The sequence below is a fragment of the Dactylosporangium sp. NPDC050688 genome (genome assembly GCF_040654515.1).
Classification (GTDB): Bacteria; Actinomycetota; Actinomycetes; order Mycobacteriales; family Micromonosporaceae; genus Dactylosporangium.
Genome location: NZ_JBFAIC010000017.1, coordinates 1 through 115,343 on the forward strand (window position 1 = coordinate 1; position 115,343 = coordinate 115,343).

Consider the following 115,343-nt stretch of genomic DNA (forward strand, 5'->3'; position numbering starts at 1 on the left):
TGCTCGGTGCCGATGTAGTTGTGGTTGAGCATCCGGGCTTCTTCCTGCGCCAGGACGACAACCCGTCGTGCTCGGTCGGTGAACCGCTCGAACATCCCTGCTCCTTCACGTGCCGTGTCCGTCGCCGCCGCCCCTGCCGCGGAACCCCCCTCAGGGAGTCGCCACGCCGAAGCTCTGTCGGACGCCAACGTGACCGTGCCATCACTCTATCGCCGTGAGCCGACACATTGCGGGTGTGCGCCGTTGCCGCACCCCACCATCGGACCATGTCGCATGCGTCGTGTGGTAGTTGCATACCCTCCGGGAACGCTCGTACCCGGTGCTTTTGCCCAACGCGAGCATCCGCCGCCTTGTTCCGGCGGGCGCACCCGTACGCCAAGAGCGAAATCGACGCCGGACGCAAGTCACCCACCGTTGCCGTTCGGCTACGGTGGGTGCGCGCTGTTGAAGAACCCCAAAACGACCGCTCAGGACGAAAACGGTCAACGATCGCTAACGGCCCGCTTCGGCGTTGTAGCGGTCCACGATTTCCTGCTTGATGCGACCCCGGTCGGAGACCTTGATTCCCTTGTTCTGAGCCCATTCCCGAATCGCCTTGTTCTGCTCGCGATCGGCGGCGGCTCCACCGCGACCACGGGCACTGGCGGCACGTCCTCCGACCACGACGCCGCCCCGACCGACCTTCGTGGCCGCACCGAGGAACGGCCCGAACGCGTCACGCAGCTTCGTCGCGTTCTTCTTCGACAGGTCGATCTCATACTGAACGCCGTCCAGCGCGAACTTCACGGTCTCGTCGGCGTCCCCGCCGTCGATGTCGTCGACCAGCACGTGGATGGTCCGCTTGGCCACTGTCGTATTCCCTTCGAGGAAGTCCGCCCCGCGTTGTGCGAATGCAAAGATAACGCAATCAGGGACTACCTCGTCAACGGTACGCCGAAACTACTCCGGCCGCACCAGCGGAAAGAGGATCGTTTCCCGAATGCCGAGCCCGGTGAGAGCCATGAGAAGGCGATCGATTCCCATCCCCATGCCGCCCATGGGTGGCATTCCGTACTCCATCGCGCGCAGATAGTCTTCGTCCAGTTGCATGGCGTCCGGATCGCCCTTCGCGGCCAGTAGCGACTGCGCGACCAGACGTTCGCGTTGCACAACCGGGTCGACCAGTTCGGAGTACGCGGTGCCGAGCTCGAAGCCCTGCACGTACAGATCCCACTTCTCCGTCAGGCCCGGGGTCACCCGGTGCGCCCTGGTCAGCGGCGAGGTCTCCTCCGGGTAGTCGAAGACGAACGTCGGCGCGACCAGCCCCGGCACGACCAGCGCCTCGAAGAGCTCCTCGGCGAGCTTTCCGGGGCCCCACTTCGGGTCGACGGAGACGTCGTGCTTCGCGGCCAGCTCGCCCAGGCGGGCGTGCGGCGTTTCGACCGTCACGTCCTCGCCCAGCGCCTCGGAAAGCACCCCGTAAAGCGTCACGCGGCGCCAGTCGCCGCCCAGGTCGAACTCGGTGCCGTCGGCATAACGGACCACGTGCGTTCCGGTCAGCGCAACGGCCGCGTCCTGCACCAGCCGCCGGGTAAGGTCGGCCATGTCGTTGTAGTCGGCATACGCCTGGTATGCCTCCAGCATCGCGAACTCCGGAGAGTGCGAGGAGTCGATGCCCTCATTCCGGAAGTTCCGGTTGATCTCGAAGACCCGCTCGATGCCGCCGACGACACACCGCTTCAGAAATAGCTCGGGAGCGATCCGGAGATACAAATCCGTGTCGAGCGCATTGCTATGCGTGACGAATGGCCGGGCGGCCGCACCGCCATGCAGCAACTGCAACATGGGCGTTTCAACTTCAAGGTAATCAAGACCGTGCAGCGTGTCACGGAGACTGCGCACCACGGCGGCCCTCGTGCGCACCGTTTCCCGGGCCTGCGGGCGCACCACCAGGTCGACATACCGCTGGCGGACCCGCGACTCCTCGCTCATCGGCTTGTGCGCGACCGGCAGCGGGCGCAGCGCCTTGGCGGTCATCTGCCACTCGTCGGCGAGAATGGACAGCTCGCCGCGTCGGCTGGTGATCACCTCGCCGCGCACGCCGACGTGGTCACCCAGGTCGACCAGGCGCTTCCACTCCTCCAGGGCCTCCGCGCCGACCTTGTCCAGCGACAGCATGGCCTGCAGCTCGCTGCCGTCGCCGGCGCGCAGCGTGGCGAACGCCAGCTTGCCCGTGTTGCGGATGAAGATCACCCGTCCGGCCACGGCCGCGCGCTCGCCGGTGGCGGTGTCGGTCGGCAGGTCGCCGTACTGGGCCCGGACCTGCGCGATCGTCGCGGTCCGCTCGAATCCGACCGGGTAGGGCTGCTTGCCCTCGTCCAGCAGCCGGGCACGCTTCTCCCGGCGGATCTTCATCTGCTCGGGGAGATCGAGTTCCTGGTCAACGGCTGGCTGGTCCTTCACGACGGCACAATCCCTCTACGAGAATTCCACGAATTACGACGAGCCTACTCAACAGCACGTTCGGTACTTTTGGCGACGTGGATTTCGCAGCGCACGCTTCCTCGTTCGGCGCCGCGGCGGACCTGTACGACCGGATCCGCCCCCGCTACCCGCGCGAGGCGCTCGACTGGGCCATACCCGAAAAGTCGGACATCTGCGACCTGGGGGCAGGCACTGGGATCCTGACCCGCCAGCTCGCCGACCTCGGCCACCACGTGGTCGCCGTCGAGCCCGACGACAAGATGCGCGCCAAGATCGTCGGTGACGCCCGCAAGGGTGACGCCACCCACATCCCTCTACCGGACGCCAGCGTCGATGTCGTCACCGCCGGCCAGGCCTACCACTGGTTCTACGGCGAGCCCGCGCACGCCGAGATCGCTCGCGTGCTGCGCCCCGGCGGCCGGTTCGTGCCGATCTGGAACATCCGCGACGAGCGCGTCCCGTGGGTCGCGAAGGCCTCCACCCTGTTCGACGGCGCCCGGGAGCGCGACGCGTTCGACGAGACCGCCGTCAAGGACTTCGGCCCCCGCTTCGGCCCGGTGACGCTCAAGACCTTCGAGTGGAGCACCACACACACGACCGCGTCGTTCATGGAGCTGGTCAGGTCCCGCTCCTACTACCTCGTCGCCGGCCCCGAGGCCCGCGAGCTGCTGGAGCGGCAGCTGCGGGAGCTGCTCGACCAGCTCGGCGAGGAGTTCGAACTGCCGTACGTGACCTACGCGTACACCGGCGAAAAACGCTAACTCTTGTTGCGGTCGAAGATCAGTCGCAGCCCGATCAGGGTGAGCATCGGCTCGTGGTGCGTCACCGTGGCGCACTCGCCGATCACGATCGAGGCCAGGCCGCCGGTCGCGACGACCGCCTTCACCGTGCCACCCAGCTCCGCGGACACGCCACGCACGATCCCGTCGACCTGCCCGGCGAAGCCGTAGACCACGCCGGACTGCAGGCACTCGACCGTGTTCTTGCCGATCACCCGCGGCGGCTTGACCAGCTCCACCTTGCGCAGCTGGGCGGCGCGGGAGGCGAGCGCGTCGACGGAGATCTCGATGCCGGGCGCGAGCACGCCACCGAGGAACTCCCCGCGCGCCGACACGACGTCGAAGTTGGTGGACGTGCCGAAGTCCACGACGATCGAGGGGCCGCCGAACAGGGTGAAGGCGGCCAGCGTGTTGGCCACCCGGTCGGTCCCGACCTCTTTGGGGTTGTCGATCGCCAGCTGTACGCCGGTGCGCACGCCCGGCTCGACGATCACCGTCGGCACGCCGGGGTAGTACCGCTGCAGCATGGTCCGCAGCGAGCGCAGCGCCGCCGGCACGGTCGAGCAGGCCGCGATGCCGGTCAGCGACACGGCGTCGGTGGCGAGCAGGCCCCGGTAGAGCAGGCCGAGCTCGTCCGCGGTGGCCCGCGAGTCGGTCTTGATCCGCCACGAGTGGACCAGCTTCTCGCCCTCGAACGTGGCGAGCACCGTGTTGGTGTTTCCGATGTCGATGCACAGCAGCACTTGGTGAGCCTAACGAAAGGCCCGCCAGCGCCGGGGTGAGCCTTGTCATCTACGATCCGGTTCCCATGATGCCGACGGCACGAACGCTGCTCGCGCTGCTGCCCTTGGCCGCGCTCGTGTTCACCGTGTTCGCACTGCGTCCTGGCAGCCTGGACGTCCGCCAGGCGGTCATCCGGGCGGCGGCGCTGGTGGCCGGGGTCACGGTCGTCTTCGTGGAGCTGCTGTCCCTCGCCGGGTGGATCACGACCTGGCCGGTGATCGTGTACTGGCTGCTGTTCGCGGGCGTGTCGGCGTTCTTCGCCCGGCGCAACCTGCGGCTGCCGTCGCGCCCCGCCCTGACGAACTGGGACAAGGTGCTGCTCGGCGCGATCGGCCTGCTCGCCCTCGCCGAGCTGGTGCTCGCCCTGGCCTCGTCGCCGAACAACTACGACTCGAACCACTACCACCTGACCAAGGTCGAGCACTGGATCGCCGACGGGGACCTCGACCCGTACCCGACGGTCCAGAACCAGCAGATCATCCTGGTCCCGGGCGCGGAGTACCTGTTGCTGCAGGCCCGGCTGCTCACCGGCGACGACTCCCTGTTCAACCTGCTGCAGTGGGGCGCGACCCTGCTCGCCGCCCTGGCGATCTCCCGCTGCGCCGCGCAGCTCGGCGCCGGCCGCACCGGCCAGCTGGTGGCCGCCGCCGTGTTCTTCGCCGCACCTGCGGTCGCCCTGGAGTCCACCAGCACCCAGAACGACCTGGTCGTCACCGCCTGGGTGATCTGCGCCGCCACCCTCGCCCTCGACGGCGCCCGCCGCCTCGCGACCGCCGCTGACGTGCTGTCCCTCGCCGCCGTCGCCGGCCTCACCGCGGTGACCAAGTCGACCGGCCTCATGGCGCTCGCCCCGGTCCTCCTCTTCTGGGGCATCTGCCAGCTCCGGCAGCGCCGCCTGCTGCGCACCGTCGGCGCGGGCGCCGCCGTCCTCGCCGGCATGGCCGTGCTCGCCGGACCGGCGCTGCTACGGGTCAATGACGCGTTCGGCTCACCCCTCGGCCCGCCCGGCTACAGCGCCGCCCTGTCCACCGAGCGCAAGGACCCGCCCGCGGTCCTGGTCAACGGCCTACGGCTGGCCGCTTCCACGCTCACCACGCCGATCCCCGCGGTCAACGACGTCGTCGGCGACGCCGTGATCGGCATCGCGCACCTGGTCAACGTCGACCCGAACGAACCGAAGATCACCCAGTGGCGCAGCGTCTTCCCCGGTACGCGCTGGAAGCCCGACGAGGACCGCTCGCCGTACCCGGTGACGGCCGCGGTGATCCTGGCCGCCCTCGCCGCCACGCTGGTCTGGCGCCGCCTGCCGGCGCTGGTCAGGGCGTACGCGGTCATGGTGCTGGGCGCGTTCATCCTGACCGCGGCCGTGGTCAAGTGGCAGTACTGGGGCAACCGGCTGATCCTGCCCGCCTTCGCGGTCGGCGCCCCGCTCGCCGGCTACTGGGCCGACCGCCTCAGGTCCTACCGCACCGGCGCGATCGCCATGGTCGTCGTGCTGGCCGCGGCCTTCGCGTCCGGTGGGGTTGCCGTCGCGTACGGCCAGCCACGCCGCCTCGTCGGCCAGAACTCGGTGTTCGCCCTGTCGGACTGGCAGGAGCGCTTCGTCCGGCTGCCCGAGCAGGCCGTGCCCTACCAGCGCGCGATCGACGACATCCGCGCCAGCGGCGTGCGGCGGGTCGGCCTGGTCATGGACGGCGACCTGTGGGAGTACCCGCTGCAGATCTCGCTGCCGGACGTGGAGCTGGTCGCGGTCGAGTCGGTGATCCCGACCGCCCCGGCGGCCCCGATCTCATCGGTGCAGGCGATCGTCTGCGCGGCCGCCGTCGACCGCTGCACCCGCGCCGTCCCGTCGACGTGGCAGGTGCAGCGGTACAGCGAGATCGTGGCCGTCGCGTTCCCCCCGTAGCCGCGCGGCGGCCGGGTCAGTGGGTGGTGCGCAGGTCCATGGCGATGTCCAGGATCGGCGAGGAGTGCGTGAGGCCGCCGACCGACAGGTAGTCGACGCCGGTGGCCGCGTACTGCGCGGCCGTGGCCAGCGTCAGCCCGCCCGTGGCCTCCAGCTCGGCGCGCCCGCCCACCGCGGCCACCACCTCGCGCAGCAGGTCCGGCGGCATGTTGTCCAGCAGCAGGAACGTCGCCCCGGCGGTGACCGCCTCGACGGCCTCGCCGACCGTGGTGACCTCGACCTGGACCGGCACGTCGGGGAACGCGGCGCGGACCCGCTCGTACGCGGCCGTGATGCCACCCGCCGCCAGCTTGTGGTTGTCCTTGATCATGGCGACGTCGTACAGACCCATGCGCTTGTTGGTGCCGCCGCCGGCGCGGACCGCGTACTTCTCCAGGATGCGCAGGCCAGGCGTGGTCTTGCGGGTGTCCAGGACCAGGGCGTGGGTGCCGTCGAGCAGGTCGGCCCACTGGCGGGTGTGCGTGGCGACGCCGGACATGCGGCACAGCAGGTTGAGCGCGGACCGCTCGGCGGTCAGCAGGTCGCGGGTCGGGCCGGTGACGGTGGCGAGGACCGTGCCGCGCACGACGGTCGAGCCGTCCACGGCGTGGATCGCCACCTCGACGGCGGGTGAGACGGCCTCGAACACGGCCGCGGCGACGGCCAGGCCGGCGACCACGCCCTCGGCGCGGGCGACCAGCTCGGCGGCGTCGGTCTGGGTGGCCGGGATGGTCGCCACGCTGGTCACGTCGAGCCGGTCCGGGCCGAGGTCCTCGGTCAGGGTGCGCTCGACGATCTCGGCGACGGCGACGGGATCCAGCCCGACCTTCCGCAACGACGCCTCTGTTTCCGGGGTCACGCATCCTCCCAGGTTTCGGTCAGGGCGCCGGTGCCGGACAGGCCGGCCAGGAAGTGGCCGCGGAACACGTCGCTGGCGTCGGGGAAGTCCTCCCGCCAGTGGCAGCCGCGGGTCTCCTGGCGCAGGTCGGCGGCCCCGACCAGGGCACCGGCGACGGTGAGCAGGTTGGTCGCCTCCCAGCTGGCGAGGCCGGGGGCGGCACGGTCCAGGGCGAGCTTGGTGAGCGCCTGCGCGGCCTGGTCGAGCGACTCGGCGCTGCGCAGCACCGACGCGTGCGCCGACATGGCGGCCTGCAGCGGGGCACGCAGCGCGGGGTCGGCGGACCACGACGGCAGGTCGACGGTCACCGGGTCGGTCTGGGCGGGCAGGTCCCGGGCGATGTCCTCGGCGATGCGGCGGGAGAAGACGAGCCCCTCCAGCAGCGAGTTGGAGGCGAGCCGGTTGGCGCCGTGCACACCGGTACACGCGACCTCACCACAGGCATAGAGACCCGCGATCGACGTGCGGCCGTGCAGGTCGGTGCGGACCCCGCCGGAGGCGTAGTGCGCGGCCGGGGACACCGGGATGAGGTCCGCGGCCGGGTCGACGCCGGCCGCCCGGCAGGAGGCGACGATCGTCGGGAAGCGCCCCTCGAGGAACTCGCGGCCGAGGTGGCGGGCGTCGAGCCAGACATTCTGGGTGCCTTCGGCGCGCATGACCCGGTAGATGCCCTTGGCGACCACGTCGCGGGGGGCGAGCTCGGCGAGCTCGTGCCGGCCGAGCATGAACCGGTTGCCGTCGCCGTCGCGCAGGTAGGCGCCCTCGCCGCGCAGCGCCTCGCTGACCAGTGGCTGCTGCGAGTCGCGGTTGTTGAGCGCGAGCGCGGTCGGGTGGAACTGGACGAACTCGATGTCGGTGACGGCCGCGCCGGCGCGCAGGGCGAGCGCGACGCCGTCGCCGGTGGAGACGACCGGGTTGGTGGTGGCGGAGTAGATCTGGCCCATGCCGCCGGTGGCCAGCACGACCGCGCGGGCGAGGACCGCGCCGACGCCGTCCTCCGCGCCCTCGCCGAGGACATGCAGGGTGACCCCGCAGGCCCGGCCGGTGGCGTCGGTGAGCAGGTCGAGGACCAGGGCGTGCTCGATGAGCCGGATCCACGGGTCGCGGTGCACGGCGGCGTGCAGGGCCCGCTGCACCTCCGCGCCGGTCGCGTCGCCCCCGGCGTGGATGATCCGGTTGGCGTGGTGGCCGCCCTCGCGGGTCAGCATGAGCGAGCCGTCGTTGTTGCGGTCGAACTCCGCACCCCAGCGGATCAGCTCGCGGACGCGGGTCGGGCCCTCGCGGACCAGGACGTCGACGGCGGTCGCGTCGCACAGGCCGACGCCGGCGACCAGCGTGTCCTGCGCGTGTGCCTCCGGCGTGTCGAGCGGGTCGAGGACCGCGGCGATGCCGCCCTGGGCCCAGCGGGTCGAGCCGTCATCGATGTTGACCTTCGTGACGACGGTGACGTGCAGTCCGGCCTCGCGCAGGTGCAGGGCGGCGGTCAGCCCGGCGACGCCGGAACCGATCACGACGACGTCGGTCGGCTCGGCCCACCCCGGCTGGGGCCCGGCGAGACGGCGCGGCAGTACGGGCAGCTCCATCACTCCAGTCAACATCACAGGACGGCATCGCGCGCCGTGCCAAGAATCACGCGAGCGGCAGGGGGCCGGTGCCGAGCTTCGCCACCGACGCCTTCAGCGGCCGGGAGCTCATCAGGTAACAGGCGAAGGTCTGGTCGCTGCCCAGCCAGTCCGAGGCGGTCTTCGGGCCGACGGCGGCGGCGGACAGGTCGGCGCGGTCGGCGGTCTCGGCGAGCCCCAGGTACCGCAGCCCTACGCCCACGCAGCCCTTCGCCGACGCGTTGCGCACCGCGGTCTCGTCGAACGGGGCGTCCATCGGCGCGATCGAGTAGCTGCCGGTGTACTCGCCGTCGTGCGGCGCGGTGCAGTCGACGTACTTGAGCGACGCGATGCACCCGATCGGCAGCGCCGGCCCGGCCTTGGCCAGGCTGCCCTCGCGGCTGGTGAACTCGTCGGCGGCCGGGCCGGTGACCGCGGCGACCGCGCAGCCGAAGAAGCCGTCGGTGGCCGGGGCGATCCACGACGCGAGGATCTGGACCTTCGACTCGTGCCAGTTGCCGCCGAGGAACGCGGTGCCCTCCACGACGCAGGCGCGGCGGGCCTGGGCGTACAGGAGGTTCTGGGCGATCTTGACGTTCTCGCCCTTGGCCTGGTCGAGGCGGTGCAGCAGGTCCTCGCCGGCCTGGCCGACGTGGAACACCTCGACGGTGTGCGCGCCGGCGCAGTCGACGGGCCCGCCGGCCCACGGGAAGGCGGCCTTCGCGCCGGCCACGTCGACCGTCCAGCAGGAGCCGACCTGCGGCGCGGCGGCCGGTGGGGTGTGCGGGATCTTCCTGGACGTGTCGCGCAGCAGCCAGTAGGCGCCGCCGCCGGCAAGGGCGAGCACGACGACGATCAGCAGGACCCGTTTCATGAGGAAGGAGTGTGCCATTACCCGCCGGTAACGTCACCACCTCAGATCGGCGCGTTGCCGTTCCCGCGCAGCGACCGGCTCACCGACAGGTTGCCCTCCAGCATCAGGTAGCAGCGGGCGGTGCGGTCGCCGTAGGACCACCGGGTCGGGCTCGCGGTCGACCAGGCGAAGGAGAACTGTTTGTTCTCGGTGAACTGCGCCTCAGTGAGGCCGAGGTACCGCGCCACGATCGTCTTGCAGCCCGGCTGCAGCAGCGCGCGGCGGGCGCCCGAGTCGCTCGGGTAGGGCCGCGCGTCGGGCGAGTAGAACGTGCCGGCGTATTCGCCGTTGTGCAGAGTTTCACACTTGGCCGGCACGAAGTCCTCGATGCCGCCACCGCTGTCGGTCTCGACCTTGACGCAGCCGATCTCGATGGGCCGGTTGCCGCGCAGCGTGTCCTTCAGACTGGTCGTGCGGGGCGCGATCGTGTTGGTGTCGTCGGAGACCTCGACCAGGTCGCACCGGTAGTAGTGCGCCGCGCCCTTCCACTGCTTCTCCGACGGCGGCAGCACCCGCAGCACCAGCCGGCCGTCGTGCCAGTCGCCGCCGAGGAAGTCGTTGGCCTGGGTCTGGCAGGCGGCGAACGCGTCGATGAGCTCGGCGCCGGCCGGGACCGAGGTCTGCTGCGCGAGCGCGCCGGAGAACTCGCCGACGTGGACGGTCTCGCTGGAGTGCGACGCGGTGCACTCGACCTCGACCAGCTCGGGTCCGACGACGAGCTTGTCGGCGGCACCCTTGAAGGTCCAGCACTCACCGGCGGAGGGCTTCGGCACGGCCGGCGCGGCCAGGGCGCTCCAGCCGTTGACGAGGTCGCCGTCCGTGCCGGCCGGCTTGCCGCAGCCGGCGGCCAGCAGCACCGCCGTCACGGACAGCCCGACGGTCCACCGCTTCATCCCGAGCCCACTCCCACCTCACGACACTGGCGCCACCCCGCGAAGGGATCAGATCTTTCCGTTGCCGAGGCCCTTCAGCGACCGGACGGTGCTCTTCTTGTCGTAGAGCATCGCGTAGCAGCGGGCCGTGCGGTTGCCGCGCAGCCAGTTCTCCTCGTCGACCATCCAGAAGCCGATGCCGACCTCCTGGTGGTTGTCCAAGGTCGACTGGGTCATGCCGAGGAACTTCGCGCCGAGCGCCTCGCAGCCGGTGCGCATCGCGGCGCGGCGCTCGTCGGCGTTCTTCGGGAACGCCCGGTCGCCGGACATGTAGGTGCCGACGTACTCCATGTTGTGGGTGGCCGTGCACGCGGTCGGCTCGTAGTCCTCCCACGTCTTGCCGTCGGCCTCGTAGATCTCCTGCGCGCAGGTCAGCGCGATCGGCTTGTCGCCGGTGAGGCCGCCCTTGAGGCTGCTGGTGCGGCTGACCGGCTTGCCGGCGTCGCTCTGCACCTCGGCGAGGTCGCAGCGGAAGTACCGCCCGCCGCCGGCCCACTGCGTGGTGGACGGCGGCAGCACGATCAGCTCGAGGCGGCCGTCGTGGTAGTCACCGCCGAGGAAGGTCTGCGCCTCGGTGTTGCACTTGGTCCACGCGTCCTTGAGGTCCGCGCCCTTCGGCGGCGACGACCCGTTGGCCGCGGGGCCGTTCAGCTCGCCGACGTAGAAGGTCTCGCTGATGTGCGCGGTCGTGCAGTTGGCCACGGCCGTGAAGGAGAAGATCGTGAGGGTGTCCGTCTCGAAATACGGCACGGTGCTGTCGTAGCACGCCCCGACCGGCGGCGACGGGACCTTGGGCGCGGCCAGCATGGCCCACTCGTCGACAAGGTTCTTGTCGACGCCCGCGGGCGTCGTGCATCCGGCCAGCATCACAACAGCGGCGAGTGGCGCCACCGCCGTCACGAGCCGTCGAAAACGCACCATGTTCCAACCCCTCCCCCGGCGCACTCAGCGCGGGTGCAGTGTGCCAATGATCAATGTGGTTGGCAACCCGACCCAACTGCTGGATCTAGGACACATCTACGCCACTGTTATCGGTAACCCTTTTGTACCCGCACCGTGCAATGAGGCCGAGACCGGCTTCGGCGGCCACACGAAACAGCGGACCCCGCGGTTGCCCAGCTCCCACGCCGTCTTGTCGTAGGGCATGGTGACCAGACCCGTGCGGGAGCGGAAGTTCGCGTCGTCGGGGACGGCGACGTACGCGGCCACGACCGGCCGGCAGCCGGCCAGGTTCGCGTTCACCCGGGCGTCGGCGTCGGCCGGGTACTCGCCGTCCGGCGGCTCGTGGAGCCCGGCGAACTCGCCCTCGTGCGGTGCCGTGCACGACGCCGGGAAGATCCGGTCGATGGCGCCGGTGGCGCCGCCGGGCTTCGTGGTGACCTTCACACAGCCGATGCGCAGCTCCCCGCCGTCGGGGCGCAGCACACCGCGCAGCGAGCCGGTGCGGGTGGCGACGCTGAACCGGTCGATGTCCTGCAGCGCCTGCAGGTCGCAGCGGAACCAGCGGGCACCGGCGTCCCACAGCACCGGGCTCGGCACATCCACGCTCAGCGACACCCTGCCGGTGCGCCAGTCCGCGCCCAGCAGGGTCTTCGCGTCGTCGGCGCAGCGGGTGTACGCCCCGCGCAAGGCCTGCGTGCCCGCGACCGGCGGCGTGGCGCGCTCGGCATCGGCGCCGGTGAACCTCCCCACGGAGATCAGCTCGGTCTCGTGCGGGTTGGTGCAGGGCACCGGCGCCGGCCAGCTGGTCACGTCGGCGCTCGCGGTGCCGCCGGGCAGCGCGTAGCAGGCGGGGGCGACCGGATCGACCAGCGCCGCGGTGGGCAGCATCGGCCAGCCGTTGACCAGGTCGCCGTCGGCGCCGGCCGGTGCGGGCCGCGTGCAGCCGCCGAGCAGCGTCACCGCCGCGACGACCAGCACGACCGAGCGCCGCACCGCACCTCCCCCAAGGCCTTATGCCCGGAGCAGGTCTCCCCTCACGGGCTCGCCCACCATACCCGGTATGGCGTCCGCCGGATCGTGACCGAGCTCGATGATTCGGTTCGCGTCGTCGACGTGCACGATCCGCGGCTGGTACGTCCTGGCCGTCGCATCGTCCAGCTGCGCGTACGAGATGAGGATGACCAGGTCGCCGGGGTGCACCAGGTGCGCGGCGGCGCCGTTGATGCCGATGACGCCGCTGCCGCGCGGGCCGGCGATCACGTAGGTCTCCAGGCGCGCGCCGTTGGTGACGTCGACGATCGCGACCTGCTCGCCGGCGAGCAGGTCGGCGGCGTCCATGAGGTCCTCGTCGACCGTGACCGATCCGACGTAGTGCAGGTCGGCCTGAGTGACCGTGGCGCGGTGGATCTTGGACTTGAGCATGGTGCGGATCACGGGAGCTGGACCTCGATGTTGTCGATGAGCCGGGTGCCGCCGACCCAGGCGGCCGTCAGCAGCCGCGCCGGGCCGCGCGCCGGGGCCGGCCCGAGCATGGGGTCGGTGAGCACGAAGTAGTCGAGCTTGACCTGGGGTTCGGTGGCGAACTCGGCGAGGCCGGCCGCGACCGGGTCGGGCGCCTGCGCGGCCTTGCGCAGCGCCCTGGACAGCACCAGCGCCGCCTGCCGCTCCGCCGGGTCGAGGTAGCGGTTGCGGCTGGACAGGGCGAGACCGTCGGGCTCGCGCACGGTCGGCACGCCCCGCACGTCGATCGGCAGGTCGAAGTCGCGGACCATGGCCCGGATCATGCCGAGCTGCTGGTAGTCCTTCTCGCCGAAGTACGCGACGTCCGGGCGGGTCAGCTGGAACAGCTTGTTGACCACCGTCAGCACGCCGTGGAAGAACCCGGGCCGGCTGGCGCCTTCGAGCTGGTCGGCGGCGGGCCCCGGGTCGACCCGCACGGCGGGCGGGCCCTGCGGGTACATGACCTGCGGCGTCGGCGTGAACGCGAGGTCCACGCCCGCCTCGCGGGCCACCGCGAGGTCCGCCTCCAGGGTGCGCGGGTAGCGGTCGAAGTCCTCGCCCGGCGCGAACTGCAGCGGGTTCACGAAGATCGTGAGCAGCACTGTGTCTGCTTCTGCGCGTGCGGTACGCAGCAGCGCGGCGTGCCCCTCGTGCAGGGCCCCCATGGTCATGACCACGCCCACGGTGCCCCGCGCCGCGGCGCGGGCGGCAGCGAGCTGCTCGCGGGTCTCGACGACGTTCACGCCTTGCCTCCGGCGGGTTTCGCCCGACAGCGGGCGGCGCTCATGCCTTGCCTCCGGTGCCCTTCGGGCGGCGGCGGGTGCTGCGCTGCACGGCGACCACCGGCTGTGGGCGGGTGGTGCCCAGCACATCGAGCAGCGGCTCGGCGTCCATGGGGCGCAGCCGGCCGGCGGCGATGACCCGGTCGGCGGTGCGCCGGGCGAGCGCCAGGTACGGCGGCACCGACTCCGGCGCGACCGACTCCAGGGCCTGGAGGTGCTTGGCGACCGTGCCGACGTCGCCGCGGGACACCGGGCCGGTGATGGCGGCGTCGCCGAGGCGCAGCGAGTTGTCCAGCGCCGCGCCGAGCAGCGGGGCGAGCACCTGCTCCGGGTGCCGGACACCGGCGTCGCGCAGCCGGTCGAGGGCCTCGTTGACCAGGGTGGCGAGGTGGTTGGCACCGTGTGCCAGGGCCGCGTGGTACAGCGGCCGGCGCTCCTCGGCGATCCACTCGACCTGCCCACCGAGGTCGGCGACGAGGGCGGCGGCGAGGTCGTGGAGGCCTTCCGGGGCGGTGACGCCGAACGAGACCCCCTCGGCGAGCCGCTGCAGGTCCACGGCGGTGCCGGTGAACGTCATCGCCGGGTGCAGGGCGAGCGGCCGCGCGCCGGCGGCGATGGCGGGCGCGAGGACGGCGAGGCCGTGGGCGCCCGAGGTGTGCGCGACGATCTGCCCCGGGCGCAGGGCACCGGTCTCGACCAGCCCGCTGACCAGCCCGGCGAGCACGTCGTCGGGGACTGCCAGCAGTACCAGATCCGCGGAGGCGGCGACCTGGTCGGCGGGGAGGAGCGCGACGCCGGGGAGCAACTGCTCCGCGCGGACCTTGGAGTCGGTGGACACGCCCACCGCGGCGATCACCCGGTGACCGGCGGCCACGAGCGCGGCGCCGAGCACCGCACCGACCCGCCCGGCACCGATGATGCCGATGTTTTGCCTGTTCAGGGCGCTTTGCATGGTGAAGGATCCAGTCCTCGACAGTGGGGTACCGGTCGATCACGAGTATGCGCCGCGACGGGCAAAGCGGACAGGTCGTGTGGGATTGTCAACACCACGTTTCGGGCCCTTTACCGGCGCCTGAAGCGGCCGATAAAGGACCCGAGAAGCCCACGTCAGAGGCGGTGGTGCAGGTAGTCCCTGATCAGGGCCTTCGCCTCGCCGAGCACGACCGGGTCACCCTCGGGCGAACGCCGGAACGCCATCTTGATCAGGGCGTCGGCCGCCTCCACGGCGATCGCCAGCACGAACTGCAGCCGTTCGGCGTCCACGATGCCGAACCGGCCGATGAGCAGCGCCGCGAGCTGCGAGACGATGACGTCGTTGTTGTCCCGCTCGTCATCGAGCAGGTGGATGTCCACGACGTCACCGAAGTGCAGGGTCCGGAAGCCCGGCACGGTGCGGTGCATGTCGATGTACTCGTCGATGGCCGCGTCGACCGCGTCCCACCAGTGCGAGATGTCCTCTTCGGCCAGCCGGGCGCCGAGGCGCTCGAGGTAGCCCTCCAGACTGCGCAGGGTGAGGGCCTGCACGATCGCGCGCTTGTCGGGGAAGAACTGGTAGACCGAGCCGATCGCCACCCCCGCCCGCTCCGCCAGCAGCGTCGTGGTCAGCCCGTCGTAGCCCACCTCGTCGACGAGTTCGGCGCACGCGTCGAGCATCCGCCCGACCCTCGCCACGCTGCGCCCCTGCACCGGAACCCGGCGCAGTGGTTTCGTCCCAGCACTGGCCACTGTCTGCGTCGCCACCCGGCAGTCCCCCTAAAGCTTGTCCACCTTGAAACCTACTCACGTCAACGAGCGGGCACGATCGACGGATAGCCCATTTCACTCTTGTGGTTCAACGGGTCATTGACGGCGGGCATACGTGAAGGGTACTCAGGTTTCGTGACTTCTCCGTGGGCCAACTGGGCCGGCAACCAGACCGCGCGGGCGACGCGTGTCACGCACCCGTCGAGCACTGCTGAGCTGGCCTCCGTGCTCGCCGGCGCGGCTGCGGAGGGGCTGCGCGTCAAGGCCGTCGGCAGTGGGCACTCGTTCACACCCACCGCTCTGACGGACGGGGTCCGCATCGAGCTGGACCGCATGGCGTCACTCGTCGGGGTCGAGGGCAACCTGGTCACCGTCCAGGCCGGCATGAAACTTGCCGCCCTCAACGCGACCCTCGCCGCGCACGGCCTGGCCATGCCCAACCTCGGCGACATCGACGCGCAGACCATCTCCGGGGCGCTGTCCACCGGCACGCACGGCACCGGCGCGGCGTACGGGTGCCTGTCGACCTTCATCGAGGCCCTGGAGCTGGTCACCGCCGACGGCTCGGTGCTGCGCTGCTCGGCCACGCAGCAGCCGGACCTGTTCGCCGCCGCCCGCGTCAACATCGGCGCGCTCGGCGTGCTCACCGAGGTCACGCTGCGCTGCGTGCCCGCGTTCATCCTGCAGGCCGACGAGCGCCCGGCGCCGCTGGCAGACGTCTGGTCAGGGCTGGACACGCGCATCGCCGAGAACGACCACTTCGAGTTCTACTGGTTCCCGTACACCGACCGGGTCCAGATGAAGCGCAACAACGTCGTGCCCGCCGCGGACCGCCCCCTGGCCGGCTGGCGCCGCTGGCTCGACGACGACTTCCTGTCCAACACCGTGTTCGGCGGCGCCTGCCGGCTGGGCCGCGCCGTGCCGTCCACGGTGCCGGCGATCAGCCGCGTCTCGGCCAGGGCGCTGTCCGCTCGCACCTACACCGCCGCGTCCCACGAGGTGTTCTGCACCCCGCGCCGGGTCCGCTTCGTCGAGATGGAGTACGGCGTGCCCCGCGCCGCCCTGCGCGAGGCCTTCGACGGCCTGCGGTCGGTGGTGGCCGGCCTGCCGTACAAGATCCAGTTCCCGGTGGAGGTCCGGTTCACCGCCGCCGACGACATCTGGCTGTCGCACGGCTACGGCCGCGAGAACGCGTACATCGCGATCCACCAGTACGCCGGTGCCCCGTTCGAGGAGTACTTCCAGCGCTTCGAGGCGATCACGACCCCCCTCGGCGGCCGCCCCCACTGGGGCAAGATGAACTATCGCGACGCGGCGTCCCTGGCCACGGCGTACCCGCGGTTCGCCGACTTCACCGCGCTGCGCGACAAGCTCGACCCCGGCCGGCTGTTCGCGAACGCGTACACGGAGCGGGTGCTCGGCTGACCTCCGGACTCGCCAGCTCGCGCTGCACTCGAAGAAGACCGGCCTGCGCGAAGGGTCGCCGGAGCGACCCTTCGCGGGTCGTCACTCGGTCGGCGGGGTCGCCTTCTTCGCCGCGGTGGCCTTCTTCGGTGCGGCCTTCTTCGCCGGGGTCGCCTTCTTGGCCGGCGTCGCCTTCGCAGCGGACGTCGCCTTCTTCACCCCAGCGGCAGCCTTCTTCGCCCCGGTAGCCGCCGCCTTCTTCGCCCCGGTAGCGGCCGCGCCCTCGGTGGTCTTCTTCGCCGCCCTGGCCTTCTTCGGCGCCGGGCCCTTGGCCCGCTTCTCGGCCAGCATCTCGCTCGCCTCGTCCAGGGTCAGCGTCTCCACCGACTGGTTGCGCCGCAGCGACGCGTTGAATTCGCCGTCCGTCACGTACGGGCCGAACCGGCCGTCCTTGATGACCAGCGGCTTCTCGGTCGCCGGGTCGGGGCCCATCTCGCGCAGCGGGGGCTTGGCCGCGGCCCGGCCGCGGGTCTTCGGCTGCTCCAGCAGCGCCAGCGCCTGTTCGAGGGTGATCGTGAAGAGCTGATCCTCGTTCTCCAGGGACCGCGTGTCGGTGCCGCGCTTGATGTACGGCCCGTAGCGGCCGGGCGAGGCGACGATGTCCTCGCCCGCGGCGTCCTTGCCGACGATGCGGGGCAGGGTCAGCAGCTGCAGCGCCTCTTCGAGGGTCAGGTGCTCCGGCGACTGCGTGGACAGCAGCGAGGAGTTCTTCTCCCCGGTCGACACGTACGGTCCGTACCGGCCGGACTTGAGCACGATCGGCTCGCCGGTCTCGGGGTGCTCGCCGAGCTTGCGCTCGCCGCCGGCGCCGCCGACGAACAGCTCGGCGACCTTCTCCGGGGTCAGCTCGTCCGGGGCCAGGCCGTCCGGCACCGGCGCGCGGTCGCCCTCGTCGCCCTCGGGGGCGTCGGCGAGGAAGCGCTGCAGGTAGGGCCCGTACCGGCCGACGCGCACGACGACGTCGCGGTTTGCCTCGTCACGAAACAGCGGGATCGAGTTGATCCCGCGTGCGTCGATCTCGCCCAGCCGCTCGGTGACCATGCGCTTCAGTCCACCCTGGCGGGGCACCGACCCTTCGTCGCCAGTGTCTCCACCGAAGTAGAACGGGCGCAGGAAGTCCACGGCGCTCTCGTCGCCGTTGGCGATCTCGTCGAGGACGTTCTCCATCGATGCGGTGAAGTCGTAGTCGACCAGGCGCGGGAAGTGCTTCTCCAGCAGCCCGACGACCGCGAACGCCAGGAACGACGGGATCAGCGCCTGGCCGCGCTTGAACACGTACCCGCGGTTGTTGATCGTCTCCATGATCGACGCGTACGTCGACGGGCGCCCGATGCCGAGCTCCTCCATCGCCTTGACCAGCGACGCCTCGGTATAGCGAGCCGGCGGCTGGGTGGTGTGGCCGGTCGGGGTGAGCCCCTTCTCGGTCAGCGTCTGGCCCTTCACCAGGACGGGCAGGCGCCGCTCCGCCTCCTCGGCCTCCGCGTTCTCGTCGTCGGAGGACTCGACGTAGGCGCGCAGGAAGCCGGGGTCGGTGATCGTCTTGCCGGTGGCGCTGAAGTCGACCGACTCGTTGGCCGGGGTCACCGCGTTGATCCGCACCGAGGTGCTGTTGCCGACCGCGTCGGTCATCTGCGACGCGATCGTGCGCTGCCAGATCAGCTCGTACAGCCGCAGCTCCTCGGCGCTGAGCTCCTTGGCGACGTCGCCCGGGGTGCGGAAGCTGTCGCCGGCGGGGCGGATCGCCTCGTGCGCCTCCTGGGCGTTCTTGACCTTGCCGGTGTACCGGCGGGGCTGCGGCGGCACGGCGCCGGGCCCGTACAGGTCGTGGATCTGCTGGCGGGCGGCGGCGATCGCGGCCTCGGAGAGATTCACCGAGTCCGTTCGCATGTACGTGATGTAGCCGTTCTCGTACAGCCGCTGCGCGATCCGCATGGTCTGCGCGCTGGACAGCCGCAGCTTGCGCGAGCCTTCCTGCTGCAGCGTCGAGGTGATGAACGGCGCGGCGGGCTTGCGCCGGTAGGGCTTCTCCTCGACCCGGGTGACCGTGAACGGCCGCCCCGCGAGGCGCGCGGCGAGTCCGCGGGCGCCCTGCTCGTCGAGGTGGATGACGCCCGCGTTGGGCCGGATCTGCCCGGTCTCGGGGTCGAAGTCGCGGCCGGTGGCGACCCGGTCGCCGTCGATCGCCAGCAGCGTCGCGTTGAAGGTGCGCTCGTCGCCGTCGGGCAGCAGCCTGGCCAGGATGTCCCAGTAGTCGGCGCTGCGGAACTTCATCCGCTGCCGCTCCCGCTCGACCACGATGCGGGTGGCGACGGACTGCACACGCCCGGCGGACAGGCCGCGCTGGACCTTCTTCCACAGCACGGTGGACAGGTCGTAGCCGTAGAGCCGGTCGAGGATGCGCCGGGTCTCCTGGGCGTCGACCAGCGAGCGGTTGATCTCCCGCGGGTTGGCGACGGCGGCCTGGATCGCCGGCCTGGTGATCTCGTGGAACACCATCCGCTTGACCGGGACCTTCGGCTTCAAGGTCTCGAAGAGGTGCCAGGCGATGGCCTCGCCCTCGCGGTCCTCATCTGTGGCGAGGTAGACCTCGCTGGCGGTCTTCAGCAGCTCCTTGAGCCGGGTGATCTGCTTGCGCCGGTCGGCGGAGATGACATAGACCGGGGTGAAATCGTTGTCGACGTCGACACCGAGGTAGGCCCACGGCTTGCTCTTCAGGTCGTCGGGCATGTCTTTCTTGCCGACGGGCAGGTCACGGACGTGGCCGAAGCTCGCCTCCACGACGTAATTCGGGCCCAGATAGCCCGAAATCGTCTTGGCCTTCGCCGGCGACTCGACGATCACCAGCCGCTTCGTGTTGGCGGAGTTCGGCACAGCTCTCCCCGGTGCGGACGGACATGTGTCAAACGTAACGCGCGCCTACGCGCCGAGTTGCGCATGGCTACACCCGGCGGTCGGCTTGCGACACGCCGATCGGCGCCACGGTACACCTAAGCAGAAGCGCTACCTGCCCGATCTTGCGATCGTGTCGCATCGGCTGCCGTATTTGTCACGCTTTGTCGACCGGCGGTGACCCTGATGGCGGGTGGAATCACACCGCGCGGCACTGGCCCAGCGTACCCGGCGATCACCGCGGCCAGCGCTCGTGCGGCGCCTCCGGCGGCGGCTCCCCGACGAGCTCCGCGAGGCGGGTCACCCGTCGCAGTCCCACGATGCGGTACGCCGGCCCACCCGCCTTGGGACCGACGAACACCGCGATGAGCCCCACGGCGGCGAGGGCGTCGCCAACCGCGACCCAGTTGTCGGCCACCTGCCTGTCGATGGAATTTTCGTCGGTACCCCCACCGCCGTCCGGCGTGTCCGCGCTTTCGGGGGCCGGTTCGGCGAGCGGATCGAGCTCGACGGTCGGCAGGTCCGCGACGCCGGAGTCGGGCCAGCTGTCGCGGCTGTCGTCGATCCAGTCCTCGACCTCCAGGCCCAGGTCGACCGGGCCCGGGTCGAACGTGGAGATCAGGCTCGTGGTCTTCTTCTTCGCCCGCCCCCGCGGCGGCCCCGGCACGTCATCGGTCGGTTCCTCGTCGGGCGTGTCGTCCGTCTCACCCGCCTCACCGGTCGCCGCGGCCCCTGGCTCCTCGGCCGCGTCGAGCTGCTCCTCGCCGGCGGTTGCGGCCTCGTCCCCGTCCGTTGGCTCCGCTTCCTCCTCCGGCAGGCGGGGGCGGCTGGGGGCGAGGCGGAGCAGGTACGCGCGCTGGCCGTCCCACGACCCCGCGGCGGCCACCCACAACCGCAGCCGCCGCCCGTCCAGCGCCAGGTCCGCGGGGCACACCTTCCTGGTGCCGTCCAGCCAGCGGGCCGCGAGGGGGGCCAGCAGCGCCGCATACGCGGTCCTCACCGTCCAGCGGTCCTCGACCCCGGTCGGCTCGCACGACACGACCAGGCCCCGCTGCTCGCACTCGGCCCGCAGCACCTGGGCCCGCCAGGCGTCCTCGACCTCGATCGACACCTTCGCGGTGCCGCCCATCCGGCCGACCTCGCCGGCGCCGGCGAGCAGGCCCTCCAGGTCCATCGGGGTCGGCGGGCGGGCCTCCACCCCGAACAGCGACAGTTGCCGGCTCCGAGCCGGCGTCACCGACACTCGGGCACCTCGCTGAAGGCCTTCTGCAGGTCCTTCTGCCCGACGTGCTTCGGGTCGATGGCGCTCTGCTCGTACTCCTCCTTCAGCACGGCGAACGCCGATCCGACCGCGGTGTAGAAGGTCTTCGCGTCGGCGGTCGGCAGGGCCTCGACGGAGCGCTTCGCGTTGCCGTACGCGTCGCGGGCCTTCGACAGCGAGGCGGTGAACTGCTGGGCGACCTTGTCGCCGCCGGAGACGTCCGGCACGCCGGCGCCGCTGACCCCGGCCCTGGCCTTCTCGCTCGCGGTCTCGGCGCCGGAGAGCAGCTCGACGATGTTGGTCTTCGTCTGCGCGGCCGTCTTCGCCGACTGCAGCTGCTGCTGCGCCTTCGTGGTCAGGTCGGCGATCTCCACCCGCCACGGGGTCAGTGCGGTGCACACCGCCAGCGCCCAGCGCTCCGGCGCGACGTCGCCGTTGCCGTCGGACCCGCAGCCGGCCGTGCCCGCCGAAACGACGACGAACAGCAGGCCGGTGGCGATGACGCGGAAGTGCATGAATGGAAGCCTAGAACCGATCGTCTGTTCGACAAATACGACGCCCCGGCCGGAATGACCGGCCGGGGCGTCGCGGTAGTGCTCAGGTCAGGCGGTGACCCGCTCCGAGGCCGGCTCCTGCGAGGAGGTGTCGTCGCCGTCGCCGGCGTCGACCGAGACCGGCTTGCGCTTGCTGATCAGCACCGCCACGACGACGACCAGCGTCGCCGCGATCGCGATGCCGAAGCGGACCGCGGGGCTGCCGTCGCCCGTGGTGTAGACCACCACGGCGGGCGCGATGAGCAGTGCGACCAGGTTCATCACCTTGATCAGCGGGTTGATCGCCGGGCCGGCGGTGTCCTTGAACGGGTCACCGACCGTGTCACCGATGACCGTCGCGGCGTGCGCCGGCGAGCCCTTGCCGCCGTGGGTGCCGTCCTCGACGAGCTTCTTCGCGTTGTCCCACGCGCCACCCGAGTTGGACAGGAAGACCGCCATCAGCGTGCCCGTGCCGATGGCGCCGGCCAGGTACGCCGCGAGCGGGCCGACACCGAGGCCGAAGCCGACCGCGATCGGCGCCATCACCGCGAGCAGACCCGGCGTGATGAGCTCACGCTGGGCGTCGCGGGTGCAGATGTCGACGACCTTGCCGTACTCCGGGCGCTGGGTGTAGTCCATGATGCCCGGGAACTCGCGGAACTGGCGGCGCACCTCGAACACGACCGAGCCGGCCGACCGGGCGACGGCGTTGATCGCCAGGCCCGAGAACAGGAACACGACCGCGGCACCGATGAGCAGGCCGACCAGGTTGCCCGGGTTGGCCACGTTCAGGAACTTGTCGACCTCGACCTGCGAGAACTCCTTGAGGATCGAGTCCGTGTAGGAGCCGAACAGCGCCGTGGCGGCGAGCACCGCGGTGGCGATCGCGATGCCCTTGGTGATCGCCTTGGTGGTGTTGCCGACCGCGTCGAGCTCGGTCAGCGTGCGGGCGCCGCGCTCGTCGATGTCGCCGGACATCTCGGCGATGCCCTGCGCGTTGTCGCTGATCGGGCCGAACGTGTCCATCGCGACGATGACGCCGACGGTGGTGAGCAGGCCGGTGCCGGCCATGGCGACCGCGAACAGCGACAGCGTGATCGAGCCGCCGCCGAGCAGGAACGCGCCGAACACGCCGGCGCCGATGACGAGTGCGGAGTAGACGGCCGACTCGAAACCGACGCTGATGCCGGCGAGCACCACGGTCGCGGGGCCGGTCAGCGCGCTCTTGCCGATGTCCTTGACCGGGCGGCGCTCGGTCTCGGTGAAGTACCCGGTCAGCGCCTGGACGATCGCGGCGAGCACGATGCCGATGATGCAGGCGATGATCGCGGTGACGTGCGGGCCGAACGGCGGGGCGTCACCGTCGGCGCCGAGCTTCAGCGTCTCGCGCCAGCCGTCGCCGAGCAGCTTCGACCACGTCGCCGGCAGGTAGAACAGCGCGGCGGCGCTGACCAGGATCGCGGAGATGACGGCGGAGATGTAGAACGCCCGGTTGATGGCGACCAGGCCGTTGCGGTCGGACGGGCGCAGGCGGGTGAGCGCCACACCGAGGATCGCGACGATGACGCCGATCGTGGAGACGATGAGCGGGAAGACCAGGCCTTCCTCGCCGAACGCGGCCCGGCCGAGGATGAGCGCGGCGACCAGGGTCACGGCGTAGGACTCGAACAGGTCCGCGGCCATACCGGCGCAGTCGCCCACGTTGTCGCCGACGTTGTCGGCGATGGTGGCGGCGTTGCGCGGGTCGTCCTCCGGGATGCCCTGCTCGACCTTGCCGACCAGGTCAGCGCCCACGTCGGCGGCCTTGGTGAAGATGCCGCCGCCGACCCGCATGAACATCGCGAGCAGCGCGGCGCCGAACCCGAAGCCTTCCAGCACGGTGGGGGCGTCGCTCTTGAAGATCAGCACGACCAGCGCCGCACCGAACAGGCCCAGGCCCACGGTGAGGAAGCCGACGACGCCACCGGTGCGGAAGGCGATCTTCATCGCCTTCTCCCGGCCGCCGTCTTCTCTGGCCGCCGCCGCGACGCGCAGGTTGGCGCGGGTGGCCAGCGCCATGCCGGCGCCACCGATGAAGGCCGAGAAGGTCGCGCCGACGATGAAGAACGCCGATCTGCCGATCTTGACCATGGTCTCGTTGTCCCCGACGTCACCGACGGGGAGCAGGAACAGCACCACCACGGCGATGACGACGAAGATGGCGAGGGTCTTGAACTGGCGAGTGAGATACGCGGTCGCGCCCTCCTGCACCGCCCCGGCGATCTCCTGCATCTTCGGGGTGCCCCGACCAGTCGCGAGCACAGCCTTGACCAGCGCGGCCGCGAAGCCCAGCGCCACGAAGGCGATCACGAGCGCGACGACGACATAGGTCAGGTTGTTCCCGCTGAGGGAAATCTCGTCGGCTGCGACGAGTGTTGCGGACATTCGTTGTCCTCCTGTACCGACACATGACAGCGCCGCGAGCGGTCAGGCCGGCGGCGGGTTCTCCCAAGGGAGCCGTGCTGGACGGTCGAGGTACCCAATGACCAGGCCCGTCATACACGATCGCAGTACTCTAGCCGCACAGCGTGTCTGTGGTCACACCGACTTGCGCGTTTCAAGAGATCGCATTTCGTCGATGGTCCACTTTGTCAGCAGGCATGCCCGCCCGTCCTACTCCGCCGGGCGCTCCAACGGCCACGACATCCGGACCTCCGTGCCGACCCCTTCTGCCAGCTCGGACACGTTCAAGTCATCGACGAGCCCCGCCAGCAGGGCCAATCCCATCCGCGCGGCGACCGCCTCCTCCGCCAGCAGCTCGGGCGGCGTGGTCAGCGGCAACGCCGGGTCCGACAGGACCATCACGGAATCTTCATCCCCAACTTCACCCGCGAGCCGGGCCACCATCGCCCCGTTGGCGGCGCGGTCGACCACCCGCACGGTGAAGCGGTCACCGTCGGCCATCGCGACGTCGACCAGGTCGTCCAGCCCGTGCGAGCGGTGCAGCGCCACGGCACGGGAGCAGGCCTCGCCGATGGCGAGCCTGACCTCTTCGAGCAACTCCTCGGACACACCGGCCCGCCGCGCGACGGCGACACCGACGAGACGTGCGGTGCGGACGTGCGCGGCCGCCGGCGAGAACGACAGCCTGACAGTGGGCATGAACCTAGGCCGTGGGTTCGGCGTCCGAGCCGGCCGCGGCGGTCGCGGCAGCCACGGAGTCGTACAGGGAGAACACCCGGTCCAACGCGGTGATCCGGAAGATCTTCAGGAGCCGCTCATGCGCGCACACCAGCCCGAACGTGCCGTTGACCGCCCGCAGCCGCTTCAGCGCGCCGACGAGCACGCCGAGCCCGGTCGAGTCCAGGAACTCCACCCGGCTCAGGTCGACCACGACATGACGGGCACCCGTCTCCACGAGCTCGACCAGCTTCTCGCGAAGCCGTGGCGCGGTGTACACATCCACCTCACCGCCGACTTCGAGCACCGTGTGGTCGCCGGAGTCGTACGTCGACAACGACAGCTCCATGCGGACCTCCTCCTCTGGGCGGTTGGGCCGTGTTTGCGCGCACGCACCCGTTACGAGTCTCTCGGGCATCTAACCATCGACGCCCCCACAAGGCGACGCGTCCACCCTGTTTCCCACAAATGCCACACGTGTACCGCGCCACTGTTTCGAACATCTGTCTTAGAGTGCTGGACGTGACGGCTGCACTCGCGCGCTTCTCCTTCCTACCGTCCCGCCGCGCCGAATCGCTCACCCACGTCGAGCACGTGCCGCCCCGTCCCGGGTCCACCGCCCCGTGGCCCGACTGGGCGCCACCTGCGCTGCGCGCCGCCCTCGCCGCCCGCGGCGTCGCCCTCCCGTGGACCCACCAGGCCGTCGCCGCCAAGTCGGCGTGGTCCGGCACCCACACCGTCATCGCCACCGGCACCGGGTCGGGCAAGTCCCTCGCGTACCAACTGCCGGCCCTCGCCGCCCTGCTCACCGACGTCAAGGCGACGGTGCTGTATCTTTCCCCGACCAAGGCCCTGGCCGCCGACCAGCTCCGCTCGCTGCAGGCTCTCGACCTGCCCGGCGTCCGCCCCGCCACGTACGACGGCGACACCTCCCGGGAGGAACGCGACTGGGCCCGCCAGCACGCCCGCGTCATCCTCACCAACCCCGACATGCTGCACCACGGCATCCTGCCCAACCACGCCTCGTGGGCCCGCTTCCTGCGCGGCCTGCGCTTCGTGGTCGTCGACGAGTGCCACACGTACCGCGGCGTGTTCGGCTCCCACGTCGCCCACGTCCTGCGCCGGCTACGGCGGGTCACGGCACGCTACACGCCACGGGGCGCCGCCGGCCCGTGCTTCGTGCTGGCGTCGGCAACGTCAGGAGATCCGGCGGGCTCGGGGTCGCGGCTGGTGGGGGTGCCGATGACGGCGGTGACGGAGGACACGTCGCCGCGGGGCGGGGTCACGTTCGCACTGTGGGAGCCGCCCCTGCTGCCCGCTACGCCTGATCTCAGCTCCCCGCCCTTCGAGGCCGGCTCTGTTCTTCCGCCACACACCACCCTTCCGGCCGGCACGACTCTTCCAGCTGGCACGACTCTTCCAGCTGGCACGACTCTTCCAGCTGGCACGACTCTTCCGGACGCAGGCGCACCTCTCTCGGGCGCGGGCGAGCACCCTGCGGCCCCGCGTCCCTTGAGCGCGCATCTCTCGGACACGAGCGCACATGCCGTGCAGGCGGGCCCCTATCCCGCGGGCGCCTTCGCGGTCCGGGACGCAGAGCCGGTGCGGCGATCGGCGTTGCGGGAGACCGCCGACCTGCTCACCGAGGCGGTCCTCGCTGGCGTACGCACCCTCGCCTTCGTCCGCTCCCGCAAAGGCGCCGAGGTGGTCGCCAGCACGGCCCGCCGCTCGCTCAACTCGGCCGTGCCGGGCCTCGGCGAGCGGGTGGCCGCGTACCGGGCCGGCTACCTCCGCGAAGAGCGCCGCGCCCTCGAACGCGACCTCATGGACGGCACCCTGCTCGGCCTCGCCTCCACCAACGCCCTCGAGCTCGGCGTCGACCTCGTCGGCCTCGACGCGGTCCTCATCTCAGGCTATCCAGGCACCCTCGCTTCCCTGTGGCAGCAGGCCGGCCGCGCGGGCCGGGCCGGCCGCGACGCGCTGTGCGTGCTGGTCGCCCGGGACGACCCGCTCGACACGTACCTCGTGCACCACCCAGAGGCCCTGTTCGGCAAGCCTGTCGAAGCGACCGTCCTCGACCCAGGCAATCCGCACGTCCTGGCACCGCAGCTGTGCTGCGCCGCCGCCGAGCTGCCGCTCACCCAGGCCGACCTGCCGCTGTTCGGCCCGACCGCCGAGGCCACCCTGGACGCCCTCGTCGCCGCGGGGATGCTGCGCAGGCGGCCCAGCGGCTGGTACTGGACCGAACGCCACCGCCCCGACGTCGACCTCCGCGGCGCGGGCGGCGGCCCGGTCGCCGTGGTGGAGGAGTCCACCGGCCGGCTCCTCGGCACCGTCGACACCGGCTCCGCGCATCACCAGGTTCACACCGGCGCGGTCCACCTGCACCAGGGCACCGCGTATGTGGTCGACAAGCTCGACCTGGCCGACTCCGTCGCCCTCGTGCACGCCGAGGAGCCCGACTGGAGCACCCATCCCCGTGACGTCACCTCCCTGACCGTCCTGTCGGTCCGCCGGACCCGCACCGCGGGCCCGGTCACGCTCTCGCTCGGGGAGGTCGAGGTGACCTCCCAGGTCGTCAGCTACCAGCGCCGCCGCATCTCCAGCGGCGAGGTCATCGACACCTGCCAGCTCGACCTCCCCGAACGCATCCTCAAAACCGTCGCCGTCTGGTGGACCGTCACCCCCGAGGCCCTCGACGAGGCCGGCATCCCCGCGGTCGACTGGCCCGGCGCCCTGCACGCCGCGGAGCACGCGTCGATCGGCCTGCTGCCGCTCGTCGCCACCTGCGACCGCTGGGACATCGGCGGCCTGTCCACCGCCCTGCACGCCGACACCGCCCTGCCGACCGTCTTCGTCTACGACGGCCACCCCGGCGGCGCCGGCTTCGCCGAACGGGCCTTCGACGTCGCCACCGACTGGCTCGGCGCGACCCGCACCGTCGTCGCCGAATGCCGCTGCGAGCAGGGCTGCCCGTCGTGCGTGCAGTCCCCGAAGTGCGGCAACGGCAACAACCCCCTCAACAAACACGACGCCGTCCAGGTCCTCTCCCTCGTCCTGTCCTCGCTGCACTCCTCCCCACACGCCGACGAGTCCACGGACGCCTCCGACCAGCACGCAAGCTCTCCCGACCAGCACGCGGGCTCCCCCGACGAGCAGCCGGGCCGTTTCGACCAGGGGACGAACGCTTCCGACCAGGCCGGTCTGGCGCGCGTGCCCCAGCAGGCCGAAGGTTCGCTGGTGTCCTGAGCCGCCGATCCGTCGGCTTTGCCAAGCTGTCCGGCTGCCACCGATCTTCCGGCGTGCCCGAGCCGTCCGGCAGCCGCCGACCCTGCGGCTCGCGCCAGCCCTCCGGCAGCTGCCGATCCTCCGGCCCGCCCGAGCCGTCCGACCTACCCGCCGGGCGGGTCGGACGTGTCGCTGACGACGCCCGCCCGGGCGCTCGCCCTGCCCGCGGGCACGGCGTCCGACAGGCGGACCTCGACCGTCACGCGAACCTCAAGGCCGTCCACCGAGCAGCTGACCAGCCTGGCGCCGTTCGCCGTCACCAGCCGGCCGGCGACAGCGCACGCCTCGGCCGGGCCGTCGACCGACCACACGGCGCCGGCGAGGGCGCCCGCGTCGGCCGCGTTCTGCGCCCGGTGCCGCGCGACGCGTGCGCCGCTCAGACCGATCCCGACGACGAGCGCCCCGACGAACACGAACCCGATCACCACCATCAGCAGCGAGATCGACCCCCTGTCCCGAACCACCGCCGGGGTGGCGAGCCGGTCCGGAACCACCACCGGAGCGGCGAGCCGGTCCGAGATCACCACCGCATCGGTGATGCCGTCCCCGCCTCTGGTACGCCGGTCCTGGGCCCGGCAGTCGCGGCCGGTCATGGGGTCTCGCTCTCGGGTTCGGCCAGGGCAACCGCTTCCTCCCGCAACGTGATCGACGGCAGCGGGCCGAGGCTGACAGGCTGGCGGACGGTCACGCGGACGAGGTCGCCGTCGCGCTGGACCGAGATCGTGGCGCCCGGCGGCATGGCGCTGCGGCTGGTGGACTCCGGCTCGCCGCGGGCCGCCGCCCGTGCCGCCAGACCTGCCGCGTCGGTCAGGCGCACCTTGGCCGCTGAGGCGCTCCATCCGGCGAAGAAGATCAGCAGCAGGACGACGACTCCAGGAAGTGCCACGGCGAACTCGACCGTCGCCGACCCGCGGTCGTCGGCGCGGCCGGTGCCGGACATCCATCTCCGCCAGCGCCACGGACCCCCACGCCGAGCGCCACGATCCCGGTCGTTCTTCACGTCAGTGCCCCGCCGACCAGCCGGAACATGGAGTTGTACAGGGCGTCCGACGTGACGATCCTCAGCAGCACGGCGGCGAGCGCCACCCCGACGCCGATGACGAGGACATATTCGATGCTGTGCGACCCACGGTCTTCCCTGCGGAGGGCACGGAAGCGGGCGCGGAGGTTGGGCACTGGTACTCCTTCACGGTGACACCGATCGACGAAACGAAATGCATTCACAGGACCCGCAACACGTCGCGGATGACGGCGGCGACCACCGGCACGACGCCGATCAGCACGAACGCGGGCAGAAAGCAGACCCCCAGCGGCAGCACCACCAGCACGCCGACCCGGCGCGCCGAGGCCTCGCCGGCTGCCACCTTCGCGACCCGCAGGTCGGCGGCCTGCCGCTCGAGGGCCACGGTCAGCGCCGTGCCCCGGTCGGCGCTGCGGGCGGCGACCCGGGAAAGCCGCCGCCCGCCGGGCAGGTCGGCCAGGTGCGCCCAGGCATCCCGCGGCGACGCACCAAGCCGCAGTGCCCGTCCGACGAGCGTCAACCTGGCCCCGACCGGCCCGCCGACCGCCTCCCCGACCACGATCGCCGCGCGGTCGGGTGGCGCGCCGGTCCTCAACGCGGCGGCGAGCAGGTCCGTCGCGAACGGCAGGTCGCCCTGGGCCCTGGCCCGCTCCTGCCGGACCCGCGGTGACTCGACCCGCCGTAGCGCCCGCTCCGCCACGCCCGCCGTGACGGATCCGGCCACGATGCCCGCGATCCCGCCCAGCAGCAGCCCGACGGCGAGACCGCAGCAGGTCGCGTACAGCCACCGCCTCCGCCGGCTCATCACCGCACCCCCGCGGCGACGGAGCGGACCATCCGCCCGGTCCACAGCAGCCCGGCGCACTGCAGCGCGACGGCCGTGACCGCGCACGCCGCGCCGAGCGGGGTGTGCAGCAGCTGGCCGACGGGGTCGACCCCGATGCCGGCACCGAGCCACAACCCGGCCGCGGGTAGCCCGACCAGCAGCGCCGTCGTGGTCTGCGCGCCGGAGGTCTGCGCGGCGAGGTTGAGCCGCAGCGCCTGCCCGGCCCGCAGATCCGCGTCGACCTGGTCGAGCAGGTCGGCGAGCGGCGTGCCGAGCGCCTCGCTGACCCGGTGCGCGGCCTCGAGCCGGGCGAGGGCCACCAGGACGGCCGCGTCGTCTCGCCGGCGGCTCCGGCCACCGCGCGGCGGCCCTGCTGATCCGGCGTGATCCGCGGCCGCACGATCCCCGGCCGTCGCGCGGTGGCCGCGCTCGTCGGCCGCCTCCCAGATCCGCCGGACGGTCGCGCCGAGACCGGCGTGGCCACCGAAGGAGCGAGCCGGGACCGGGGCGGCATGGTCACCGCGCGGGCGGGCCGCGGTCGCGGCGTCACCGCGCGGGCGGGTCGAAGCCGCGGCGTCGCCGAACGGGCGAGCCGTGGTCGCATAGTCACCGGGCGGTCGAGCCTGGGCGGCGGCTTCGCCAGGTAGGCGGGACGCGGCGGCGTAGACCTCCACGTCGGCCCCACCCGGATACGGCGCGGCGGTCGCGAACGGCACCACGCCCGCGCGCAGGTCGGCGGCGGCGTCCTCGATCGCGTCGAGCAGCTCGCCGATCGCTCGGTCCGCGGAGCGGCGCGTGAGCTGGGCGCGGACGCCGGTCAGGCCGAGCGTCGCATACACCGTGGCCAGCACGGCGGCGACCGGCCCACCGGCCAGCAGGCCGACGCCACCCGCGACCGCGCCGCCAGCGGTGACGGCGACGCCGGGCCGGTCGACGAGCACGCCCGCGAGCCGGTCCGCCTTCGGCCATCGGCGCCGCATGCCGGTGCTCCTGCGGTGCCGGGAGAGCCGGTCGAGCCGCTTGCGGGCCCGGCGGCGGCGGAGCAGCAGCAGGCCGAAGCCCAGGATCATCGCCCCGCCCGCGGCGAGGGCCACGTCGATCGCGTTCATTGCCAGCCCTTCCCTGCCACGTATCGCCACGGACCCGACGGGCGCGGTGGTGTGACACCCCGGTCGGCGATCAACATCTCCAGCTGCTCGGCCGCCGGGGCCCGGCTGTTGCCGCGCCGCCAGGCGGTGAGCACGACCGTGGTGCGCTGCTCCGGGTGCGCGTCCAGGACGCAGATCTCGCTGAGCAGCCGGGTGCCGTCGGGGGCACGCTGCAGGTGCACGACCACCCGCAGCGCGGCGTGCGCCAGTGCGTGCAGCGCCGCCCTCGGCACGCCACCGAGCAGTCCGAGCGCCTCCAATCTCGCCGGTACGTCAGCCGGCGAGTTGGCATGCAGGGTGGCGGCGCCGCCCTCGTGGCCGGTGTTGAGGGCGCCGAGCAGGTCGACGATCTCGGCGCCGCGGCACTCGCCGACGACGAGCCGGTCAGGCCGCATCCGCAACGCCTGGCGGACCAGGTCGCGAAGAGTGATCTCGCCGGCGCCCTCCACGTTGGACGTCCGCGACTGCATCGACACCACGTGCGGGTGCGTCAGCCGCAGCTCGGCGGCGTCCTCCACGACGACGATCCGCTCGGCGGGCGGCGTCAGCGACAGCAGCGCCGCCAGCACGGTGGTCTTGCCGGTGCCGGTCCCGCCGGTCACCAGGAACGGAATCCGTGCCGCGATGATCGACGCGAGCAGCCGCGCCGCGCCTGGGTCGAACGTGCCGCACGCGATGAGCTCGTCGACGGTGAACGTCTGCCGCCGAAACGTCCGCAGCGACAAATACGGCCCGTCGCGCCCGATCGGTGGCAGCACGGCGTGCAGCCGGGTGCCGTCGGGCAGCTGCGCGTCGACGAACGGTGATGCGTCGTCGAGCCGGCGCCCGGCGCTGGCGGCCAGTCGCTGGGCGAGCCGGCGCACCTCGGCCGGGTCGCCGAACCGCCCGGTGGCCCGCCGCAGGCCGCCGCCGCGGTCGACCCACACCTCGACGCCGTTGACCAGCACGTCGGTGACGGCCGGGTCGGCGAGCAGCGGGGCGAGCCCGCCGGCGCCGATCATCTCGCCGATGAGCCGGTCGGCGACCTGCCGCAGCGTGCTCTCGCCCAGCAGCGCGGCGCCCGGCTCGGCGCGCACCGCCGACAGCACCGCCGCTGGGGTCGGCTCGACGCTGTCGACCGTCATCCGCAGCCGGACCCGCTCGACGAACTCGTCCAGCGGCAGCGTGACAGGCCCCGCCACGACGCCGTTGCGTCCCTCGATCACCAACGTGCTCACGCCACCACCTCCGCTGCGCTCCGGCGCCTGCCTGAGCTCCACCCTGAGCCGCTGACTCGCAGCCCTCCGCTCCGCTCCGGGCTACTCATGCCGCCACCTCGCCGGTCAGACCGAGGTCGCCGATGATGCGGCGGCACAGCTGGGCGAGCGGGCCGCGGCCGTTGCCGGCCGGTGGGCTGCCCTGCTCGAGGCGCCGGGGCAGGTCGGGCTCGGCGCGCAGCGTCCCGGCGACGGGCAGGCCCAGCGACCGGGCGATCTGCCTGGTGCGCAGCCGGCCCGGCGCGGGGCCGCGGACGACCAGCCGCAGCTCGTCGGTGTGCGGTGTGACGGTCGCCGCGACCCGTGCGGCCGCGACGCAGGCGCGCAGCTCGGCGGGCACGACCAGCAGCACCCGGTCGGCGGCGCGCAGGGCGAGGACGGCCGCGTCGTCCAGCGATCGGGGCAGGTCGGTGACGACGAGGTCACGGCCGCGGCTGCCGGCGTCGAGGGCGGCGGCCATCGCGTCCTGGGACAGGCCGCCGGGCTGGCCGCGGTCGCAGGACAGCACGGCAACGTCGCCGCGGCTCGGCAGCGCGGACACGAGCGCGGGCGGGTCGACGGTGCCGCTCGTCGCGGCGAGCGCCGGCCAGCGCAGGCCGGCGACGTCCTCCCAGCCGAGGATCAGGTCGGCGCCGCCGCCGAGCGGGTCGGCGTCGACGAGCAGTGAGCGCAGGCCGACGTTGCCCGCGGTGATCGCCAGCCCGGCGGCCAGGACGCTCGCGCCGGCGCCGCCGCGGCCGCCGAGGACCGCGAGGATCCTGCCGCGGGCGGCGACGGTGACCGCATGCCGTTGTGCCACCGTGGCGAGGCGGTCCATGAGCCAGCCGGCACCGTCGGGGAAACGGACGATCTGCTCGGCGCCGACCGCGTCGGCGAGGGCTGTCACACGGTCCATGTGCTGGTCGCGGGTGAGCAGCACGACCCCTCGCCGGCGGGGCAGCCGGGCCCGGGCGCAGGCCTGCGCCGCGGCGTCGCCGATGAGGACGATCGGCGCGTCGGGATATCGGGCCCGGGCCGGCTCAGGGCCCGATTCGACGTCGACGTCGAGCGGGACCCCGGCGGCGAGGTTGAGCACGTCGTCAAGCAGGTCGAGGTCGTCGGTGACGAGCAGCGGTCGATGTCGGGCCACGGCATGCTCCACGGTCTAGACGGGCTGGTGGACTGCGCACACCATGGCGCCCGCACCGGTGCCCCGGCTCGCCCGTCGACTCGTTTCTGTGGATAACCCGCCGCTTGTGGATAACCTGCGCGCCTGCAGTCGATCTGCTATGCCAGCCCAGACAAATCGGGCGGAAACCCGGCGTTCGGCTCGCTGGCCGTACCGGTGAAAAAATCAAGGCGCCAGAGGGAACAGTGCTGAAACGCTCAACAAAGCATCCAGCGTCAATGCTTCATAACCCGACCATGCGTCGGTCACCTGGCAGAACGCCACATGGCTACGCCATACAAAGGGGACGACCCCCGCCGGGGGGTGACGGGGGTCGCCGGGGGTTCGGCTCCGGGGGGGTCGAGCCGAACCCACTCAGCGGCTACGGGGGGTGCAACCGCTGAGAGTCGAATAACGGGTCGCTGTCGTCTGGACGTGAAACCTCGTCGCAAACATAAGCATGCCTGAGTGGACCGCCATACGTCGAGTAGGACTGGCCCGCAACACGCCCAGAACGCCAATCAATATTTCACGCTGTGGTAATCAAGCGTGATCAACCCCACGCCGAGCGTGACCCGCAGACGGCGGCGGCAAGTCCGGGCCCCACGCCATGTCCGGCAACGCTACACTTGCCCGCCGTGGGGCGTAGCGCCGCGTTTTTCGACCTGGACAAAACGGTGATCGCCAAGTCAAGCGCCTTGGCCTTCGGTCGGCCGTTCTATCGCGATGGGCTGATCAGCCGTCGCGACGTGATCAAGGGTGCCTACGCGCAGCTGCTCTTCCGCGTCGGCGGCGGCTCCGACGAGCAGACCATGGCGAAGACCCGCGACTACCTCGCGGCCCTGGTCAAGGGCTGGCGCGCCGAGCAGGTGCGGCAGATCGTGCGCGAGACGCTCGAGGAGCTGATCAGCCCGTACATCTACGCGGAGGCCGTGCTGCTCATCGACGAGCACCGCGCCGCCGGCCGCGACGTGGTCCTGGTCTCGACCTCCGGCGACGAGATGGTGCGGCCGATCGGCGAGCAGCTCGGCATCACCGACATCATCGCGACCCGCATGGCGGTCGGCGAGGACGGCTGTTACACCGGTGAGGTCGACTTCTATGCCGCCGGACCCAACAAGGTCATCGCCGTCAAGGAGCTCGCCGCTGAGCGCGACTATGACCTTTCCGCATGTTTCGCCTATTCGGACTCGGTGACCGACGCGGGGCTGCTGAGTCTCGTCGGACATCCGACGGCCGTCAATCCCGATCGCGGACTGCGCAAGATCGCAGTGGAGCGCGCCTGGCCGATGCTCGCGTTCCGCCATCCGATCCCGCTCGCCCGCCGCCTGCGGGAGCGCCCGGCGGTGCCGGTGACGGCCGCCGCGATCGGAGTCGGCGTCGGGCTGGCGATCGCGTTCGCCCTGTACAGCAAGCACCGCCGGACCAAGGCGTCGATCACCGCGGCATGAGCACACCAGCACCACCCGTCACATTCTGCGGTCGGGGGGTTCCGCTCATGGAGGTCTCGGCGTAGAACAGAAGTGCGGGGTCCGTTATGGATCTCGTGCACGGCCACCGGGCACCCACGAGCGATCAGCCGCGGTAGGCGCGTTGCGGCGGCTCTGCAAGGACCGCCGACAACGGACTTGAAGTGCACGCATGGTAACCCGGTAGGACGTGTGTGACGGCGCCTCTGGATGAGGCGCCGTTCACTGTGCGTAGGCCGCGCTCTCGCAGATGTCGACCAGCTCCTGCGCCGCGCGCTCGGCCGCGCTCGCATAGTGGCGCAGCCAGGACCGCAGACCGTCGGGCGTGCCGGTCGCAAAGGCGTTGGCCGCACCGACATACTCGGGCTCACGGCTGCGGTGCCCGACGTCCATCGCCAGCAGGCCGCGAGGGTCCAACCCGCCTCCGATCAGCGTCAACCGCGCGGCTGCCCGCGCCACCACTCCGTTGGGCCCCTCAAAAGCTTTCAGTGCCAGAAGCTCCCCGTGTACGACTGCCGCCTGCACCAACACGGGAACCTTCGTGCCGCCCGTGACAAGCGCCGACAGCGCCTCCAGCCGCGGCGCGCTCTCCGGCTGCACGGGACGCCCGAGCCAGGCCTCCGGCACGACGTCGCGGGCGATCAAGGTGTGCAGCTTCGCCAGCACCTGCCGCGGCGCTTTTGTCCAGGTGCTGGTCAGGCCGTCGAGGGCCGCCGTGGCTCGCAGCGCCCCCTGGACGACCGGATCGGTCACGACCCCGGCCCGGACCCCTTCCAGGTCGAACCCGTGCGTGTCGAGCGCCGCGCTGGCGACCGACGAGCGCAGCGCCACCTCGGCGGCGACGGGCCCGCCGGAGCGGCGCAGGGCGCGGTGGCGCATGGCCGCGTCGACGGCGGCACGCGCTGCGTCGAAGGCGGGCCGGACGTCGGCGAGATCAAGCAGCGGAGCGAGTGGGTCAACCTGCACGGGCAAACGGTATCGTGCCACTACTGGTAACAATGCTTACAGAAGAGCCCGGCGCTCCACAGGCGCCACTCAGCGCAGGAGACTCGCAAACTGTCACACCCCCCAACTAGCCTGCTTGCGAGAGCTGGACCACCTCGAGGAGCCATCACCGATGAGCGAGACCTTGGAAAACCTTCTTAACGAGACCCGGCAGTTCCCCCCGCCTGCCGAGCTCGCCGCCGCCGCCAATGTGACAGAGGGTGCCTATGCCGAGGCCAGGCAGGACCGGCTCGCGTTCTGGGAGCGACAGGCCCGCCGGTTGAGCTGGGCCAAGGACTGGGACCAGGTGCTTGACTGGACCAACCCGCCGTTTGCGAAGTGGTTCGTCGGCGGGCAGCTCAACGTGGCGTACAACTGCCTCGACCGGCACATCGAGGCCGGCCGCGGTGACAAGGTCGCCATCCACTGGGAGGGCGAGCCGGGCGACACCCGCACCATCACCTATGCCGACCTGCACCGCTCGGTGTGCCAGGCCGCCAACGCGCTCACCGGCCTGGGCGTCACCGCCGGCGACCGGGTCGCGATCTACATGCCGATGATCCCCGAGGCGGCCGTCGCCATGCTCGCCTGTGCGCGCATCGGCGCGACCCACAGCGTGGTCTTCGGCGGATTCTCCGCCGACGCGCTCAGCGGGCGCGTCGACGACGCCAGCGCCAAGGTCGTCATCACCGCCGACGGCGGCTTCCGCCGCGGCAAGCCCAGTGGCCTCAAGGCGATCGTCGACGAGGCGGCGGCCAGGTCGTCCAGCATCGAGAAGGTCATCGTCGTGCGCCGCACCGGTCAGGACATCGACTGGGACGACAAGCGCGACCTGTGGTGGCACGAGGTCGTGGAGACCGCGTCCCCCGAGCACACGGCACAGCCGTTCGACAGCGAGCACCCGCTGTTCATCCTGTACACGTCCGGCACCACCGCCAAGCCCAAGGGCATCCTGCACACCACCGGCGGTTACCTGACCCAGGCGAGCTACACGCACCACGCGGTGTTCGACCTGAAGCCCGACAGCGACGTCTACTGGTGCACCGCCGACATCGGCTGGGTGACCGGGCACAGCTACATCGTCTACGGCCCGCTGTCCAACGGCGCCACCCAGGTCATGTACGAGGGCACCCCAGACACCCCGCACCGCGGCCGTTTCTGGGAGCTCATCCAGAAGTACAAGATCACGATTCTGTACACGGCGCCGACCGCGATCCGAACCTTCATGAAGTGGGGCGACGACATCCCCGCCGGCTTCGACCTCTCGTCGCTGCGCCTGCTGGGCTCGGTCGGCGAGCCGATCAACCCCGAAGCCTGGATGTGGTATCGCGAGCACATCGGCGGCGAGCGCTGCCCAATCGTGGACACCTGGTGGCAGACCGAGACCGGCGCCATCATGATCTCCCCGCTGCCGGGCGTCACCGCCAGCAAGCCGGGCAGCGCCATGCGGCCACTGCCGGGCATCTCGGCCGATGTCGTCGACGACCAGGCCCAGTCCGTGCCCAACGGCGGCGGTGGCTACCTGGTCCTGCGCGAGCCGTGGCCGTCGATGCTGCGCACCATCTGGGGCGACGACGAGCGGTTCAAGGAGACGTACTGGTCGCGCTTCCAGGACATGTACTTCGCCGGCGACGGCGCCAAGAAGGACGCCGACGGCGACCTGTGGCTCCTGGGCCGCGTCGATGACGTCATGCTCGTCTCGGGGCACAACATCTCCACCACCGAGGTCGAGTCCGCCCTCGTCAGCCACCCGAAGGTCGCCGAGGCCGCCGTGGTCGGTGCCACCGACCCGACGACGGGGCAGGCGATCGTCGCGTTCACCATCCCGCGCGGCGGCGTCGAGACCGACGGCGAGGCCGGCGAGGCGCTCATCCAGGAGCTGCGCAACCACGTCGCCAAGACCCTCGGGCCGATCGCGAAGCCCCGCCAGATCATGCTCGTCCCCGAGCTCCCGAAGACCCGCTCCGGCAAGATCATGCGCCGCCTGCTGCGCGACGTCGCCGAGAACCGCAGCCTCGGCGACGTGACCACGTTGCAGGACTCGACCGTCATGGACCTGATCTCGTCCGGCCTGCAGTCGGGCAAGTCGGAGGACTGACGGCTCTGGGTTAGTCGCCCCGGGCCAGCGGCGTTGCATCGCTGGCCTCGGGCGGACCGTTCGCGCGCCGACGGCCCGGGAGTCTTTCGCGGGCGGCCCGAGGCGGGCCTTTCGCGGGCCGCCCAGGGTGGGCTTTCGCGGGCCGCCCAGGGTGGGCTTTCGCGGGCCGCCCAGGGTGGGCCACTCAGGGTATACCTTCCGTGGGCCGCCCTGGGCGGCCCGATGGACTGCGGCAAGTCGACCCTGGCGCTGGTGTTTCGTGGGCCCGGTCCGGGGGTCTGTTTCGTGGGCAGCCAGCGGCACGGCGTGTCTGGCGGCACGGCGAGCCTCCGCCGGCCTGGGGAGCGAGAGCTTCGTCCTGCTCTCTGCTCGCGTCGCCGGCCTCGGAAGGCAGCTCGGCATGCCTGGCGGCGCCGAGCGGGGCGGCGCCTACCCCGGCCGGTGCACGGTCAGCTGCTGCCGGTGGCGCCAGTTGGCCGACGGGATGCCGGGCCGGATGGGGGCTGCCAGATGCCGGGGGCGGATGGGGCTTCGGGGGATGCCGGGGCGGATGCGGCGCACATGCCCGGGCAGGTGCCGCGCCGCCGCTGAACCCCCGCCGCGGCTGGCCCCCGCCGCCCGCTGGACCCCCGCCGCCCACTGGACCCGCGCCGCGGCTGGGCTCTGCCGCCCGCTGGCTCGCCGCGCCACCGCCGGACAGTCGCGCCCGCCGCACGGCCGCTTGCCCCCACCGCGACGTAGACCCCGCCGCCATCGGACCGCCGCACCGCCACTTTGACCCCCGCCGCCATCGGACCGCCGCACCGCCTTTTGGCCCCCGCCGCCACTTTGACCCTGGCCGCCGCCGGATCGCCGCGCCGCCATCGGACCGCCGCGCCGCCGCCTGGCCCCTCTGCCATCACTTGGACCTCGCGCCGCCGTTGGACCGCCGCGCTGCTGGTTGACGCGGTAACAGGTGCGGTTGTCGATGCCGGCCACCGCAGGGGCGTTATTGGCACCGCCTGCTCGGATGGCGCATCAAGACCGTGGATCGGTGAAGTGGGCCACCGCTGGTGGGCCGACACGGCTTCCCCGCCGATGCAGTTGCCCAGACAGATCCGGCGTCAGGCAGGTGCCGTCGGCACGCGGGTCAGCACGCAGTCGGCATTGTCGGCGCGCGGTTGGCGCATCGTGGGTGTGATCGGCACCCCGGCGCCAGTCGGCCGGGGCGCTGCTTGAGGGCTGCTGCGCCGCGGGCGTGGCCGGGCGAGCCCGCCACAGCCGAACACGCAACAACCCGGTGGCGCGCTGTTGCCAGAGGAACAGGGATCCACCGGGTTCCAGGAATCCACCGGGTTGTTCAAAACCAGCCAGCCCCCGTGGCAGCGCTGCGGCGTGACGGGCCATAAGGCGCAAGGAAAGGGGCGGCCCCCGGGACCGGGGCCGCCCCTACACACGCGTAGGTGGAGCTACGCGTAAATCTTGACCGGCGTGTAGGTCTGGCGGGGGAAGATCTGCCCGACCTCGGCATCAGTCAGGCCGAAACGGCCCTGTGCCACCGATCCGAAAACGCTGAACATGTTGTTCATCTCGGGCAGGTCGCCGTTGGCGAGGGTGCCGAGGCCGTTCCAGTTGCCGAGGAGCTTGCCGGCGAGCTTCTTGCCCGACAGGACGATGACGCCGCCGCCGTGGCCGTGGTCGGTGCCGCCGCCGTTCTCCGCGACGCGGCGGCCGAACTCGGTGGAGACCATGACGGTGACGTTGCCGGCCAGCTCGCCCAGGTCGTCGAAGAAGGCGGCCATGCCGGCGGCCAGCTCGCCGAAGCGGTTGGCCACGTAGCCGCCGCGGGTGCCCTGGTTCTCGTGGGTATCCCAGCCGCCCATGCCGATGGTGGCGATGCGGACGTTGGCGCCGCCCTTGATGAGCTGGGCGAGCTCCTTGAAGGCGTTGCCGACGCCGGCGTACCTGACGCCCTCGGCGGGGGTGTAGCCCTTCTGCGCCAGGTTCGCGGCGAGGGTCAGCGCGTCGATGCCGGCCTTCACCGGGGCCTCGATCGGGTGGTTGGTGCCGGTGAAGAGCTTCTGAATCGCCTCGACGGTGGGCGCCTTGTACTTGCCGTCGCCGTTGACGTTGAGGGAGGCGACGTTGTTGAGGGCGAGCGCGCCGCCGCCGCCGACCAGGGAGCGGGGCAGGGTCGAGCCGATGCCGATGGCGCGGAAGGCGGTGCCGGGTCCGAGCTTGTCGGCCAGGTTGGTGAGCCAGCCCATGCCGCCGGTCTCGGCGGGCAGGCCGCCGAGCTGGCAGATGTCGGTCGCGGCGAAGTGGCTGCGGTCCAGGCGCCGGTCGCTGACGGCCGGGATGAAGGCCAGCTGGCCCGCATCCAGGTACTTCTTCAGCGGCGTGAAGGACTGGTTCAGCCCGAACCCGCGGTCGAGGGGGATCGCCGTGTTCTCCGGCAGCGTGAAGCTGGGGCGGACCCGCTGCAGGGTCGGGTCGTTCATCGGGGCGAACAGCGAGAGGCCGTCGGCGCCGCCGTACAGGAACACATGGATGAGGGTGCCCGTCGGGGTGGCCGCGAAGGAGGCCTGCGTCGTCAGGAACTGGCTGGTGGCCAGGGCCGTCGTGGTGGCCGCCGCGCCGACGAAGAACCGGCGGCGGGTGACGCCCTTGCCCTCTTCCTGCTCGTCCTCCTGGCGGGCGAGCTCGAGGTACTGGTCCCGGGTCGCCTTCTGCTCCTCCTGGACCGCGACGGCCTCGGCGCGCAGCGCGGCCTCGAAGCGGTTCGGGCCGAGCCTGAGCAGGTCGGGGCATTCAGGGTGAAGTGAGCGCACTGTCTTCTCCATTGGTATGCCTCGACTTACCGGAGGTGGTGGTGGGGAGTGGCGAAGATGGCCCGGATCACCGACGCGATCGCGCCGTTGAACGTGGCGTCGACCGGCGTGCTCGCCGTCATCGTCGGGCTGACGATGTGCAGGATGGCCAGGCGGCGGTCGTTGTCGAGCGTGACGTTGATCAGCTTCTTGGTCAGCGCGTCGAGGTAGGCGCCCGCGGTGGCCGGCGGGTTGGCGATGATCGCCTCGGGCTTCTGCCAGGTGAACTGGCGCCGGCCGCCGGTGACGGCGTTGTAGGCGTCGTTCCACTGGTTGACCATCGTGCCGGCGGAGGTCCAGGCGACGTAGACGTCGGGGTAGCCGTTAGGGGTCGGCAGCTCCATCGGGGCGTGGCCGAACTCCTCGAGCTTGCGCTTGATGTCGCCGAGGCCCTGCACCATCGGGCTGACGTTGGTGTTGTTCGACGTGAAGCCGGCCGGCGCGTCGGCGCCGATCTCCAGCGCCCGGTACGTGGCGACCAGATACTCGCCGGGGCGGCGGACCTTCTGGCCGACGGACGCCCAGAACTCGGTGCGGCTCAGCATGGTCATGAGCACGGCCGGGATGTTGCTCTTCTTGTCGAGGTACGTCTTGGCCATCGCATCGACCAGCGACTTCGGCGGCACATCGGAGACGAACCGGGTCGCGAGGTTCTGCGCCATATACCGCGCGGTGTTCGGGTGCAGCGCCAGGTAGCGGAAGTACGCCTCCTGCACGGCCTCGCCGCCCTCGGCGGTCGAGTTCGGGTGCGAGAAGCCCATGATCTTGATCGGGCCGACGTAGTGCTGCTCGGGGCGGTAGACGTACTGGTTGTCCCGGACGCTGCGGCCGGTCTGCAGCATGGCGGCCTGGCGGACGTCGACCTCGGTGTAGCCGTTGAAGGCGCCGACCGTGTAGAGCTCGAGGTTCTCGCGGGCGAGGTTCTCGTTGATCGCGTCCTTGGTCGACTCGTTCTGGTCGAGGTACTTGAGCAGCGCCGAGTGCTTGTTGCCGGCGACGAACATGTCCACGTAGTTGCCGAGCGCGTGCTTGCGGATGACGTCGCGCTCGAAGGCTGCGCGGGTCAGCTCGTTGCCCTCGTGGAAGGCGGCGACGTGGAAGTAGTCGCCGAAGAAGTCGACCATCATCTCGAAGAGCTGGCGGTCGGAGAAGATCTGCTTGGCGATCGCGTACCGGACGTTCTGCTCGTCCGCCTGGATGCCCTTCTTGTCCAGGTCCTCGCGCTGGGCCTTGAGCTGCTCGTACGACATGGCCCAGGTGACCAGCTCGGCGTCGGCCTTCTGCTCGCCGCGGGTGAGCGGGATCGTCTCGGGCTTGAGCTGCTTGGCGATCCAGCCGTTGATGCCCAGCTTGTTGATCTCGGCGATCGTCTTGCTGTTCGGCCCGAACGTGAGCCGCGTCGCGAGGTGCCGGACGGGGTCCTTGGTCGGCAGCACGGTCTTGGCGGTGACCTTGGCGTTCTTGGCCGCGTCGGCGGGGGTGCCGAAGGAGTTGCCCGTGGTCGGCGTGTTCTTGCGGATGCCGAGGCCGGCCTGGCCGTTCATCAGGCTCTGGTTCTGGTCGACGTACGCCGGGGCAGCGGTGTCGACGGGCGTCTCGGCGCCGGTGTTGGACGGAGCGGTGCCTTCACCGAAGAACTGGGTGACGGCGTAGGCGCCACCACCGATGAGGGCGGCCGCGCCACCGCCGATGGCGATCATCGCCGTGCGGCGGCGCCAGTTCGACGGCTCCTCGTCATCGAAGTCATCGTCCTCGATGTCGGGCAGGCCGCCACCGTACGTGCGGGCGGCGGTGCCGGGGTCGTAGAAGTGTGGGCCGGAGCCGCCACGGTCGGCGGGGATCGCACCCTGACGGTCGTAGCCGCGCGCGGCGGAAGGCCGCCGGCCGGTGCCGGTCTGGTCCTCGTAGCCGGACTCGTAGTACGAGTCGGCGTACGGGTCGTAGTTACCGTCAGGGCCCTGTCCCGGGCGCCGTCTCGGCACGTCTCGCTCGTTCATCTACAAATCCCGATTCCGACGATGTGGGGGCTCACGTGCGTCGATCGGAAGGTAGTAGGCACCAAGAGCAGCGACAAGCCGCGTTTGAAGCGCCCTGACCAGGACTTAAGGAGCCCCGCGGCGGGTCGCGGCGACGATCCACCGGGCACCGCCCCACCGAACCGTGTTGAGCTGCGGAAACGACCGTTTCAACAGGTCCGGTCGGGCGCCGCCGAGGGGCGATCAGCACAGACACATTTAAGGTGATCCTGCACCGCCGCAGCCCGGGTGGGATCAGGTGAAAAGTCCGGAAAGCCGGATCTCGTGATACGTATCCGCTTGGCACGGCGGGCCGGCCGCGATGGACATCCGGCGCTCGTCGAGGTCGAGTACGACGGCATAGAGCGACTCCGACCGGTCCTCCTCGGTCGGGGCGTCCGCGTCGTGCCGGCAGATGGACTGCGGGTGGCCGCCGTGGTCGGCGAGCACCCCCTGGATGTCCTTCTCGGTGATCGCCGGCGCGCCGAGCAGGCGACGCGCCCGGGCACTGCGGAAGAACGACGAGCCGCCAAGGTCGCGCAGCGTGTCGTGCACCGTCGACAGCGCCTCGAAGTGGTTCGCGTGGGTCACGACGCCGTCGGCCGGGTTGAGAACGCCCACATCGCCAGGCGCGACCTCCAGATCGACGACCTCCCCCGGTACACCGGCCGCAAACGCCTGACCGAGCAGCAGGTTGATGCTCGCGCTGCGCGGCGACGAGCACGCGACCCGCAGCGCCGAACCGAGCACGCGCTGCTCCAGCACGGCCCGGAGCAGGACGTGATACGGCACCCCGCCCGGCCGGCCGTCGCGGTCGCTGGTGAGCATGTTGACGCAGACGCCCAGGCCGGCGTCGTTGAACCCGGCCTTGGCCAGCATGCCGGCCTCGGTCAGCGTGAGCACCGTCGATCCGCGCTCGTCCCGGGTGGCCAGCAGCAGCGTGTACGGCCGCTGCGCCGGATGCCAGTCCCAGTTCTGCGCGAGGATCGTGTGACCCGACGCCGTCCTCGTGTCCAGGACGCCGATCGAGGTGCACTCGCTGGCGCCGTTGCCGTAGAGCAGCTCGGTGCGCGCGTTGAGGGCGTAGATCTCCTCGACCGGCACGCCGGCGCCCTCCGCGACGCCGTCCAGCAGGTCCGCCACGCGTGGCGCGTGCTGGCGGGACGCGGCGCGGAACAGGCTGCCCGCCCGCCGCACCGCCGGCCGGTCCAGGCCGGTCGCCGCGAACCGCTCCAGATAGTTCGCCGTGTTCGCGGCGATCAGCGGGCGGGCGGCGGCACCGTAAGCGACACCGCACTCACCCGGTGTGCCCTCGACTTCGATGAGCGGCAACGGCAGGTTCATGGGCTGAACGCTAAGTGTGACGGCCCCCTGCCGAGAACCCTCGGCGTTACGGATCACAGCCGGTCGCCTGGCGGAGATCTTGGCCGCAGGGGCCTACGCTGAGCGACATGAACCCCGCGGTGGACGACACGTGCGTGATGATCGACGGGCCGTGGTCGCACCGTTTCGTCAGCGCCAACGGCACGAGGTTCCACGTCGTGGAGGCCGGCACCGGCCCGCTGGTGCTGTTCCTGCACGGCTTTCCCGAGTTCTGGTACGCGTGGCACCACCAGCTCACCGCGATCGCCGACGCCGGCTTCCGGGCCGTCGCGGTCGACCTGCGCGGCTACGGCGCCAGCGACAAGCCACCACGCGGTTACGACGGGTACACGATGGCCGGCGACGTCGCCGGTCTGATCCGGGCGCTCGGCGAGCGGACCGCGTACCTCGTCGGCGCCGGGTACGGCGGCATGATCGGCTGGGCGACCGCGGCGTTCCACCCGAAGCAGGTCCGGCGCCTGGTCGTGCTCGGCGCGGCACACCCGCTGCGGCTGCGCGCGGCCCTGGCCGCCGACCCCCGCGGCCAGCTCGCCGCCGCCGGACCGGTGCTGAAATTCCAGCTGCCGCGCTTCGAGCACGTCCTGACCAGGAACAACGCCGCGCTCGTCGGGGAGTACCTGGCGATGTGGGGCGGGCCGGCGTGGGTCAGTACCGACGAATACCGCGACTACGAGCGCTGCTGCCGCGAGGCGATGCGCATCCCGCAGGCGGCGTTCTGCGCGCTGGAGACCTACCGGTGGGCCGCGCGGTCGGCGCTGCGGCTGCAGGGGTACCGCTTCGTCAAGCACCTCCAACGGCCGATCACCGCGCCGACGCTGCAGCTGCACGGGGCGCTGGACACGGCCGTGCTGCCACGCACCGCGCAGGGCTCCGGCCGCTACGCCCTGGCCGAGTACGAGTGGCGCCTGCTGCCGGACGTCGGCCACTTCCCGCACCAGGAGCAGCCGGAACTCGTCACCGGCGAGATCCTGCGGTGGATCAAGACGGGCTAGACGCGGTACTCCCGCAGTTCGCTGACGTCGGCGCGGGGCGCCCAGCCCTGGTACACGCCGTAGTCGAACTCCTCCAGGCCCAGCTCGGCGGCGACGGTCGCCTTGCCGCCGGTGTACTCGACCCGCAGCCACCCGTCGTGCTCGCCGAGCACGATGAACGGCTCGTCGCGCCAGAAGCAGGTGGTGCGCACGTAGGCGAAATCGACCTCGGTCAGCGGCACGACCCGCCGGAACCTGCCGGAGCGCACCTCCTCGAAGCCCTCGCTCGGGTCGGGCCGGTACAGGCGCACGTTGTCGCCGTCGGGGCTGGCCTCGTACTCCGCGCCCTGCCAGCGGGCCGCGTAACCGTCGCGGATCACAGATCCCTGCCCTTCCGCCACGCCGGTCCGTCGGCGTCGAGGCGGGCGATCAGCTCCTGGTGGCCGTCGCGGCGCAGGCGCCACAGCTCGGCGTGGTGCGGCAGCCGCGCACTGTCCACCTTGAACTCGGCGATCACGTCGCTGGTCTCGCTCGGCGCGAACCCGTTGCCGCGGAACGGCGCACGCTCGATCACCCAGCCCTCCATCGCGCGCATGGCCGCCTCGTGCGGTCCACCGTATGGGATCCGGTACAGGTCGCCGCGGTACGCCTTCCAGCGCAGCACGTACGCCTCCTCGGCGTCCGGCTTGAACGACGAGCCCGCGTACCCCAGCCCCAGGGCCTGGTAGAGCTGCTCGGGCGTGCGCAGGTGGGCGACCTCGCCGGCCCGGTGCACGAACCCCGACACCCGGTCGTAGCCGCGTTCCAGATAGTAGGACAGCTGCTCGGGCGAGATCGGCTTCTGCATCAACAGCGGCCCGCTGGACGCCTGCGGCTCGAACGCGGGCCTCGGCTGCTGCGCGGTGGGCTTCGCGGCCGCGACCGGCTCCGGCTCGTCGACACCGAGCCCCAGCTCGGCGGCCCACGTCGCGAGCTGCACGACCTCCGTGCCCGGCAGCACCGCCCCGACCGGCGAGTCCGGGTTGACCGCGAACGCCAGCTGGTCCCCCGGCGGCCAGTTACGGATCAGCCGCGTGAACTTGATCCAGCTGCCCTGCGCGGCCGCGCCCAGCCGGTCGGCCATCCGCTCCGCCGACGTGAACACCACCAGGTGCGGCAGGCCGTTCATGTGCTCGGTGCGCCACCTCGCCGGGTCGATCGGACCGTCACCGGTCCAGCTCGGCACCAGGATCTTCGCCAGCAGCAGCGTGGACAGGAACCGGTCGGTGCTGTTGGCCTGGACCGCCTCGAACAGGTCCTGCTCCACGGTGTTCGCCGGCCGGAAGTCCCGCGCCTGCGCCGCCGCCGACTTCACCGGCACGGTCGGGGCCGCAGCCACGACCTCGGCGTCGACGATCTCGTCGTGCAGCCGCACCGGCGGCTCGTCGACGACCTCGGGCTCGTAGACCGACTCGAAGAAGGAGCTGACCTCCGCTGAAGGCGGCGCTCCGGTCGCGTTTTCGGCAGGTGTACGGGTGGAGCCGGCGCTCTCACCGACGCCTGCCCCTATCCCTCCCCCGAAGAACGACGATGGGGCGTCACGGTCGGCGGGGCGGCCGAGCGCCTGGGTGCTGTCGGTGTCCTCGCGGGCGCTCGGCTCCTCGGTCTGCGTCGCTTCGGTGAGGCGTGCACTGAATCCTTCGACGGCGCTGGACCGGGCGACGCGCTCCTCGATGGCGCGCAGCTGCTCGGCCAGCTCGCGGGCGGCGAGCTCCTCGGCCGCCTTCGCCTGGGCGGCGCGTTCCTCGATCGCCCGCAGCTCGGCGGCGAGATCCAGGCCGGTTGAGGCCTCGGACGGCCGCCACGCGTCGAACGCCGCCAGACTGGCGCTGCCGATCTCGGTTTCCTGGGCCTGCTGCGTTTCTTGGGCTTGCTGCTCGGTCAGTGCACGGGCTTCTTGTTCGCGGGCTTCCTGTTCGCGGGCCTCTTGCTCGCGGGCCTCTTGCTCGCGGGCTTCCTGTTCGCGGGCTTCCTGTTCGCGGGCTTCCTGTTCGCGGGCCACCCGCGCGGCCAGCTCACGGGCTGCCTCCTGAGCGGCCAGTTCTTGCGCCGCCTGCTGTGCGGCGAGCTCCCGGGCAGCTTCCTGAGCTGCAAGTTCGCGAGCAGCCTCCTGCGCGGCCAGCTCACGCGCTGCCTGCTGAGCCGCTTCATGCTCCGCGAGCCAGCGGGCCGCTTCACGCGCTGCCTGCTCGCGGGCTTCCTGCTCGGCCAGCTCACGGGCTGCTTGCTCGGCCAGCTCACGGGCTGCTTGCTCGGCCAGCTCACGGGCTGCTTGCTCGGCCTGCTCCCGGGCCTCCCGCTCGGCCTGCTCCCGGGCCTCTTGCGCGGCTTGCTCGCGGGCCTCTTGCGCGGCTTGCTCGCGGGCGGCGGCCTGCGCCGCTTGCTCACGCGCGGCCTGCTCAAGGGCCTGCTGCGTGGCCTGCTCGCGAGCCGCCTGCTCCCGAGCCTCCTGCGCGGCCCGCTCCTGAGCGGCCTGCTGGGCGGCGATGTCCTGGGCCATCTGGTCGCGGTTGGTCTGCTCGAACGCGCTCGGCCCCCACGCCGGCTGCTCACCCGATGACTGATCGCGCTCGGCCCAGCCGAACGACCGGCCCGGCCCGTCAGCCTCGGACGACTCGGCGCCGGCGAAGAACGGGTGATCGTCCAGGTCCGAGGACCGCTCGAACCCAGCGGCCTTGGCCCGCCCCTTGACCGGCCCGAACAGCGACCCCGGCTCGTTGACCGGCGCCTCGACCGAGGCCGCGGGCGGCTCGTCGACCTCGGGCTCCTCGATGTCCAACCGGCTGAACCCGGGCCTGTCGAACACCGGCCGACCGAACGGCAACGGCGGCTCCGCCTGCGCCCACCCCTGACCACCGGGCCCGGGCTGCAGGAACCCACCCTCGCGGGCACCACCCTGCGACGCCCCACCCTCGCCGGAGAACGCACCCGACTCGCCGGAGCCCGCACCGAACCCGGGCGCACCAGCACCAGCCGCGCCAGCACCAGCGCCAGCGCCAGGGGCACCCGCACCAGGGGCGCTCGCACCAGGGGTACCAAAACCGGACGCGCCGGGACCAGACCCGCCGGGGCCGGAGGTGCCAGGAGTGAACGCGCCGGGGTCTACCAGGCCGGGACGGGCCGGCAGGACACCGGCGTCCGGCGCCTCACCGCGCGGCGGCAACGGGTCAGCGGCCCGCGGGCGCGACGGCAAACTGCTCGGCCGGCCAGGCAGGCTGCTCGGCCGCCCAGGCAGCGCACCAGGCTCGCCGGGCCGCGCCACCTGCTCCCCGAACCCGGGCCGCGACGCCAGTCCCCCGCCCTCACCGGCACCCGGCCGCGACGGCAACCCGCCGCCTTCCCCGAACCCGGACCCAGGACGCGACGGCAGCCCGCCGCCCTCACTCGGCCCAGGGCGCGACGGCAGGGCGCCGCCTTCCCCCTGTCCGGGACGCGACGGCAGGGCGCCGCCCTCGACGGGCCGGAAGGCGGCGTCGGGGCGCTCACCCGGCTGCCGGGTCGGCAGCGGCGGAGCCATGGACAGCGGCAGGTCAGGCGGCGGTTGCCACGCGGCCGGAATCACCGGGTCGGCATGCTCGGTGAAGATCTCGCCGAGGCTGCGTGCGGGTTCGCGGCGGGGCCAGTACCGCCGCGGATCGCCCTCGCGGTCCTCCTGCTCGGGCCCGTCGCCGCCGCGTGAGGGCAGGCCGCCGCCGGTCGATGCCGGGCGGGTCGGCAGGCCGGACGACCCAGCCGCCGGCGACGTCGGCCGCATCGGCAGGCCGGGCCCCGGCGCGGGCGAGGTCGGCCGCATCGGCAGGCCGGGATCAGCACCCGGACGGCTCGGCAGGCCGGACGAGCCGGGGTCAGCACCGGGACGGCTCGGCAGGCCGGACGCCCCACTAGGGCGACCGGGCACCCCGGGCGCGCCAGGGGCAGGTGAGGTGGGCCGCATCGGTAGGCCCGACGGGCCGACGCTGGGCTGGGACGGCGGTGCGGGACGCGTGTCGGCCCCCGGTGACCAGCCCGGCGCACGGCCGGACGGATCGGGCTTGACGTCTCCGAACAGTTCGCGCTCGCCCGGCACCTCCAGCGAGCTGCGATCCGACTCGTCGAACAGCCCCGGCCGGGCCGGCGCGGCGGGCGCGGGCCTGGGACGGCGGAAGTCGACGGGCCGCTCCTGCCCGGCGGCACCGGTCGTGCGCTCGTAGTTGATCGGACGGTCGGCCCGCGTGGGGAGGAACGCCCCGGGCGGTGCCACGTCGGGCGGTGGCACGTCCCGCTTCGGCGGAGGCCCGGAAGGCCCGGGCGGCACGGACGGCGAACGCCCCGCGCCGAACGCGGCAGCCCCCCGCCGTCCCTCAAGCCCGGCGGCCCCGGCGCCCGCCCGGGAACCGGACTCAAACCCAGACGCCCCGGCGCCAGGCCGAGAACCAGACTCAAAACCGGACGCCCCAGGGCGAGAACCGGGCTCGAACCCCGAACCCGGCCGCGGCCCAGGCTGCTGACCGGTCTGCAGAAACCCCGACGACGGCGGCGCGGACGTAGGTGAAGGCGGCCCGGACGTCGGCACGGGCGGCGCGGCGGCCTGCGCCGACTCCGCCTTCATCCGCTGGCGCTCGATCGGCGTCGGCGCGGGCTGGTTGGGCACGCCGCGGACCGGCACCTGCGCGGTCGCCCTGGCACGCGAGCCGGACGCCTGCTCGATCCTCGCGCGGGCGCCGAGCGTGCGACCCGGCAGGCGGACGTCGCCGCGGCTGATCTGGGTCACGAACCACGACGGCAGATAACCCTCGATCGGCAGGCCCGGGTTGACGGCGAGCCACCACTCCACGTTGGGCCAGATGCCGGCGAGATCGCGGAACGGCACCCGCCGATGCGTGCCCGGGTGCCCGGCGAGGCACTCCCGGAGCGCCTCGGGCGACGTGAACGCCAGCACGTGCGTGCGGCCCTCGGTCGTCCAGGTGCCCCAGCCGGAGTCGCCGCTCTGCATGCCCTCGGGTGCGACGGGCAGCATGATGTCCGTGCGTGCCAGGATGCGGAAATACTGCTCCTGGTCGTTGGCGCGCAGGGCATCACGCATGGCGCCCTCGGCCTCGGTGGCCGGCTCCCACTCGCTCACGGCCACCCCCTCTGTCGGGCTCGGAACCGCCGCGCTCGCGAAACTTAACCTATACGGCCACGGCAATCCGAGGGGTGCGACCCGGCAAGCGCTCCGGCCAGCATAGCGATCGAACCGCCTCCGGACCCAGGCCTGTCTCACGAGCGTCACCGTCCGGGGCCGCAACCACTACGATCTGCGCATGCCGCGTCCGAGCAGACTGGCCGTTTTGACGGTTTCATGCTGCCTTGTCGGCTTCACTGTCGCACCTCCGACGGCCCGCGCGCAGCCCCCGGCGTCCTGCCCGGGGCCGATCCGCCCGCCCGCGCCGGCGCCGACCGGTTTGCCGTGGCCTTCGCAGGTGTACGACCACCGCAAGCTCAATCCCCTGGCCGACGGGCGGGGTGTCACCGTCGCCGTTGTGGACTCGGGGGTCGACGCCCGGCACCCACAGCTCCAGGGCGTGGTGCGGGCGGGCCCCGACCAGCTCGACGGCGGCGGCTCACTTGTTGATTGCGTCGGCCACGGTACGGGCGTCGCAGGCATCATCGCCGCCCGTCCGGTCGCGGGCTCACCGCTGCGGGGCCTCGCCCCCGGCGCGACGATCCTGGCGCTGCGGGTCAGCGAGCTGGTCGAACTGGAGGACGGCAGCACCGCCGGCCGCCGGGGCACCCCCGCGGGCGTCGCGGCGGCGATCAGGGCGGCCGTCGAGCGCGGCGCCGGGGTGATCAACCTGTCGCTGGTGTCGTACCAGGACAACGCCGACGTACGCGAGGCCGTCCGGTTCGCCGTGTCGCGCGACGTGGTCCTGGTCGCGGCAGCCGGCAACCGCTTCACGGAGGGCAACCGGACGCCGTTCCCCGCGGCCTACGACGGGGTGATCGGCGTCGGCGCCGTCGGCCCGGACGGCCAGCGGCTGCCGGGCTCCCAGACCGGCCCCTATGTCGATCTCGTCGCCCCGGGCGGCCGCATCGTGACAACGGCCACACCCCAGGGCCTCACCACGGTGGAGGGCACGAGCTTCGCCGCCCCGTACGTCGCCGCCGCAGCGGCCTTGCTGCGCCAGTACCGGCCGGACATGACAGCGGCACAGATCGCGGCCCGGCTCGCCGCGACCGCCGACGGTGGCGCCGCCGGCCCGGGCTACGGCGGCGGCGTGCTCAACCCCTACCGCGCCCTGACGGAGGAGACCGGCACGCGGCCGCAGCGGACCAGCCAGGCGCTCGCCCCGATCGCCGAGGACCCCCAGGCGGCCGCGAAGGGCGCCGCGCAGGACCGCACGCTACTGCTCGCAGCCTTGGCAACCGGACTGGCCGCGCTGATGCTGCTGATCGCGGTCGTGGTGCCACGTGGAAGGCGACGAGGCTGGCGCCCCGGCGTCCGCCAGCTGCCCGCTCCACGGGAGACGGCCGACGACCGGACAGCACCCGCGTTCGGCAACCGCCACTGACCAGCGCCCGCCACCCGAAAGTGCCTCCGCCCACGGACCAGCGGCGCCGCCGACGGCCCGCCAGCGCCTCCCCACAGACCGGAAGCGCCCTGTCACGACCCCGCCACCCAGCCGCCCACAGGACACGCTGCCGGCACGCGGGCAGGCCGAAGACCCGGTCCGCGGACTCACCACGGACCGGGCCGTCGGCCCCGATCAGCGCTGCGGGAACAGGTGCCTGTTGCGTTGCTCCGTCTCCAGGTAGCGCTGCATCGACTCGTCCAGCGCGACCTTGATCTCCCGCAGCGTCGCGGCCAGGTCGGCGCCCGCCCGCTCCCAGTTGGCCTGGCGGGCCGCGTACGCCTCCCGCGACTCCCCCTGCCAGCCCGCCGTCAGCCGCCGGCCCAGCTGGGTGACCTCCTCGAGCCTGGCATTGAGCGTGTTGAGCGCGCTCTGGATGGAGTGCCCGGCGTGGTCCATGGCGGCGAAATTGACCACCAGTGTGTCGTCCATGAATGCCTCCGTGCGCTCAGAGCGGCAGCTGCCGGGTGCCGATGCCCCTGAAGCGGGCGCCGGCGTCGGTGTCGGTGACCTGGTAGTTGCGCCCGGCGGACCTGAGCCCTTCGGCCGTCTCCAGCAGGTTCTTGTTGAGCGTCTCCTGGTCGCGGTTCCACGCCTGCTTGACCGTGTCGAAGGACCGGCCGCCCGCGCCCTGCCAGCCGGTCCTCGTCGTCTCCAGCTCGCGCATCAGCGTGCTCAGCATGCTCTGCAGCTCGCCGTTGACCTGCTCGAACCGAGCCGCCGCCGACTGCAGCTCGGCCTGCTGCGCCTGGGTCGTCTGTGCCACCGTGCTCACCCCGTCTCTCGTCTCGCGGACCTGACGACGGTATCGGCAGTCACTGACCGGCAACCAGACGTAATTGTCCCTGTGGATAACTTCCGGCATTTCGCCCTTCCTTTACGATGTATGCGTGGCGGATGGCCGGTCGTTCATCAAGTGGGCCGGCGGGAAGACCCGGTATGCGGCGCAGCTGGTCGCGGCGGCGCCACCGTTCACGGGGTGTTACTGGGAGCCCTTCATGGGCAGCGCCGCGGTGTTCTTCGAGCTGCGGCCGGTCAAGGCCGTGCTGTCCGACGCGAATCCCGAGCTCGTCGCCTGTTTCCGGGCCGTTGCCGCGCAGCCCGAGGCGGTCATGGAGCTGCTCGACGCGATACCCAACACGGTGGAGCGGTTCGCCGAGGTGCGGGCGCAGGATCCGGCCGGGCTGAGCGACTTCGAGCGGGCCGCGCGCGTCATCTACCTGAACAAGACCGCGTTCCGTGGGCTGTGGCGGGTCAATCGGCGGGGTGGGTTCAACGCTCCTTATGGTGCTTACGACCGGCCGTACTATCGCCGGGAGACGCTGCTCGCGGCCTCGGCGGCGCTCGCCGGGGTGGAGATCCGGCGCTGCGACTTCGAGGAGCCGCTGCGTGAGGCGGCGGCCGGTGACTGGGTGTTTCTCGACCCGCCGTACCTGCCGGAGGGCGGGTTCGCCGACTTCAAGCGCTACACGGCCGGGCAGTTCCGCGACGCCGATCATGAGCGGCTCGCCGCCGCGATGCGGGACGCCACCGGCCGCGGGGTGCTGATCACGATGACCAACAGCGACACCGAGGCGACCCGCCGCATCTACGCGGACTTCACGGCGACGACGATGGCGACCCGCCGCGACATCAACCTGCGCTCCGACGCGCGGGCCAGCTCGGACCTGATCCTCACCAACTACTGAGCGCCAGCCCCGGGTCCAGCGCGGGCCCGACCGGCAGGAGGCCGACGAACTCGCCCGGCACCGTGACCGGCTCCACGCCCTGGTAGCCGAGGCCGGACAGCACCCCGGCGACCGGGAGGGCATGACGACGTCCGAGGTCTGTCACGAGTGTGAGATTTCCGGTGTCGGTACGGACCAGCGCCCCGCCACCCGGTGCCACCACGATCTTGTCGGCCAGGACGGTGCCCGCCAGCGAGGACGAGGACGTGCGCAGTGCACCGGGCGCCTCGGGCAGCGTGTTGCCGGTCGTGAAGGTGCTTTCGCTGGTCGTACACGCGATGCCGGAAACAGCGTCGAGAAGCTCCGGGACGGCGGCGGGCAGGCCCGCACCGGCCGCGAACGGGCGGACCTGGCGGTCCTGGACCAGCGCGGCGAGCTCGCCGGGGGTGAGCGGCAGTAGCTCCGCACGGCCCTGGACGGCGGCGGTCTCCGGCGCGGCGAGCAGCAGGGCCGCCTGCAGCGCCGTGACGGCCGCGAGACCGTTGCTGGTCAGCACGAACGCGTCGACCCGGTCCCCGCTGCGCACGCCGAAGAGCTGGCCCACGGTCCTGCCGGCGAACTTGCGGCCGCGGTCGGAGACGGGCGGGGTGACCAGGTCTTCGCCGGAAGGGACTGCGTGCAGCAGCGCCTGCGCGACGGCTGTCTGCGGCCGGCCGGACCAGACGAGCGCCGGGAGCACCGCGCCGGGCTGGCGGATGAGGTGCTTGCGGCCGTGAAACAGCAGGTATATGGCGTTGGCGGGGCTGGTGACGAGCAGGCCCCGGTCGCCGAGCGGGGTGCCGTCTCCGGTGGTCGCGCCACCGATGACCAGCGTCGACTCCGCGTTGCTCGAGCAGACCACCCACGGGGCGCGGTGGAGGCTTTTCGCGGCCGGCAGGCTCGCGGGCGCGCCCGGAATGCCCAATGTCGCGCCCCGTGGGGCCCCGGCGAGGGCCTTCCTGCTGGCGGAGATCGTCTGCACGCCGGGCCGGTTGAGGATGAGCAGGGCGGATGCCTGATTGAGGACCGGATGGAGGCGTTCTTCGCGGTACACGAATAGCGCGCCGGTCTCTTTTTCGACGATCATGGCGCTTTCATTGCGCCATTTGCCAGAAGTCCCAGGGACGATCAGCGCATATGCCGCGGCGCCCCCGACGCCGAGCGCCGCGAGCAGCACGCCGACCAGCGTTGCGCCCGCAACCCGCCGAAATGGCGATCTCGGCGGGTCGGTCTCGCGCATGACCAACGCGGCGACGACCCGCTGGACCATGAACTGGTACGAATGCAGCTGGTCCTGCCGCGACGCCATGCACCCTCCAAAACTGTCGTACCAGCGGCCTACGATATTCCCCAGATCGCATAGGCGGGGGGCAATATGGCGATGCGTTTGGTGCTGGCGCAGGTCGCGCTGGCATTGTTGGTCCTGGCGTGGGCGGTGCATCCGGGATGGGCACTGGTCGCCGCGCCGCTCGCGGCGCCGCTCGCGATGCCGGTCCGGCTGCGACGGCCTTCCCGGCCGCCGACCGGCGCGATGCTGCTGGAGGTGGTCCGGCCGGGTGCCGTCATGACATCGGTCGACATCGACGGCGTCGACGTCGGCGTGGTGGAGGACGCCGACGGGCTCGCCGCGGTGATCCGGGTCGGTGACCTGACCGACCTGCTCGGCGACGCCCCGCCACCGGTCCCGCCGCTGAGCACGCTGCTGCCCGCACCCGCCGCGGACCTGCCGCAGGCGCGGATCCAGCTGCTGGTCGGCGCGACCGCGGCCGCCGACCCGGGCGCCGGTGCGACGCCGTCGGCGGTGTCCTACCGGCAGCTCACCGACGGCCGGCTCCCCGCGCGCCGGCAAGCCCTGCTGAGCGTGCGGATCCGCCGGGCGGGCGGCTTCCAGCACGAGGACCTGGAGCGCAGCCTTGTCGCCGCGGTCCGCCGCGCCTGCCGCCAGCTGGACAGGGCCGGTCTGCCGGCGCGTCCGCTGTCGCCACCGTCGGCGCTCGCCGCGCTGGACGAGGCGGCCGGGCACCACCCCGAGCGGCCGGTCCGGTCGACGCGCCGCGGCCTGGAGGTGGGCGGCTCGGTGCAGGCGGTGTTCCGGTTGCGCCGGTGGCCGAGGGACGGTCCGCTCGCCGACCGGCTGCTGACGCTGCCGTGCTCCGCCGTGACCGTCGCGCTGACGGTCGCCCCGACGGACCCCGGTGGCGAGGACGCCTGCCGCGCCGAGGTGACCATCCGCCTCGCCGCGCCGACCCCGGCCGCACTCGATCAGGCCGCCGCGGCGCTGCACCGGCTCACCGTGTCCCTCAGCGCCGAGACGGTCCGCCTCGGCGGCTCGCCGCTCGACGCCCTCGACCCCCTCGATGCCCTCGCTGCCACGCTGCCGCTCGGCGGCGGCGCCCCACCCGGCGCCGCGGCGCTCGCCGGCCTGCTCACCGGGCGCGACGACCTCACCCTGGACGGCAGCGCCGCCGCGCGGGTCAGCGCCGCCGCTCTTGCCGCGCTGACCCCTTCCACGGGTGGCGATGGCCTGATGCTCGGCGTCAACCGGCACGGCACCCCGGTGGTGGTCCGCCCGTTCCGCGCTGAGCCGACCCGAGCCGTCCTGATCGGTGGCCTGGGCTGCGCGGCGCTGCTCACGCTGCGCGCGCTGGCCGTCGGCGCCCACGTCACCGTCCATTCGACCCGGCCCGACGCGTGGTCCCCGTTGCTGCGCGGTCTTCGCGGAGAGCCGATCAGCCTGCTGCCGGCCGGCCAGCCCGCCGACCTGCCCCCGCCGACGGCCGCCGCGCCGCAGCTGCTGGTCATCGACACGGGCCCGGCCGACGGCGGTGGCCACGCCTCCCCGCCGTCCCCTGAGTCCGCGTGGCGCGCCACCCTCGTTGTTCGCGACGACCTCACCGCCGCCGACACCGACCAGCTGACCCGCGCCGACCTGGTCCTGCTGCAGCCCTTGACGCCGGCCGAGGCGGCGATCGCCACGGACGCGCTCGGCCTGACGGAGTCGGCATCGTGGCTGACCAGGATCGCCCCGGAGATGCTCGGCATCGTGGTCAGCCGCCGCACCGTCCGCTGGGCCCACCTGTCCCCCACCCCGGTCGAGCTCCAACTCACCGGCGGCCCCGCCCGCTGACCCGCACTCGCTCCGCACTCGGGCTCGCATCGCACTCCGCGACCTGTCCATCACGCGCGTGTCGCTTCATGATCATTAGGAAAGTGCCCGACCGCTCCCCTCGACCCCGCTACCTCGAAGCCCGTCCACATACGTCAAGCCCGCCCACCTGCTGTGTACGCGTTGCCGGTCGGCGAGGTCCGCGGCCTGGGCCTGTTCTGGCTGGACGTCGGCGGCAATGGTGCCGGCCTCGAAGCACATCCCGACGCCTTCGAAGCGCATCCGAACGAGCGCATCCGAACGAGCGGAATTCATTCAGCGCCGCCACTCACGTGCGTGTCGCTCGACGAACACCACGAACGGCGTTACCTGCCGACCACCGCTCGATCCCCCCGCCCGGAAGCCACCCGCTTGTTCGAAGCGCAGCTGGGCGACCACGTCAATCCACCGACACCCTTGCCGGTGCGTCCCGGACTGGTCGACCGGCATGTGAGCCTGCTCACCGGCACCTGACCGCCGCTCGGCTGCCGAGGAGTCGCGGCACCACCCCGTGGCTTTTGTTCGCGGAGTTCGGGCGTCACCGTCGGCGGCAAGGCCAGACCTGTCGCCTGCCGGCGTTCCCCTCACGCACCGTGATGAGTGCTGCGGAGCCGACGCGCGTCGGCTGCGGCATGTGCGCGACCGGGCGGTACTACCCGGTGGATCGCTGTGCGCCGGCGAACAGGGATCCACCGGGTAGTACCCGCGGTCCAGACCGCGTGCACGCCTACCAGCGTGCACGGAGAGTGATGCAACGACCACCTGCGGCACCCGTCCTCGCGACCGGTCGATCGGCCCACCTGAATCCGCATGGCGCCCCGGGCCGTCTCCCCACCTGCCCGGCCCTCTCGGCGCATCTCGGCGGCCGCGCCGGGGCGTGCGGCGCCGTCACGATCCGCCTCGAGCCCGTGCGGAAGCGCCCCGCCCGGGTGCGAGCGGCGGACACAAGGCGAGGTCGGGGTGGTCTCAGGGTATGCGGGGTTGGACGGGCGTGGCACGATCACCGCCATGGGAATCCTCATCCGGCTCGCCGTGAGTGCGTTCACGGTTTGGCTGGCCACGCTGGTGATCAGTGGCATCACTGTTGAGGGGACGACCGGGCGCAAGGTGCTCACGGTGGTTGTCGTCGCCGCGATCTTCGGGATCGTGAATGCGGTGTTGCGGCCGATCATCAAGACCATCGGGTGCTGGGCGTACCTGTTGACGTTGGGGCTCGTGTCGCTGCTGGTCAACGGGTTGTTGCTCCTGCTCACGAGCTGGATCGCCGAGAAGCTGGACCTGGCGTTCCACGTCGACGAGTTCTGGCCGACGGCGGTGCTCGGGGCGCTGTTCATCGGTGTGGTCAGCTGGGTCATCAACCTCGTCATCCCCGACGGCGGCGACAAGAACCGCGACCGTCGCCGGGAGCCTCCGCCGCAGTACCGCCAGCAGTACTACCGGTAACCACCAGGCGGATCTCAACGACCCGGTGAGGGGCGGTTGGCCGACCGCCCCTTACGGTTGGGGGCGTGGAACCACTGCGCCGTGGATATTTGTCCGCATTGTCCGCCAACATCATGTGGGGTGTGTTCCCGCTGTACTTCCGCGCGCTGCGGCCGGCAGGGGCGGTGGAGGTGCTCGCGCACCGGATCGTGTGGTCGCTGGTCTCGGTGGCGGTGCTGCTGACGGTACTGGCGCGATGGCAGACACTCGGAGCGCTGTTCAAGGACCCGAAACGGCTGGCCGGGATCTGCGTGGCGGCGGTCTTCATCGCGGTCAACTGGGGTGTCTACATCTTCGCCGTCGACACCGACCGGGTGGTCGAGGCGTCGCTGGGGTACTTCATCAACCCGCTGTTCGTGATCCTGCTGGGCGTGCTGGTCCTGCGGGAACGGCTGCGCCGCCTGCAGTGGGTCGCGCTCGGGATCGGCACGATCGCCGTCGTGGTCCTGAGCGTCGACTACGGGCGGCTGCCGTGGATCGCGTTGACGCTCGCCGGGTCGTTCGGCACGTACAGCCTGATCAAGAAGCGGCTGGGGCTGCCGGCCGGCGAGGGGTTGTTCCTGGAGTCGGCGGTGCTGACGCTGCCGGCGCTCGGGTACCTCGCGTGGCTGATGCAGCGGGGCGAGGGCACCTTCGGCACGGTGTCAGGCTGGCACACCGTGATGCTGGCGGGCAGCGGGCTGCTGACGGCGGTGCCGTTGCTGCTGTTCGCGGAGGCGGCGAACCGGGTGCCGCTGTCCGGGCTCGGGATCCTGCAGTACCTGACGCCGACGTTGCAGCTGCTGCTGGGCGTGCTGGCGTTCCATGAGCCGATGCCGCCGGCGCGGCTGGCGGGGTTCGTCGTCGTCTGGTGTGCGCTGGCGATCTTCACCTGGGACGCGATCCGGCACAGCCGGCACCGCAGAGCGGAGAAGGCGGCCGCCGTCGAGGAGACAGCGACCGCCCAGCCGGTGTGAGTACGACGACGGGATCTCAGGCGTTGAGGACGAGCAACGGCGTGCCGTCGCCCTTGCGGATCTCGATCTTGTGGATGTCGCCGCGCTGGACGCGGCTGTGGACCTTGAGCTGATACTCGTCGCCGGCGCCGGCGGTCCACGCGTCGAGCTCCTCGGGCTCGCCGCTCTTCGGCACCACGTAGAGCTTGTACGTCCACTTGCCGTACCCGTCGGCGGCGGCCAGCTTGTACGCGCACCGCATCCGCACGAGGGTGCCGCCGGGCTCGCCCTCCAGGGCCAGGCTGGCGGTGACCGGTACCGCGGCCGCAACCTCCTGCATGGCGACGAAATCGGGCTGTCCGATCCCGGCGGCCCGCACCCCGATGACGGCGAGCACGCCCAGGCAGGCGGCCACCAGCGCGGTCCCGGCACTCTGCCAGCGACGACGCCGCCGTTCGGTGCGCCGGCCGCGCTGCGCCCGGTCGAGCACTCTGGGAAGCAACGGATCGGCAGCTCCGGAGGCGGCTGACTCGGAAGCGGCAGCCATGGAAGGTCCGGCCCAGGACGCGGTGGTAGGCACCGCTGACGGCCCGGCCCAGGACGGCGACGTCACGGCCTGCGCGACGTCCGAGTCCAGTTTGCCGAGCAGCGTCGGCAGGTCGCCGAACTCCGCCACCTCCGCCCGGCACTGCTCGCAGTCCGCGAGGTGCCGCTCATATGCCTCACGTTCCGGCGGCGACAGCGCGTCCAAGACGTAGACAGCTGAGTCATGGAGGTGCTCACACCTCATTGCCCACCCCCAACTCCTCCAGAACGACCTTCAGCGAACGCAGTGCGTAGTAGGTCCGCGACTTGACGGTGCCCGGGGGCACGCCCAGCCGTTCGGCCGCCTCGGCGACCGAGCGTCCCTGGTAGAAGCACTCCACCAGGACCTCGCGGTGCGGCCGGGAAAGCCGGGCCAGCGCCTCCGCCAGGATCCACGACTCCACCGCGCGCTCGGTCTCGTCGGCCGTGACCGGGGACTCCGGCAGTTGGTCGGTGAACACCTCGCCCACCCGCGCGGAGCGGCGCCGCCACGCGTCGATCGCCAGGTTCCGAGCGGTGGTGAAGAGCCAGGCCCGCACCGAGCCGCGCGCCGGGTCGAGCGCCTCCGGGTGTTGCCAGGCTCGCAGCAGGGTCTCCTGCACGAGGTCCTCGGCCCGTTGGCGGTCTCCGCCGGTCAGTCGCAGCGCATGGGCGAACAGCGCATCTCCGTGCTCCGTATGGAGCGCCTTCAGCAGCAGGTCAGCATCGTCTGTACTCACGTTTTGGCACTATCCGCATCCCTTCCACTGGCTTCTACGCACTAATACGCACAGCGGTTCAAGGCGGCGTCACATGTCATTGACCCGACATCCTTCGGGTGCCGAGCCGGGCGTCGCGGTGACGTAGCGGCTGGATGAGCACGACATCGGCGTCTGCGCGAGACCAACGGTCCCGCGGGATCGCCGAGCGGCTACTCCGCCAGGACCGTCGCCAAGTGGTGGGCGGTGGCGAGCAGCCGGGTCCGGACCACCTTGGCCGAGGACATCAGCTCCGCCGGCGGCAGCGCGCACGCCAGGACGACCCGGCGGTCCGGGTCCCGGTCGTTGACCACCATGACAGCGGCACATGCGAGGCCCTGGCGGAACTGCCCGATCTCGATCTGCATGCCGCGGCGTTCGCCGGCCGCCAGGTCCGAGTCGAGGGCTTCCGGCGATGTCAGGGTTGCCGAGGTGTACGCGCGCATCCCGTACTCCTTGAGGAACCGCCACCGCTGATCCGCGCTCATGGTGGCCAGCAGCGCCTTGCCGAGGGCGGTCGCGTGCGCGGCGTCGTCGTAGCCCGGCACGAGCTCGTCCAGCGGCGGGGTGCGTGGCCCCTCCGCCGCGGCGGTGACGGCGATCCTGCCGCCGATGAACCGCCCCAGGTAGTGGCTGTAGCCCGTCTCCGCCGCGGCGCGGCGCAGCCGGTCGGTGACCGCGCTCGGCCCCCGGAACGCGAGGACCAGCTCCCGGTACCGATCGGCGATCTCCAGGCCGACGACGTAGGTGCCGTTCTCCCGGCGGATCACGTAGCCCTCGTACGCAAGGGTGCGCACGAGGTGGTACGTAGTAGCGACCGTGAAGTCACATCGCCGGGCGATCTGCTTCACGGTGAGGCCGCGTGGTGATTGACCCACGGCCTCCAAGACTCGTAGTGCCCTCGACACGCTCCGGATGAGGTCCGAGGGTTCGGCCTGTGGATCCCGCACCGCCGCCCTCCCCAGCCGCAGCAGTAACTGGATTCACACCATATGAAACTGGAGATGGTCCAGGGAACACTTTGATCATTTATGACGCGAGGTGAGGGGATCGGAGCGCTCTACACATGGCGATGAATGGCCCATTCCGGACATCGGTCGTGTGCAGTGACGCCTATGACACGCCGAGTTACTTGAGTAATGCTCAGTCGGTGGCTACTTAGTCTGTGTAAGTAAAGGGCATCTGCTTGAGTAGCCATGAGGCGCGTGCTGCACGTCCGTTCCTGGCTGTCATCACGCCGTTGCGAGTTGTTGCTGGGGGAGGTATGGGCGCAACATGGCTTTGAGCAATGTCGCCACCAGCTTTGCGAGTCCGTGTGCGATCCAGTGGCGGTGCCCGTGCGACCGCCGTGGCGTACGTGAGGCGGTTTGGGGGGCTTGCGGGACCGTGTTGGGCACTCGGCCGACAGCGCCCCGCTGAGGTGCGCCTGCGGACGTGGGAGGACCAGCCACGGCAGCAGGGTGGCCCGCCAGCAGGCCACCGTTGGCGGCACGGTGCTGGCATGCCCTCGAAGCAGCGTCGCGCCTGGACCCAGGAAGCCTAGGAAGGCGCCGACCCGGGGAACCTGAGCAGCGACAGCCTACCGGCCTCAGAAGGCGTCAGCCGGCCGACGCGGACGGCGCCAGCCGACGGCCGCGGACAGGACCAGTCAGGTGCCGCGGGACAGCGCCAGCCGGCGGCCGCGGAGACCAGGCGCTGCACTTCCCGGCACCGTCGTGACAGCGCCAGCCGACGACCGCGGGACAGCACCAGCCGGCGCGGCCGCAGAGACCGGGCGCTGCACTTCCCGGCACCGTCGTGACAGCGCCGGCCGACGACCGCGGAGCAGCTTCAACCGGCGACCGCGGAGCGGCTCAGTTCGTGCGGTCCGCGATGAAGTCGCACAGCGACTCCAGGGCGACCCGCGCCGGCACCTGCGGCAGAGGGGCCAGGGACGCCCGGGCGCGGTCGGCGTAGCTGCGGACGGTCTCGCGGGCCTGCTTCAGCGCCGCGGACTCGCGCAGCAGCGTGAGAGCCTCGGCATGCAGGGCGTCGTCGGTGACCGGGCCCGCCGCGAGGATCTCGCGGAGGCGGATCGAGGCGGCGTCGTCATCGCCGGAGGCGAGCGCGTAGAGGACCGGCAGGGTCGGCACGCCCTCGCGGAGGTCGGTGCCGGGGGTCTTGCCCGACTGGGTGCTCTCGCTGGCGATGTCGATCAGGTCGTCGGAGAGCTGGAACGCGATGCCGAACGTCTCGGCGAACGTGGCCAGGGCCTCGATCTGCTCGTCGCTGCAGCCGCCGAACATGCCGCCGAAACGGGCGCTGGTGGAGATCAGCGAGCCGGTCTTCTGTGAGATGACCCGCAGGTAGTGCGAGATCGCGTCCTCGCCCTGCAGCGGGCCGGCGGTCTCGGCGACCTGGCCGTGGACCAGGCGGGAGAACGTGCTCGACTGGATCTTCACGGCCTCGAGGCCGAGCTCGGTGGCGACGGCGGCGGCGCGGGCGAACAGGTAGTCGCCGATGAGGATGGCCAGGGCATTGCCCCAGCGCGAGTTGGCGCTGGGCGCGCCACGGCGCACGTCGGCCTCGTCCATGACGTCGTCGTGATACAGCGTGGCGAGGTGGGTCAGCTCGACCACCGCGCCCGCCATGACGACCTCACGCGAGCTCGGATCGCCGAAGTGCGCGGCGAGCGCCACGAGCAGCGGCCGGAACCGCTTGCCGCCCGCATTGACCAGGTGGCGGGCCGCCTCGGTCACCAGCGGGTTGGCGCTGTCGACGGAGTCGATCAGCACCGTCTCGACGTCCCGGAGGATCGCCATGACGCTGCTTTCCAACGCCGGATCGGCGAAAGTCAGGCCGACAGACGCACCCGATTGCACGGTTCCCGTACTCACCACAGCTCCAACGATGCCATAGCCGGTCCGATCAGCTTGCGGCGCCCTCATACAGCGACGTCCCCACGTGGCTGACCACGGGGGACGTCGCAGCGCGCAGCCTCTATTTGCCTACGAATATCCCCGCGTGCTCGGTCGCGTCGATCAAGACGCTCGGGGCGACACCCAGCACGAGGGTCGCGACGGTCCCGATGACCAGCGCCGCTGCCGTCATCGCGCCCGGGATCGACACCGCAGGGGTGGTCTCGCCCGGCTCCGACAGCCACATCATGACGACCACCCGCAGATAGGGGAAGGCCAGAATGGCGCTGCTCACCACGCCGGCGATCACCAGCCAGGTCTGGTCGGCGTCGATCGCGGCCGCGAAGACGCCGAACTTGGCGGTGAAACCGCTGGTCAGCGGCAGACCGGCGAAGGCGAGCAGGATGAACGTGAACAGGGTCGCGTACAGCGGCGAGCGCCGCCCCAGCCCGGCCCAGCGGGACAGGTGGGTCGCCTCGCCGTCCGCGTCGCGGACCAGGGTCACCACGGCGAACGCGGCGAGGACCGTGAAGCCGTAGGCGACGAGGTAGAACATCGAGCTCGACAGGCCCCGCTCCGAGATCGCCAGCACGCCGACCAGCAGGTAGCCGGCGTTGGCGATCGAGGAGTACGCGAGCAGCCGCTTGATGTCGGTCTGCGTCACGGCCAGGATCGCGCCGACGAGCATGGTGATGACCGCCACCGTGCCGAGCACCTGCTGCAGCTCCCACTCGGTGCGGGAGAAGCCCACGTACACCAGCCGCAGCAGGCCACCAAAGGCGGCGACCTTGGTGCAGGCCGCCATGAGCGCCGTCACCGGCGTCGGAGCGCCCTGGTAGACGTCCGGGGTCCACACGTGGAACGGCACCGCGGCGGCCTTGAACAGCAGGCCGATCGCGAGCATCGCCAGGCCGACGTAGAGCAGCAGGTCGTCGTTGGGCGAGTTCTGGATCGCGGCGTCGATCGCCTTGAAGTCGACCTGGCCGGCGTACCCGTAGACGAGCGCGACGCCGAACAGGAAGAACGCCGAGGCGAACGAGCCGAGCAGGAAGTACTTGAGCGCGGCTTCCTGCGACAGCAGCCGGCGGCGGCGGGCGAGCGCGCACAGCAGGTACAGCGGCAGCGAGAAGACCTCGAGCGCCACGAACATGACCAGCAGGTCGTTCGCGGTGCAGAACAGCAGCATGCCGGCGAGCGCGAACATGGTGAGCGGGAAGACCTCGGTCGCCCCGGTCGTGCGCGCGGCCTGGTCGCGGTCGGCGTCGGTGTTGGCGGTCACGGCGGCCTGCGCGACGAACGCGCCGCCGGTCTCCAGCGTCCGCTCACCGATCAGCAGCAGCGACACGATGCCCAGCACGATGATCGTGGCCGACAGGAACAGGCCGGGCCCGTCGATGGCGACCGCGGTCTGCGCCGTGATCACGTCCTTGCTGCCCTGGCGGATCACCATCACCAGCGCGGCGACGAGGCCGAGCAGTGACAGGGACAGCTGCACGGTGTGCCGGAGCCGCCGCGGCACGAAGCCCTCGACGAGCACCCCGATGCACGCGACACCGAACAGGATCAGCATCGGCGAGAGCGCCGCGTAATCCAGGTTCGGCAGTTGGAGTTTGTCGTTCACTTGCCGGCCTCCACGGTGCCTGCGGTGGCTTTCGGGTCGGTGACGTGCATGTCCGACAGCGTCGCCTTGACCGCCGGGTTGATCACGTCGATGACCGGCTTCGGGTAGAAGCCGAGCACCAGGATCAGCGCGATCAGAGGCGTGACGACGACGGCCTCACGCAGCGACAGGTCCCGGCTCATCGCCTTGATCTCGAGCAGCTTCGGGTTCACAGTGCCCTGCGTGGTGCGCTGGATCATCCAGAGCACGTACCCGGCGGCCAGGATGATGCCGGCGGTGGCGATGACGGCCACCGTCTTGTTCACCGTGAACGTGCCGATCAGCACCAGGAACTCGGAGACGAACGGCGACGTGCCCGGCAGTGCGAGCGAGGCCAGACCGGCGATGAGGAACACCCCGGCGAGGACCGGCACGAGCTTGCCGGCGCCGCCGAAGTCGCTCACCAGGGCGCTGCCGCGGCGGCTCACCAGCATGCCGACGACCAGGAAGAGCAGGCCGGTCGCGAGGCCGTGGTTGACCATGTACAGCACGGCGCCGGTGCCCGCCTGCGTGGTGAAGGCGAAGATGCCGATGCCGATGAAGCCGAAGTGCGCGATCGACGTGTACGAGACCAGCCGCTTGAGGTCCTGCTGGCCGATCGCCACCAGCGCGCCGTACACGATGCCGACGACCGCGAGGGTGAGCCCGAGCCAAGCGAAGTGCTTCGACGCGTCCGGGAACAACGGCAGGCAGTACCGCAGGATGCCGAACGTGCCGACCTTGTCCATGACGCCGACGAGCAGCGCCGCCGAGCCGGCCTGGGCCGCGCCACCGGCGTCGGGCAGCCAGGTGTGGAACGGGAAGAACGGCGCCTTGATCGCGAACGCGAGGAAGAAGCCGAGGAACAGCCAGCGCTCGGCGTTGACGCTGAAGTCCGCGGACAGCAGCGTCGGCCAGTCGAAGGTGTGCCCGCCGAGGACCCACAGCCCGACCACCGCGGCGAGCATGAAGAGCCCGCCGACGAGGGAGTACAGGAAGAACTTGACCGCCGCGTACTGCTTCTGGTGCCCGCCGTACGAGCCGATGAGGAAGTACATCGGCACGAGCATGACCTCGAAGAACACGTAGAACAGGAACACGTCCTGCGCGGCGAAGACGCCGATCATCGTGGACTCGAGGGCCAGCAGCAGCGCGAAGTACGCCGGCACCGACCGCTTGCTCTTGTCGGCGTCGTGCCAGGACGCGAGCACGACCAGCGGCACCAGCAGCGCGATCAACGCGATCATGACCAGGGCGATGCCGTCGACCGCGAAGGTGAACTTGGCGCCCCACTGCGGGATCCAGGTGTAGGACTCGCGGAACTGGAACCGCTCGCCGGTGGGCTTGAACTGCACCCACAGCCCGACGGTCAGCGCCAGGATCAGCAGCGACCAGCCGAAGGCGGCACGCTTGGCCAGCTCCGGTTTGTCCTTCGGCAGGAACGCGACCCCGGCGGCGCCGACGAGCGGCGCGACCGTGAGCACGGTCAGATACGGAAAGGAGCTCATCCGAACGTCACCGCCAGCATGGCGGCCACCACGAGCACCGCGCCTCCAAGGATGGACAGGGCATAGGAGCGCACGAAACCGGTCTGTGCCCGGCGGAGCCGGCCGGAGCCGCCACCGATCCCCGCGGCGAGGCCGTTGACCAGGCCGTCGATGCCGCGGTTATCGATGTACACCAGGGCGCGGGTCAGGTAACGGCCGGGCGCCTCGAAGACCGCCTCGTTGAACGAGTCGGTGTAGAGGTTCTTTCGAGCGGCGGTGACCAGCGGGCCCGCCGGCTCCTCCTGCAGGGCGGTGCCCTTGTTGAACAGCGCGATGGCCAGGCCGGCGCCGGCGAACGTCATCACGATCGACAGGATGGTGATGAGCAGGTGGCTCATGACCGGCTCGTGCTCGGCGTGCTCGCTGCCGTAGACCGGGGTCAGCCACTCGGGCACCGAGGTCGACAGCAGATAACCGGCCGCGACCGAGCCGATCGCCAGCAGGATCAGCGGGATCGTCATGATCTTCGGCGACTCGTGCGGGTGCCGGATGTCGTCGGTCCAGCGCTCCGGGCCGTGGAACGTCAGCCAGAACAGCCGGGTCATGTAGAAGGCGGTCAGCCCGGCACCGAGCAGGGCCGCGCCGCCGAACAGCCAGGCGGTCCAGCCCTCGCGCTCGAACGCCGCGACGATGATCGGCTCCTTGGAGAAGAAGCCGGACAGCCCGGGGAAGCCGATGATGGCCAGCCAGCCGAGCATGAACGTGAACCAGGTGATCTTCATGTACTTCCACAGCCCGCCGAAGCGGCGGATGTCCACCTGGTCGTGCATGCCGTGCATGACGGAGCCGGCCCCGAGGAACATGCCGGCCTTGAAGAAGCCGTGCGCCAGCAGGTGGATCAGGGCGAGCGCGTAGGCGGCGCCGCCGAGGCCGACACCCAGGAACATGTAGCCGATCTGGCTGACCGTCGACCAGGCCAGGACCCGCTTGATGTCGTCCTTTGCCGCGCCGATGATGCAGCCCATCAGCAGCGTCAGCGCGCCGACCGCGACCACGACCGTCTGCGCCGTGGAGTTGGCGTCGAAGATCGGGTGCGACCGGGCGATCAGGTACACACCGGCGGTGACCATCGTGGCGGCGTGGATGAGCGCCGACACCGGGGTCGGGCCCTCCATCGCGTCCGGGAGCCAGGCTTGCAGCGGGAACTGGCCGGACTTGCCGGCCGCGCCGAGCAGCAGCAGGAGCGCCATGACCAGGACCACGCCGCTGCTGAGCTTGTGCACGCCGTTGAAGACCTCGGCGTAGTCGACCGTGCCGAGGTAGGCGAACATCATGAAGATGGCGATCGCGAAACCGGCGTCACCGACGCGGTTCATCAGGAACGCCTTCTTACCGGCGGTCGCCGCGCTCGGGCGCACGTACCAGAAGGAGATCAGCAGGTAGGACGCGAGACCGACGCCCTCCCAGCCGAAGTACAGCATCACGTAGTTGTTGCCGAGGACCAGCAACAGCATCGCCGCGACGAAGAGGTTGAAGTAGCCGAAGAACTTCCGGCGACCCGGGTCGTGGTCCATGTAACCCACCGCGTAGAGGTGGATCAGTGAGCCGACACCCGTGATCAGCAGGACGAACATCGCCGACAGCGGGTCGAACAGCAGACCCAGGTCGACCTTGAAGTCCCCGACGCCGATGTAGTCCCACAGCTTCAGCTCGACGCCGCTGCGGTTCTCAAGGCCGCGGAGCGTGAAGAAGTAGGTCAGCCCCAGCACGAAGGACGTGGCGACGCTGAGCACGCCGAGCCAGTGTCCCCAGCGGTCGGCGCGCTTGCCGAGCAGCAGCAGCACTGCCGCGCTGGCCAGCGGGATCGCGGGCAGCAGCCAGAACGTGCCCAGCCACCCGTTCGCCGCCGTGTAGGCGATTGGTTCCACAACCCGCTCCCTAGTACTTCAGCAGGTTCGCGTCGTCGACGCTTGCCGAGCGTCGAGTCCGGAAGATCGACATGATGATCGCCAGGCCGACGACGACCTCGGCCGCCGCGACGACCATGACGAAGAACGCCATGATCTGGCCGTCGAGCGTGCCGTTGATCCGGCTGAACGTGACCAGCGCCAGGTTCGCGGCGTTGAGCATGAGCTCGATGCACATGAACAGCACGATCGCGTTGCGCCGGATGAGCACACCCACCGCGCCGATCGTGAACAGGATCGACGCCAGGACGATGTAGTACGTCGGTGTCACTTCTCGGTCCCCTTCGGTGCGACGTCTGCCGACGTCAACTCCCGGGTCGGGAGGATCTTGGAGATGCTGCGGTCCGCCGGCGTGCCGTCGGGCAGCCGCGCGGGCGTCGCCACCGAGTCGGAGGTGGAGAACACGCCCGGGCCCGGCTTCGGCGCAGGGTAGTTGCCCGGCTGGAACCGGGCGAGCATCCGCTCCGGCTGGCTGATCTTGTCTTCCTTGCGCTTCTCGATGTGCGCCAGGATCATCGCACCGACCGCTGCCGTGATCAGCAGCGCCGAGGTCACCTCGAACACGTACACGTACTTGGTGAAGATCAGCCTCGCCAGGCCGGTCACATTGCCCGCGGCGTTCGCCTCGCTCAGGCCCTTCGGGTCCACGCCGCCGAGCGCGCGGTACAGAGCGATGCCCAGCAGCAGCGACAGCCCGACGCCCAGCAGGATGGCCACCATCCGCTGGCCGCGCAACGTCTCGATCAGCGAGTCGGACGAGTCGCGGCCGACGAGCATCAGTACGAACAGGAACAGCATCATGATGGCGCCGGTGTAGACGATGATCTGCACCATGCCGATGAACGGGCCGGCCTGCAGGACGTAGAACACGCCCAGGCACAGCATCGTGACCACCAGGAACAGTGCGGAGTGCACCGCGTTGCGCGCCCAAACCATGCCGATGGCGCCGATCACCGCGATCGGGGCGAGGATCCAGAAGGTGGCGGCCTCGCCTCCCTTCACGTCACCGGCGGCGGCCAGCAGTTCCAGGGACAGGTTCATGCCTGACCCCCCTCGTAGTGCTCGGCGCCCGCGGACGTGCCGGGGTTGTCGAGCGCGCCGACGTAGTAGTCCTTCTCCGTCTCGCCGAGACGCATGTCGTGCGGCGGGCGCTCCATGCCGGGCAGCAGCGGCGCGAGCAGCATCTCCTTGGTGAAGATGAGGTCGCGCCGGTTGTCGCGGGCCAGCTCGTACTCGTTGCTCATGGTCAGCGAACGGGTCGGGCAGGCCTCGATGCACAGACCGCAGAAGATGCAACGGGCGTAGTTGATCTGGTACGTCTGGGCATACCGCTCACCGGGCGAGAAGCGCTCCTCCTCGGTGTTGTCGGCGCCCTCGACGAAGATCGCGTCCGCGGGGCACGCCCACGCGCACAGCTCACAGCCGATGCACTTCTCCAGGCCGTCCGGCCACCGGTTGAGGATGTGCCGTCCGTGGTACCGCGGGGCCGGAGGCTTGCGCTGCTCCGGGTACTCCTCGGTGACCACCTTCTTGAACATGTGCGAGAAGGTGACCCCGAACCCCTTGAGCGTTCCACCGATGCTCATGCCGCCACCTCCGCTTCGCTCCGCCGTCGGCCTGAGCCAATCTGCAATGCCGATGAGCGGCCCGAGCCGCTCCGCTGGCCGCTCATGCGTTCTCCTTGCCGGTCGAGACGGGCTCCCGCTCGACGATCACGCGCTTGGCCCGCGGGCTGGGCGGGACCTCAAGGTTCAGCGGCGGCAACGGGAAGCCCTTGTCGCCACCGACCCGGCCGCCCGGATGTGCCTTCGGCATCTCGACGACCGTGACGTTGCGGCGCGACAGGGCGACCGCGGTGAAGCCGATCGCCAGGGCGACGACGATGATGGCGACGGAGACACCGAACTTGCCGGCGGAGCTGAGGTTGTCGCTGTCGATCGTCAGCAGGATGCCGGCCAGGGACAGGATCCACAGCAGGTTGGCCGGGATCAGGACCTTCCAGCCGAACCGCATGAACTGGTCGTACCGCAGCCGGGGCAGCGTGCCGCGCAGCCACACGAAGATGAACAGCAGCAGCAGGACCTTGATGGTGAACCAGAGGACCGGCCACCAGCCCTGGTTGGCGCCGTCCCACAGCGAGATCGGCCACGGGGCCCGCCAGCCGCCGAGGAACAGCGTCGCGCACAGGCCGGAGACGGTGACCATGTTGACGTACTCGGCGAGGAAGAACAGCGCGAACTTCAGCGAGGAGTACTCGGTGTGGAAGCCACCGACCAGCTCCGACTCGGCCTCGGGAAGGTCGAACGGCGCCCGGTTGGTCTCGCCGACCGCGGAGGTGAAGTAGATCAGGAAGCTCGGCAGCAGCAGGATGCCGTACCAGGCCGGCAGGTCCGCCTGCCAGCCGCCGATGTCGACGGTGCCGTTGCCGGCCTGCCCCTCGACGATCTGCGAGGTGGACATCGTGCCCGACACCAGGAACACCGAGACGATCGACAGGCCCATCGCGACCTCGTACGAGATCATCTGGGCGCTCGAGCGCAGGCCACCGAGCAGCGGGTACGTCGAACCGGACGCCCAGCCGCCGAGCACGATGCCGTAGATGCCCATCGAGGAGCACGCGAGCACCAGCAGGACCGCCACCGGAATGTCGGTGAGCTGCAGCGGGCTGTGGTGACCGAAGATCGACACCGTCGGGCCGAACGGGATCACCGAGAACGCGGTGAACGCGCAGATCGTCGAGATCACCGGCGCGAAGAAGAAGACGACCTTGTCCGCGAGCCGCGGCATGATGTCTTCCTTGAACGCCAGCTTCAGACCGTCGGCGAGGGACTGCAGCAGGCCGAACGGGCCGTTGCGGTTCGGGCCCGGCCGCACCTGCATCCGGGCGACGACCTTGCGCTCGTACCAGATGGCGAAGAGCGTCATGACGACCAGGAATGCGAAGATCACGATGACCTTGGCGAGCACCAGCCACCAGGGGTCTTTGCCGAACTGGTCGAGGTTTTCGGCGAGGATCATGACTTGGTACCCCCAGAGCTGATCTCGACCAGCGCACCTTCGGCGACGCCGAGCGTGCGGCGCAGGGTCGAGCCGGGTGAGTTCGTCGGGACCCAGACGACCCCGTCGACCATGTCGGTGACCAGGGCCGGCAGGGTGATCGCGCCCCGCTCCGTGCCCACCGTCACCGCGTCACCGTCGGCGACCCCGAGGTCAGCGGCGGTGCTCTTGGAGATCCGCACGACCGGCGTGCGGGCGGTGCCGGCCAGGTGGCCGTCGCCGTCCTGCAGCGAACCGTTGTCGAGCAGGTGGTGCCAGGACGCAAGGACCGCCTGGCCGCTGGTCGGCGCGGCGGCCGTGCCAGGAGCGACCGTCGGCACGGCGGCCCGCACGCTGGCGCGCAGGGCGGTGCCGGTCTCGACGGTCCCGGGCAGCGGCAGCTCCGCCAGCGCGGCGAGCTGCGCCCGCACCGCGTCGACGTCGCCGACACCCAGCTCGACGCCGAGCTCGCGACCCAGCGCGTCGAGGACGCGGGCGTCGCTCATCGCGGCGGTCTTGAGCACCGTGCCGAATGGGCGGACCCGGCCTTCCCAGTTGACGTAGGCGCCGCTCTTCTCGACCGCCGGGGCGATCGGCAGGACCACGTCGGCGCGCTTGGCGACGGCGCTGAGCCGCAGCTCCAGGCTGACCACGAAGCCGACCGCGTCCAGCGCCTGCTCGGCGGCGATCGGGTCGGACAGGTCGGCCGGGTCGACACCGCCGACGAGCAGCGCGCCGAGCTGGCCGGCCTTGGCCGCGGCGATGATCGCGTCGGTGTCGCGGCCCGAGGCACTGGGCAGGACGCCCGCGTCGAGCTGCCACGCGGCGGCGACCTCGCTGCGGGCGGCCGGGTCGTAGACCGGGCGGCCACCGGGCAGCAGGGTCGGCAGCGCGCCGGCCTCGACCGCGCCGCGGTCGCCGGCGCGACGCGGCACCCAGGCGAGCTTGGCGCCGGTCTCCTCGGCGATGCGCGCCGCGGCGGACAGGCCGCCCTCGACGCTCGCCAGCCGCTCGCCGACGAACAGGATCGCGTCGTCGGCCGACAGCGCCTCGCGCAGCTGCTCGGACGCGCCGAGCACCTCCGCCTCGGCGCCGGGCGCGGTGAGGATGACAGTCGCGCCGAGCTTCTCGAACCCGCGGCTGACGAACGGGGCGACCGCGTAGCTGGCCAGTCCCCGCTTCAGGTACGTCTTGCGGGCCCGCAGGAAGATGATCGGGCACTCCTCCTCGGGCTCCAGCCCGACGAAGACCACCGCACCGGCGCGCTCGATGTCGGCGTACGTGACCTCGACCTTGCCGACCACGGACGAGCCGAGGAACTCGGTCTCCTCCGCCGACAGCGGGCGGGCCCGGAAGTCGATGTCGTTGGTGCCGAGCGCGACCCGGGCGAACTTGGAGTACGCGAACGCGTCCTCGACCGTCAGCCGGCCGCCGGTCAGGACGCCGACGCCGCTGTCCTTCGCGGCGGCGAGGCCCGCGGCCGCGACCGAGAGGGCCTCGGGCCAGCTCGCCTCGCGCAGCTCACCGGTCTTGCTGTCGCGCACCAGCGGCTTGGTCAGCCGGTCGGTGGCGTTGGTGTACTGGAACGCGAAGCGGCCCTTGTCGCAGTTCCACTCCTCGTTGACCGCCGGGTCGTCGCCCGCCAGGCGGCGCATGACCTTGCCGCGGCGGTGGTCGGCCCGCTGGTCGCAGCCGGCGGCGCAGTGCTCGCACGCGCTCGGCGTGGAGACCAGGTCGAACGGCCGGGCCCGGAAGCGGTACTGCGCGCTGGTCAACGCGCCGACCGGGCAGATCTGGATCGTGTTGCCGGAGAAGTACGAGTTGAACGGCTCGTCGTCCTCGGGCGACTCGGGGTTGCCCCGGAAGACGCCGATCTGCTCGTTGGACGAGCGCTCCATCAGGTCGATGAACTTGTCGCCGGCGATCTCGTCGGAGAACCGGGTGCAGCGCTGGCACAGCACGCACCGCTCGCGGTCGAGCAGCACCTGGGTGCTGATCGGCAGCGGCTTCGGGTACTCCCGCTTGTGCTCGACGAACCGGCTCTCGGACTGGCCGTTGCTCATCGCCTGGTTCTGCAGCGGGCACTCGCCGCCCTTGTCGCAGACCGGGCAGTCGAGCGGGTGGTTGATCAGGAGGAACTCCATGATGCCCTCTTGGGCCTTCTTGGCCACTTCAGAGGTCATCTGGGTGCGGACCACCATGCCTTCGGCGACCGGCTGCGTGCACGAGGCCACCGGCTTGCGCTGGCCCTCGATGTCGACCAGGCACTGGCGGCATGCGCCGGCCGGGGCCAGCAGCGGGTGGTCGCAGAAGCGCGGGATGGAAATGCCGATCTGCTCGGCGGCCCGGATGACGAGTGCGCCCTTGGGTGCCTCGACCTCGATGCCGTCGATGGTCAGCTTGACCGTGTCGGCCTTCGGAACGACGTCCGTCATCAGTGGGCTCCTACCAGTTCGCCCTTGAACATCGGGGTCTTGCGACCCTCGATGTAGTCCAGGTAGTCCTGCTTGAAGTACTTGATCGAGGACGTCACCGGGCTCGTCGCACCGTCACCGAGCGCGCAGAACGAACGCCCGAGCAGGTTGTCGCAGGCGTCCAGCAGGGTGTCGAGGTCCTGGTGGGTGCCCTGGCCGGCAAGGATGCGGTGCAGGATCCGCACCATCCAGTAGTTGCCCTCGCGGCACGGCGTGCACTTGCCGCAGGACTCGTGGTGGTAAAAGGCGATCCACCGGTACGTGGCGTAGACGATGTCGTCCTGGTCGGAGAAGACCTGCACGGCGGTCGTGCCGAGCATCGTGCCGACGCCCGCCATGCCCTCGAAGTCCATCGGCACGTCGAGGTGCTCTTCGGTGAGCATCGGCGTCGACGACCCGCCCGGTGTCCAGAACTTCAGCTTGTGCCCGGCCTTCATGCCGCCGGCCAGGTCGATGAGCTGCCGCAGCGTGACGCCGAGGCCGCACTCGAACTGGCCGGGGTTGTTGACCCGCCCCGAGATCGAGTAGATCTTCGGGCCGGGCGACTTCTCGGTGCCCATGCTGCGGAACCAGGCCGAGCCGCCGAGGACGATGTACGGGACGCTGGCGATCGTCTCGACGTTGTTGACGACCGTCGGTGAGGCGTAGAGCCCGTGCGTGGCCGGGAACGGCGGGCGCAGCCGGGGCTGGCCGCGGTAGCCCTCCAGCGAGTCCAGCAGCGCCGTCTCCTCGCCGCAGATGTAGGCACCCGCCCCGCTGTGCACGACCAGGTCGAGGTCGAAGCCGCTGCCGAGGATGTTCTTGCCGAGGTACCCCTTGGCGTACGCCTGCTGCACCGCGGCGCGCAGGCGGCGGGCGGAGTGCACGGCCTCGCCGCGGATGTAGATCGCGGCGAAGTTGGCCCGGATCGCGTAGGAGGCGATGATGACGCCTTCCACCAGCGCGTGCGGGTCGGCCATCATGAGCGGCAGGTCCTTGCAGGTGCCCGGCTCGCCCTCGTCGGCGTTGACCACGAGGTAGTGCGGCTTACCGTCGTTCTGCGGGATGAAGCCCCACTTCATGCCGGTCGGGAAGCCTGCGCCGCCGCGGCCGCGCAGGCCCGAGTCCTTGACCAGCTGGATCAGCTCGTCGGGGTGGGCCTTGAACGCCTTGCGCAGCGCGGTGTAGCCGTCGAGCCGCTCGTACACGTCGATCTTCCACGCGTCGGGCGACAGCCAGCGCTTGGTCAGCACGGGCGTCAGCTTCGACAGCGACTCCTGGGAAGGCTGGTAGTCGAGCGTCACGCCTTCGCCTCCTTCACTGCGTCTTTCTGCGGCATGGGGCTGTCGCCGGCCGGCTTGGCGTCCGAGGCCGCCTTCGGCATGGTCTCGGCCGGCTTCGGCGCCGGGGCCTCGTCCTTCTTGCCGATCGGGGTCTCCGGGTCGAAGCCCGGCACGGCGATGCTGAACCGCTCCGCGAGCCGGTTGCCGGCGAGGGTCGGCTCGCCCGCCGGGCCGTCGGCGATCACGTCGTCGCCCCGGTCGTCGGCGAAGCCGGCCAGCTGGACCGCCATCTCCTTGAGCGTGCACAGCCGCGTGCCGCGGGTCGGCTGCGGGCGCTCGCCGTTCTGCAGCTGCTTGACCAGGGTGAGCGCGCTGTCCTCGGTGATCTGGTCGAAGAACTCGTAGTTGACCGTCATCACCGGCGCGTAGTCGCACGCGGCCAGACATTCGGCGTGCTCGAGCGTGATCTTGCCGTCGGCCGTGGTCTCGTCGTGGTCGACACCCAGGTAGTCGCGCAGGGTCTCGTACGCCTTGTCGCCGCCGAGCACGCCGCACATGGTGTTGGTGCAGACGCTGACGAGCCAGTCGCCGGTCGGCTTGCGCTTGTACATGGTGTAGAACGTGGCCACCGCGCCGACCTGGGCCTTGGTGATGCCGAGGATCTCGGCGCAGAAGGCGATGCCCTCCGGCGACACGTAGCCCTGCTCCGACTGCACCAGGTGCAGCAGCGGCAGCAGTGCCGAGCGCGACCGGCCTTCGGGGTACCGCGCGATGATCTGCCGCGCACGTTCGTGCATGACCTCACTGAACGCCATTAACGATCACACCCACCCATGACGGGGTCGAGCGAGGCGCCGCCCACGATGACGTCGGCGAGCAGCCCGCCCTCGGCCATCGCCGGAATAGCCTGCAGGTTGACGAAGCTGGGCTCCCGGTAGTGCACCCGGTATGGGCGGGTACCACCGTCGGAGACCGCGTGCACGCCGAGCTCGCCGCGGGGCGCCTCGATCGGCACGTACACCTGACCGGCCGGCACCCGGAAGCCCTCGGTGACCAGCTTGAAGTGGTGGATCAGGGCCTCCATCGACTGGCCCATGATCTTCGCGACGTGGTCCAGCGAGTTGCCGAGGCCGTCGCCGCCGATCGCCAGCTGCGCCGGCCACGCGATCTTCTTGTCGCCGATCATGATCGGGCCGGGCTCGAGCCGGTCCATGGCCTGCTGGATGATCCGCAGCGACTGGCGCATCTCGTTGAGCCGGACCACGTAGCGGCCCCACGCGTCGCCGGTCGGCTCGGTGGGAACCTCGAAGTCGTAGGTCTCGTAGCCGAGGTACGGCTGCTGCTTGCGGATGTCCCAGCCGAGACCCGCGGAGCGCAACACCGGGCCGGTGATGCCCAGCGCCAGGCAGCCGGTCACGTCGAGCACGGCCACGCCCTGCGTGCGCTCGCGCCAGATCGTGTTGCCCGACAGCAGGTCCTCGTACATGTCGATGCGCTCGGGCATCCAGGTGAGGAACTCGCGGATCTTGACGAGCGCCTCCTCCTGCACGTCCTGGGCGACGCCGCCGGGGCGGATGTAGGCGTGGTTCATGCGCAGGCCCGACACCAGCTCGAAGATGTCGAGGATGTACTCACGCTCACGGAAGCCGTAGATCATCATCGACAGCGCGCCGAGCTCCATGCCCGTCGTCGCCAGCCACACCAGGTGCGAGGAGATCCGATTGAGCTCCATCATGAGCACGCGGATCGTCTTCGCTCGGTCGGTGATCTGGTCCTCGATGCCGAGCAGCTTCTCGACCGCCAGGCAGTAGCCGGTCTCGTTGAACATCGGCGCGAGGTAGTCCATGCGCGTCACGAACGTGGTCCCCTGGGTCCAGTTGCGGAACTCCAGGTTCTTCTCGATGCCGGTGTGCAAGTAGCCGACGACGGTGCGGGCCTCGGTGACCGTCTCGCCTTCGAGCTCCAGGACCAGCCGGAGCACGCCGTGGGTCGACGGGTGCTGCGGACCCATGTTGACGACGATGCGCTCCTCGGAGCCCGCCTCGTTGACGACCGTGTCCCAGTCGCCGCCGGTGACGGTGAAGACCCGGCCTTCCGTGGTCTCGCGAGCGCTTGCGTAATCGGTGGTCACTGGTAACTCCTCCGCTGGTCCGGCGGTGGGATCTCGGCGCCCTTGTACTCGACCGGCACGCCGCCGAGCGGGTAGTCCTTCCGCTGCGGGAAGCCCTCCCAGTCGTCGGGCATCAGGATGCGGGTCAGGTTCGGGTGGCCGTCGAAGACGATGCCGAACATGTCGTAGGTCTCCCGCTCCTGCCAGTCGGCGGTCGGGTACACCTGGGTGACGCTCGGCAGGTGCGGGTCCTCGGCGGTGACCGCCGCCTCCAGCCGGATCCGGCGGCGGAACGTCATCGAGGTCAGGTGGTAGACGGCGTGCAGCCGCCGGGCGTCGGAGCCCAGGTAGTCGACGCCGGACACCGACGAGAGCAGCTCGAAGCGCAACGCCGGGTCGTCGCGCATGATCTGCGCGACCTCGGCGATCCGCTCGGGCACCACGTGCAGCGTCAGCTCGCCGCGGTCGACCACGACCCGCTCGATCGCGTCGTGGAAGCCCGGGTAGGCCTCCTCGAGCCCGTCGACGACCTCGTCGAAATACCCGCCGAACGGCCGCGGCGAGTCCAGCTCGACCGCGCGCCGGCGGCGCAGGCCGCCGAAGCCCGAGGTGTCGCCGGTGCCGTGCACACCGAACATGCCCCGGCCTGCGGCGACGGACGGCGGGTAGTCGGCGGGAGCGCCGGTCTGTGCGCCGGTCGGCGGCGCGGCGGCCGGGACGCCGCTCGGTTCCACATTGGACGGGCTGGTCACTTCGCTCCTCCGGACAGGTTCGCCCGCTCTTCCATCCACTTCTGGATGCGCAGCTGCTCCTCGCGGCCCTGAGCGACGGCCTTGGTCCACTCGGCGCGCTTGGCCTTGTCGAACCGGTAGCTCGACGGCATCGCACCCGGCGCCACGATCGGCGCGCCGTCGCGCTCGACGCGCGCCTCGATCATGCGACGGCGGCGGTCACCGAGCGGCTCGGCCATCACCTTGTCGTGCAGACGCAGGATCGCGTCGATCAGCATCTCCGGCCGTGGCGGGCAGCCCGGGAGGTACATGTCGACGGGCACGATGTGATCGACGCCCTGCACGATCGCGTAGTTGTTGAACATGCCGCCGCTGGAGGCGCACACGCCCATCGAGAGCACCCAGCGGGGCTCGGGCATCTGGTCGTAGATCTGGCGCAGGACCGGAGCCATCTTCTGGCTGACCCGGCCGGCAACGATCATCAGATCGGCCTGGCGAGGGCTGGCCCGGAAGACCTCCATGCCGAACCGCGCCAGGTCATACCGCGCGGCGCCGGTCGCCATCATCTCGATGGCACAACAGGCCAAACCGAAGGTGGCGGGCCAGAAGCTCGCCTTGCGCGACCAGTTGACCAGCTTCTCAACGGTGGTCAGCAGTACGCCGGTCGGTACCTTTTCCTCGATGCCCATGGCTCAGTCCCAATCCAGCCCGCCGCGCCGCCACACGTAGGCGAACGCGACGAACACCGTGACGATGAACAGGACCATCTCCACGAACCCGAAGAGGCCGAGCATGCCGAAGTTCACGGCCCACGGGAACAAGAAGATGATCTCGATGTCGAAGACGATGAAGAGCATCGCGGTCAAGTAGAACTTGACCGGGAAGCGGCCACCGCCGATGGGCTGCGGAGTGGGCTCGATGCCGCACTCGTAGGCGTCAAGCTTCGCCTTGTTGAAGCGGCGCGGCCCGACGAACGGGGCCGCCGCGACGGAGAACAGGGCGAAGCCCGCGGCGAGGGCGAAGAGTCCGAGGATAGGTACGTACGGCGCGAGCGACATCGTGCTGCTCCGTCCTTTCGGCGAGCCCGCGGGGCTGCCGCCCCTGGGGACCACTCAAGCTGTATGCGGTTTAACACTATTCGGTGATGTTCGGACGGCTTCGTCCGGGGCACTCCAAATGTGGCTTTGGGCTGTGCTTTTAGCTCTCGACCGCACCGTCGGCGCTCACGCCGCGGGTGCGATGCGGGTCATTGCATTGATCACGCGGTCCATGGCGTCGCCGCCTCGCGGGTCCGTGAGGTTGGCGAGGAGCTTCAGCACGAACCGCATGAGCATGGGGTGAGGCATGCCGTGCTTGGTGGCCATCCGCATCACCTGCGGCTGGCCGATGAGCTTCACGAAGATGTTGCCGAGCCGGTAGTAACCGCCGTAGCGCGCCTTGAGCTCGGCGGGGTAGTTGGCGAGCACGCGCTCGCGTGAGGTGCCCTGCGGGCGGGCGAGGGCCTGGATGGCGATCTCCGCCGCCAGCTCGCCGGACTCCATGGCATACGCGATGCCTTCACCGTTGAACGGGTTGACCATGCCGCCGGTGTCGCCCACCAGCAGCACACCACGGGTGTAGTGCGGCACCCGGTTGAAGCCCATGGGCAGGGCGGCACCCTGCGGCTTGCCGTCGGCGTTGGCCGGGTCCGACAGGCCCCACTCGGCCGGCGTGTTGTCCAGCCAGTCGGCCAGCAGCGTCTTGTAGTTGGTCTTGCCATACGCCACGCTGCTGTTGAGCACGCCGAGACCGACGTTGACCCGGCCGTCGCCGAGGCCGAAGATCCAACCGTAACCCGGCAGCAGCTTGTCGCCGGACTCCCGGCTGCGCAGCTCCAGCCACGACTCCAGGTAGTCGTCGTCGTGCCGGAACTCACTGCGGAAGTATTGCCGGACCGCCACGCCCATCGGCCGGTCCTCGCGCTTGGCGATGCCCAGCGCGAGCGCGAACCGGCCGGAGACCCCGTCGGCGGCGATGACCAGCGGCGCGCGGAACTCCTGCGGCTCCTTGTCGGGCCCGGTCGCGGCCACGCCGACCACCCGGCCGGTGCGGTCGAGGATCGGCCCCGTGACCGGCGTGCCCGTGCGCAGGACGGCGCCGGCGTCGGTCGCCGCCGTGGCCAGCATCTGGTCGAAGTCCATGCGGGTGCGGGTCAGCCCGTAGTCGGGGTAGCTGGCCAGCTCGGGCCAGTCGAGCTCGAGCCGGATGCCGCCACCGATGACGCGCAGACCGCGGTTGTGCAGCCAGCCCTTCTCCTCGGTGGTGTCGATACCCATCTTGATCAGCTGCTTGACCGCACGGGGGGTCAGACCGTCGCCACAGACCTTCTCCCGGGGGAACTCGGTCTTCTCCAGCAACAGCACCCGCAGCCCGTGCCGGGCCAGGTGGAACGCGGCGGACGAGCCACCGGGCCCAGCGCCGACGACGATGACATCCGCGTCGTTTCCAGTGTCGGTCACAGCCGTCACCTCCTGCCCTTTCGTCACGCTGACCGGTCGTTTCCGGCTCGTGAAAGTCTTCACAAAGTCACTCTGGTGGGAGTCTAGAACCGCGAAGCGGCCCACTGTCGGTTAGGCGACCCTAAGTTGTCACCCAGGCGGTCACCTAGATCCGCAAATCGGACGACAAGGCACTGGTCGGTCCGTTTCGGCGCCTGGCAAAAGGCGATCATGGCGGTGGGTTATCCACAGAAAATTCTTGTGCGTCGACTTTGGGTGGGTGCATGACGATCCTCGGACATCATGAACCCCGGGCAGCCGGACCGTGACCGGCTCGACGCACATGCCGCCGACCAGTGCGGCCTCTTCACTCGGAAGCAGGCTCTGAGCTGCGGCTACACCAATCCGCGAATCAGGACCAAGGTGCAGGCCGGCGACTGGGCGGCCATCCTGCGCGACGTCTTCGCCGACCGCGGCCTGCCGATCACCCCGCGGCTGCGCGACGTCGCCGCCCAGCTCGCCCTTCCGGGCGCCGTGCTCGCGGGGCCGTCCGCCGCCCGCTGGCACGGCTGGGACGTGCCGAGCGACGAGACGTTCGTCGCACTGACCGGCCGTCGGCCACGGTTGAGACACGTCCACGTCCTGACGCAGGAGGTGCCGGAGACCGACGTGCAGCTCATCGAGGGCCACCGCGTCACCGGCCCTGACCGCACCGTCTTCGACTGTGCCCGCCTCCTGCCCGACGGGACGGCCTTGGCCCTGCTCACCACGGCGCTGCAGGAGTGCTGGACAACGATGCCGGAGCTGGCCACCCGCATCCGCGACGCGACCGGCCGGCACGGGACCCCACGGCTGGTCCGGCTGATCCGGGTGGTGGCGCTGGGCAACCGCACGGCGGCGCTGAAGCTCGCCGGGAAGCTGCTGCAGCGGGCGGGGATCTGGGGGTGGAGCCCGCACGAGCCGATCAGCGACCGGTGGGGCCTGATCGGCCTCGGCGACCTGGTTTTCCCCGAGGCGAAGCTGGTCATCGAGCTGGGCATCGACGAGCTGGAGCCGGCACCGTTGCTGGAGCGGCACACCAGGCTGGCCGCCGCGGGCTGGACGGTCGTCAACTACACCTGGAGCGACCTGACCAGCCGCCCGTCCGACCTGGTGGCAGAGCTGCGCCAGCACCTGGACCGGCTGACCCCGGTGCGGTGGTGACGGCGATGAGGTTGCGCGGCTGGATCTACCTGCGGGCCGCGGGGTGGGGTGCTGCCGCTCGGCGGGAGCCTACGGCTGGACGGAGGACGGCCGGGCGGACGGCCGCTGGCAGGTGGGAAGCTGCTGGCAGGTGGAGGGCCGCTGGCAGGTGGAGGGCTGCCACCGCGCGGGGACGAGCCGCTATGTGGCGACGCGTCGATGGATGGGGAGCTGCCGCTGGGCTAGGACCTGCTGCCGGGCGAGGGCAGGCGGGCCTTCGCCGGCGCAGACCACGACCGGTGGCCCGTCCACCGCCTCTTACAGCCCGGCTGGCCGCCGGTCCGCCTTTCGCCGAGATCCGCATCACCCTCGGCGGCGCCTCCGCACGGTCCGCGGCTGCGCACGGGCGGCGGCGCATGGCGGCGGCTGCGCACGGGCGGCGGGTCGGCAGCCCACCTCCCACTGTCCGGCCGGCCACCGGTTCACCTGACGCCGAGATCTGCATCACCTCGGCGGCGCCTCCGCGCGGTCCGCAGCTGCGCACGAGCGGCGGGTCGACGGCGTCCAGCGGGCTGCGAGCTGTGGGCCAGCAGCAGACACCAGGCCGGCAGTGGACAGCGGTTCGGCAGTAACCAGCAGGCCGGGACTTCCGAGCGACGCACCTCATGCTCGCCGTGCAGGTGATGACCGGGCTCGCGGACGAGTTCGACGACCGCCTGCAGGGTGAGTTCGGGCGGCAAGCGCTTCTTCGGTGAGAACGACGCCCCCAAGCAGGTCGCCGGTGAGCGCACCGGCGTGTATCTCCAGAGCCGTAACCGCTGACGCGCACCGGGTTGGTGGTGCTGTGGTTGCCGGCGCCGCGGGACGGCCGGGGTTTCCGGCCCCAGGAGCCCTCCATGTTCGTTGCTACTGGCCCTGTCTGCGCTGCGCGGCCTCACGCGTGCGTCGCCGTCGCGCCGAGTCGCGCGAAGCGCGGCACCGTGGTGATCCAAGTCGCGTCCCGGTCGTCTGGATGACCACGACGCGACTTCGATCAAGCGCGCAAGATCATCAGCGATGCCGGGCGACGAATCGGAACCGGGACGGCCGCCGGGGCGGTGCCGTGCACCGGCGCATGACAGCGGCGACACACAGACGAGGTCAACCAGCCACCCGAACAGCGGCCTCGGCCCACAGCGAACAGCAGGCCGGCAGCGGGCTGCGTCCGCACCGCGGCACGGTCCAGGCGGACACCGCATCGGTGCGAGCGGACCTCGCCCCATGCCCTCGCTGCTCGTCTCGACGCGTCAGTCAGCAGACCCGCGGCGGCCGGCGCCGTGCCACGAAAAGGCCGTTCCTACAGCCACACGGCTCCCTCAAGCACCGCGGGCGCGGGGTCGGCGGACCGCTCCGGCCAACCGAGCCACCAGGTGCCAGCTCAGTAGCAGCCCGGTGGCAGCTCAGACCCGGAAGCCGCGGTGCAGAGCGACCACGCCGCCGGTGAGGTTGCGCCAGGCGACCTTGCGCCAGCCGTTGGCGGTGACGCGGGCGGCCAGGCCTTCCTGGTCGGGCCAGGCGCGGATCGACTCGGCCAGGTAGACGTAGGCGTCGGGGTTGCTGGAGACGCGCTTGGCGACCTGTGGGAGGGCCTTCATCAGGTACCCGAGGTACGCGCCGCGGAAGGGGCGCCACGTGGGATGGCTGAACTCGCAGATGACGAGGCGGCCGCCGGGCTTGGTGACGCGGGCCATCTCGCGGAGGGCGGCGTCGGTGTCGACGATGTTGCGCAGGGCGAAGGAGATGGTGATCGCGTCGAAGGTCTCGTCGGCGAAGGGGAGGGCCAGGGCGTCGCCGGCGAGGAGGGGGACGGCGGGGCGCTTGGCGTGGCCGGCCTGGAGCATGCCGATGGAGAGGTCGACGCCGACGGCCTGGGCGCCCGACTTGGCGAGCTCCTCGGTCGAGACGCCGGTGCCGGCGCCGAGGTCCAGGACGCGCTCGCCGGGCTTCAGGCCGAGGGCCAGCCTGGTCTCGCGGCGCCACATGCGGTCCTGGCCGCCGGAGATGACGGTGTTGGTGAGGTCATACCGCTTGGCGACGCCGTCGAACATGGCGGCGACCTCGTGGGGCTGCTTGTCCAGCGAGGCACGGCTCATGACGACACCGGGGTCAGCGGGATGGAGCGGCCGGTGCCGCCGCCGGGGAGGGCGATGGAGGAGAAGTGCGACTGCACGCGGTCGTCCGTGGGGTCGTCGGCTGGAGTCCAGTGCACGCGAAGGTGCCGGTACTGGGTGTCGCGCTGGGCCGGGATGCGGTCCGCGTCGCGGATCATCTGGACCAGCTCGGTGAGGCGGGAGCGGTGGCGGGCGCCGGCGGAGGAGATGACGTTCTCCTCGAGCATGATCGAGCCGAGGTCGTCGACGCCGAGGTGCAGCGACACCTGGCCGACGTCCTTGCCCGTGGTGAGCCACGAGGACTGCAGGTGGGCGATGTTGTCGAAGAACAGCCGGGCGACGGCGACGATGCGCAGGTACTCCAGGCTGGTCGCCTGGGTGCGGCCCTTCAGGTGGTTGTTCTCCGGCTGGTACGTCCACGGGATGAACGACCGGAAACCGCCCACCGTGCCCGCCAGGTCGGACTCGACGGAGTAGCCGTTGGCGACGGCCTTGTCCTGCACGTCGCGGATCATGCGCAGGTGCTCGATGCGCTCGGCGTTGGTCTCGCCGGTGCCCATCATCATCGTCGCGGTCGAGGAGACGCCGAGGCGGTGAGCCTGGGTCATGACCTCGAGCCAGCGCTCGCCGGACTCCTTGAGCGGGGCGATCGCCTTGCGCGGGCGCTCGGGGAGCATCTCGGCGCCGGCGCCGGCGATGGAGGCGAGGCCGGCGGCCTTGATCCGCTGGATGGACTCCTCGATGGAGACGCCGGAGACCTTCGCCATGTGCAGGACCTCGGACGGCCCGATCGAGTGGATCACCAGCGCCGGGAAGGCCTGCTTGACGGCGGAGAAGAGCTCCTCGTAGTACTCGACGCCGTAGTCGGGGTGGTGGCCGCCCTGCAGCATCACCTGGGTCGCGCCGAGGTCGACGGCCTCCTGGCAGCGGTGCAGGATCTCCTCGGTGCTGTGGGTCCAGCCCTCGGCGTGCTTGGGCGCCCGGTAGAAGGCGCAGAACTTGCACGCCGTCACGCACACATTGGTGTAGTTGATGTTGCGGTCGATGAGGTACGTGACAATGTTGTCCGGGTAGCGACGGCGACGCACCGTGTCGGCCGCCTCACCCAGCGCGTGGAACGGGGCGTCGGTGTAGAGCAGCAGCGCCTCTTCGGGGCTGATCCGCCCGCCGTCGGCGGCGCGCTGCAGGATGTCGCTGATCACCGGAGTTTCCGTCACCCCCCGAGACTACGTGGGTTCACTCGACGCGCGGCAGGGCCCCGCGACCTGTCGTGCCTAGGATCACCAAGTGACTGACATGCGCTATCGACGCCTCGGCGCCTCGGGTCTGACCGTTTCCGTCGTCGGCATCGGATGCAACAACTTCGGCGGCCGCATCGACGCGGACCGCGCGGCGGAGGTCGTCCACGCCGCGATCGACCTCGGCGTGACCCTGTTCGACACGGCCGACATCTACGGTGCGACCCCCGGCGCCTCTGAGGAGGCACTCGGGGCGGCGCTGGGCAAGCGGCGCGACGACGTCATCGTCGCCACCAAGTTCGGGATGGACGCGCGCGGCGCCAACGGGCCCGACTGGGGCGCCCGCGGCGGCCGGCGCTACATCGCCAGGGCCGTCGAGGCGTCGCTGCGCCGGCTCGGCACCGACCACATCGATCTGTACCAGCTGCACGCCCCCGACCCGCAGACGCCGATCGAGGAGACGCTCGACGCGCTCAACGCACTGGTACAGGACGGAAAAGTCCGGTACATCGGACACTCGAACTTCAGCGGCTGGCAGGCCGCGGACGCGGCGTGGACCGCGCAGACCAGGAACCTGACGCCGTTCGTGAGCGCGCAGAACTACTACTCGCTGCTCGAGCGCTCCGTCGAGCAGGACCTGGTGCCCGCGCTGGAGCACTACGGGGTGGGCCTGCTGCCGTACTTCCCGCTCGCGAGCGGGCTGCTGACCGGCAAGTACCGGCGCGGCGAGGCGGCCCCGGCCGGCACCCGGCTGGCCCGCGGCGGCTTCGACAAGGTCCTCGCCTCAGCACCGTGGGACACGATTGAGCGCCTCGAGGCGGTCGGCAAGGAGCGCGGCGTCGACCTGCTCACCGTCGCCATCGGCGGTCTGGCCGCCCGGCCGGCGGTCACCAGCGTGATCGCCGGTGCCACCAGCGTCGAGCAGGTCAGGGCCAACGTCGCCGCCGGCGCCTGGGCCCCCACGGCCGAGGACCAGACCGCCATCGACGAGGCCCTCAAAGCCTGATCTGGCCGACGTCGTCCGCAGAAGGCTGTTCCGATCCTCCGGAGGGCTCCCTGGTGATGGCGAATATCGGCGCGACCCCCTCGATGTACTGCCGCCCCGTCCCGTCGGCGATCACGCCGACGGGCCGAGGCCCGGCGGAGTCGATCATCCACAGCTGGTAGTCCTTGTCCGCGCCGGGATCAGCCAGCCCGTCCAGCACCGCCACCGCGGCGTTCCGCGACGGCGACACGATCAGCGTCACCCGGCCGCCCGCCATCTCGGAGGAGACCAGGCGGGCGTCCGGGGCGGCGAGGACCCCGTCGATCCTGGCGTTCTCCTCCCGTACGCCCTGCTGCGCGACCGTCCACGTGCCGACCCCGACCCCGGCCGCCAGCACCGCCGCGGCCACCCCGGTGACGGTCCACCGCACCAGCCGGGACCGCCGCGACCGCCCGGCACCCGGCGCGCTGCGGCGGGGGCGTTCCTGCGCGGTCCGGCCGATCTCTGCCAGTACCGACTCCCGCAGCCGCGGTGGCGGTGGCGAAGCGACCGCGTGGGTCAGCCACGACGCGGTCTCCCGCAGCTCGGCGACCTCGACCGCGCATGCCTCGCAGTCCCGCAGGTGCCGGTCGAACGCGGCGCGCTCCAGGTCGTCGACCGCGTCGAGGGCGTACGCGCCCGCCAGCGCGTGGATGTCCACCGTCTCGGCCATCAGAACGCCACCCCCAAGCAGTCCCGCATCCGGATCAGCCCGTCGCGCATGCGTGTCTTGATGGTCGGCAGGGCGGCGCCGAGCAGGTCGGCGACTTCGCGATAGCTGTTGCCGTTGTAGTACGCGAGGGTGATCGCCTCGCGTTGCAGGTCGGTGAGGCCGTCCAGGCAGCGGCGGACCTGCTGCTGCTCGATGCGGGCGGTGGCGGTCTCGACCACGTCGTCGTACGGGGTCTCGACGCTGCTCGCGGCCACCCGGTGCGCCCGGTCGTTGCTCGCCTGCTCGGCCCGGACCCGGTCGACGGCCCGGCGGTGGGCGATCGTGAAGACCCACGCCGTCGCCGAGCCGCGGGTGCCGTCGAAGCGGCCGGCGTTGCGCCACACCTCGACCATGACCTCCTGCGCCACCTCCTCGGACTGGGCGGGGTTGCGCAGGACGCGGCGGATCAGCCCGTACACGCGCGGCGACAGCAGGTCGTAGAGCTCGGCGAAGGCCCGCTCGTCACCGCGGGCGACCCGGCTCAGCAGCTCGTCCGCATCGACGCGCCGCTGCGGGGCCGGCACGGCGACGAGCCGCTGGGTGGGCAGCTCCTCCTGTTCGGGTCTCATGTCGTTCATTCGGAGCCGCCGCCGCGGCGGATGGGAGCAATCCCGAACGTCATGCGTCGTAGTCCACCACGACCTTGTCCGTGATCGGCAGGGCCTGGCAGGTGAGGACATAACCGGCGGCGACCTCGTCGGGCTCGAGGGCGAAGTTGCGCGCCATCGAGACCTCTCCCTCCACGACCTTCGCCCGGCAGGTGGAGCAGACCCCGCCCTTGCACGCGTAGGGCAGCTCGGGCCGCTGCCGCAGCGCCGCGTCCAGGATCCGCTCGTCGGCCGCCATGGAGACCCGCGACGTGCGCCCGTCCAGCACGATGTCGACCGTGACGCCGGGGGCGTCGGCCACCCGGGGGGCGTGCGGCACCGGTACATCCGCGACATGGAACAACTCGGTGTGCACGGCGTCGTCGGTGACGCCCCGCACGCTCAGGGCCACCCGGGCGTCCAGGACCATGCCGTGCGGCCCGCACAGGAACCACTCGTCCACGGTGCCCGCGGGCAGCAGCGTGTCGAGGATGGCGCCGATGCGCTGCTCGTCGAGGCGCCCGGACAGCAGCGCCGACTCCTGCGCCTCGCGGGACAGCACGTGGATGACGTGCAGCCGCTCCCGGTGCCGGTCCTTGAGGTCGGCGAGCTCCTCGGCGAACATGACGGTGCCGGCGGCGCGGTTGCCGTAGACGACCGTGCACCGGCTCGACGGCTCGACGTCCAGGGCCGTCGCGACGATCGACAGCACCGGCGTGATCCCGGAGCCGGCCACGAGCGCGGCGTAGTGCCGGGTCCGCGCCGGGTCGAACGCGCTGGTGAAGTGGCCCAGCGGGGGCATCACGTCGATCTCGTCGCCGGGGCAGAGGCCGGCGACCGCGAACGAGGAGAACGCCCCGCCCGGCACCGCCCGGATGCCGACCCGCAGCAGGCCCTCACCGGCCAGCTGCGCCGGGGTCGAGCAGATCGAGTACGACCGGCGGATCTCGGTGGCGCCGTCGAAGCGCCGCACGGTGAGGTGCTGCCCGGCCTGGAACGCGAACGCGGCCCGTTGCGCGACCGGCACGTCGAAGGTCACCACGACCGAGTCGTCGGTGAGCGGCTCGACGTCCATGACGGCCAGCCGCTGGAACGTGGGCCGGCGGAGCTTGAGCGGGGTGGTCATAGCGCCTTCACCGCGTCGAAGGGTTCGAGACAGGCGGTACAGCGCCACAGCGACTTGCACGCGGTCGAGCCGAACCGGGACAGTTGCTCGGTCGCCGGCGACCCGCACCTGGGGCAGCGCACGGACAGCGGGACGAACACCGAGCCGGGCATCGGGCCGGGCGGCGCGATGCCGGCCGCGGCCAGCTTGGCCTTGCCCTCGGCGGTGATCATGTCGGTGGACCACGGCGGGTCGAGCACGGTCCGCACATCGACCCGGGCGACGCCGGCGTCGTGCAGCGCGGACTCGATGTCGGAGCGGATCAGGTCCATCGCGGGGCAGCCCGAGTACGTGGGGGTGATCGTCACCGTGACGGCGTCGCCGTCGACCGTGACGTCACGCAGGATGCCGAGCTCGGCGACGTTGAGGACCCGCAGCTCGGGGTCCTTGACGGCGGCGACCACGTCGAACAGTGTCACCAGCGGGCCCCCGGGTGTGCGCGGTGCAGGACCTGCATCTCGGCGAGCAGCTTGGCGAGCGCCGCGGTGTGCACGCCCCGCCCCGCCGGGGCCTCGATCGCCGTGCCATCCCCCGGTCTGGTCAGCGTCGCCTCCGCCAGTACCGCGTCAACCGCCGCCAACCATGCCGGACGCAGCGTGGACGGGTCGACGACGACACCGGCGACGCCGAGCGCGTGCACGACCGGGTCGACCTCGAACAGCTGGTGCGTATGGGGCCACACCAGGTCGACCGCGGCCTGCATGCGCCGGTGCGACTCCTCGGTGCCGTCGCCGAGCCGCACGACCCACCGGGAGCTGTGATCGACGTGGTACGCCGACTCCTTGCGCGCCTTCGCGGCCACGGCGGCGATGCGCTCGTCGCCGGCCCCGATCGACCGGTCGTAGAGCAGCCGCTGGTACACCGACAGGAACAGCAGCTTGGCCATGGTGACCGCGAAGTCGCCGTTGTCCAGCTCGACCAGCCGCACGTTGCGGAACTCGTGCTCGCAGCGCAGGTACGCCAGGTCGTCCTCGGTGCGGCCGCGACCCTCCAGCTCGCCGGCGTAGGTCAGCAGCATCCTGGCCACGCCGAGCTGGTCGAGCGCGATGTTGGCCAGCGCGATGTCCTCTTCCATCTCAGGCGCGCGCGAGCACCACTCGCCCAGCCGTTGCGCGGCGATCAGCGCGTCGTCGGCGAGACCCAGCACGTACCCCACGTGGCTCATATGTGGTGCGCACCTTCCGGCACGTCGTAGAACGTCGGGTGCCGGTACACCTTGTCGGCGGCGGGCGCGAAGAACGCGTCCTTCTCGTCGGGGCTGCTCGCGGTGATCTCCGCGGCCGGCACGACCCAGATCGACACGCCCTCCTGGCGCCGGGTGTAGACGTCGCGCGCGTTGCGCAGCGCCATCTCGGCGTCGGGCGCGTGCAGGCTGCCCACGTGGGCGTGGGACAGGCCGCGCCGGGGCCGGACGAACACCTCAAACAGCACTTTTTGCTCTTTTCCCCGCGTACGCCTGCGCCGCCTCACGCACCCACGCGCCATCCTCGTGCGCGCGCCGGCGGTGCGCCATCCGCTCCTGGTTGCAGGGCCCGTCGCCCTTGATCACGCGCATCAGCTCGTCGTAGTCCGGCTGGGTGAACGCGTAGTGCCCGCGCTCCTCGTCCCACCGCAGCTCGGGGTCGGGGATCCGCAGGTCGAGGACCTCGGCCTGCTGCACGCACATGTCGACGAACCGCTGCCGCAGCTCGTCGTTGGAGAACCGCTTGATCTTCCAGGCCATCGACCGCTCGGAGTGCGTCGAGTCGGTGTCCGGCGGCCCGAACATCGCCAGCGACGGATACCACCACCGGTCGACCGCGTCCTGCGCCATCGCCTTCTGCTCAGGGGTGCCGTGCGACAGCGTGTGCAGGATCTCGAACCCCTGCCGCTGGTGGAACGACTCCTCCTTGCACACCCGGATCATCGCCCGCGCATACGGTCCGTAGGAGCACCGGCACAGCGGCACCTGGTTGACGATCGCGGCCCCGTCGACCAGCCAGCCGATCGCGCCGACGTCGGCCCAGGTCAGCGTCGGGTAGTTGAAGATCGAGCTGTACTTCTGGCGGCCGTCGATCAGCATCTCGACCAGCTCGTCGCGGGAGACGCCGAGCGTCTCGGCGGCGGCGTAGAGATACAGCCCGTGCCCGGCCTCGTCCTGCACCTTCGCCAGCAGGATCGCCTTGCGCTTCAGCGACGGCGCGCGGGAGATCCAGTTGCCCTCCGGCTGCATGCCGATGATCTCCGAGTGCGCGTGCTGCGCGATCTGCCGGATCAGCGTCTTGCGGTACGCCTCGGGCATCCAGTCACGTGGCTCGATCTTCTGATCCGCCGCGACGATCGTGTCGAAATAGCCCTGGAGATCGGTTCCGGCCGCCACATCGCGGCCGGCGGCCTGCTGCAGGTCCCGCTCGGCGCTGTCCACCTGCTCAAGGAGCGGGGCGAAGTCGTTGCCGTACACCCCCTCAGTGTTACAGCAACCGACCAACTCAGCAAGAAGGTGTCACAGCCATCGAGGTAACGAGCAGGGACTTTTGAGCGCGTCCAGGATGCGGGCTTTGCGTTGGAAGGAGAGACTGTCCGGGTTCGTCACGTCCAGTCACCCCCTGATCGCTAACGACGTGGAAACACCCGCAACACCTGCTCATTACCGGCGGTCGATGCAATGGGGCGACAGCCAGGGAGGGACCACCGACCCATGCGCAAGCGCGTCGGATTCACCGTGTTCGTACTGCTCGCCGTCGCACTGATGATCGGCGTGCCGTACCTGTGGGGCAGCGACAGGCTGGACGAGTACCGCTCCAGCGCCGCCGCGCCCGCGGCCGTCACCGCGCCCGCGTCCCCCTCCGCCGCCGCGACGCGCAAGGCGGCTCCCGCCGCGCCGGTCGCCCCGGCCCTGCCGCCGGCGCTGCTGCACCCCGCTCCGGTCACCGTCGACGCCACCGGCTTCTGGTCCTGGACCGTGCTCGACCGCCGCACCGGCGCGATGGCCGGCTCCGACAACGCCGCCGCCACCCAGCGCACCGCGTCGATGATCAAGGCCTGGCTGGCCGCCGACTACCTGCGCCGCACCCCGAGCCCGAGCACCTCGAACCTCCGCCAGCTGACCTCGATGATCCGCACCAGCGACAACACCGCGGCCTCGTACTTCTGGCAGCTCAACGGCCGCTCGGCCAGCATCACGCGGCTGGTGCAGCTGTGCGGGCTCACCGACAGCAGGGCGTACATCGACTGGGCCAGCACCCTGGTCTCCGCCCGCGACGCCGCCCGCATGGGCGCCTGCATCGCCGACGGCCGCGCCGCCGGGGCCACGTGGACCGACTGGGTCCTCAACGAGATGCGCAACGTCAGCAGCAGCCAGGAGTTCGGCGTGGTCCCGGCCCTGCCCGCCGCCGAGCAGCCCGCGACGGCGGTCAAGAACGGCTGGATCGCCCGCAGCGACGGCAAGTGGCACGTCAACTGCCTGGCCATCGGCACCGACTGGGTGCTCAGCGTCCTGACCGTGTACCCGTCCTCGAAGGGCATGGGCTACGGCGCCGAGATCTGCTCCAGCGTGACCCGCCAACTGCAGGCGTAGTCACGCATTATTCCTGCTCAGGTCCGCGGTGGGCACGGCCCGCCGCTCCCGTCAGCCACCGGTCAGGCCTTGACGGCCTTCCCTGCCAGGTCCGCGGACAGTCACCCCGACGCGACCTGCCGGCCGCGACCACGCGGCCGTGGACGGCCGCGACACGGCCTGCCGGCCGCGACAAACCCGGCGCCAGTTTGAGCTCGGCCGCCGGCGTCAGCCGACGAAGAACTCCGGACCGCCGGGGGGCAGGGCGGGCACGACCCCGCGGTCCGCGGCCCGGCGGGCGAACTCGCGGATCCCCGCCACCTGCCGGTCACCGAGCGAGAAGTCCAGCACCCGGAAGTAGTGCGCCAGGGTCGCCGCCGACAGCGTCTCCCAGCGGGCGGCGGCCTCGGCGACCTCGTCCAACTCCGTCAGGCACAGGTCCTTGGAGCGCAGGAACGCCTCGTGGACGTCCTTGACCAGGCCGGGGTGCGCCTCGGCGAACGACCGTCGCACGCCCCACGCGGCGAAGACCATGGGCAGGCCGGTCCAGTCGCGCCAGGCCTGGCCGAGGTCGGTGACGTGCCAGCCGTGCTGCGGGGCGTCGTGCAGGGCCCGCAGCGCCACGTCGCCGATGATGACGGCGGCGTCGGCCTCGTCGAGCATGCGGGCCAGGTCGGGCGGGCTCTGGAAGTACGTGGGCGTGACGCCGACGTTGGACTCCAGGTACATCTGCGCCAGGAGCACACCGGTGCGGGACGTGGCGCCCAGGGCGACCCGCCGGCCGGACAGGGACGCGAGCGGCACGGTCGACACGATGTTGACCGACAGCACCGGGCCGTCGCTGCCGACCGCGATGTCCGGCAGGAGCAGCAGGTCAGCGGCGTTGCGCAAGTACTCGACCAGCGTGATCGGGCCGATGTCGAGGTCACCGGCGACGAGGGCGGCGCTGAGCCGCTCGGGCGAGTCCTTGTGCAGATCGACGTCGATCAGCGCGCCTGAGCGCATGAGGCCCCAGTAGAGCGGCAGGCAGTTCAGGAACTGGATGTGGCCGACGCGGGGCCGCTGCAGTGCAGGCACACCGCCCATGGTGCCCCAGGATCGGCCGCTCAAGCAGACCGGGCGGTCATTGTCACAGCGCGTACCCTCATGGGATGCGACGCCCCCTCGCAGTGCTGGCCTGCGCCCTCGTCCTGGCGGGCTGCGGCACGCCCAGCGAACAGCAACCGCAGAACGCGCAGAGCGCGCACAGCGCCGGCCCGCAGCCCGCGGCCGCGACGCAGAGCGTGGCGCCGAGTCCGAGCGCGAGCGGACCGCTGTTCACCCCGGCCCAGCCCGTGACGATGAGCGTCAAGGGCTTCTGGTCCTGGGCGTTCTACGACCTGAAAGAGGACAAGTTGTACGGCTCGACGCCGTACACGACGAGCGACACCGCGAGCATGGCCAAGGCCTGGGTCGCCGCGGACTGGCTGCGGCGGCAGGCGGAGCAGAACAAGCAGCCCGCCCAGGCCGCCCTGGCGGAGTTGTCGCGCATGATCCGTGATTCCGAGACGGAGAACACGTTCAAGTACCACGTGCAGAACGGCAACCTGAACTCGATCAAGCGCATGATCACGACCTGCGGCCTGACCGAGACCAAGGGGACGCAGAACTCGTGGAGCCTGACGCAGATGTCGGCGCGGGACGTGGCGCGGCTGGCCAAGTGCATCGGCGACGGCCGGGCGGCGGGGCCGAAGTGGACCGGCTGGCTGCTCAACGAGATGCGCAACGTGCGTGGGCCGGGGCGGTTCGGGCCGATCGAGGTGCTGCCGGCGGACGTGCAGAAGACCACCGCGATCAAAAACGGCTGGCTGGCGCGCGACGACGGTCAGTGGCACATCGCCTGCATGGCCGTCGGCGACGGGTGGACGATCGGGGTCATGGCGCACTACCCGAGCACGCTGGGGAAGGACTACGGGACGAAGACGTGCCGGGAAGTGACGAAGCAGCTGCTGACCCAGCCGCCGCACTGACCCGCCACATCCAGCCGCCGAAGATCGCCACGGCGGCCACGCCGGCCACACCGCAGCCGATCACGACGTGGCGCGGCTCGAAGCGGGTGACCAGGACCCCGCCGGCGGCGTAGCCGAGCAGATTGGCGGCGTTGATCACGGCGCCGAAGCGGGCGAAGAACGTGCCCCGGATCTCAGCGGGCACGCGCCGGGCGGCGATCACGCCGAGGAAGTTGTTCTCCGCGCCGTTCATGGCACCGCCGAGCAGCCACAGCGGGTACAGCAGCAGCACCGTCCCCACGAAACCCGACGCCAGCACGACAACCGCCGTCGCCAGGTGGAGCAGCACCAGGATGCGGCCGAGCGCGCCGTCATCGCGGGCGCGGGCCGCGGCGAGCCAGCCGCCGGCCAGCATGCCGCCCGTCCACGCGGCCTCGACCAGCCCGAACTCGGCGGGCGCGGCGCCGAGCGTCTCGCGGATGAAGAACACGCCCACGACCATGTCGACGTTGAGCGCGAGCACGATGGAGCCGACCAGGCAGGTCATCGCCAGCATGAACCTGTCGTCGCGGATTTTCCATCCGGTACGAGCACCGTCCGCCCCTCCGGCGGACGCCTTCCGGCGGGTGTGCAGCAGGAGCCCGGCGGCGACCACGGCCAGGTAGGTCGCGGCGTCGATGAGCAGCGGGATCCGCAGCCCGAACGCGCCGACGAGCACGCCGGCGAGCGCCGGGCCGGTGAGCGAGCCGATGGAGTTGGCGGTCTGCCCGATCGCCATCGCCCGGCCGACGCCTTCCGGCCCGGCCATGTCGGGCAGCAGCGCGTTGAACGTCGGGCTGGTGATCGCCACCCCCGCGGCGAGCAGCCCGACCAGGGTGATCAGCAGCCAGGTGCTGGTGGTGAGCGCCATCGCGGTGCAGCAGGCGGCCTGGCCGAGGCCCACGGCGGTGAGCAGGAGCCGGCTGTCGACGCGGTCGACGAGCCGCCCGACGAGCGGGGCGAGCGCGACCATCGGCACCACCGACGCGATGAGCACGGCGGCGACGGCCGGCCCACCCGCGCCCCGCTCCTGCAGCGCCAGCACGATCGCCGTGGCGGCCATGAAGTCCCCGAGGAACGAGACCCCTCGCGCGACCGACAGCAGGTACACGTCACGGGCTGATGTGAAGGACACACTTCGAAAATAATCCTTCACATCTACTGATCGCTAGAGCGTGCCCTATATACGGGGAAAGCTCCGGTACGTCACGTTTACCTGCCGCGAACCCTCGGGCGGGTCGGGGCGGCGGGACCGGGCGTATCGCTCGAACAGGGCCAGCACCTCGTCGTTGAGCTCCCGAAGCTCGTCGGCGGTGACCTGGATCTGCAGGTCGGCCGAGGTGGCAGCGGTGTACCACTCGTAGGGCTCCTCGTCGCGGCGGGCCAGCCACGCCCGAGCCCGGGCGTCCTCGATCTCCAGGAACATCGTCGACAGCTCGCGGTCGGCGGCCTTCTCCGCCGCGCCACCCTCGGGACCGGCCTCGATGTTGAGGCCCTGATGGCGGCTGCGCCAGACTCGCTCCCGGCCGTCGCCGCGGCTCGGCGCCTCTTCGATCAGGTTGGCCTTGGCCAGTTCCCGCAGGTGGTAGCTGGTCGCGCTGGGCGACAGCCCGCAGACCTCGGCGAGCTCGGTCGCAGTGGCGGGCTCGCCACCGTCGAAGAGCCGATCGAGGATCGCGATCCTGGCCGGATGTGCCAGCGCGCGCATCGTCGCCGCGTCACGGATCTGCGCACGGCCCGGATCGAGCCGGGCCGGGGTTCGGTCAACCACGGGACCAGCGTATTCGCGGCGCCCGTTCGACATCTCATCCATGACCCTTCGGATGATCTAAGGTCAGACCTTTTTTCTTATGGTGGGTGATCCATCCCTACTGAGGAGTAGTTCGGTGCGAGTACGTGGATACGCCCCCGCGACGCCGTGCTGGACGGTGCTGACCAGCTCCGATACCGCCAGCTCCGTGGACTTCTACGGCGGTTTGTTCGGCTGGACGACCGCGCCGGCCGACGACGGGACCACCACGTTCCTGCGGCACGACCTGGCGGTCGCCGGGCTCGCCGCGGCGCCGGGCCGCCCCTCGGCCTGGCTGACCTACGTGTCGACGGAGGACATCGAGGCGACCGCCGTGCTGGTCGGCGACGCCGGCGGCACCGTGCTGCTGCCGCCCGCCCAGGCCGGCACCCGGGGCCGCTCCGCCCTGTTCGCCGATGCCACCGGTGCGGTGTTCGGTGCCTGGCAGCGCGGGACGTTCGCCGGTGCACAGGTCGCCAACGAGTCGAACACGATCTGCTGGAGCGAGATCGTCACCGCCGACGTGCCCGCCGCCGTGAGCTTCTACGGCAAGGTCTTCGGCTGGACGGAACGCTCCGGCTCGGCCGACGCGCACCAGGAGTATCACGAGTGGGTCGCCACGAACCGCGTGGTCGGCGGCATGAGCCTGATGGGCGAGCACTACCCGCCGGGCACCCCGGCCCACTGGCGCACGATCGTCCTGGTCGACGACTGCGCCGCCACCGCGGCCCGCGCCGCCGAGCTGGGCGGCCGCCTCATGGCCGGGCCGGTCGACGCCGGCGTCGGCCTGGCCGCGTTCCTGCTGGACCCGACGGGCGCGGCGCTCCTCGCCTTCGAGCTGATCCCGGAGCTGCGCGACGCGATGGGCTGACCATCAGGCACCCTTTGCCCTGCTCTCCACTCGCCCACTGCGTGTGCTTTTGCCCCTTTTATTCGTTTTATTCTCCTATTCGCTCGGACGCCTGCTTGCCGTGAGGCGCGTGCGCAGGGCGGCGGCGAGGTCGCAGGTACCGCACCATCCCAGCGGACGCACTGGCCGGCAAGCTCGTCGTCGACGCCATGAACTACTGGTGGGAGGTCGACGGCGAGCGGCCCGACCTGCGGTTCTCCTCCAGCGAGCTGGTCCAGGCCTTCCTGCCCGGCTCCCGGGTGGTCAAGGCGTTCAACCACCTCGGCTATCACGACCTCGAGGACCGCACGTCGCCGCCCGGCACCGCGGCCCGGACCGCCATCGCGATCGCCGGCGACGACCCCGCGGCCCTGGCGACGGTCGCCGCGCTGGTGGACGAGCTGGGCTTCGACCCGGTGATCGCCGGCGGCCTGGCCGAAGGGGTCCGCTTCGAACCGGGCACCCCCTTGTTCGGAGCCGCCGTCGACGCCGGCTCCGTGCGGTCCATGCTCGACCGCGCGGCTCGGACGGCTCCGCCACCTTTGGCGGGTGAGGCCCGAGGGTGATTCGGCGGGTGATTTTCTGAGTTCACCCTCCGCAGTTTTATCTGTACGCACTGATGGCCGTTACGTTCAGCGCCATGCGACCCCCGGACGCTGTCGGGCCGGACATCGAGAATGAACCGCTCCTGGTCCGCCCCTACGTACGCCATCTTGAGCAGCAGCACGCTGCGCCCACCGCCGACGAGCCGGTGGGCGGTGCGCCGCCGTCCGCCGGCCGGCCCGAGGACGACGGCCGAACCGAGGACGACGGCCGGCCCGCAAGGATGCCCACCGGCGGCCCCTTGTCCCGCGCCGCCGTCAGGGCCGCCGCCGCCGCTCCGGGCGGCCGGGCCCGCCGGCGCTTCCTTGCCGCCGGCTCGGGCATCCTCATGCTCGGGCTGGGCGCCGCGCTCGCGTTGAACGCCGGCGAACCGCCCACGGCTCCCACCCCCGGCGCGGCCGGGACGGCGGCACCGAGGAGTGCCCGCCTCGCGACGGCCGCCGTGCCGAGCGCACCGGCGTCGAACACCCCTGCGGCGACCGGAGCGTCGGCCGTCCAGCAGACGCCGTCGCCGACCGGGACGTCGCCCAGCCCGCCGGGCGCCGCGCCGCCGGCCGGTGGCCCCACGCCCGGCGCCCAGCCGGCCGCGTCGGCTCCACCCGGCGGCGGGTCCCGCACGGGCAGGATCACTGGCGTCTCCGGGCTGTGCCTCGACGCCGGCCCGGACGGCGTCGGCGACAGGATCCGGCGGTGGGAGTGCGACGGCACCTCCGGCCAGACCTGGACCGTGGCGGACGACGGCACCGTGCAGGCCCTCGGTCGATGCCTGCAAGCATCAGGCGACCGCCTCAGCCTGCAGACCTGCAACGGCGGACCGGCCCAGCGGTGGCGGCCGGGACCTGCGGGCTCGTTGGTCAACCAGGCCTCGGGCCTGTGCCTCGGAAGTTCGGACACGGCGGACGGCAGGGCCCCGCAACGGGTGGCGGCCTGCAACCAGTCCGATGCGCAGCGTTGGGTCCTACCCTAGCGATCTTCAACGGCCTGTAACGCGGTGGGCACGTAGAGCGCTCCTTGTGAGGGGAACACTTTCGAAGTGGCGCCGGGTGGCCGGCCTGGCGACATCTCGGTCGACCTCACCGTCTTGGACGCCTGCCGATGAGGTGCACGGATGCTGACCGCATTACACCTGGCGTGCGAAAGCACGCCCGACCTCCCAGCCACCATGAACCTGCAGATTCCCGCCCTGGCCTGGTACCCGACCGGAACCGGCGGATGGCAGCGCACCTTCCACCCGCAGGGGCGGGGCATCCCGGTCCGGGTGGAGACCGACCGGGGCGGCCTGCGGTTCTCCTTCCGGACCGGCCCCGAGGAAGCGCAGCTGCGGGACCTGCTGATCGCCACGTTCCGCAACGGTCGACAGGTCGGTGCCATGGCCCTCGCAGGGCACCCGGCGCTACGGACGCTGCGCCGGCACCACAAGGGCATGATCCTGCTGGCCGGCTCACCGTTCGAGACGCTCGTCCTGGCCGTCCTGGCCCAGGGCCGACCCCCAGCCGCCGTCCGGAAGGTGTTTCCCCAGCTCACCGCGGCCTGCGGGGGCCTCACCCCGCAACGGCTCTCCGCGCTGCCGCTGCCCAGCCTGGCCCAGATGCTCAGACCGCTCGGCGAGGTCAAGGCCTCCCGCCTGCACGCCACCGCGGCGATCCTCACCAGGCGCGGCGCGACCGCATTCGACCGGCTGATGGCCAGCTCCAGCCCGCACGCACTGAACTACCTGCTGTCCCTGCCCGGCGTCGGCGTCCACACCGCCGCCGTCGTGATGGCGATCATGAACGACGTGCCGGACACGGTACCGATCGACCAGCATCTGATGCGGGTCGCCCACCGGCTCGGCCTCACCGACCACGACGGCCGCCTCACCAGAACAGGAAGCCGCCGGGTCGCCGAGGACCTGCTCGCCTACGGCCCCGACCTGGCGCGCGTGCACCCGCTGCTGCAGCAGGTCGCCTACGACACCTGCACCGCGGACGCCCCGGACTGCCGGCGCTGCTTCCTTGCCGAGTCCTGCCGCTACGCGGCCCACACCACAGCAACCAGCCGCGCCAGCTGAAGCGCAGAGATCGGTAGAGTCCCGGAAACCGGCGCACGTTCGGTCGCGGCACACCGCGGGCTCAGCCGTTTTGTCCACCGTGGAGCGAAAGGTCGCTCCGGCCCCACAGCTGTCGTTACTTCGGGGAGAGTCGATGCACTATCCCTCACCCCCCGGGGAGCGCAGTTGCGCAAGCACGCCCTGCGCCGTTCGCTGCTGCATGCAGCCATGACGGCCACCATCGTCGCGATGGCCACGGCGATCACCGCCGTGCCCGCTACCGCCAGTGGCACCTCATCCATCACCGGCCACCTCACCGACCCGGCCGGTGCGCCCGTCGCCGGTGCCAGCGTGTGGGCCACGTCCATCGGCTCCGGCAGCCCGCCCGTCTTTACGCAGACCGATGGCGCCGGGGCGTACAGTTTCGGCAACCTCGATGCCGGCAGCTACGTCCTGAGCTTCCGGGCCGCCGGCGGCTCATTCGAGCAGTATGCGCACCAGGCGCTGACCTTCTACGCCGCCGACCGGATCCCCGTGGCCGCGGGGGCCACGGTCGTGGTCGACGAGCAGCTGCTGGCGACCGGACGGATCGTCGGCACGCTGCACAACGCCGACGGCTCGGCGGCTCAGGCGTTCGTGCAGGCCTACACCGCCGAGGGTCAGAATTACGTCGGCAGTGGAGGTGTCGCTCCCGACGGCACGTTCGGGCTGGACCTGCCGCCCGGCGATTACAAGATCCAGTTCTACGTGCGGTACTCGTTCTACCAGTGGAACGGCGGCAAGCTCACCTTCGACAGCGCCGCCCCGATCCAGGTGACCGCTGGATCGACGATCCCGCTGGCCGAGACCGTCGTGCCGACTGGATCAATCGCCGGACGGTTGACCAACGCCGACGGCACCCCGGCGGCCGGCGTCGGCGTCTTCGCGGAGCGGCTGGAGTACGACGGCATCCCGTCACGCAACGCGACCACGGACGCCGACGGACGCTATCGCATGGACGATGTCGTGACCGGCGACTGGATCGTCGGGTTCAGCGGGCCGCGATGGATCACGCAGTACGCGCACGGCACGCTCGACCGCGCCGCCGCTGCGCACATTGCGGTGACCGGCGGCCAGGTGTCCACCGTGGACGAGCAGTTCCTGCCGCGGGGCACCCTGCGCATCATCGCGCACGACGCCACCAGCGGCGCGCCGCTGTCGCACTTCTGCGCCTACGCGACCACCAACACCAACCTCAGCGGCTGCGCGGACGACACTGAGATCGTCCTGGACGACGTCTCCGCCGGCGTATGGCACCTCAACGTCAACATCGGCGATCATCAGCACTTCGAGGAGCGCGACGCAACGGTCACCGTCGTCGGCGGCCAGACCACGACGATCGACGTGGCCCTGCGCCGCGGCGCGACGCTCACCGTGCCGATGGTCAAGCGGGCCGACGGCTCGACCGCCGACGGCTGCGCGACGGCCGCCAGGGTCGGCGTGCAGTACCCGTACTTCGGCGACTACCCGAACTTCATCACCCCGTACACCTGCTCGGACTGGCAGTCGCCTCAGATCCCCGGCACGGTGATCCTCGGCCCGCTCGACGCCGGCACCTACCAGGTCTTCGCCGACCCGCGCGACGACGCGCTCGGATCACAGTGGGTCGGCGCGACCGGTGGTACCGGCGACCGCGGCGCCGCCGCGCAGATCACGCTCGTGGAAGGAGCCCAGGTCACGGTCCCGGTCGTGCGGCTCGACCAGGCCGGCACGATCAAGGGCAAGGTCACCGACCTCACCACCGGCGCCCCCGTCCAGGGCGTCTGCGTGTCGGTGACCGCGATGACTCCGGGCTTCAGCGGCGACGGCTGCCCCGTCGGGACCGCCGACGACGGGACCTACGTGCTGCCCGGCGTGGGCCCGTATGCGTGGCCGGTGCAGTTCACGAAGAACGGCTACCAGTGGCGCTGGTCCGGCAACGCGGCGAGCCGGACCGATGCCACTCCGGTGACCGTCCGCGCCGGCAAGAACGTCACCGCCAACTACAAGCTGCGCACCGGCGGAGGCACGATCACCGGCACGTTCCATGACGCCGCCGGGCACCGGCTCGACGGGGGCGTGACCGCCTACAACGCGGTCACCGGCGAGGCGGCCTCGATCGGTGCGCAGGCGTACGACAACGTGCCCTACACGCTGGCCAATCTCGCGCCGCAGCAGGTGAAGCTGCATTGGTCGACCGGTGACGGCCGGCACGGCTGGATCGGCGGCACCGACTTCGCCTCCGCTTCGCCGTTGCAGGTCAAGAACAACAAGACGCTGACCGTGAACATCACCGTCAGCTGACGATCGGCAGAGGCGGTCAGGGTTCAGCATGGCCCTGACCGCCGAGCGAGCACCTGGAAGCCGGGACCTCGTTCGCAGCGGAGACGGCCAGGCGGCACCCGGCCCGGCGGATCGCCGAACCGGCCAACAGTCCCGACACCTGACGCACTGCCGGGCCGGCTGGAGCATCGGCGATCCTCGCGGCTGTCATGCGGTCCGCCCGGGCCTGCTCAGCAGTACGCCGGTATGCCGTCACGCACAGACGATCCCTGTCGAATCGCCATGTGCTGCGAACACTCCGGAAGCGAGATCAAATCGCGGGACAGGTGATATGCGCGTGCCAGTGGGTAGCCAAGAACGCGCTGAGCGGGCGAGCTACCAAGAAAGGGGGTCGACATGATCGGGACGATCCTATGGGCAGTTATCGGCGGCGCCATCATCGGCGTTCTTGCGCGACTGATTCTGCCCGGCCGGCAGAACATTTCGGTCCTGCTCACCGTTGTGGTCGGCATCGTCGCTGCGCTGATCGGAGGGTTGATTGCCACCTGGCTCGGGGTCGGGCAAACCAGCGGCGTCGACTGGATCCGGCACGGCATCCAGATTCTTCTCGCGGTCATCGGCGTCTACATCGCCGCTCGGGCGACGAGTGGACACGGGCGGCCGGCCGGCGGCGCTCGTATGTGACGAGCCATTCGCCAACAGCCATTCCGACCACCGACGACGAAAGGAATCCCACCATGAGCAAAATCGTGGACAAGGCCAAGGAACTGCTGAACAAGCACAACGACAAGGTCGACAAGGGGTTGGACACGGCCGGCGAGCAGGCCGACCGGCGCACCGGCCAGAAGTACACCGAGCACATCGACAAGGGCGTGCAGGCGGCGAAGGATCACACCGGAGAAGGCGGGCCGGCCAGGTAGCACATCCGTCGACGCCGTAGCCTCGCATGATCCTGGAGAGAGCTCGTGCAGCCAGAGCTGCACGAGCTCTTTTTCTCACCGCGCGGAGACCTAGTTGCCGTAGGTGATGACCATCGGTGCCGGCTGGAGTGCCATGACCTGCTCCGGAGTCATCAGCTTGTTTTTGGACTCCAGCTGGTAAAAGATCTTGAATCCGCCGTACCTGAAGTTCTGGAACCGTTGCATGCCCTGCGCCACCCATTTGGCGTACTGCTCGGTCTTCACCTCGATATCGCCGGGCCAGCCGCCCACCGAGTCGACGTGGATCACCACGTCCACGCGGGTGTCGTTGAGCAGGTTCCGTTTGTCGGCGATGATCGCCGCGCCCGGGTTGTACGGATCGGCCAGGTCGTCGCCGTCCGGCCGGTACTGATGGATCATGAAGATCTTGCGTGGCACCTGGTACTCCGCCGGCATCTGCGCGACCGCGCTGATGAGCGGGTTGAGGTCAGCGGCGCGCACGTTGGACAAATTGATGCCCGGAACGCCGTTGTGCCGGGGGAACATCCACTCCGGATCAACAGCGACGTGCACGAACGGCAACTTGAGGTACGGCCGGAAGAAGTTCAGCTCCCCCAACGGGTCGGACCAGCCGAAGTTGAGGTCCAGAAACAGCAGCAGGCCGTGTTTCCGGCAGAATTCGACGTACCGGTCGATCGTCGCCGCGTCCACGTGATGGCTGTACGTGCCGGCCGGCCCCGGCCTCCTGTCCGGCACGCTGACCACGAGATCGATCCCGGCCAGCACCGGATGCGCCGGGTCGAGCTGCTGATATACCGCCGCCTGCTGCTTGAGCCGGACGAGCATCGCGTCGGTGAGCTCATGTGCCGGACCGGTGACGGCAGCACCGGGCACCGCGTAGAAAGCGACGACCCGGTTCTGCGGCAGTGCCGCACCGGCGTCGGGGTCGAACCTCGGTGAGGGAAACGCGGTAGGCGTGGCAATCGGCGCCGATACGGGCGAGGTATTGCTGGCTCTGCCCCTCATGACGTAGCTGACGATCGACACGATCATGACAAGTGCGAGCGCTGCCGGCACAATCATGATCTGCCGGTTCAGGCGGCGCCGTTCCGGCGCGTGGGAATGCGGTGGTGAATCGATCATGGAACAGGTGTCCTTTGTTTCTGAAGTCGCACGCGGATCGCAGCCCTGCGAGTCCAAACGTGCAGTCGCTTCAGTCCGGCCCCACCTGAGATGCCGGCGCCAACTCCCCGTCACGCAGCGCACCAAACCACCGGCGTTACGGTAACCACACCTTCACCCGCAGACCGGTCGCCGTATGAGTTCACGAGTGGCGCATCGTCATTTCCTCGGCATACCCCTCGACAACCGCCGGTTCATTCAACCGATTTCACCCGGGTGAAGCGGCACGGAATGTCTTGCGACCACGGAACCGCTTCGAGCAAAGTCGACTCCGCAACCGTCATGCATTTGCGCCCGTCGTGCCGCCGTCGCGTCTTGGTCGACGGTCGAGCAGTTACGCGGACCAGCGGAGACCCCTTGTACAAAAAGGGCGTTGCCCGCCCGAAACTCGAAGGGCAATCCAGTCGTGCGCTTCAGCCTGACCGACGAGACGATTGACGTCGATCGCGACGCACCCGGGCTCGGCCAGACGACCGACGGCGACCCCACCGTCGTCATCCGCGCATTCCCGATGCAGCGCTCCCGCCACGGCCGGCCCACCGCGAAGATCGTCGCGCTGGTTCCCGCCTACAACGAAGCCGCGACCATCACCGACACCATCCGAGCGCTGCGCCGGCAATGGTCGCCGCCGATCGACCGGATCGTTGTCGTGCCGAACAACTGCACCGACAACACCGCCCAGATCGCCGCCGCCGCAGGCGCCGATGTGTTCGAGTTCCCCGGCCACAACCCCCACAAAAAGGCCGGTGCGCTGAACTGGGCCATCATCAACCTGTTGCCCGGTCTCGCCGACGACGACTTCCTGCTCGTCACCGACGCGGACAGCATCCTCCATCCGGACTTCACCCAGCATGCCGTCAGAGCACTCACCCGGCCCCGCGCCGGACGCCGCTGGCGGCGACCCGTCGGCGCCGCCTGCGCCAGTTTCCACACGTCGCGCGACGGCACCACCCTGCTCGATCGGCTGCAGCGCAACGAGTACGCCCGCTTCGCGCGGCAGGTTGCCCGGCGCATGGACAAGGCGCTTGTGCTGTCCGGTGTCGCCACCCTGCTCCAGGTCCGCGTGATCCGGGATGTGCTCATCGCCCGCGGTCAGGGCCGGCTCCCCGGCTACCGCGGTGAGCTGTACCACCGCGACACCGCCACCGAGGACATCGAGTTGACGTTCGCGATTCAAGCGCTCGGCTATCGTCCGCTGGCACCGTCGAAAGCGACCGCGACCACAGAGTCGATGCCGACGTGGAAGGCGTTGAAGGATCAGCGGGTCCGCTGGCAGCGGGGCATGCTTGACAGCCTCCGCCTGTACGGGATGAACCGGCGCACGTTCGGCACCTGGGTTCGCCAGATAGCGATTTACGTCGGGTCGCTGCTGGTGCCGGCGTATCTCGCGTTCCTGGCCGTGTTCCTCACCGTGACAGGCAGCTTGCCGTTCGACGCGCGATGGCTGCCGTTGACGGGTCTTTTCTTTCTCGAGCGTGTCTGGACGGTCCGATCGGGTCGTCCCGGTGACATCGCATTAGCGGCGTCGATGCTGCCCGAGTGGCTGTTCGAACAATGGCGCGCCGGCGTGTACTGGCTGGCGGTGTGGAAGACGGTCCGCGGTGCTGACCGTGAATGGAAAAATCCCTGAGGAGGAGTGCACGTGTACGAAGGAAGTGTTGCGGGTGGGGCCGGCGCCGGTGTTGCGACGCTGCCGGTGACCGGCCTGTCGATCGGTTGGCAGTTGGTGCTCGCCGCCACGTTGATCATGGGCGGTTTTGCGCTGCTCCGGCTGGCGCCCCGGGTCCGGCGGCATCACTGATTGCCGCTGCGAGTGCCCGATCAGCATCCGCATCACCGGGCGAGACAACCTCGCCCACCAGCGCGTCGATCGCCGGCGCGTTCCCGATGCCGGGCGATCCTTTCATGATCGAAGCCCCGTGACGGTCCCAACCTTCACGGGGCTTCGGTTCTGCTGGAGCTGACTATTCCCTCAGACGGCCCAGCACATCCTGGACTCCACCGTCCTGACTTGTCTCCGGCGATGAGCAGGACCGCCGACCGCTACGGGCGGCGGGCGGAGCTCCTTCATGTTGGTGATCTGTGAGGCGGTGACGGTGTTGACCAGCGGCCTTCCCTCAGCGGGACCGCTCCGTTCCAAGACGAGGATCGCCTAGGGCGGCACCTGGCCCGCAGGATCGCCGAACTCGCCGACAACCCCGACACCCCGCTGTTCTTCGGGAAGCTGGACATCGACGACGACAAGTTCCACGTCGGGCGCGGCACGTCGACCGCCAAACTCCCCCGCATCTACCCCCAGATGTAGTACGAATGGTTTGTAGTACAAAGAGTTTGTAGTACTGTTGGGTCGTGGAGGTCATCGGGCGGGCGGTTGAGCTGGCGGAACTGACTGCCGCGTGGGAGCGGGCAGTTGGTGGCGAGCCAGAGCTCGCGGTGGTCTGGGGGCGACGGCGGGTCGGCAAGACGTATCTGCTGACGCATTTCGCTGAGGGCAAGCGGTCCGTCTACTTCACTGCGGCGCGTCAGGACACCGACGAGCGGCAGCTTCAGCGGTTCGCCGACGCGCTTCGCGAGCAGCTCGGCGACGAAATTGCGGACCTGGCGCCGGCGAGCTTTCCGACCTGGGAGGCCGCGCTGCGGTTCGTCGGGGGCATCGCCCGCGCCGAGCCCTTGCTGGTGGTGCTCGACGAGGCGCCCCGCCTGATGAGCGGGCATGCAGACTTCGCCGACACCGTTTCGGCCGTATGGGAAAACCACATCCGCAGCCAGAAGCTGATGCTCGTCCTTTCCGGATCCGCCGTCGCGGTGATGGAGCAGATGCTGGGTCCGCAGGGCGGCCTGCACCGCCGCGCCGGCATCGAGCGGAGGATGGATCCGTTCCCACTGATCGATGCGCGTGCGTTCCTGCCCGATCTGCCGCCCGGCGACTTCATCCAGGCGTATGCCGCCTGCGGCGGCTATCCGTTGCACCTGCGTCGCTGGTCGGCGCAGCGGTCCACCGAGGAAAACCTCGACGAGCTGGCCTTCACTCCGGGCGGCCTGCTGCTGCGGGACGCGCCGGACATCCTCTCAGAGGATCTTGACTGGCGTGGCGGATATGAGCGGGTTCTCACGGCCATGGCCGGTGGCGCCCGACGACGTTCCAGGATCGCTGGGCGGGCGCAGCAGCGCATCGACTACACCCTCGACCGGCTCCGTCGGGCCGGCTACGTGCGGACGGTCCGTGCGCTGGGCACGGCCGGCGCCCCCGATCCGTATTACGAGATTGCCGACGACTATCTCGCGTACTGGTTCGCCGTGCTGCGCGACGACGCGGACCTCATCGACGGTGGCCAGGGGTCGGCCGTCAGGCGACGCACCTCGGGACGGTGGCAGACCCACGTCGCCCGGGTCTTCGAGGAGGCGGCCCGCGAGCACGCGCAGCGGCTGGTGGCGACCGGGGCACTCCCCCATGACACGATCATCGGCCGCTGGTGGAAGGACGAGACTGTCGAGATCGACGTGCTGGGGCTCACCGGCGACCGACCGATCCTCGTCGGTGAGTGCCGATGGCAGGCCAGGCCGCTCACCCACCGTGACCTCGGTGACCTGCAGCGCCGAGCCGCCCATCTGCCGGAGCCGGGCCCGGCCGGGCTCACGTTCGCGTTCTGGTCCCGCGGCGGGGTCGACGAGACCCTGGCCGGCCATCCCGATGTGCGGACATTCACCCCCGCCGACATCATTGACGGTCGCGGCAATTCGGTGAAGGGCGATGACAAACGCACGTAACCTGGTTGGGCGGGCAACAGCGGTTCTTCGGTGGAGGCAGCCCGCTTCCGAGGCACTACGAACGTCACGCTACCGGCGACGTAGCAGGGCGTGAGTGTCGATTTCGATCGCGAATGGACCGGTCACAAGGATGCCACGGCACCCGCACCGAACGGAGCAGTACCGGGTTCGACCCAACGCATAAATCGCTGGAGTCCGCCCGCGCCAGCGCGTAGCGTGGTGGGCCGCTTGACGGCCGCGGTGAGGTAGGCACCGCAGCGGACGTCCCGACGCGCCGGGCTCGACCATGAGGTCCCGGATACGCGAGCGAGCAGCAGCTGAGATTCCCCTGAAGGAAATCACCGTGCCCGCACTGCACGACGAGCTCGCCGCCGAGCGAGCACACCTGGAAGCCTCCCGCAAAGCACTCCGCCGGATGCGGGAACACGCCGAAGACCTGTTCTCCACCGGCGACCAAGTAGCCGGGGACCCGTTCGCGGCGGAGACGCTCGGGCGGCACCTGGCCCGCAGGATCGCCGAACTCGCCGACAGCCCCGACACCCCGTTGTTCTTCGGGAAGCTGAACATCGACGACGACAAGTTCCACGTCGGGCGGCGGCACGTCACCGACGTGGCCGGGGAGCCGATGGTGCTGGACTGGCGAGCGCCCGTGTCCCGCAAGTTCTACCAGGCCAGCGTCAAGGACCCACAGGAAGTGAAGACCCGGCGACGGTTCGGGTTCGTCAAAGGAGACCTGACCAGCTTCGAGGACGAACACCTGCAGGCCGGGGAGGAACTCGGCACGACCAGCCGGATCCTGCTGGAAGAGATCGAACGGCCCCGCGTCGGGCCGATGCGCGACATCGTCGCCACCATCCAACCCGAGCAGGACGAACTGGTACGCGCCGAACTGGACGAGTCGATCTGCGTACAGGGCGCACCCGGCACCGGGAACCCCAACCCCAGAATCCGACACACTGCCGGTCCGCAATGAGTCAGGCGACCTTGAGCTGCTCATCGCCGAAGTCGGCGATCAACTTGAGAGTGCCGCCGAGCGCTGCGATGTAACGGCCCAGCACATCCTGGGTCGAGACGCTACCGGCCTCGATCTGCGACACCCGCGCCACCGACACACCCATCCGCGTCGCGACCTGCTCCTGCGTCATCTCACGCCGCTTCCGCAGCTCGGCCAGCCGCCAACCACGAGCCTCGTCCAGCATGGCACCCACGGCCGCCTCGAACGCCACCTGACCACCTGCGGTGTCGACCGCACGCTCCAGGTGATCCGCGTCCCGCCAACGCTTAACGCCGCCCATCGCCGATCTCCCCTTCTCGCGCGTTGCGACATATCTTGCCCGGTATTCGGCGACCGTTCGGGAGCCCGCCGTGCGGGTCATTCGTGAAAGAATTGAGGCCCGGAAGGAGGGTCCACCTTGCCAGTCGCCACCTCGAGCCGCCATGGCAATCTGCCGCGCACCGATCGGCGTTTCACCGTGCCGCTCTACTCACAGGCTGAGGCGGCGCGCTACGTGGACATGCCGCCGTCGACGCTCCGGGACTGGGCGCAGCAGGGATCCAAGCGTCACGAACATCCCATGGTCACCCGTCTGCCCGCAGCTGGCGGACGCCAGCCGACCGTCCCGTTCATCGGGTTGGCCGAGGCAATGTTCCTCTCCGCGTTGCGGCGTGCTGGCGTGCCGATGCAGCAGATCAGGCCGGCGCTGACGATGGTCGAGGAGCGGCTTGGAGTCGCTCACGCGCTTGCCTCTCGCCGGCTCTTCGCGGCGGGACCGCAGCTTCTCTGGGAGGTTGCGACGGAGGGTGAGCTAGGCGCCGATCAGCGCCGGGCCCTCATCGTGCTCCGTGACGGACAGTATGTCTTCCGCGAGGTCATCGAGAGATACCTCCGCCGGATCGAGTACGCCGAGGACGACTACGCGGCCCGGCTGCAGCTGCCCGGCTATGAAGTCGCCAACCTGGTGGCCGACCCAGAGATCAACTTTGGCCTGCCGTTCTTCGCGGACTCTGGTACACCGATCTACGCGGTCCTGTCCCGGATCCGCGCTGGCGAACCCTTGGCCGAGGTGGCCGAGGACTTCGAGCTTGCCGAGGATCAAGTGGCCGAGATGGCCGACAGAGCCGAGGCATTCGCTGCATGACGTTACGGCTGTTCCTTGATCGCAGCGTTGGCACCCGGAAGATCGCCGCCGCACTCCGCGCCCAGCAGCTCGACGTGGAGACCATCGCCGACCGGTACGGTGCCGCCAACCCGACCATCAAGGATGAGCAGTGGATCGCTGAGGCGAGCCGGGACGGTCGATTGTTGATCAGCGCCGACCAACGGATCCGATATCGCCCGCTGGAGCGTATGTCCATTTGCCTACACGCCGCTCGTTGCGTCACGTTCGCCGCCGGAAACATGACGGCTGATGACATGATCGCGCTTTTCCTTCGGCATCTGCCGCAAGTCGTGAGTATCGCGACCGGTCCTGGTCCATTCGTCTACCACCTGACTCGGGAGCGGCTGACCAAAATGACGCTGGACTGCGGCCCATCGGGAACTCCACCACATCACCCACCTGTGATCTCCTGAGAAATCCCCGTCGCGCGGACGCGATGCAGATGCAACGGACCCGAGCCTGCGCTACGACCTCTCCGCAAATCGGTGGAGTCCGGCGGAGATTGCGCGTAAGGTGATGGGCCGCTTGACGGCCGCGGTGAGGTAGGCACCGCAGCGGACGTCCCGACGCGCCGGGTCAACCTGGATACGCGAGCGAGCAGCAGCTGAGATTCCCCTGAAGGAAATCACCGTGCCCGCACTGCACGACGAGCTCGCCGCCGAGCGAGCGCACCTGGAAGCCTCCCGCAAAGCACTCCGCCGGATGCGGGAACACGCCGAAGACCTGTTCTCCACCGGCGACCAAGTAGCCGGGGACCCGTTCGCGGCGGAGACGCTCGGGCGGCACCTGGCCCGCAGGATCGCCGAACTCGCCGACAGCCCCGACACCCCGTTGTTCTTCGGGAAGCTGAACATCGACGACGACAAGTTCCACGTCGGGCGGCGGCACGTCACCGACGTGGCCGGGGAGCCGATGGTGCTGGACTGGCGGGCGCCCGTGTCCCGCAAGTTCTACCAGGCCAGCGTCAAGGACCCACAGGAAGTGAAGACCCGGCGACGGTTCGGGTTCGTCAAAGGAAACCTGACCAGCTTCGAAGACGAACACCTCCAGGCCGGGGAGGAACTCGGCACAACCAGCCGGATCCTGCTCGAAGAAATCGAACGACCCCGCGTCGGACCGATGCGCGACATCGTCGCCACCATCCAACCCGAACAGGACGAACTCGTCCGCGCCGAACTCGACGAGTCGATCTGCGTACAGGGCGCACCCGGCACCGGGAAGACCGCGGTGGGGCTGCATCGGGCGGCGTACCTGCTGTACCTGCACCGCGAGCGGCTCAAGCGGTCCGGCGTGCTGATCGTGGGGCCGAACAGCGCGTTCCTGAGCTACATCGCCGGGGTGCTGCCGGCCCTCGGCGAGATCGAGGTGCAGCAGTCGACGATCGATGGGCTTCTCAGTACACCCGCGAAGGCCACGGACACGGAAGCGGCCGCCGAGGTGAAGCACGACCCGCGGATGGCCACGGTGCTGGCGCGGCGGCTCAATGGCAAGATCCGCAAGCCCGAGGCGCCGCTGACCGTGTCCGACGGGTCCTACCGGTGGCGGGTGTCGACGGAGGCGTTGCGGCGGGTGGTGGACGACGTGCGGCGGGAGGCGCCACCGTACGGGATCGGCCGGGAGCGGGTCAGGGCGCGGATCGTGTCGCTGCTGATGCGGCAGTCGGAGGCGCGCCGCGGCGACTCGCCGAGCGAGGGGTGGCAGCGGCGGATGGGCCGGTCGCAGCCGGTCGTCGAGGTGCTCGACCAGGCGTGGCCGGCGGTCACCGCGGAGCAGCTGGTGTTCGAGGTGCTCAGCGACCCGGCCGACGAGCTGCTGGAGCCGCACGAGCAGGCGGCGATCGCGTGGGCGAAGCCGCCGAAGACCGCGAGGTCCGCGAAGTGGACGGCGGCGGATGCGGTACTGATCGACGAGGCCGCCGGGTTGATCGACCGGGTGCCCTCGTTCGGCCACGTGGTGCTGGACGAGGCACAGGACCTGTCACCGATGCAGGCACGGGTGATCGCGCGGCGCTCCGAGCACGGCTCGATCACGCTGCTCGGCGACCTGGCGCAGGGCACGGCGCCGTGGGCGGCCCGGGACTGGCCGACGCTGCTGGCGCACCTGGGCAAGCCGGGGGCGCGGGTGGTGCCGTTGACCACCGGGTTCCGGGTGCCGGCCGCGGTCGTCGCGCTGGCCAACCGGTTGCTGCCCGCGCTGGGGGTGGACGTGCCGGAGGCGCGGTCGCTGCGGACCGACGGCGCGCTCACGATCGGCGCCACGCCGTTGCAGGATGCGGTACGCGCGGCGCTCGCCTTCGAGGGCTCCATCGGGGTGATCGCGGCCGACGCGACGGTGCCGCGGATCGCCGCCGGGATCGAGCACGAGCGGGTCACCGTGCTGCCGGCGAGCCTCGCGAAGGGTCTCGAGTACGACCACGTGATCGTCGTGGAGCCGGCCGACATCGTGGCGGCCGAGCCCCGTGGGCTCAACCGGCTGTTCGTGGTCCTGACGCGGGCGGTCTCGCGGTTGGACGTCCTACACGAGCGTCCGCTTCCTCCGCCGTTGGATAGGGTTTCGTGATCACTGTCCGGATGTCACTATCTCGAAACAGTGCGACAACCGGAAGGACGCGGAATGCGAGTACGGGGTTACGCACCGGGCACGCCGTGCTGGGCCGAGGTCGCTAGCCCCGACCCGGTCGGCGCGCGCGCGTTCTACGGCGGCCTCTTCGGCTGGCAGTTCAACGACGACGGACACTTCACGCTCAACGGCCGGGCCGTGGCCGGGCTGCGCACCGCCGCACCCGGCGGGCCGGCCGCGTGGCTGATCTCGATCGCGACCGACGACCCGGCCGGCACGGCGGAGGCGGTCGTGCGCGCCGGCGGGACCGTCAAGGTGCCCCCGACCAGCGTGCGCGACCTGGGCACGATGGCCGTGGCCGCCGACGCCGGCGGTGCGGTGTTCGGCACGTGGCTGCGCAGCAGGTTCGGCGGCGCACAGGTGTCCTTCGAGCCGGGCGCGATCTGCTGGTACGAGCTGGCCTCGCACGACCTGGAGCGCACCGGCGCCTTCTACGGCGAGGTGTTCGGCTGGCACCCGATCGAGACGGAGAACATCGAGCCGTACTTCGAGCTGCACCACCACAACGACGCAGTGGGCGGGCTGGTGCCGATCGACCACCGCTTCCCGCCGGGGCTGCCGGAGCACTGGACGGTCTGCTTCATGGTCGAGGACGCCGTCACCGCATGTGAGCGGGTGGCGGAGCTCGGCGGCACGGTGGCTCGCAAGCCGATGGCGTCGTCGGCCGGGTGGTACGCCCGCGTCGCCGACCCGTCGGGGGCGCATTTCGCACTGATCGAGATTTCCGACGAATACGGCTTCTAGGACTTTCTCACCACGACGTCGTCCACGCCGGCCTCGATGAGGCTGGCGCCGGCCGCGTCGGTGGCCTCGATCAGCACCTGGATGGTCTTGCCGGCGTACGGGGTCAGGTCCGCCTTGGCCGTGGCCCAAGCCGCGTCGCGGTCGGCGGCCGCGCCGGCCTGGCGAACAGGCCGGTCTTCACACCCTCGACCAGGACGCTGACCTTGAACGAGTCGCTCGCGGACGCGTTGGCGGCGTGCGCGAGGTACCAGGACCAGTGCAGGCTCAGCGGGCCGGCGGCCGGCAGCGGGATCGACGGCGACCGCACGCCGGTGGTGCCGCCGTCGACGTCGTAGCTGCCCGCCGCCGTGCCCGCCTTCCGGCCGGTCACCAGGTCATGGTCGCCGCTGACCGGGGTGCCGAGCTGCTTCGGGCCGTTCTGCGTGGTCGACTCCGGGTTGCCGCGTTCCCAGCGCCCGCTGGTCGCGGTGCCGTTCGTGACCGTCCAGCCCTTGGCACTCTCGAAGTCGTCGGACCAGACCGTGTCGTTGGCGCAGTACTTGGCCGCCTTGCCGATGATCCGGTAGACGCAGTCGGCGAACTCCGCCAGCTGCAGGCTGGCCTCCTTGTTGCGGGCGGTCTGTGCCGCGATCACGCTGGCCGGCGGGTAGAAGCCGTTGCCGCTCGGGTTGGGGCCCGGGTACATCTCGAACGTGTACGCGAAGATCCCCTGCGTCGCCCACAGCCAGTCGATGATCGAGCCGTCGGTGATGTAGAGGTCGCTGGACTGCTCCGGGGTGTAGCCGTTGGAGTTGGCCATGCGCACGCCGAGGCTCATGAAGGCGGCCTGCTGGTCGGCGTTGAGCCCCGCGGCCGTGTCCGCCGTCGTGTAGCCGAACGGCCAGAGGATCAGCTCCGAGTACGTGTGGAAGTCGATGCTGGTCTTGATCTGCTGCACCCCACCGATCCGGCGGCTGAGCACGAAGTCCCGCAGCCGCTGCGTCTCCGGCGCGGAGAACCCCGACGCCCCGTGGTAGGTCTCCGACGACGGGCTGTCCGACGAGCCGCCGCAGCAGGCGAACTTGTAGCTCCAGTTGCGGTTGAGGTCGGTGCCGACGCTGCCCGAGCCGGCGTGGGGCTGCCGGTTCTTGCGCCAGTTGCGGTAGGAGCCGGTGGCGATGTCGTACTCGCCGCCGTCGGGGTTCAGGTCCGGCACGATCCACAGCTCGCGGCCGTCGACCAGCCTGGTGATCCGCGGGTCCTTGCCGTACCCCTCGGTGTAGAGCTTCACCAGGTAGAGCGCCATCTCGACGGTCAGGTGCTCGCGGGCGTGCTGGTGCGCGCCGTAGAGGACCTCGGGCTCGTCCTCGTCCACCGCGACGTTGTCGGAGATCTTCACCAGCGGCAGGTCGCGGCCCTGGTACGACGTGCCGATGCTGGTCTTGCGCATGATCGCCGGATGGGCGGCGGCGGCCTTGTCGAGCTCGGCGACCATCTCGGCGTGGTTGTGATAGCCGGCGTCGGCCGCCGGGAAGTCCTCCGCGCGCCGCTCAAGGACCCGGAAGCCCTGGTCACGGAGCCTGCGCGCCTCCGAGGGCAGCGCGGTGATCTCGGCCCGGCCGTGCTCGACCGAGTCGATGGCGGCCCCGCTGCGGGCGACCCGGTTGCGATCGTCCAGGGTGCGCACGCCCTCGACCACGTACCGCCCGGCCTGCTCCGCCCCGTCCACCGGTGCCGCACCGGCGGCGTTGACCCCGGCCAGCATGAGCAGCCCGACACCGGCGAGCGTGAGCGATACGGAGAGCCTGCGGCCCATCGCGCCTCCTTGGGTGGTTTGGCACCATCCAAGGTTTAAGCGCTATTGGTCCGCTTTGGTGGCGCTTTCACCCCCATCATCATCCCCGTTGAGCGCGGCGCGCAGTCGTTCGCGCTTTTCGGTGCGGCGTTGCGCGGCGCCGACCGCCTGCATGGAGGCCTCCTCGCGCAGGCCCTTCAACATGAAGAAGGCCAGCGCGGCGGAGACCACCACGGCGATCATCAACTTCAACAGCGAGCTGACGTCGAGCGGGACGGCGAACAGCGCACCGGCCACGAGAACGAAGAGCCCCAGCCGGGCGAGCGTGTACTTCAACAGCGCAGACATGGTATGGCCAGGATATCCCTGCCCACGGGCCCTCCCCCAGGCGCCGCCACCCGGAGCCGTCAGGCCCAGACCTGCTGCGGCTCGGCACGGCGCTGGGCCAGCGGGGTCGGCTTGTCGTACTCGCGGACCACCTCGTACCGCGTGTTGCGCTCCACGGGCTGGAAGCCGGCGTCCCAGATCAGGTGCAGCAGGTCCTCGCGGTGCATGGTGTTCGGCGTCCCGTAGCTGTCGGCGTCATGGGTGATCTTGTACTCGAC

General features: G+C 70.8%; 100 protein-coding genes and 3 pseudogenes (1 of these 103 running past the window's edge). 32 read left to right on the plus strand and 71 right to left on the minus strand.

The annotated features are described in order from the left end of the window. Window positions 1-492 precede the first annotated feature (492 nt). Together AB0H83_RS18440 and lysS are read right to left on the minus strand one after the other, a co-directional pair. Window positions 493-849 (minus strand): Lsr2 family protein, encoded by a 357-nt coding sequence (locus tag AB0H83_RS18440; RefSeq protein ID WP_033363218.1) that lies wholly within the window; start codon window positions 847-849, stop codon window positions 493-495. A gap of 90 nt (window positions 850-939) precedes the next feature. Beyond that, window positions 940-2,394: a lysine--tRNA ligase gene (lysS, locus tag AB0H83_RS18445; protein WP_360095159.1), complete on the minus strand. Its 1,455-nt coding sequence runs from the start codon at window positions 2,392-2,394 to the stop codon at window positions 940-942. A 125-nt stretch (window positions 2,395-2,519) separates the two neighbouring features. On the opposite strand from lysS, the gene AB0H83_RS18450 reads away from it, so the two are divergent. Further along, window positions 2,520-3,224, plus strand: a complete 705-nt coding sequence (locus AB0H83_RS18450; RefSeq protein WP_360094781.1) for a class I SAM-dependent methyltransferase — start codon at window positions 2,520-2,522, stop codon at window positions 3,222-3,224. Here the strand turns inward: AB0H83_RS18450 and AB0H83_RS18455 are convergent. Beyond that, window positions 3,221-3,985: a type III pantothenate kinase gene (locus AB0H83_RS18455; RefSeq protein WP_360094784.1), complete on the minus strand. Its 765-nt coding sequence runs from the start codon at window positions 3,983-3,985 to the stop codon at window positions 3,221-3,223. The genes AB0H83_RS18450 and AB0H83_RS18455 overlap by 4 nt on opposite strands. Before the next feature lie 68 nt (window positions 3,986-4,053). Here AB0H83_RS18455 and AB0H83_RS18460 point away from each other — a divergent pair, with 68 nt between their 5' ends. Beyond that, entirely contained in the window at window positions 4,054-5,931 is a 1,878-nt protein-coding gene (locus AB0H83_RS18460; protein ID WP_360094787.1) for a hypothetical protein, read from the plus strand. Window positions 5,932-5,947: 16 nt separating this feature from the next. On the opposite strand, the gene nadC is transcribed toward AB0H83_RS18460, so the two are convergent. From nadC to AB0H83_RS18510, 10 genes are all read right to left on the minus strand, one after another. Continuing rightward, the gene (gene nadC / locus AB0H83_RS18465; protein ID WP_360094790.1) at window positions 5,948-6,829 is read right to left on the minus strand and encodes a carboxylating nicotinate-nucleotide diphosphorylase; all 882 of its coding nucleotides are present in this window, start codon (window positions 6,827-6,829) and stop codon (window positions 5,948-5,950) included. After that, on the minus strand, window positions 6,826-8,466 hold the full coding sequence (locus tag AB0H83_RS18470; RefSeq protein WP_360094794.1) for an L-aspartate oxidase: 1,641 nt from the start codon (window positions 8,464-8,466) through the stop codon (window positions 6,826-6,828). The genes nadC and AB0H83_RS18470 overlap by 4 nt, the downstream gene beginning before the upstream one ends. A gap of 31 nt (window positions 8,467-8,497) precedes the next feature. Beyond that, a complete protein-coding gene (locus AB0H83_RS18475; RefSeq protein ID WP_360094797.1) occupies window positions 8,498-9,343 on the minus strand; it encodes a septum formation family protein in 846 nt (281 codons plus the stop codon). Between the two features lie 41 nt (window positions 9,344-9,384). Continuing rightward, on the minus strand, window positions 9,385-10,275 hold the full coding sequence (locus tag AB0H83_RS18480; RefSeq protein ID WP_360094800.1) for a septum formation family protein: 891 nt from the start codon (window positions 10,273-10,275) through the stop codon (window positions 9,385-9,387). 48 nt (window positions 10,276-10,323) lie between these two features. Next, window positions 10,324-11,235: a septum formation family protein gene (locus AB0H83_RS18485; RefSeq protein WP_360094803.1), complete on the minus strand. Its 912-nt coding sequence runs from the start codon at window positions 11,233-11,235 to the stop codon at window positions 10,324-10,326. Window positions 11,236-11,331: 96 nt separating this feature from the next. Then, a complete protein-coding gene (locus tag AB0H83_RS18490; RefSeq protein ID WP_360094806.1) occupies window positions 11,332-12,249 on the minus strand; it encodes a septum formation family protein in 918 nt (305 codons plus the stop codon). An 18-nt stretch (window positions 12,250-12,267) separates the two neighbouring features. Continuing rightward, window positions 12,268-12,690 (minus strand): aspartate 1-decarboxylase, encoded by a 423-nt coding sequence (gene panD, locus AB0H83_RS18495; protein WP_360094809.1) that lies wholly within the window; start codon window positions 12,688-12,690, stop codon window positions 12,268-12,270. Next, entirely contained in the window at window positions 12,687-13,499 is an 813-nt protein-coding gene (gene panC, locus AB0H83_RS18500) for a pantoate--beta-alanine ligase (RefSeq protein WP_360094812.1), read from the minus strand. The genes panD and panC overlap by 4 nt, the downstream gene beginning before the upstream one ends. 40 nt (window positions 13,500-13,539) lie before the next feature. Next, window positions 13,540-14,490: a DUF2520 domain-containing protein gene (locus AB0H83_RS18505; protein WP_360094815.1), complete on the minus strand. Its 951-nt coding sequence runs from the start codon at window positions 14,488-14,490 to the stop codon at window positions 13,540-13,542. A gap of 155 nt (window positions 14,491-14,645) precedes the next feature. Next, the gene (locus AB0H83_RS18510) at window positions 14,646-15,191 is read right to left on the minus strand and encodes a TetR/AcrR family transcriptional regulator (protein WP_360095162.1); all 546 of its coding nucleotides are present in this window, start codon (window positions 15,189-15,191) and stop codon (window positions 14,646-14,648) included. A gap of 225 nt (window positions 15,192-15,416) precedes the next feature. Here AB0H83_RS18510 and AB0H83_RS18515 point away from each other — a divergent pair, with 225 nt between their 5' ends. After that, window positions 15,417-16,706, plus strand: coding sequence for a D-arabinono-1,4-lactone oxidase (locus tag AB0H83_RS18515; RefSeq protein ID WP_360094818.1), 1,290 nt, complete (start codon window positions 15,417-15,419; stop codon window positions 16,704-16,706). 81 nt (window positions 16,707-16,787) lie between these two features. Here AB0H83_RS18515 and topA read toward each other — a convergent pair whose 3' ends face one another. From topA to AB0H83_RS18545, 6 genes are all read right to left on the minus strand, one after another. Continuing rightward, window positions 16,788-19,616 (minus strand): type I DNA topoisomerase, encoded by a 2,829-nt coding sequence (gene topA / locus AB0H83_RS18520; RefSeq protein WP_360094821.1) that lies wholly within the window; start codon window positions 19,614-19,616, stop codon window positions 16,788-16,790. Window positions 19,617-19,869: 253 nt separating this feature from the next. Continuing rightward, on the minus strand, window positions 19,870-20,871 hold the full coding sequence (locus tag AB0H83_RS18525; protein WP_360094824.1) for a hypothetical protein: 1,002 nt from the start codon (window positions 20,869-20,871) through the stop codon (window positions 19,870-19,872). Continuing rightward, window positions 20,868-21,410, minus strand: coding sequence for a hypothetical protein (locus tag AB0H83_RS18530; RefSeq protein WP_360094827.1), 543 nt, complete (start codon window positions 21,408-21,410; stop codon window positions 20,868-20,870). The genes AB0H83_RS18525 and AB0H83_RS18530 overlap by 4 nt, the downstream gene beginning before the upstream one ends. Window positions 21,411-21,497: 87 nt before the next feature. After that, window positions 21,498-23,852 carry a sodium-translocating pyrophosphatase gene (locus AB0H83_RS18535; RefSeq protein WP_360094830.1) on the minus strand — a complete coding sequence of 785 codons (2,355 nt, stop codon included), beginning with the start codon at window positions 23,850-23,852 and terminating at the stop codon, window positions 21,498-21,500. 228 nt (window positions 23,853-24,080) lie between these two features. Beyond that, the gene (locus AB0H83_RS18540; protein ID WP_360094833.1) at window positions 24,081-24,569 is read right to left on the minus strand and encodes an ATP-binding protein; all 489 of its coding nucleotides are present in this window, start codon (window positions 24,567-24,569) and stop codon (window positions 24,081-24,083) included. 4 nt (window positions 24,570-24,573) lie between these two features. Beyond that, complete coding sequence (locus AB0H83_RS18545; protein ID WP_360094836.1) at window positions 24,574-24,936, minus strand: STAS domain-containing protein; 363 nt, start codon at window positions 24,934-24,936, stop codon at window positions 24,574-24,576. A 173-nt stretch (window positions 24,937-25,109) separates the two neighbouring features. On the opposite strand from AB0H83_RS18545, the gene AB0H83_RS18550 reads away from it, so the two are divergent. Next, window positions 25,110-27,836, plus strand: coding sequence for a DEAD/DEAH box helicase (locus tag AB0H83_RS18550; RefSeq protein WP_360094839.1), 2,727 nt, complete (start codon window positions 25,110-25,112; stop codon window positions 27,834-27,836). 143 nt (window positions 27,837-27,979) lie between these two features. Here AB0H83_RS18550 and AB0H83_RS18555 read toward each other — a convergent pair whose 3' ends face one another. The 7 genes from AB0H83_RS18555 to ssd all read right to left on the minus strand — a co-directional run bounded on the left by AB0H83_RS18555 (window position 27,980) and on the right by ssd (window position 33,255). Further along, window positions 27,980-28,468, minus strand: a complete 489-nt coding sequence (locus AB0H83_RS18555; RefSeq protein WP_360094842.1) for an Rv3654c family TadE-like protein — start codon at window positions 28,466-28,468, stop codon at window positions 27,980-27,982. Continuing rightward, complete coding sequence (locus AB0H83_RS18560) at window positions 28,465-28,815, minus strand: TadE family type IV pilus minor pilin (RefSeq protein WP_360094845.1); 351 nt, start codon at window positions 28,813-28,815, stop codon at window positions 28,465-28,467. The genes AB0H83_RS18555 and AB0H83_RS18560 overlap by 4 nt, the downstream gene beginning before the upstream one ends. Before the next feature lie 56 nt (window positions 28,816-28,871). Beyond that, window positions 28,872-29,051, minus strand: coding sequence for a DUF4244 domain-containing protein (locus AB0H83_RS18565; RefSeq protein WP_360094848.1), 180 nt, complete (start codon window positions 29,049-29,051; stop codon window positions 28,872-28,874). 44 nt (window positions 29,052-29,095) lie between these two features. Continuing rightward, entirely contained in the window at window positions 29,096-29,701 is a 606-nt protein-coding gene (locus AB0H83_RS18570) for a type II secretion system F family protein (RefSeq protein ID WP_360094851.1), read from the minus strand. After that, window positions 29,701-30,831 (minus strand): hypothetical protein, encoded by a 1,131-nt coding sequence (locus AB0H83_RS18575; protein WP_360094854.1) that lies wholly within the window; start codon window positions 30,829-30,831, stop codon window positions 29,701-29,703. Before AB0H83_RS18575 ends, AB0H83_RS18570 begins: the two co-directional genes overlap by 1 nt. Beyond that, window positions 30,828-32,027, minus strand: coding sequence for a TadA family conjugal transfer-associated ATPase (locus AB0H83_RS18580; protein WP_360095165.1), 1,200 nt, complete (start codon window positions 32,025-32,027; stop codon window positions 30,828-30,830). Before AB0H83_RS18580 ends, AB0H83_RS18575 begins: the two co-directional genes overlap by 4 nt. A gap of 145 nt (window positions 32,028-32,172) precedes the next feature. Beyond that, window positions 32,173-33,255: a septum site-determining protein Ssd gene (ssd, locus tag AB0H83_RS18585; RefSeq protein ID WP_360094857.1), complete on the minus strand. Its 1,083-nt coding sequence runs from the start codon at window positions 33,253-33,255 to the stop codon at window positions 32,173-32,175. A 656-nt stretch (window positions 33,256-33,911) separates the two neighbouring features. Between ssd and AB0H83_RS18590 the strand changes: the two genes are divergently transcribed. Next, window positions 33,912-34,724, plus strand: coding sequence for an HAD-IB family hydrolase (locus AB0H83_RS18590; protein WP_360094860.1), 813 nt, complete (start codon window positions 33,912-33,914; stop codon window positions 34,722-34,724). 240 nt (window positions 34,725-34,964) lie between these two features. Here AB0H83_RS18590 and AB0H83_RS18595 read toward each other — a convergent pair whose 3' ends face one another. Further along, the gene (locus tag AB0H83_RS18595) at window positions 34,965-35,708 is read right to left on the minus strand and encodes an oxidoreductase (protein ID WP_360095168.1); all 744 of its coding nucleotides are present in this window, start codon (window positions 35,706-35,708) and stop codon (window positions 34,965-34,967) included. 151 nt (window positions 35,709-35,859) lie between these two features. Between AB0H83_RS18595 and acs the strand changes: the two genes are divergently transcribed. Further along, a complete protein-coding gene (gene acs, locus AB0H83_RS18600; RefSeq protein WP_360094863.1) occupies window positions 35,860-37,824 on the plus strand; it encodes an acetate--CoA ligase in 1,965 nt (654 codons plus the stop codon). A gap of 1,448 nt (window positions 37,825-39,272) precedes the next feature. On the opposite strand, the gene AB0H83_RS18605 is transcribed toward acs, so the two are convergent. The 3 genes from AB0H83_RS18605 to AB0H83_RS18615 all read right to left on the minus strand — a co-directional run bounded on the left by AB0H83_RS18605 (window position 39,273) and on the right by AB0H83_RS18615 (window position 44,032). Beyond that, complete coding sequence (locus AB0H83_RS18605; RefSeq protein WP_360094866.1) at window positions 39,273-40,634, minus strand: DUF1501 domain-containing protein; 1,362 nt, start codon at window positions 40,632-40,634, stop codon at window positions 39,273-39,275. 26 nt (window positions 40,635-40,660) lie between these two features. Next, window positions 40,661-42,655, minus strand: coding sequence for a DUF1800 domain-containing protein (locus AB0H83_RS18610; RefSeq protein ID WP_360094869.1), 1,995 nt, complete (start codon window positions 42,653-42,655; stop codon window positions 40,661-40,663). A gap of 288 nt (window positions 42,656-42,943) precedes the next feature. Beyond that, a complete protein-coding gene (locus tag AB0H83_RS18615; protein ID WP_360094872.1) occupies window positions 42,944-44,032 on the minus strand; it encodes a C45 family peptidase in 1,089 nt (362 codons plus the stop codon). Window positions 44,033-44,139: 107 nt separating this feature from the next. Between AB0H83_RS18615 and AB0H83_RS18620 the strand changes: the two genes are divergently transcribed. Beyond that, the gene (locus AB0H83_RS18620) at window positions 44,140-45,063 is read left to right on the plus strand and encodes an alpha/beta hydrolase (RefSeq protein WP_360094875.1); all 924 of its coding nucleotides are present in this window, start codon (window positions 44,140-44,142) and stop codon (window positions 45,061-45,063) included. On the opposite strand, the gene AB0H83_RS18625 is transcribed toward AB0H83_RS18620, so the two are convergent. Both AB0H83_RS18625 and AB0H83_RS18630 read right to left on the minus strand, forming a co-directional pair. Then, window positions 45,060-45,422, minus strand: coding sequence for a hypothetical protein (locus AB0H83_RS18625; protein ID WP_360094878.1), 363 nt, complete (start codon window positions 45,420-45,422; stop codon window positions 45,060-45,062). The genes AB0H83_RS18620 and AB0H83_RS18625 overlap by 4 nt on opposite strands. After that, complete coding sequence (locus AB0H83_RS18630; RefSeq protein ID WP_360094881.1) at window positions 45,419-50,182, minus strand: hypothetical protein; 4,764 nt, start codon at window positions 50,180-50,182, stop codon at window positions 45,419-45,421. Before AB0H83_RS18630 ends, AB0H83_RS18625 begins: the two co-directional genes overlap by 4 nt. A 340-nt stretch (window positions 50,183-50,522) precedes the next feature. Here AB0H83_RS18630 and mycP point away from each other — a divergent pair, with 340 nt between their 5' ends. Further along, on the plus strand, window positions 50,523-51,611 hold the full coding sequence (gene mycP / locus AB0H83_RS18635; RefSeq protein WP_360094884.1) for a type VII secretion-associated serine protease mycosin: 1,089 nt from the start codon (window positions 50,523-50,525) through the stop codon (window positions 51,609-51,611). Window positions 51,612-51,806: 195 nt separating this feature from the next. On the opposite strand, the gene AB0H83_RS18640 is transcribed toward mycP, so the two are convergent. Further along, window positions 51,807-52,103, minus strand: a complete 297-nt coding sequence (locus AB0H83_RS18640) for a WXG100 family type VII secretion target (protein WP_360094887.1) — start codon at window positions 52,101-52,103, stop codon at window positions 51,807-51,809. Window positions 52,104-52,119: 16 nt separating this feature from the next. After that, window positions 52,120-52,437, minus strand: a complete 318-nt coding sequence (locus AB0H83_RS18645) for a WXG100 family type VII secretion target (protein ID WP_360094890.1) — start codon at window positions 52,435-52,437, stop codon at window positions 52,120-52,122. A 124-nt stretch (window positions 52,438-52,561) separates the two neighbouring features. Here AB0H83_RS18645 and AB0H83_RS18650 point away from each other — a divergent pair, with 124 nt between their 5' ends. Next, window positions 52,562-53,359, plus strand: a complete 798-nt coding sequence (locus AB0H83_RS18650; protein ID WP_360094893.1) for a Dam family site-specific DNA-(adenine-N6)-methyltransferase — start codon at window positions 52,562-52,564, stop codon at window positions 53,357-53,359. On the opposite strand, the gene eccB is transcribed toward AB0H83_RS18650, so the two are convergent. Continuing rightward, window positions 53,346-54,686 (minus strand): type VII secretion protein EccB, encoded by a 1,341-nt coding sequence (gene eccB / locus AB0H83_RS18655; RefSeq protein ID WP_360094896.1) that lies wholly within the window; start codon window positions 54,684-54,686, stop codon window positions 53,346-53,348. The genes AB0H83_RS18650 and eccB overlap by 14 nt on opposite strands. A gap of 72 nt (window positions 54,687-54,758) precedes the next feature. Here eccB and AB0H83_RS18660 point away from each other — a divergent pair, with 72 nt between their 5' ends. The 4 genes from AB0H83_RS18660 to rarD all read left to right on the plus strand — a co-directional run bounded on the left by AB0H83_RS18660 (window position 54,759) and on the right by rarD (window position 58,960). Further along, window positions 54,759-56,504: a type VII secretion protein EccE gene (locus tag AB0H83_RS18660; RefSeq protein ID WP_360094899.1), complete on the plus strand. Its 1,746-nt coding sequence runs from the start codon at window positions 54,759-54,761 to the stop codon at window positions 56,502-56,504. Window positions 56,505-56,657: 153 nt separating this feature from the next. Further along, window positions 56,658-56,996 (plus strand): hypothetical protein, encoded by a 339-nt coding sequence (locus AB0H83_RS18665; RefSeq protein ID WP_360094902.1) that lies wholly within the window; start codon window positions 56,658-56,660, stop codon window positions 56,994-56,996. A 534-nt stretch (window positions 56,997-57,530) separates the two neighbouring features. Next, entirely contained in the window at window positions 57,531-57,965 is a 435-nt protein-coding gene (locus AB0H83_RS18670) for a phage holin family protein (RefSeq protein ID WP_360094905.1), read from the plus strand. Window positions 57,966-58,030: 65 nt separating this feature from the next. After that, window positions 58,031-58,960: an EamA family transporter RarD gene (gene rarD, locus AB0H83_RS18675; RefSeq protein ID WP_360094908.1), complete on the plus strand. Its 930-nt coding sequence runs from the start codon at window positions 58,031-58,033 to the stop codon at window positions 58,958-58,960. Window positions 58,961-58,976: 16 nt separating this feature from the next. On the opposite strand, the gene AB0H83_RS18680 is transcribed toward rarD, so the two are convergent. The 19 genes from AB0H83_RS18680 to AB0H83_RS18770 all read right to left on the minus strand — a co-directional run bounded on the left by AB0H83_RS18680 (window position 58,977) and on the right by AB0H83_RS18770 (window position 80,362). Beyond that, complete coding sequence (locus AB0H83_RS18680; protein WP_360094911.1) at window positions 58,977-59,690, minus strand: zf-HC2 domain-containing protein; 714 nt, start codon at window positions 59,688-59,690, stop codon at window positions 58,977-58,979. Window positions 59,691-59,718: 28 nt separating this feature from the next. Next, window positions 59,719-60,243 (minus strand): sigma-70 family RNA polymerase sigma factor, encoded by a 525-nt coding sequence (locus AB0H83_RS18685; protein ID WP_360094914.1) that lies wholly within the window; start codon window positions 60,241-60,243, stop codon window positions 59,719-59,721. 191 nt (window positions 60,244-60,434) lie between these two features. Further along, complete coding sequence (locus AB0H83_RS18690) at window positions 60,435-61,211, minus strand: IclR family transcriptional regulator C-terminal domain-containing protein (RefSeq protein ID WP_360094917.1); 777 nt, start codon at window positions 61,209-61,211, stop codon at window positions 60,435-60,437. A gap of 903 nt (window positions 61,212-62,114) precedes the next feature. Continuing rightward, window positions 62,115-63,188, minus strand: coding sequence for a polyprenyl synthetase family protein (locus tag AB0H83_RS18695; RefSeq protein WP_360094920.1), 1,074 nt, complete (start codon window positions 63,186-63,188; stop codon window positions 62,115-62,117). 52 nt (window positions 63,189-63,240) lie between these two features. Continuing rightward, window positions 63,241-64,779, minus strand: a complete 1,539-nt coding sequence (gene nuoN / locus AB0H83_RS18700) for an NADH-quinone oxidoreductase subunit NuoN (protein WP_360094923.1) — start codon at window positions 64,777-64,779, stop codon at window positions 63,241-63,243. Then, complete coding sequence (locus AB0H83_RS18705; protein ID WP_360094926.1) at window positions 64,776-66,305, minus strand: NADH-quinone oxidoreductase subunit M; 1,530 nt, start codon at window positions 66,303-66,305, stop codon at window positions 64,776-64,778. The genes nuoN and AB0H83_RS18705 overlap by 4 nt, the downstream gene beginning before the upstream one ends. Beyond that, on the minus strand, window positions 66,302-68,212 hold the full coding sequence (gene nuoL / locus AB0H83_RS18710; RefSeq protein WP_360094929.1) for an NADH-quinone oxidoreductase subunit L: 1,911 nt from the start codon (window positions 68,210-68,212) through the stop codon (window positions 66,302-66,304). Before nuoL ends, AB0H83_RS18705 begins: the two co-directional genes overlap by 4 nt. A 10-nt stretch (window positions 68,213-68,222) precedes the next feature. Then, the gene (gene nuoK, locus AB0H83_RS18715) at window positions 68,223-68,522 is read right to left on the minus strand and encodes an NADH-quinone oxidoreductase subunit NuoK (RefSeq protein WP_033363255.1); all 300 of its coding nucleotides are present in this window, start codon (window positions 68,520-68,522) and stop codon (window positions 68,223-68,225) included. Further along, complete coding sequence (locus AB0H83_RS18720; protein WP_360094932.1) at window positions 68,519-69,292, minus strand: NADH-quinone oxidoreductase subunit J; 774 nt, start codon at window positions 69,290-69,292, stop codon at window positions 68,519-68,521. Before AB0H83_RS18720 ends, nuoK begins: the two co-directional genes overlap by 4 nt. Further along, window positions 69,289-69,837 carry an NADH-quinone oxidoreductase subunit NuoI gene (nuoI, locus tag AB0H83_RS18725; protein WP_360094935.1) on the minus strand — a complete coding sequence of 183 codons (549 nt, stop codon included), beginning with the start codon at window positions 69,835-69,837 and terminating at the stop codon, window positions 69,289-69,291. Before nuoI ends, AB0H83_RS18720 begins: the two co-directional genes overlap by 4 nt. An 82-nt stretch (window positions 69,838-69,919) precedes the next feature. Beyond that, the gene (gene nuoH, locus AB0H83_RS18730) at window positions 69,920-71,269 is read right to left on the minus strand and encodes an NADH-quinone oxidoreductase subunit NuoH (protein WP_360094938.1); all 1,350 of its coding nucleotides are present in this window, start codon (window positions 71,267-71,269) and stop codon (window positions 69,920-69,922) included. Then, window positions 71,266-73,722: an NADH-quinone oxidoreductase subunit G gene (locus AB0H83_RS18735; protein WP_360094941.1), complete on the minus strand. Its 2,457-nt coding sequence runs from the start codon at window positions 73,720-73,722 to the stop codon at window positions 71,266-71,268. The genes nuoH and AB0H83_RS18735 overlap by 4 nt, the downstream gene beginning before the upstream one ends. Further along, window positions 73,722-75,044 carry an NADH-quinone oxidoreductase subunit NuoF gene (nuoF, locus tag AB0H83_RS18740; RefSeq protein ID WP_360094944.1) on the minus strand — a complete coding sequence of 441 codons (1,323 nt, stop codon included), beginning with the start codon at window positions 75,042-75,044 and terminating at the stop codon, window positions 73,722-73,724. The genes AB0H83_RS18735 and nuoF overlap by 1 nt, the downstream gene beginning before the upstream one ends. After that, window positions 75,041-75,820, minus strand: a complete 780-nt coding sequence (nuoE, locus tag AB0H83_RS18745; RefSeq protein ID WP_360094947.1) for an NADH-quinone oxidoreductase subunit NuoE — start codon at window positions 75,818-75,820, stop codon at window positions 75,041-75,043. The genes nuoF and nuoE overlap by 4 nt, the downstream gene beginning before the upstream one ends. 17 nt (window positions 75,821-75,837) lie before the next feature. Then, window positions 75,838-77,154 (minus strand): NADH-quinone oxidoreductase subunit D, encoded by a 1,317-nt coding sequence (locus tag AB0H83_RS18750; RefSeq protein ID WP_360094950.1) that lies wholly within the window; start codon window positions 77,152-77,154, stop codon window positions 75,838-75,840. Further along, complete coding sequence (locus tag AB0H83_RS18755; RefSeq protein ID WP_360094953.1) at window positions 77,151-77,885, minus strand: NADH-quinone oxidoreductase subunit C; 735 nt, start codon at window positions 77,883-77,885, stop codon at window positions 77,151-77,153. The genes AB0H83_RS18750 and AB0H83_RS18755 overlap by 4 nt, the downstream gene beginning before the upstream one ends. After that, entirely contained in the window at window positions 77,882-78,553 is a 672-nt protein-coding gene (locus AB0H83_RS18760; RefSeq protein ID WP_033363264.1) for an NADH-quinone oxidoreductase subunit B, read from the minus strand. Before AB0H83_RS18760 ends, AB0H83_RS18755 begins: the two co-directional genes overlap by 4 nt. 3 nt (window positions 78,554-78,556) lie before the next feature. Beyond that, on the minus strand, window positions 78,557-78,922 hold the full coding sequence (locus tag AB0H83_RS18765) for an NADH-quinone oxidoreductase subunit A (protein ID WP_360094957.1): 366 nt from the start codon (window positions 78,920-78,922) through the stop codon (window positions 78,557-78,559). Between the two features lie 165 nt (window positions 78,923-79,087). Next, a complete protein-coding gene (locus AB0H83_RS18770; RefSeq protein WP_360094960.1) occupies window positions 79,088-80,362 on the minus strand; it encodes a geranylgeranyl reductase family protein in 1,275 nt (424 codons plus the stop codon). Window positions 80,363-80,644: 282 nt separating this feature from the next. Here AB0H83_RS18770 and AB0H83_RS18775 point away from each other — a divergent pair, with 282 nt between their 5' ends. Next, the gene (locus tag AB0H83_RS18775) at window positions 80,645-81,544 is read left to right on the plus strand and encodes a hypothetical protein (protein ID WP_360094963.1); all 900 of its coding nucleotides are present in this window, start codon (window positions 80,645-80,647) and stop codon (window positions 81,542-81,544) included. A 617-nt stretch (window positions 81,545-82,161) separates the two neighbouring features. Continuing rightward, a pseudogene (locus AB0H83_RS18780) lies at window positions 82,162-82,345 on the plus strand (hypothetical protein); the annotation flags it as partial. A gap of 617 nt (window positions 82,346-82,962) precedes the next feature. On the opposite strand, the gene AB0H83_RS18785 reads toward AB0H83_RS18780, so the two are convergent. After that, window positions 82,963-83,655, minus strand: coding sequence for a demethylmenaquinone methyltransferase (locus AB0H83_RS18785; protein ID WP_360094966.1), 693 nt, complete (start codon window positions 83,653-83,655; stop codon window positions 82,963-82,965). Continuing rightward, window positions 83,652-84,890 (minus strand): cyclic dehypoxanthinyl futalosine synthase, encoded by a 1,239-nt coding sequence (gene mqnC, locus AB0H83_RS18790; RefSeq protein WP_360094969.1) that lies wholly within the window; start codon window positions 84,888-84,890, stop codon window positions 83,652-83,654. The genes AB0H83_RS18785 and mqnC overlap by 4 nt, the downstream gene beginning before the upstream one ends. A 79-nt stretch (window positions 84,891-84,969) precedes the next feature. Between mqnC and AB0H83_RS18795 the strand changes: the two genes are divergently transcribed. Beyond that, window positions 84,970-85,917, plus strand: coding sequence for an aldo/keto reductase (locus tag AB0H83_RS18795; protein ID WP_360095171.1), 948 nt, complete (start codon window positions 84,970-84,972; stop codon window positions 85,915-85,917). On the opposite strand, the gene AB0H83_RS18800 is transcribed toward AB0H83_RS18795, so the two are convergent. From AB0H83_RS18800 to paaA, 7 genes are read right to left on the minus strand one after another with little or no spacing between them, the layout of a single operon-like run. Beyond that, complete coding sequence (locus AB0H83_RS18800) at window positions 85,907-86,608, minus strand: anti-sigma factor (RefSeq protein WP_360094972.1); 702 nt, start codon at window positions 86,606-86,608, stop codon at window positions 85,907-85,909. The genes AB0H83_RS18795 and AB0H83_RS18800 overlap by 11 nt on opposite strands. Next, window positions 86,608-87,216: an ECF RNA polymerase sigma factor SigK gene (gene sigK, locus AB0H83_RS18805; protein WP_360094975.1), complete on the minus strand. Its 609-nt coding sequence runs from the start codon at window positions 87,214-87,216 to the stop codon at window positions 86,608-86,610. The genes AB0H83_RS18800 and sigK overlap by 1 nt, the downstream gene beginning before the upstream one ends. A gap of 49 nt (window positions 87,217-87,265) precedes the next feature. Further along, complete coding sequence (paaE, locus tag AB0H83_RS18810) at window positions 87,266-88,360, minus strand: 1,2-phenylacetyl-CoA epoxidase subunit PaaE (RefSeq protein WP_360094978.1); 1,095 nt, start codon at window positions 88,358-88,360, stop codon at window positions 87,266-87,268. Further along, a complete protein-coding gene (gene paaD, locus AB0H83_RS18815) occupies window positions 88,357-88,821 on the minus strand; it encodes a 1,2-phenylacetyl-CoA epoxidase subunit PaaD (protein WP_360095174.1) in 465 nt (154 codons plus the stop codon). The genes paaE and paaD overlap by 4 nt, the downstream gene beginning before the upstream one ends. Further along, entirely contained in the window at window positions 88,815-89,564 is a 750-nt protein-coding gene (gene paaC, locus AB0H83_RS18820) for a 1,2-phenylacetyl-CoA epoxidase subunit PaaC (protein ID WP_360094981.1), read from the minus strand. Before paaC ends, paaD begins: the two co-directional genes overlap by 7 nt. Beyond that, window positions 89,561-89,830, minus strand: coding sequence for a 1,2-phenylacetyl-CoA epoxidase subunit PaaB (gene paaB, locus AB0H83_RS18825; RefSeq protein WP_033363274.1), 270 nt, complete (start codon window positions 89,828-89,830; stop codon window positions 89,561-89,563). Before paaB ends, paaC begins: the two co-directional genes overlap by 4 nt. Then, a complete protein-coding gene (gene paaA / locus AB0H83_RS18830) occupies window positions 89,820-90,839 on the minus strand; it encodes a 1,2-phenylacetyl-CoA epoxidase subunit PaaA (RefSeq protein WP_360094985.1) in 1,020 nt (339 codons plus the stop codon). The genes paaB and paaA overlap by 11 nt, the downstream gene beginning before the upstream one ends. Window positions 90,840-91,076: 237 nt before the next feature. On the opposite strand from paaA, the gene AB0H83_RS18835 reads away from it, so the two are divergent. After that, entirely contained in the window at window positions 91,077-91,955 is an 879-nt protein-coding gene (locus AB0H83_RS18835) for a serine hydrolase (protein ID WP_360094988.1), read from the plus strand. 207 nt (window positions 91,956-92,162) lie between these two features. Here AB0H83_RS18835 and AB0H83_RS18840 read toward each other — a convergent pair whose 3' ends face one another. Next, window positions 92,163-93,011, minus strand: a complete 849-nt coding sequence (locus AB0H83_RS18840; RefSeq protein WP_360094991.1) for a menaquinone biosynthesis protein — start codon at window positions 93,009-93,011, stop codon at window positions 92,163-92,165. A 74-nt stretch (window positions 93,012-93,085) separates the two neighbouring features. Between AB0H83_RS18840 and AB0H83_RS18845 the strand changes: the two genes are divergently transcribed. Beyond that, a complete protein-coding gene (locus AB0H83_RS18845; protein ID WP_360094994.1) occupies window positions 93,086-93,943 on the plus strand; it encodes a hypothetical protein in 858 nt (285 codons plus the stop codon). Here AB0H83_RS18845 and AB0H83_RS18850 read toward each other — a convergent pair. Next, window positions 93,849-95,096 carry an MFS transporter gene (locus AB0H83_RS18850; RefSeq protein ID WP_360094997.1) on the minus strand — a complete coding sequence of 416 codons (1,248 nt, stop codon included), beginning with the start codon at window positions 95,094-95,096 and terminating at the stop codon, window positions 93,849-93,851. The genes AB0H83_RS18845 and AB0H83_RS18850 overlap by 95 nt on opposite strands. 45 nt (window positions 95,097-95,141) lie before the next feature. Beyond that, window positions 95,142-95,732 (minus strand): metalloregulator ArsR/SmtB family transcription factor, encoded by a 591-nt coding sequence (locus tag AB0H83_RS18855; RefSeq protein ID WP_360095000.1) that lies wholly within the window; start codon window positions 95,730-95,732, stop codon window positions 95,142-95,144. 115 nt (window positions 95,733-95,847) lie between these two features. On the opposite strand from AB0H83_RS18855, the gene AB0H83_RS18860 reads away from it, so the two are divergent. From AB0H83_RS18860 to AB0H83_RS18890, 7 genes are all read left to right on the plus strand, one after another. Further along, window positions 95,848-96,621, plus strand: coding sequence for a VOC family protein (locus AB0H83_RS18860; RefSeq protein WP_360095003.1), 774 nt, complete (start codon window positions 95,848-95,850; stop codon window positions 96,619-96,621). Window positions 96,622-96,809: 188 nt separating this feature from the next. Continuing rightward, on the plus strand, window positions 96,810-97,205 hold the full coding sequence (locus tag AB0H83_RS18865) for a hypothetical protein (protein WP_360095006.1): 396 nt from the start codon (window positions 96,810-96,812) through the stop codon (window positions 97,203-97,205). A 74-nt stretch (window positions 97,206-97,279) separates the two neighbouring features. Then, the gene (locus tag AB0H83_RS18870; RefSeq protein ID WP_360095009.1) at window positions 97,280-98,209 is read left to right on the plus strand and encodes a ricin-type beta-trefoil lectin domain protein; all 930 of its coding nucleotides are present in this window, start codon (window positions 97,280-97,282) and stop codon (window positions 98,207-98,209) included. A 141-nt stretch (window positions 98,210-98,350) separates the two neighbouring features. Continuing rightward, window positions 98,351-99,292, plus strand: coding sequence for a hypothetical protein (locus AB0H83_RS18875; protein WP_360095012.1), 942 nt, complete (start codon window positions 98,351-98,353; stop codon window positions 99,290-99,292). Between the two features lie 165 nt (window positions 99,293-99,457). Then, entirely contained in the window at window positions 99,458-101,593 is a 2,136-nt protein-coding gene (locus tag AB0H83_RS18880; protein WP_360095015.1) for a carboxypeptidase-like regulatory domain-containing protein, read from the plus strand. 375 nt (window positions 101,594-101,968) lie between these two features. Next, window positions 101,969-102,256, plus strand: coding sequence for a GlsB/YeaQ/YmgE family stress response membrane protein (locus AB0H83_RS18885; RefSeq protein WP_360095018.1), 288 nt, complete (start codon window positions 101,969-101,971; stop codon window positions 102,254-102,256). Window positions 102,257-102,309: 53 nt separating this feature from the next. Then, entirely contained in the window at window positions 102,310-102,492 is a 183-nt protein-coding gene (locus tag AB0H83_RS18890; RefSeq protein ID WP_360095021.1) for an antitoxin, read from the plus strand. A gap of 90 nt (window positions 102,493-102,582) precedes the next feature. Here the strand turns inward: AB0H83_RS18890 and AB0H83_RS18895 are convergent, their stop codons facing one another. After that, entirely contained in the window at window positions 102,583-103,635 is a 1,053-nt protein-coding gene (locus tag AB0H83_RS18895; RefSeq protein ID WP_360095024.1) for a hypothetical protein, read from the minus strand. A gap of 445 nt (window positions 103,636-104,080) precedes the next feature. On the opposite strand from AB0H83_RS18895, the gene AB0H83_RS18900 reads away from it, so the two are divergent. The 3 genes and pseudogenes from AB0H83_RS18900 to AB0H83_RS18910 form a co-directional block, all read left to right on the plus strand. Further along, window positions 104,081-105,304 carry a glycosyltransferase family 2 protein gene (locus AB0H83_RS18900; protein ID WP_360095027.1) on the plus strand — a complete coding sequence of 408 codons (1,224 nt, stop codon included), beginning with the start codon at window positions 104,081-104,083 and terminating at the stop codon, window positions 105,302-105,304. A gap of 719 nt (window positions 105,305-106,023) precedes the next feature. Continuing rightward, window positions 106,024-107,442 (plus strand): DUF234 domain-containing protein, encoded by a 1,419-nt coding sequence (locus AB0H83_RS18905; protein ID WP_360095030.1) that lies wholly within the window; start codon window positions 106,024-106,026, stop codon window positions 107,440-107,442. 286 nt (window positions 107,443-107,728) lie between these two features. Next, window positions 107,729-108,373, plus strand: a pseudogene (locus AB0H83_RS18910) (AAA family ATPase); the annotation flags it as partial. Window positions 108,374-108,416: 43 nt separating this feature from the next. Here the strand turns inward: AB0H83_RS18910 and AB0H83_RS18915 are convergent. Next, window positions 108,417-108,737, minus strand: a complete 321-nt coding sequence (locus AB0H83_RS18915) for a helix-turn-helix transcriptional regulator (RefSeq protein WP_360095177.1) — start codon at window positions 108,735-108,737, stop codon at window positions 108,417-108,419. 117 nt (window positions 108,738-108,854) lie between these two features. Here AB0H83_RS18915 and AB0H83_RS18920 point away from each other — a divergent pair, with 117 nt between their 5' ends. The 4 genes from AB0H83_RS18920 (at window position 108,855) to AB0H83_RS18935 (ending at window position 112,964) form a co-directional block, all read left to right on the plus strand. Continuing rightward, entirely contained in the window at window positions 108,855-109,580 is a 726-nt protein-coding gene (locus AB0H83_RS18920) for a DUF433 domain-containing protein (protein WP_360095033.1), read from the plus strand. Beyond that, window positions 109,577-110,014 (plus strand): hypothetical protein, encoded by a 438-nt coding sequence (locus tag AB0H83_RS18925; RefSeq protein ID WP_360095036.1) that lies wholly within the window; start codon window positions 109,577-109,579, stop codon window positions 110,012-110,014. The genes AB0H83_RS18920 and AB0H83_RS18925 overlap by 4 nt, the downstream gene beginning before the upstream one ends. A 211-nt stretch (window positions 110,015-110,225) precedes the next feature. Continuing rightward, a complete protein-coding gene (locus tag AB0H83_RS18930; protein ID WP_360095180.1) occupies window positions 110,226-112,160 on the plus strand; it encodes an AAA family ATPase in 1,935 nt (644 codons plus the stop codon). Between the two features lie 54 nt (window positions 112,161-112,214). Further along, entirely contained in the window at window positions 112,215-112,964 is a 750-nt protein-coding gene (locus AB0H83_RS18935; RefSeq protein WP_360095039.1) for a VOC family protein, read from the plus strand. On the opposite strand, the pseudogene AB0H83_RS18940 reads toward AB0H83_RS18935, so the two are convergent. The 3 genes and pseudogenes from AB0H83_RS18940 to mqnE all read right to left on the minus strand — a co-directional run. Next, a pseudogene (locus tag AB0H83_RS18940) lies at window positions 112,961-114,759 on the minus strand (M14 family zinc carboxypeptidase). The gene AB0H83_RS18935 and the pseudogene AB0H83_RS18940 overlap by 4 nt on opposite strands. 42 nt (window positions 114,760-114,801) lie before the next feature. Next, window positions 114,802-115,086 (minus strand): DUF4229 domain-containing protein, encoded by a 285-nt coding sequence (locus tag AB0H83_RS18945; protein ID WP_360095042.1) that lies wholly within the window; start codon window positions 115,084-115,086, stop codon window positions 114,802-114,804. A gap of 59 nt (window positions 115,087-115,145) precedes the next feature. After that, on the minus strand, window positions 115,146-115,343 hold the 3' end of the coding sequence (gene mqnE / locus AB0H83_RS18950) for an aminofutalosine synthase MqnE (protein WP_360095045.1). 972 nt of this gene lie beyond the right edge of the window; the window shows 198 of its 1,170 coding nt (coding positions 973-1,170); the start codon falls outside the window, past its right edge; the stop codon is at window positions 115,146-115,148.

Bases quoted from the DNA above. Each gene is read 5' to 3' on its own strand.
- AB0H83_RS18890 (WP_360095021.1), top strand. From the start codon at position 102,310: ATGAGCAAAATCGTGGACAAGGCCAAGGAACTGCTGAACAAGCACAAC.
- AB0H83_RS18945 (WP_360095042.1), bottom strand. From the start codon at position 115,086: ATGTCTGCGCTGTTGAAGTACACGCTCGCCCGGCTGGGGCTCTTCGTT.
- AB0H83_RS18540 (WP_360094833.1), bottom strand. From the start codon at position 24,569: ATGCCCACTGTCAGGCTGTCGTTCTCGCCGGCGGCCGCGCACGTCCGC.
- AB0H83_RS18760 (WP_033363264.1), bottom strand. From the start codon at position 78,553: ATGGGCATCGAGGAAAAGGTACCGACCGGCGTACTGCTGACCACCGTT.
- AB0H83_RS18735 (WP_360094941.1), bottom strand. From the start codon at position 73,722: ATGACGGACGTCGTTCCGAAGGCCGACACGGTCAAGCTGACCATCGAC.
- AB0H83_RS18870 (WP_360095009.1), top strand. From the start codon at position 97,280: ATGCGACCCCCGGACGCTGTCGGGCCGGACATCGAGAATGAACCGCTC.
- AB0H83_RS18470 (WP_360094794.1), bottom strand. From the start codon at position 8,466: ATGTTGACTGGAGTGATGGAGCTGCCCGTACTGCCGCGCCGTCTCGCC.
- AB0H83_RS18695 (WP_360094920.1), bottom strand. From the start codon at position 63,188: ATGAGGGCGCCGCAAGCTGATCGGACCGGCTATGGCATCGTTGGAGCT.
- AB0H83_RS18775 (WP_360094963.1), top strand. From the start codon at position 80,645: ATGAACCCCGGGCAGCCGGACCGTGACCGGCTCGACGCACATGCCGCC.
- nuoE (WP_360094947.1), bottom strand. From the start codon at position 75,820: ATGCACGAACGTGCGCGGCAGATCATCGCGCGGTACCCCGAAGGCCGG.
- AB0H83_RS18560 (WP_360094845.1), bottom strand. From the start codon at position 28,815: ATGTCCGGCACCGGCCGCGCCGACGACCGCGGGTCGGCGACGGTCGAG.
- AB0H83_RS18530 (WP_360094827.1), bottom strand. From the start codon at position 21,410: ATGCACTTCCGCGTCATCGCCACCGGCCTGCTGTTCGTCGTCGTTTCG.
- AB0H83_RS18765 (WP_360094957.1), bottom strand. From the start codon at position 78,922: ATGTCGCTCGCGCCGTACGTACCTATCCTCGGACTCTTCGCCCTCGCC.
- AB0H83_RS18485 (WP_360094803.1), bottom strand. From the start codon at position 11,235: ATGGTGCGTTTTCGACGGCTCGTGACGGCGGTGGCGCCACTCGCCGCT.
- AB0H83_RS18875 (WP_360095012.1), top strand. From the start codon at position 98,351: ATGCTGACCGCATTACACCTGGCGTGCGAAAGCACGCCCGACCTCCCA.
- AB0H83_RS18510 (WP_360095162.1), bottom strand. From the start codon at position 15,191: ATGCTCGACGCGTGCGCCGAACTCGTCGACGAGGTGGGCTACGACGGG.
- AB0H83_RS18800 (WP_360094972.1), bottom strand. From the start codon at position 86,608: ATGGCCGAGACGGTGGACATCCACGCGCTGGCGGGCGCGTACGCCCTC.
- AB0H83_RS18620 (WP_360094875.1), top strand. From the start codon at position 44,140: ATGAACCCCGCGGTGGACGACACGTGCGTGATGATCGACGGGCCGTGG.
- AB0H83_RS18660 (WP_360094899.1), top strand. From the start codon at position 54,759: ATGCGTTTGGTGCTGGCGCAGGTCGCGCTGGCATTGTTGGTCCTGGCG.
- AB0H83_RS18705 (WP_360094926.1), bottom strand. From the start codon at position 66,305: ATGAGCTCCTTTCCGTATCTGACCGTGCTCACGGTCGCGCCGCTCGTC.
- AB0H83_RS18460 (WP_360094787.1), top strand. From the start codon at position 4,054: ATGCCGACGGCACGAACGCTGCTCGCGCTGCTGCCCTTGGCCGCGCTC.
- AB0H83_RS18670 (WP_360094905.1), top strand. From the start codon at position 57,531: ATGGGAATCCTCATCCGGCTCGCCGTGAGTGCGTTCACGGTTTGGCTG.
- AB0H83_RS18615 (WP_360094872.1), bottom strand. From the start codon at position 44,032: ATGAACCTGCCGTTGCCGCTCATCGAAGTCGAGGGCACACCGGGTGAG.
- AB0H83_RS18795 (WP_360095171.1), top strand. From the start codon at position 84,970: ATGCGCTATCGACGCCTCGGCGCCTCGGGTCTGACCGTTTCCGTCGTC.
- AB0H83_RS18895 (WP_360095024.1), bottom strand. From the start codon at position 103,635: ATGATCGATTCACCACCGCATTCCCACGCGCCGGAACGGCGCCGCCTG.
- AB0H83_RS18545 (WP_360094836.1), bottom strand. From the start codon at position 24,936: ATGGAGCTGTCGTTGTCGACGTACGACTCCGGCGACCACACGGTGCTC.
- AB0H83_RS18720 (WP_360094932.1), bottom strand. From the start codon at position 69,292: ATGAACCTGTCCCTGGAACTGCTGGCCGCCGCCGGTGACGTGAAGGGA.
- sigK (WP_360094975.1), bottom strand. From the start codon at position 87,216: ATGAGACCCGAACAGGAGGAGCTGCCCACCCAGCGGCTCGTCGCCGTG.
- nuoH (WP_360094938.1), bottom strand. From the start codon at position 71,269: ATGATCCTCGCCGAAAACCTCGACCAGTTCGGCAAAGACCCCTGGTGG.
- AB0H83_RS18845 (WP_360094994.1), top strand. From the start codon at position 93,086: ATGCGACGCCCCCTCGCAGTGCTGGCCTGCGCCCTCGTCCTGGCGGGC.
- paaC (WP_360094981.1), bottom strand. From the start codon at position 89,564: ATGAGCCACGTGGGGTACGTGCTGGGTCTCGCCGACGACGCGCTGATC.
- AB0H83_RS18480 (WP_360094800.1), bottom strand. From the start codon at position 10,275: ATGAAGCGGTGGACCGTCGGGCTGTCCGTGACGGCGGTGCTGCTGGCC.
- AB0H83_RS18925 (WP_360095036.1), top strand. From the start codon at position 109,577: ATGACGTTACGGCTGTTCCTTGATCGCAGCGTTGGCACCCGGAAGATC.
- AB0H83_RS18575 (WP_360094854.1), bottom strand. From the start codon at position 30,831: ATGAACGCGATCGACGTGGCCCTCGCCGCGGGCGGGGCGATGATCCTG.
- paaE (WP_360094978.1), bottom strand. From the start codon at position 88,360: ATGACCACCCCGCTCAAGCTCCGCCGGCCCACGTTCCAGCGGCTGGCC.
- AB0H83_RS18835 (WP_360094988.1), top strand. From the start codon at position 91,077: ATGCGCAAGCGCGTCGGATTCACCGTGTTCGTACTGCTCGCCGTCGCA.
- AB0H83_RS18570 (WP_360094851.1), bottom strand. From the start codon at position 29,701: ATGAGCCGGCGGAGGCGGTGGCTGTACGCGACCTGCTGCGGTCTCGCC.
- lysS (WP_360095159.1), bottom strand. From the start codon at position 2,394: ATGAAGATCCGCCGGGAGAAGCGTGCCCGGCTGCTGGACGAGGGCAAG.
- acs (WP_360094863.1), top strand. From the start codon at position 35,860: ATGAGCGAGACCTTGGAAAACCTTCTTAACGAGACCCGGCAGTTCCCC.
- eccB (WP_360094896.1), bottom strand. From the start codon at position 54,686: ATGGCGTCGCGGCAGGACCAGCTGCATTCGTACCAGTTCATGGTCCAG.
- AB0H83_RS18915 (WP_360095177.1), bottom strand. From the start codon at position 108,737: ATGGGCGGCGTTAAGCGTTGGCGGGACGCGGATCACCTGGAGCGTGCG.
- AB0H83_RS18865 (WP_360095006.1), top strand. From the start codon at position 96,810: ATGAACTACTGGTGGGAGGTCGACGGCGAGCGGCCCGACCTGCGGTTC.
- AB0H83_RS18640 (WP_360094887.1), bottom strand. From the start codon at position 52,103: ATGGACGACACACTGGTGGTCAATTTCGCCGCCATGGACCACGCCGGG.
- AB0H83_RS18885 (WP_360095018.1), top strand. From the start codon at position 101,969: ATGATCGGGACGATCCTATGGGCAGTTATCGGCGGCGCCATCATCGGC.
- AB0H83_RS18475 (WP_360094797.1), bottom strand. From the start codon at position 9,343: ATGAAACGGGTCCTGCTGATCGTCGTCGTGCTCGCCCTTGCCGGCGGC.
- AB0H83_RS18555 (WP_360094842.1), bottom strand. From the start codon at position 28,468: ATGACCGGCCGCGACTGCCGGGCCCAGGACCGGCGTACCAGAGGCGGG.
- nuoI (WP_360094935.1), bottom strand. From the start codon at position 69,837: ATGAGCATCGGTGGAACGCTCAAGGGGTTCGGGGTCACCTTCTCGCAC.
- AB0H83_RS18785 (WP_360094966.1), bottom strand. From the start codon at position 83,655: ATGAGCCGTGCCTCGCTGGACAAGCAGCCCCACGAGGTCGCCGCCATG.
- AB0H83_RS18935 (WP_360095039.1), top strand. From the start codon at position 112,215: ATGCGAGTACGGGGTTACGCACCGGGCACGCCGTGCTGGGCCGAGGTC.
- AB0H83_RS18535 (WP_360094830.1), bottom strand. From the start codon at position 23,852: ATGTCCGCAACACTCGTCGCAGCCGACGAGATTTCCCTCAGCGGGAAC.
- AB0H83_RS18505 (WP_360094815.1), bottom strand. From the start codon at position 14,490: ATGCAAAGCGCCCTGAACAGGCAAAACATCGGCATCATCGGTGCCGGG.